The sequence below is a fragment of the Duganella aceris genome (assembly GCF_011090165.1).
Taxonomy (GTDB): Bacteria; Pseudomonadota; Gammaproteobacteria; order Burkholderiales; family Burkholderiaceae_D; genus Rugamonas; species Rugamonas aceris.
The window spans coordinates 225,682-341,024 of record NZ_JAADJT010000008.1; the positions used below are offsets into that span (position 1 = coordinate 225,682).

94 protein-coding genes (2 of these 94 only partly in view) are annotated in these 115,343 nt (G+C 66.5%); 55 read left to right on the plus strand and 39 right to left on the minus strand.

Annotated features, from left to right (window positions below; genetic code table 11):
- The 7 genes in view from GW587_RS18625 to GW587_RS18655 are tightly spaced (at most 5 nt apart) and all read left to right on the plus strand, a layout consistent with a single transcriptional unit that may run on beyond the window.
- A protein-coding gene (locus tag GW587_RS18625) for a serine hydrolase domain-containing protein (protein WP_166105949.1) crosses the window boundary here: on the plus strand, positions 1 to 208 show its 3' end. It extends 1,766 nt beyond the left edge of the window; the window shows 208 of its 1,974 coding nt (coding positions 1,767-1,974); the start codon falls outside the window, past its left edge; the stop codon is at positions 206 to 208.
- Positions 208 to 1,218, plus strand: coding sequence for a dipeptide epimerase (locus tag GW587_RS18630; RefSeq protein WP_166105951.1), 1,011 nt, complete (start codon positions 208 to 210; stop codon positions 1,216 to 1,218). Before GW587_RS18625 ends, GW587_RS18630 begins: the two co-directional genes overlap by 1 nt.
- Positions 1,215 to 2,519: a peptide MFS transporter gene (locus GW587_RS18635; protein WP_166105953.1), complete on the plus strand. Its 1,305-nt coding sequence runs from the start codon at positions 1,215 to 1,217 to the stop codon at positions 2,517 to 2,519. Before GW587_RS18630 ends, GW587_RS18635 begins: the two co-directional genes overlap by 4 nt.
- A complete protein-coding gene (locus GW587_RS18640; protein ID WP_166105955.1) occupies positions 2,503 to 4,716 on the plus strand; it encodes a TonB-dependent receptor in 2,214 nt (737 codons plus the stop codon). The genes GW587_RS18635 and GW587_RS18640 overlap by 17 nt, the downstream gene beginning before the upstream one ends.
- Positions 4,717 to 4,721: 5 nt before the next feature.
- Entirely contained in the window at positions 4,722 to 5,762 is a 1,041-nt protein-coding gene (locus GW587_RS18645; RefSeq protein WP_166105957.1) for an N-acetyltransferase DgcN family protein, read from the plus strand.
- Positions 5,759 to 7,951 carry a serine hydrolase gene (locus GW587_RS18650; RefSeq protein ID WP_207393554.1) on the plus strand — a complete coding sequence of 731 codons (2,193 nt, stop codon included), beginning with the start codon at positions 5,759 to 5,761 and terminating at the stop codon, positions 7,949 to 7,951. Before GW587_RS18645 ends, GW587_RS18650 begins: the two co-directional genes overlap by 4 nt.
- The gene (locus GW587_RS18655; RefSeq protein WP_207393555.1) at positions 7,948 to 9,282 is read left to right on the plus strand and encodes a dipeptidase; all 1,335 of its coding nucleotides are present in this window, start codon (positions 7,948 to 7,950) and stop codon (positions 9,280 to 9,282) included. The genes GW587_RS18650 and GW587_RS18655 overlap by 4 nt, the downstream gene beginning before the upstream one ends.
- Here the strand turns inward: GW587_RS18655 and GW587_RS18660 are convergent.
- From GW587_RS18660 to GW587_RS18670, 3 genes are all read right to left on the minus strand, one after another.
- On the minus strand, positions 9,279 to 10,994 hold the full coding sequence (locus tag GW587_RS18660) for a GMC family oxidoreductase (RefSeq protein ID WP_166105959.1): 1,716 nt from the start codon (positions 10,992 to 10,994) through the stop codon (positions 9,279 to 9,281). The genes GW587_RS18655 and GW587_RS18660 overlap by 4 nt on opposite strands.
- Positions 10,995 to 11,289: 295 nt before the next feature.
- The gene (locus tag GW587_RS18665; protein WP_166105961.1) at positions 11,290 to 11,553 is read right to left on the minus strand and encodes a helix-turn-helix domain-containing protein; all 264 of its coding nucleotides are present in this window, start codon (positions 11,551 to 11,553) and stop codon (positions 11,290 to 11,292) included.
- A gap of 75 nt (positions 11,554 to 11,628) precedes the next feature.
- On the minus strand, positions 11,629 to 13,860 hold the full coding sequence (locus GW587_RS18670; protein ID WP_166105963.1) for an NADP-dependent isocitrate dehydrogenase: 2,232 nt from the start codon (positions 13,858 to 13,860) through the stop codon (positions 11,629 to 11,631).
- 650 nt (positions 13,861 to 14,510) lie between these two features.
- Between GW587_RS18670 and GW587_RS18675 the strand changes: the two genes are divergently transcribed.
- The gene (locus GW587_RS18675; RefSeq protein ID WP_166105965.1) at positions 14,511 to 14,960 is read left to right on the plus strand and encodes a DUF2442 domain-containing protein; all 450 of its coding nucleotides are present in this window, start codon (positions 14,511 to 14,513) and stop codon (positions 14,958 to 14,960) included.
- 3 nt (positions 14,961 to 14,963) lie between these two features.
- Here the strand turns inward: GW587_RS18675 and GW587_RS18680 are convergent, their stop codons facing one another.
- Both GW587_RS18680 and GW587_RS18685 read right to left on the minus strand, forming a co-directional pair.
- Positions 14,964 to 16,598: an ATP-binding domain-containing protein gene (locus GW587_RS18680; protein WP_166105967.1), complete on the minus strand. Its 1,635-nt coding sequence runs from the start codon at positions 16,596 to 16,598 to the stop codon at positions 14,964 to 14,966.
- Position 16,599: 1 nt separating this feature from the next.
- Entirely contained in the window at positions 16,600 to 17,601 is a 1,002-nt protein-coding gene (locus GW587_RS18685; protein WP_166105969.1) for an OmpA family protein, read from the minus strand.
- Between the two features lie 127 nt (positions 17,602 to 17,728).
- On the opposite strand from GW587_RS18685, the gene GW587_RS18690 reads away from it, so the two are divergent.
- The 4 genes from GW587_RS18690 to GW587_RS18705 all read left to right on the plus strand — a co-directional run bounded on the left by GW587_RS18690 (position 17,729) and on the right by GW587_RS18705 (position 22,313).
- The gene (locus GW587_RS18690) at positions 17,729 to 18,235 is read left to right on the plus strand and encodes a hypothetical protein (protein WP_166105970.1); all 507 of its coding nucleotides are present in this window, start codon (positions 17,729 to 17,731) and stop codon (positions 18,233 to 18,235) included.
- A 62-nt stretch (positions 18,236 to 18,297) separates the two neighbouring features.
- Positions 18,298 to 18,672 carry a DUF2946 domain-containing protein gene (locus tag GW587_RS18695; RefSeq protein ID WP_166105972.1) on the plus strand — a complete coding sequence of 125 codons (375 nt, stop codon included), beginning with the start codon at positions 18,298 to 18,300 and terminating at the stop codon, positions 18,670 to 18,672.
- A 103-nt stretch (positions 18,673 to 18,775) separates the two neighbouring features.
- Positions 18,776 to 20,194, plus strand: a complete 1,419-nt coding sequence (locus tag GW587_RS18700) for a PepSY-associated TM helix domain-containing protein (protein WP_166105974.1) — start codon at positions 18,776 to 18,778, stop codon at positions 20,192 to 20,194.
- 10 nt (positions 20,195 to 20,204) lie between these two features.
- On the plus strand, positions 20,205 to 22,313 hold the full coding sequence (locus GW587_RS18705) for a TonB-dependent receptor (protein ID WP_229259535.1): 2,109 nt from the start codon (positions 20,205 to 20,207) through the stop codon (positions 22,311 to 22,313).
- An 18-nt stretch (positions 22,314 to 22,331) separates the two neighbouring features.
- Here the strand turns inward: GW587_RS18705 and GW587_RS18710 are convergent, their stop codons facing one another.
- The 6 genes from GW587_RS18710 to GW587_RS18735 all read right to left on the minus strand — a co-directional run bounded on the left by GW587_RS18710 (position 22,332) and on the right by GW587_RS18735 (position 30,530).
- Positions 22,332 to 22,964, minus strand: coding sequence for a hypothetical protein (locus GW587_RS18710; protein ID WP_166105976.1), 633 nt, complete (start codon positions 22,962 to 22,964; stop codon positions 22,332 to 22,334).
- A 209-nt stretch (positions 22,965 to 23,173) separates the two neighbouring features.
- Positions 23,174 to 24,676, minus strand: coding sequence for a DUF3526 domain-containing protein (locus GW587_RS18715; RefSeq protein ID WP_166105978.1), 1,503 nt, complete (start codon positions 24,674 to 24,676; stop codon positions 23,174 to 23,176).
- Positions 24,673 to 26,157 carry a DUF3526 domain-containing protein gene (locus GW587_RS18720; protein ID WP_166105980.1) on the minus strand — a complete coding sequence of 495 codons (1,485 nt, stop codon included), beginning with the start codon at positions 26,155 to 26,157 and terminating at the stop codon, positions 24,673 to 24,675. Before GW587_RS18720 ends, GW587_RS18715 begins: the two co-directional genes overlap by 4 nt.
- On the minus strand, positions 26,117 to 26,821 hold the full coding sequence (locus GW587_RS18725) for an ABC transporter ATP-binding protein (RefSeq protein WP_166105982.1): 705 nt from the start codon (positions 26,819 to 26,821) through the stop codon (positions 26,117 to 26,119). The genes GW587_RS18720 and GW587_RS18725 overlap by 41 nt, the downstream gene beginning before the upstream one ends.
- A 9-nt stretch (positions 26,822 to 26,830) precedes the next feature.
- Positions 26,831 to 29,089 (minus strand): TonB-dependent receptor, encoded by a 2,259-nt coding sequence (locus GW587_RS18730; protein WP_166105984.1) that lies wholly within the window; start codon positions 29,087 to 29,089, stop codon positions 26,831 to 26,833.
- 145 nt (positions 29,090 to 29,234) lie between these two features.
- Positions 29,235 to 30,530 carry an aminotransferase class V-fold PLP-dependent enzyme gene (locus GW587_RS18735; protein WP_166105986.1) on the minus strand — a complete coding sequence of 432 codons (1,296 nt, stop codon included), beginning with the start codon at positions 30,528 to 30,530 and terminating at the stop codon, positions 29,235 to 29,237.
- A gap of 153 nt (positions 30,531 to 30,683) precedes the next feature.
- Between GW587_RS18735 and GW587_RS18740 the strand changes: the two genes are divergently transcribed.
- Positions 30,684 to 31,610: a Gfo/Idh/MocA family protein gene (locus GW587_RS18740; RefSeq protein WP_166105988.1), complete on the plus strand. Its 927-nt coding sequence runs from the start codon at positions 30,684 to 30,686 to the stop codon at positions 31,608 to 31,610.
- Between the two features lie 79 nt (positions 31,611 to 31,689).
- Entirely contained in the window at positions 31,690 to 33,093 is a 1,404-nt protein-coding gene (locus tag GW587_RS18745; RefSeq protein WP_166105989.1) for an MFS transporter, read from the plus strand.
- Between the two features lies 1 nt (position 33,094).
- Here the strand turns inward: GW587_RS18745 and GW587_RS18750 are convergent, their stop codons facing one another.
- The gene (locus GW587_RS18750; RefSeq protein WP_166105991.1) at positions 33,095 to 33,985 is read right to left on the minus strand and encodes a LysR family transcriptional regulator; all 891 of its coding nucleotides are present in this window, start codon (positions 33,983 to 33,985) and stop codon (positions 33,095 to 33,097) included.
- A 93-nt stretch (positions 33,986 to 34,078) separates the two neighbouring features.
- On the opposite strand from GW587_RS18750, the gene GW587_RS18755 reads away from it, so the two are divergent.
- Positions 34,079 to 34,558: a (R)-mandelonitrile lyase gene (locus GW587_RS18755; protein WP_166105993.1), complete on the plus strand. Its 480-nt coding sequence runs from the start codon at positions 34,079 to 34,081 to the stop codon at positions 34,556 to 34,558.
- Here the strand turns inward: GW587_RS18755 and GW587_RS18760 are convergent.
- Together GW587_RS18760 and GW587_RS18765 are read right to left on the minus strand one after the other, a co-directional pair.
- Positions 34,527 to 35,819: an MFS transporter gene (locus tag GW587_RS18760; protein ID WP_166105995.1), complete on the minus strand. Its 1,293-nt coding sequence runs from the start codon at positions 35,817 to 35,819 to the stop codon at positions 34,527 to 34,529. The genes GW587_RS18755 and GW587_RS18760 overlap by 32 nt on opposite strands.
- Before the next feature lie 75 nt (positions 35,820 to 35,894).
- The gene (locus GW587_RS18765; RefSeq protein WP_166105997.1) at positions 35,895 to 36,359 is read right to left on the minus strand and encodes a DUF6623 family protein; all 465 of its coding nucleotides are present in this window, start codon (positions 36,357 to 36,359) and stop codon (positions 35,895 to 35,897) included.
- 382 nt (positions 36,360 to 36,741) lie between these two features.
- Here GW587_RS18765 and GW587_RS18770 point away from each other — a divergent pair, with 382 nt between their 5' ends.
- The 5 genes from GW587_RS18770 (at position 36,742) to GW587_RS18790 (ending at position 45,674) form a co-directional block, all read left to right on the plus strand.
- Positions 36,742 to 37,251 (plus strand): gluconokinase, encoded by a 510-nt coding sequence (locus GW587_RS18770; RefSeq protein ID WP_229259536.1) that lies wholly within the window; start codon positions 36,742 to 36,744, stop codon positions 37,249 to 37,251.
- A gap of 93 nt (positions 37,252 to 37,344) precedes the next feature.
- Positions 37,345 to 40,341: a TonB-dependent receptor plug domain-containing protein gene (locus tag GW587_RS18775; protein WP_229259537.1), complete on the plus strand. Its 2,997-nt coding sequence runs from the start codon at positions 37,345 to 37,347 to the stop codon at positions 40,339 to 40,341.
- A gap of 12 nt (positions 40,342 to 40,353) precedes the next feature.
- Positions 40,354 to 41,715 (plus strand): gluconate:H+ symporter, encoded by a 1,362-nt coding sequence (locus GW587_RS18780; protein WP_166105999.1) that lies wholly within the window; start codon positions 40,354 to 40,356, stop codon positions 41,713 to 41,715.
- A gap of 16 nt (positions 41,716 to 41,731) precedes the next feature.
- Positions 41,732 to 44,770 carry a glycosyl hydrolase family 28-related protein gene (locus GW587_RS18785; RefSeq protein ID WP_166106001.1) on the plus strand — a complete coding sequence of 1,013 codons (3,039 nt, stop codon included), beginning with the start codon at positions 41,732 to 41,734 and terminating at the stop codon, positions 44,768 to 44,770.
- The gene (locus GW587_RS18790) at positions 44,760 to 45,674 is read left to right on the plus strand and encodes an alpha/beta hydrolase (RefSeq protein ID WP_166106003.1); all 915 of its coding nucleotides are present in this window, start codon (positions 44,760 to 44,762) and stop codon (positions 45,672 to 45,674) included. Before GW587_RS18785 ends, GW587_RS18790 begins: the two co-directional genes overlap by 11 nt.
- Before the next feature lies 1 nt (position 45,675).
- Here GW587_RS18790 and GW587_RS18795 read toward each other — a convergent pair whose 3' ends face one another.
- Positions 45,676 to 45,852, minus strand: a complete 177-nt coding sequence (locus tag GW587_RS18795; RefSeq protein WP_166106005.1) for a DUF3606 domain-containing protein — start codon at positions 45,850 to 45,852, stop codon at positions 45,676 to 45,678.
- 174 nt (positions 45,853 to 46,026) lie between these two features.
- Between GW587_RS18795 and GW587_RS18800 the strand changes: the two genes are divergently transcribed.
- The 5 genes from GW587_RS18800 (at position 46,027) to GW587_RS18820 (ending at position 51,521) form a co-directional block, all read left to right on the plus strand.
- On the plus strand, positions 46,027 to 46,269 hold the full coding sequence (locus tag GW587_RS18800) for a hypothetical protein (protein ID WP_166106007.1): 243 nt from the start codon (positions 46,027 to 46,029) through the stop codon (positions 46,267 to 46,269).
- A gap of 141 nt (positions 46,270 to 46,410) precedes the next feature.
- Positions 46,411 to 47,151, plus strand: coding sequence for a Crp/Fnr family transcriptional regulator (locus tag GW587_RS18805; protein ID WP_166106009.1), 741 nt, complete (start codon positions 46,411 to 46,413; stop codon positions 47,149 to 47,151).
- Positions 47,152 to 47,503: 352 nt separating this feature from the next.
- Positions 47,504 to 49,762: a TonB-dependent receptor gene (locus tag GW587_RS18810; RefSeq protein WP_166106011.1), complete on the plus strand. Its 2,259-nt coding sequence runs from the start codon at positions 47,504 to 47,506 to the stop codon at positions 49,760 to 49,762.
- A gap of 10 nt (positions 49,763 to 49,772) precedes the next feature.
- Positions 49,773 to 50,723, plus strand: coding sequence for a fatty acid desaturase (locus GW587_RS18815; protein WP_166106013.1), 951 nt, complete (start codon positions 49,773 to 49,775; stop codon positions 50,721 to 50,723).
- Between the two features lie 3 nt (positions 50,724 to 50,726).
- A complete protein-coding gene (locus GW587_RS18820; protein WP_166106015.1) occupies positions 50,727 to 51,521 on the plus strand; it encodes a phosphate/phosphite/phosphonate ABC transporter substrate-binding protein in 795 nt (264 codons plus the stop codon).
- Here GW587_RS18820 and GW587_RS18825 read toward each other — a convergent pair.
- Entirely contained in the window at positions 51,518 to 52,465 is a 948-nt protein-coding gene (locus GW587_RS18825) for an aliphatic sulfonate ABC transporter substrate-binding protein (RefSeq protein ID WP_166106016.1), read from the minus strand. The two genes, GW587_RS18820 and GW587_RS18825, sit on opposite strands and share 4 nt — an antisense overlap.
- Positions 52,466 to 52,625: 160 nt before the next feature.
- Between GW587_RS18825 and GW587_RS18830 the strand changes: the two genes are divergently transcribed.
- From GW587_RS18830 to GW587_RS18840, 3 genes are all read left to right on the plus strand, one after another.
- Positions 52,626 to 53,213 (plus strand): cysteine dioxygenase family protein, encoded by a 588-nt coding sequence (locus tag GW587_RS18830; RefSeq protein ID WP_308495391.1) that lies wholly within the window; start codon positions 52,626 to 52,628, stop codon positions 53,211 to 53,213.
- Positions 53,210 to 54,802 (plus strand): rhodanese-related sulfurtransferase, encoded by a 1,593-nt coding sequence (locus GW587_RS18835; RefSeq protein WP_166106017.1) that lies wholly within the window; start codon positions 53,210 to 53,212, stop codon positions 54,800 to 54,802. The genes GW587_RS18830 and GW587_RS18835 overlap by 4 nt, the downstream gene beginning before the upstream one ends.
- Positions 54,803 to 54,950: 148 nt before the next feature.
- Complete coding sequence (locus GW587_RS18840; protein ID WP_166106018.1) at positions 54,951 to 56,669, plus strand: methyl-accepting chemotaxis protein; 1,719 nt, start codon at positions 54,951 to 54,953, stop codon at positions 56,667 to 56,669.
- A 15-nt stretch (positions 56,670 to 56,684) separates the two neighbouring features.
- Here GW587_RS18840 and GW587_RS18845 read toward each other — a convergent pair whose 3' ends face one another.
- The 3 genes from GW587_RS18845 to GW587_RS18855 are packed head-to-tail and all read right to left on the minus strand — an operon-like array spanning position 56,685 to position 61,547.
- Entirely contained in the window at positions 56,685 to 58,754 is a 2,070-nt protein-coding gene (locus tag GW587_RS18845) for a TonB-dependent receptor (RefSeq protein ID WP_166106020.1), read from the minus strand.
- Positions 58,696 to 59,190, minus strand: a complete 495-nt coding sequence (locus GW587_RS18850; RefSeq protein ID WP_166106022.1) for a DUF6702 family protein — start codon at positions 59,188 to 59,190, stop codon at positions 58,696 to 58,698. Before GW587_RS18850 ends, GW587_RS18845 begins: the two co-directional genes overlap by 59 nt.
- Positions 59,187 to 61,547, minus strand: coding sequence for a M1 family metallopeptidase (locus GW587_RS18855; protein WP_166106023.1), 2,361 nt, complete (start codon positions 61,545 to 61,547; stop codon positions 59,187 to 59,189). The genes GW587_RS18850 and GW587_RS18855 overlap by 4 nt, the downstream gene beginning before the upstream one ends.
- A gap of 444 nt (positions 61,548 to 61,991) precedes the next feature.
- On the opposite strand from GW587_RS18855, the gene GW587_RS31770 reads away from it, so the two are divergent.
- Both GW587_RS31770 and GW587_RS31775 read left to right on the plus strand, forming a co-directional pair.
- Positions 61,992 to 62,348, plus strand: coding sequence for an alpha/beta fold hydrolase (locus tag GW587_RS31770; RefSeq protein WP_308495392.1), 357 nt, complete (start codon positions 61,992 to 61,994; stop codon positions 62,346 to 62,348).
- 7 nt (positions 62,349 to 62,355) lie between these two features.
- Positions 62,356 to 62,544, plus strand: a complete 189-nt coding sequence (locus tag GW587_RS31775; RefSeq protein ID WP_308495393.1) for an alpha/beta fold hydrolase — start codon at positions 62,356 to 62,358, stop codon at positions 62,542 to 62,544.
- Between the two features lie 116 nt (positions 62,545 to 62,660).
- On the opposite strand, the gene GW587_RS18865 is transcribed toward GW587_RS31775, so the two are convergent.
- Together GW587_RS18865 and GW587_RS18870 are read right to left on the minus strand one after the other, a co-directional pair.
- Positions 62,661 to 64,187, minus strand: a complete 1,527-nt coding sequence (locus GW587_RS18865; protein ID WP_166106025.1) for a carboxylesterase/lipase family protein — start codon at positions 64,185 to 64,187, stop codon at positions 62,661 to 62,663.
- A gap of 29 nt (positions 64,188 to 64,216) precedes the next feature.
- Positions 64,217 to 65,311 carry a LacI family DNA-binding transcriptional regulator gene (locus GW587_RS18870; protein ID WP_371875617.1) on the minus strand — a complete coding sequence of 365 codons (1,095 nt, stop codon included), beginning with the start codon at positions 65,309 to 65,311 and terminating at the stop codon, positions 64,217 to 64,219.
- 196 nt (positions 65,312 to 65,507) lie between these two features.
- Here GW587_RS18870 and GW587_RS18875 point away from each other — a divergent pair, with 196 nt between their 5' ends.
- The 8 genes from GW587_RS18875 to GW587_RS18910 are packed head-to-tail and all read left to right on the plus strand — an operon-like array spanning position 65,508 to position 76,309.
- Positions 65,508 to 66,701, plus strand: coding sequence for a fumarylacetoacetate hydrolase family protein (locus GW587_RS18875; protein WP_166106029.1), 1,194 nt, complete (start codon positions 65,508 to 65,510; stop codon positions 66,699 to 66,701).
- 43 nt (positions 66,702 to 66,744) lie between these two features.
- On the plus strand, positions 66,745 to 67,512 hold the full coding sequence (xylB, locus tag GW587_RS18880) for a D-xylose 1-dehydrogenase (RefSeq protein ID WP_166106233.1): 768 nt from the start codon (positions 66,745 to 66,747) through the stop codon (positions 67,510 to 67,512).
- The gene (locus tag GW587_RS18885) at positions 67,509 to 68,393 is read left to right on the plus strand and encodes an SMP-30/gluconolactonase/LRE family protein (protein ID WP_166106031.1); all 885 of its coding nucleotides are present in this window, start codon (positions 67,509 to 67,511) and stop codon (positions 68,391 to 68,393) included. The genes xylB and GW587_RS18885 overlap by 4 nt, the downstream gene beginning before the upstream one ends.
- Complete coding sequence (locus GW587_RS18890; protein ID WP_166106033.1) at positions 68,390 to 70,165, plus strand: IlvD/Edd family dehydratase; 1,776 nt, start codon at positions 68,390 to 68,392, stop codon at positions 70,163 to 70,165. The genes GW587_RS18885 and GW587_RS18890 overlap by 4 nt, the downstream gene beginning before the upstream one ends.
- Before the next feature lie 40 nt (positions 70,166 to 70,205).
- On the plus strand, positions 70,206 to 71,210 hold the full coding sequence (xylF, locus tag GW587_RS18895) for a D-xylose ABC transporter substrate-binding protein (protein ID WP_166106034.1): 1,005 nt from the start codon (positions 70,206 to 70,208) through the stop codon (positions 71,208 to 71,210).
- 9 nt (positions 71,211 to 71,219) lie between these two features.
- A complete protein-coding gene (xylG, locus tag GW587_RS18900; protein ID WP_166106036.1) occupies positions 71,220 to 72,743 on the plus strand; it encodes a D-xylose ABC transporter ATP-binding protein in 1,524 nt (507 codons plus the stop codon).
- A gap of 18 nt (positions 72,744 to 72,761) precedes the next feature.
- Positions 72,762 to 73,904 (plus strand): sugar ABC transporter permease, encoded by a 1,143-nt coding sequence (locus GW587_RS18905; protein WP_166106038.1) that lies wholly within the window; start codon positions 72,762 to 72,764, stop codon positions 73,902 to 73,904.
- A 29-nt stretch (positions 73,905 to 73,933) separates the two neighbouring features.
- Positions 73,934 to 76,309: a glycoside hydrolase family 3 N-terminal domain-containing protein gene (locus GW587_RS18910; RefSeq protein WP_166106040.1), complete on the plus strand. Its 2,376-nt coding sequence runs from the start codon at positions 73,934 to 73,936 to the stop codon at positions 76,307 to 76,309.
- Here GW587_RS18910 and GW587_RS18915 read toward each other — a convergent pair.
- On the minus strand, positions 76,290 to 76,874 hold the full coding sequence (locus GW587_RS18915; RefSeq protein WP_166106042.1) for a hypothetical protein: 585 nt from the start codon (positions 76,872 to 76,874) through the stop codon (positions 76,290 to 76,292). The two genes, GW587_RS18910 and GW587_RS18915, sit on opposite strands and share 20 nt — an antisense overlap.
- A 123-nt stretch (positions 76,875 to 76,997) precedes the next feature.
- Between GW587_RS18915 and GW587_RS18920 the strand changes: the two genes are divergently transcribed.
- Together GW587_RS18920 and GW587_RS18925 are read left to right on the plus strand one after the other, a co-directional pair.
- Complete coding sequence (locus tag GW587_RS18920) at positions 76,998 to 77,549, plus strand: TetR/AcrR family transcriptional regulator (RefSeq protein ID WP_166106043.1); 552 nt, start codon at positions 76,998 to 77,000, stop codon at positions 77,547 to 77,549.
- Positions 77,550 to 77,616: 67 nt separating this feature from the next.
- On the plus strand, positions 77,617 to 77,985 hold the full coding sequence (locus GW587_RS18925) for a response regulator (RefSeq protein WP_166106045.1): 369 nt from the start codon (positions 77,617 to 77,619) through the stop codon (positions 77,983 to 77,985).
- Here the strand turns inward: GW587_RS18925 and GW587_RS18930 are convergent.
- Positions 77,982 to 79,151: an MFS transporter gene (locus GW587_RS18930; RefSeq protein WP_166106046.1), complete on the minus strand. Its 1,170-nt coding sequence runs from the start codon at positions 79,149 to 79,151 to the stop codon at positions 77,982 to 77,984. The two genes, GW587_RS18925 and GW587_RS18930, sit on opposite strands and share 4 nt — an antisense overlap.
- A gap of 88 nt (positions 79,152 to 79,239) precedes the next feature.
- The gene (locus GW587_RS18935; RefSeq protein WP_166106048.1) at positions 79,240 to 80,940 is read right to left on the minus strand and encodes an alkaline phosphatase family protein; all 1,701 of its coding nucleotides are present in this window, start codon (positions 80,938 to 80,940) and stop codon (positions 79,240 to 79,242) included.
- Between the two features lie 251 nt (positions 80,941 to 81,191).
- Between GW587_RS18935 and GW587_RS18940 the strand changes: the two genes are divergently transcribed.
- From GW587_RS18940 to GW587_RS18960, 5 genes are read left to right on the plus strand one after another with little or no spacing between them, the layout of a single operon-like run.
- Entirely contained in the window at positions 81,192 to 82,439 is a 1,248-nt protein-coding gene (locus tag GW587_RS18940) for an EAL domain-containing response regulator (RefSeq protein ID WP_166106050.1), read from the plus strand.
- Entirely contained in the window at positions 82,436 to 83,266 is an 831-nt protein-coding gene (locus tag GW587_RS31880) for a response regulator (protein WP_166106052.1), read from the plus strand. Before GW587_RS18940 ends, GW587_RS31880 begins: the two co-directional genes overlap by 4 nt.
- Positions 83,257 to 84,579, plus strand: coding sequence for a PAS domain-containing sensor histidine kinase (locus GW587_RS18950; RefSeq protein ID WP_166106054.1), 1,323 nt, complete (start codon positions 83,257 to 83,259; stop codon positions 84,577 to 84,579). Before GW587_RS31880 ends, GW587_RS18950 begins: the two co-directional genes overlap by 10 nt.
- Positions 84,570 to 84,944, plus strand: a complete 375-nt coding sequence (locus GW587_RS18955; RefSeq protein WP_166106056.1) for a response regulator — start codon at positions 84,570 to 84,572, stop codon at positions 84,942 to 84,944. The genes GW587_RS18950 and GW587_RS18955 overlap by 10 nt, the downstream gene beginning before the upstream one ends.
- A complete protein-coding gene (locus tag GW587_RS18960; RefSeq protein ID WP_166106058.1) occupies positions 84,941 to 87,361 on the plus strand; it encodes a PAS domain-containing hybrid sensor histidine kinase/response regulator in 2,421 nt (806 codons plus the stop codon). The genes GW587_RS18955 and GW587_RS18960 overlap by 4 nt, the downstream gene beginning before the upstream one ends.
- 16 nt (positions 87,362 to 87,377) lie before the next feature.
- On the opposite strand, the gene mctP is transcribed toward GW587_RS18960, so the two are convergent.
- Positions 87,378 to 88,874: a monocarboxylate uptake permease MctP gene (mctP, locus tag GW587_RS18965; RefSeq protein WP_371875618.1), complete on the minus strand. Its 1,497-nt coding sequence runs from the start codon at positions 88,872 to 88,874 to the stop codon at positions 87,378 to 87,380.
- Positions 88,871 to 89,050, minus strand: coding sequence for a DUF3311 domain-containing protein (locus GW587_RS18970; protein WP_166106060.1), 180 nt, complete (start codon positions 89,048 to 89,050; stop codon positions 88,871 to 88,873). The genes mctP and GW587_RS18970 overlap by 4 nt, the downstream gene beginning before the upstream one ends.
- Before the next feature lie 259 nt (positions 89,051 to 89,309).
- Between GW587_RS18970 and GW587_RS18975 the strand changes: the two genes are divergently transcribed.
- The 5 genes from GW587_RS18975 (at position 89,310) to GW587_RS18995 (ending at position 96,153) form a co-directional block, all read left to right on the plus strand.
- Entirely contained in the window at positions 89,310 to 89,921 is a 612-nt protein-coding gene (locus tag GW587_RS18975; protein WP_229259538.1) for a hypothetical protein, read from the plus strand.
- 147 nt (positions 89,922 to 90,068) lie between these two features.
- Positions 90,069 to 91,544, plus strand: a complete 1,476-nt coding sequence (locus GW587_RS18980) for an efflux transporter outer membrane subunit (RefSeq protein ID WP_371875619.1) — start codon at positions 90,069 to 90,071, stop codon at positions 91,542 to 91,544.
- 23 nt (positions 91,545 to 91,567) lie between these two features.
- The gene (locus GW587_RS18985; protein WP_166106062.1) at positions 91,568 to 92,683 is read left to right on the plus strand and encodes an efflux RND transporter periplasmic adaptor subunit; all 1,116 of its coding nucleotides are present in this window, start codon (positions 91,568 to 91,570) and stop codon (positions 92,681 to 92,683) included.
- A gap of 11 nt (positions 92,684 to 92,694) precedes the next feature.
- Positions 92,695 to 95,775, plus strand: coding sequence for an efflux RND transporter permease subunit (locus GW587_RS18990; RefSeq protein ID WP_166106064.1), 3,081 nt, complete (start codon positions 92,695 to 92,697; stop codon positions 95,773 to 95,775).
- A gap of 18 nt (positions 95,776 to 95,793) precedes the next feature.
- The gene (locus GW587_RS18995) at positions 95,794 to 96,153 is read left to right on the plus strand and encodes a hypothetical protein (RefSeq protein WP_166106066.1); all 360 of its coding nucleotides are present in this window, start codon (positions 95,794 to 95,796) and stop codon (positions 96,151 to 96,153) included.
- A 3-nt stretch (positions 96,154 to 96,156) separates the two neighbouring features.
- On the opposite strand, the gene GW587_RS19000 is transcribed toward GW587_RS18995, so the two are convergent.
- The 10 genes from GW587_RS19000 to GW587_RS19045 all read right to left on the minus strand — a co-directional run bounded on the left by GW587_RS19000 (position 96,157) and on the right by GW587_RS19045 (position 106,712).
- Positions 96,157 to 96,732, minus strand: coding sequence for an NnrU family protein (locus GW587_RS19000; protein WP_166106068.1), 576 nt, complete (start codon positions 96,730 to 96,732; stop codon positions 96,157 to 96,159).
- Between the two features lie 13 nt (positions 96,733 to 96,745).
- Positions 96,746 to 97,696, minus strand: a complete 951-nt coding sequence (locus GW587_RS19005) for a MaoC/PaaZ C-terminal domain-containing protein (protein ID WP_166106070.1) — start codon at positions 97,694 to 97,696, stop codon at positions 96,746 to 96,748.
- Positions 97,693 to 99,084 carry a serine hydrolase domain-containing protein gene (locus GW587_RS19010; RefSeq protein ID WP_371875620.1) on the minus strand — a complete coding sequence of 464 codons (1,392 nt, stop codon included), beginning with the start codon at positions 99,082 to 99,084 and terminating at the stop codon, positions 97,693 to 97,695. Before GW587_RS19010 ends, GW587_RS19005 begins: the two co-directional genes overlap by 4 nt.
- A 5-nt stretch (positions 99,085 to 99,089) precedes the next feature.
- Positions 99,090 to 101,483 carry a TonB-dependent receptor gene (locus GW587_RS19015; protein WP_229259539.1) on the minus strand — a complete coding sequence of 798 codons (2,394 nt, stop codon included), beginning with the start codon at positions 101,481 to 101,483 and terminating at the stop codon, positions 99,090 to 99,092.
- Positions 101,484 to 101,561: 78 nt separating this feature from the next.
- Positions 101,562 to 102,092 (minus strand): rhombosortase, encoded by a 531-nt coding sequence (gene rrtA / locus GW587_RS19020; RefSeq protein WP_166106074.1) that lies wholly within the window; start codon positions 102,090 to 102,092, stop codon positions 101,562 to 101,564.
- The gene (gene rhlP, locus GW587_RS19025; protein WP_166106076.1) at positions 102,067 to 102,900 is read right to left on the minus strand and encodes a rhombotarget lipoprotein; all 834 of its coding nucleotides are present in this window, start codon (positions 102,898 to 102,900) and stop codon (positions 102,067 to 102,069) included. The genes rrtA and rhlP overlap by 26 nt, the downstream gene beginning before the upstream one ends.
- Positions 102,901 to 103,016: 116 nt before the next feature.
- On the minus strand, positions 103,017 to 105,155 hold the full coding sequence (locus GW587_RS19030; RefSeq protein ID WP_166106078.1) for a TonB-dependent receptor: 2,139 nt from the start codon (positions 105,153 to 105,155) through the stop codon (positions 103,017 to 103,019).
- A 77-nt stretch (positions 105,156 to 105,232) separates the two neighbouring features.
- Complete coding sequence (locus GW587_RS19035; protein ID WP_229259540.1) at positions 105,233 to 105,568, minus strand: hypothetical protein; 336 nt, start codon at positions 105,566 to 105,568, stop codon at positions 105,233 to 105,235.
- A 48-nt stretch (positions 105,569 to 105,616) separates the two neighbouring features.
- On the minus strand, positions 105,617 to 106,309 hold the full coding sequence (locus GW587_RS19040; RefSeq protein WP_166106080.1) for a LuxR C-terminal-related transcriptional regulator: 693 nt from the start codon (positions 106,307 to 106,309) through the stop codon (positions 105,617 to 105,619).
- Between the two features lie 22 nt (positions 106,310 to 106,331).
- The gene (locus tag GW587_RS19045; RefSeq protein WP_166106082.1) at positions 106,332 to 106,712 is read right to left on the minus strand and encodes a hypothetical protein; all 381 of its coding nucleotides are present in this window, start codon (positions 106,710 to 106,712) and stop codon (positions 106,332 to 106,334) included.
- 170 nt (positions 106,713 to 106,882) lie between these two features.
- Here GW587_RS19045 and GW587_RS19050 point away from each other — a divergent pair, with 170 nt between their 5' ends.
- The 5 genes from GW587_RS19050 (at position 106,883) to GW587_RS19070 (ending at position 112,213) form a co-directional block, all read left to right on the plus strand.
- Positions 106,883 to 107,539 (plus strand): response regulator, encoded by a 657-nt coding sequence (locus tag GW587_RS19050; RefSeq protein WP_166106083.1) that lies wholly within the window; start codon positions 106,883 to 106,885, stop codon positions 107,537 to 107,539.
- 113 nt (positions 107,540 to 107,652) lie between these two features.
- Positions 107,653 to 108,111: a (2Fe-2S)-binding protein gene (locus GW587_RS19055; RefSeq protein ID WP_166106085.1), complete on the plus strand. Its 459-nt coding sequence runs from the start codon at positions 107,653 to 107,655 to the stop codon at positions 108,109 to 108,111.
- A complete protein-coding gene (locus GW587_RS19060) occupies positions 108,108 to 110,288 on the plus strand; it encodes a xanthine dehydrogenase family protein molybdopterin-binding subunit (protein WP_166106086.1) in 2,181 nt (726 codons plus the stop codon). Before GW587_RS19055 ends, GW587_RS19060 begins: the two co-directional genes overlap by 4 nt.
- A 14-nt stretch (positions 110,289 to 110,302) precedes the next feature.
- Positions 110,303 to 111,553 (plus strand): c-type cytochrome, encoded by a 1,251-nt coding sequence (locus GW587_RS19065; RefSeq protein WP_229259541.1) that lies wholly within the window; start codon positions 110,303 to 110,305, stop codon positions 111,551 to 111,553.
- A gap of 42 nt (positions 111,554 to 111,595) precedes the next feature.
- Positions 111,596 to 112,213 carry a cysteine hydrolase family protein gene (locus GW587_RS19070; protein ID WP_166106091.1) on the plus strand — a complete coding sequence of 206 codons (618 nt, stop codon included), beginning with the start codon at positions 111,596 to 111,598 and terminating at the stop codon, positions 112,211 to 112,213.
- A 9-nt stretch (positions 112,214 to 112,222) separates the two neighbouring features.
- Here the strand turns inward: GW587_RS19070 and GW587_RS19075 are convergent, their stop codons facing one another.
- The 3 genes in view from GW587_RS19075 to GW587_RS19085 are tightly spaced (at most 59 nt apart) and all read right to left on the minus strand, a layout consistent with a single transcriptional unit that may run on beyond the window.
- Positions 112,223 to 112,756, minus strand: coding sequence for a winged helix-turn-helix transcriptional regulator (locus tag GW587_RS19075; protein ID WP_166106093.1), 534 nt, complete (start codon positions 112,754 to 112,756; stop codon positions 112,223 to 112,225).
- Positions 112,757 to 112,815: 59 nt separating this feature from the next.
- Positions 112,816 to 114,387, minus strand: a complete 1,572-nt coding sequence (locus GW587_RS31420; RefSeq protein ID WP_166106095.1) for an ATP-binding protein — start codon at positions 114,385 to 114,387, stop codon at positions 112,816 to 112,818.
- A gap of 39 nt (positions 114,388 to 114,426) precedes the next feature.
- On the minus strand, positions 114,427 to 115,343 hold the 3' portion of the coding sequence (locus tag GW587_RS19085; RefSeq protein WP_166106097.1) for an ATP-binding protein. It continues 487 nt past the right edge of the window; only the last 917 of its 1,404 coding nucleotides appear in the window; the start codon falls outside the window, past its right edge; it ends in the stop codon at positions 114,427 to 114,429.

Consider the following 115,343-nt stretch of genomic DNA (forward strand, 5'->3'; position numbering starts at 1 on the left):
CGATCCCTATCTGTGGCTGCTGCAAGTGGTGGGCGTGCTGGTGTTCGTCGCCACCATCGTCATCAGCGCACGCAATCTGCAACTGGCGCTGACCGACGGCCGTGGCTGGCTGCGCAAGCTGTGGAGCGTGCTGGTGCTGGCCTCGGCGCTGCTGCTGTTCTATGTCGCGCTGCGCTTCGGCCTGGTCGCTTTCACGGTGAACTACTAATGGGCCGCCTGACACTCAGCGTCGCCACCGAATCGCTGCGGCTGGCGCAACCGTTCCGCATCTCCGGCTACCTGTTCGAGCGCTTCGACGTGGTGGTGGTCACCCTCAGCGACGGCCGCTTCCTGGGCAGGGGCGAAGGCGACGGCGTGTATTACCTGAAGGACGACGCGCCGCACATGCTGGCCGAGCTGGAGCGCTTCCGCGACGTCATCGAAGCCGATCCCAGCCGCGAAGAGCTGCGTGCGCTGATGCCGCCCGGCGGCGCCCGCAACGCGGTCGACTGCGCGCTGTGGGATCTGGAGGCGGCACGCCACGGCATGCCGGTCTGGCGTCTGGCCGGGCAGGCCGCGCCGCGCGCGCTGCGCACCACTTTCACGCTCGGCGCCGACGAGCCGCAATTGATGGCCCAGGCCGCGCTGCGCTGCGTCCAGGCGCGCGCCATCAAGGTCAAGCTGACCGGCGATACCGAGCTGGACCTGGCTCGGGTGGCGGCGATCCGCGCCGCGCGGCCCGAGGTGTGGCTGGGCGTCGACGGCAACCAGGGCTTCGGCATCGGACAGATGGATGCGCTGGTGGCGGGGTTGGTAACGCACAACGTGTCGCTGCTGGAGCAGCCGCTGGCGCGCGGCAAGGAGGCCGATCTGGAAGGCTACCAGTCGCCGATCCCGATCGCCGGCGACGAGAGCATCCTGACCCTGGCCGATGTGCCGTCGGCGGTGGGCCGCTACGACGTCATCAACATCAAGCTCGACAAGTGCGGCGGCCTGACCGAGGGCTTGCTGATGGCGGCGGAAGCGCGCCGTCTTGGACTGGATGTGATGGTCGGTAATATGGGCGGCTCCAGCCTGGCGATGGCGCCCAGCTTCGTGCTGGGCCAGCTGTGCGACATCGTCGATCTCGACGGTCCGACCTTCCTCAGCGCCGACCGCCAACCCAGCGTCGACTATGTGCATGGCAACGTCTGGTCCTCGGCCGAGGTCTGGGGCGTCGGCGCCAAGGTGGCGCCATGAGCGACGAGCGCAGCTGGTTCGGCCACCCGCGCGGCCTGACGGTGCTGTTCCTGACCAATATGTGGGAACAGTTTTCCTATTACGGCATGCGCGCGCTGCTGGTCTATTTCATGACCAAGCAGCTGCTGCTGGGGCAGGCGCAAGCCTCCTTCATCTACGGCGCCTACACCGCCTGCGCTTATTTCACGCCCATCATCGGCGGCATCATGGTGGATCGCTTCCTCGGCAAACGGCGCGCGGTCATCATCGGCGCGTCGGTGATGGCGGCCGGCCATTTCATGATGGCGTTCGAACCGCTGTTCTACCTGGCGCTGGCCACCATCGCGCTGGGCAACGGCCTGTTCCTGCCGACCTTGCCGAGCCAGGTCGGCGACCTGTACCGCCGCGACGATCCGCGCCGTGGCTGGGCCTATAACGTCTACTACGTCGGCGTCAACATCGGCGGCTTCCTGGCGCCGTTGCTGTGCGGCACCATCGGCGAGGTCTACGGCTGGCACTACGGCTTCGGCCTGGCCGGCGTCGGCATGCTGGTTGGCTTGGCGATCTATCTGAGCGGACAGCGCCACCTGCCGCCGGAACCGGCGCGGCCGGCCAAGTCGGACGCGGCCACGCCCAAGGGCGGCTTCGACCGCCAGACCTTGCTGGTGCTGGTCGGCATCGGCGTCGCGGTGACGGTGTTCCGCTCCGCCTACGAGCAGGTGGGCAACACCGTGGCGCTGTGGGCCGACACCGGACTGGACCGCCAGGCCGGCGGCTTCCTGATTCCGATGACCTGGTTCCAGTCGCTCAATCCCTTGTTCGTCATGCTGATGACGCCGCCGTTGCTGGCCTGGTGGCGCCGCCGCGCCGACGCCGGCCACGACCAGCCGCCGGCGCGCCGCATGGCGCTGGGCGCGCTGATCATTTCCGCTTCCTACCTGCTGCTGGCCGGGCTGGCCTGGAGCGCCGGCGGACACACCACCTCGTGGGTGTGGCTGGCGCTGTTCTTCGTCGCCTTCACCTTCGGCGAGCTGTTCATCCTGCCGACCGGCCTCGGCCTGTTCGCCAGGCTGGCGCCGCTCAACCTGGGCACCACCACCGTGGCGGCCTGGTTCCTGATCACCTTCACCGGCAGCCTCAGCGCCGGCCTGGTCGGCAGCCTGTGGAGCCGCTTCGAGCACGGCAGCTTCTTCGCGCTGCTGGCGGCGCTGGCGGCGATCGCCGCAGGGCTGCTGTGGCTGCTGAATCCTGCAACTGAAAACATCAATAAATCCAAAACCAAGCACATCCAACCGGGAGAAGCACATGTTGAAGCTATCTAGCAGTTTGTTGTTGACGTCGATGGCGCTAGCCGTCACGGGGGCCTACGCGGCCGACGAACCGGAAGTGCAGCAGGTGATGGTGACCGCGCAAAAGCGTCCGCAATCGACGCTCGACGTGGCGCAGTCGGTGTCGGTGATCAGCGGTGAAACGCTGGAACGCGAACAGGCCAGCACCTTCGCCGACTATCTGAAGCTGGTGCCGAGCCTGCAACTGGTGCAGAGTACGCCTGGCGAAGGGCGGCTGGTGATGCGCGGCCTCGACACCGGCGGCGTCGCGTCGACGGTGGCGGTGTACATGGATGAAACGCCGTTCGGCTCCAGCAGCGGCCTGGTCAACGGCGCCGTGCTGGCCGGCGACTTCGATACCTTCGACATGGCGCGGGTGGAAGTGCTGCGCGGTCCGCAGGGCGCGTTGTATGGCGCCAGCTCGCTGGGCGGCCTGCTCAAATTCGTCACCAACGCGCCGGAGACCGATCACTTCCTGATGCGGGTGCGCGCCGGCGCGGCGGCGGTCGACGGCGGCAAGGTGGCCTACCGTTCCAACCTGGTGGTCAACACGCCGATCAGCGATACGCTGGCGTTCCGCGCCTCCGGTTCGTACACCAAGGAGCCGGGCTTCATCGATTCGATCGGCACCGAGGGCTCGGACCGCGCCAACGACATCAACAAATCGCGCAACTACGGCGGCCGCGCTTCGCTGCTGTACACGCCGAGCAAGGATTTTTCTGTGCGGCTGTCGACGGTGGCGCAGAACATCGAGGTCGACGCGCCGAGCACGGTGGAAAGCGATCCCCAGACGCTGGCCACGCTGTACGGCCGTCCGACCCAATCGCAATTCGTGCCGCAGTTCCACAACGTCAAATACCGCGTCTACAACGCCACGCTGAACTGGAACATGGGCTGGGCCAACCTGACCTCGTCGACCAGTTCCAGCACGCAGAAGCAGACCTACCGGGACGACGCCACCTACAATCTGAGCGGCCTGATCGAGGGCGCCTTCGGTCCGGCCAACGAGCTGTATCTGGGCCAGAACACCAATCTGAAGAAGTTCACGCAGGAGCTGCGGCTCAGTTCCAACCAGTCCGGCATGGTCGACTGGCTGGCAGGCGTCTACTACACCAACGAGGACGGCCTGATCAAGCAGCGTTACGTGGCGGTCGCGCCCGGTACGCTGACGCCGCTGACCGGCTTGCCGACGCTGGCCGAATTGTCGCTGGACTCCAAGTACAAGGAGTATGCCGCCTTCGCCAACACCACCATCCACCTCGGCGCGCGTTACGACCTCGACCTCGGCGGGCGCTACAGCCACAACAAGCAGGACGCGTTGCAGACTCAGGACGGCGCGCTGGCCGGCGGCGCCTCCACCAATACCGCCGCGTCGTCCGAGCACGTGTACACCTACGCGGTGGCGCCGAAGTTCAAGATCGACGACCGCAATTCGTTGTACGCGCGCGTGGCCAAGGGCTTCCGTCCCGGCGGCCCGAACGTGCTGCCGCCGAATCCGCCGGCCGGCACGCCGACCACCTACGGTTCGGATTCGGTGATCAGCTATGAGGTTGGCTTCAAGTCCCTGAGCCGCGACGGTATGCTGTCCTTCGACGTGGCCGCCTTCCATATCGATTGGAAGGACATCCAGCTGCTGGCCATCGTCAACGGCTTCGGCGTCAACACCAATGGCGTCGGCGCCACCTCGGACGGCCTGGAGTTCAGCGCCACCTTGCGGCCGATGACCGGCTTGCGTTTGTCGGCGAATGGCGCCTACAACAACGCGCGCCTGGACGGCAGCACCAGTCCGCTGGTCGGCGGCGTCGAGGGCGACAAGTTGCCGTTTTCGCCCAAGCTCAGCATCGGTGTCGGCGCGGATTACCGCTGGAGTCTGGGCGCGACCACGCCGGCCTATGCCGGGGTATCGCTGCGTCATCTGGCGCACCAGTCTGGCGCCTTCGACGCCGACTTCCGCACCGCCAACGGTCGCCAGCGCGAGCTGCCGTCGTACAACGTGGTCGATGCGCATTTCGGTGTCGAGCTGGGTTCGTGGACGCTTGAGGCCTATGGCAAGAACCTCGGCAACAGCAAGGGCAAGTTGTCGACCTCGCCGCAGACCGGCAACGGCGCCAACCTGTATCCGGGCGGCGCCATCGCCACCGGCATCATCGCACCGCGCACGCTGGGCGTGACGCTGACCAAGGAGTATTGAACTTGATGCTGAATCCGACTGCGGACAACACACTGGGCCGGTATCTGCTGTTTCTCGGCGATACCGTCGAGCCGGGCTACGCCAAGACCGCCTTCGGTTTGCGCGATTGGGCCGGCGAGCGTTGCGTCGGCGAGCTGGCGCTGCCGGCCGCCACCGTCAGCACCGGCCTGACGCCGATGACCGCGCGGCAGGCGCATGACCTTGGCGCGACCGCGCTGGTGATCGGCGTCGCCGCGCCGGGCGGCATGATCCCGGAGGCCTGGGTGCCGGCGCTGCTGGAGGCGCTGGAGGCCGGGCTGGATCTGGTGTCCGGCATGCACGTCAAGCTGGCGCAGTTGCCGCCGTTGCGCGAGGCGGCAGGGCGGCTGGGGCGGCGCCTGATCGATATCCGCACGCCGCCGGCCGATATTCCGGTCGCCAGCGGGGTGAAGCGGCCCGGCCGGCGGCTGCTGACGGTCGGCACCGATTGCGCGCTGGGCAAGAAGTACACGGCGCTGGCGCTGACGCGGGCGTTGCGCGCACGCGGCGTGGCGGTCGATTTTCGCGCCAGCGGCCAGACCGGCATCCTGATCGCCGGCGGCGGCATGCCGATCGACGCGGTGGTGGCCGACTTCGTGGCCGGCGCGGCGGAGATGCTCAGCCCGGCCGCCGCGCCGGATCATCTGGACGTGATCGAGGGGCAGGGCTCCTTGTTCCATCCGGCGTATGCCGGCGTGTCGCTGGGGCTGTTGCATGGCAGCCAGCCGGACCTGTTCGTGGTGTGCCACGATCCGGGGCGCAGCCATATCCTCGGCTTTCCGGCCAAGCCGCTGCCGACGATCGAAGCGGTGATCGCGCAGACCGTGGCGCTGGGGCGCGTCACCAATCCCGACATCGCATGCGCCGGCGTCGCACTGAACACGTCGGCCATGACGCCGGAGGCGGCGCAGGCCGAGATCGACGCGCTGTCGCAGCGGCTGGGCCTGCCGGTCGCCGATCCCATCCGAGGCGGCGCCGCCTTCGAGCGGCTGCTGGACGCCTGCCTTGCCAACCAGGAGCAAGCATGAACAAGCCGATCCCCCCGCTCGCACACCCGACAACGCCGCCGCTCCACGCCCGGCCGCTGCCGCACACACCGCGCCCGGCCCAGCCGCTGCCGCACGCGTCCCCAGTAGCCCGGCCCTTGCCGCAAGCACCACGCCCGGCCCAGCCGCTGCCGCATGCGTCCCCCGTGGCCCGGCCGTTGCCGCAGGCATCACGCCCGGCCCAGCCGCTGCCGCATGCGTCCCCCGTGGCCGGGCCGCTGCCGCATGCGTCCCCCGTGGCCGGGCCGCTGCCGCAGACGCCGCGCTCGGCCCGGCCGCTGCCGCAAACGTCGCGCCTGGGCCAGCCGCTGCCGCATGCGTCCCCCGTGGCCGGGCCGCTGCAGCAAACGCCGCGCTCGGCCCAGCCGCTGCAGCAGCCGTCCCCCGTAGCCCGGCCGCTGCAGCAAACGCCGCGCCTGGCCCAGCCGCTGCAGCAGACGCCGCGCCCGGCCCAGCCGCTGCCGCAGCCGTCCCCCGTGGCCCGGCCGCTGCCGCAGACGCCGCGCTCGGCCCAGCCGCTGCCGCAGACGCCGCGCCCGCCTCAGCCGCTGGCCCGGATGCCACGCCTGACCTTGATGCTCCCTCTGGCCAGGCCGCTAACGCGGGCGCTGGCCATGACCCTCACCTTGATGGCCGCAGCCGGCACATGCGCCGCCGCACCGCCTGCCCATTTCGACGCCCGCGTCGAAGCCCTGCGCAAACAGATCGGCGTCCCCGGCATGGCGATCGCCATCGTCGAAGACGGCAAGACCACCCTGGCGCGCGGCTACGGCATCCGCCAGCTGGGCGCCCCGGCGACGGTCGACGCCGACACCCTGTTCCCGATCGGCTCCACCAGCAAAGCCTTCACCACCGCCGCCCTGGCGACCCTGGTAGACGCCGGAAAAATCGGCTGGGACGACCCAGTGATCGACCACCTGCCGGACTTCCGCATGGCCGACCCCTGGGTCACGCGCGAACTGACGATCCGCGACCTGCTGGTCCACCGCAGCGGCCTCGGCTACGGCACCGGCGACCTGCTGTTCGTCCCGCGCAGCAACGTCTCGCGCGCCGAAGCCGTGCGCCGCCTGCGCTACCTGAAACCCACCACCAGCTTCCGCACCACCTTCGCCTACTCCAACCTGATGTACGTGGTGGCGGGCCAACTGATCGAAGCCGTCAGCGGCCAGCGCTGGGAAGACTACGTGCGCGATCACGTGCTGCTGCCGGCCGGCATGCGCACCTCGACCGCCGACAACGAACGCAACTTCGCCACCGAAGACCGCGCCTACCCACACGCCCGCATGAACGGCGGCCTGCGCGGCGCCGGCGACCAGGAACGCCTCGACGAGCGCGACGACCTGGGTCGCAACGCCGCGCCGGCCGGCGGCATCGCCAGCAGCGCCAACGACCTGGCGCGCTGGCTGCAAGTGCAGCTGGCGGCCGGCAAGACCGCCGACGGCCAGCGCGTGTTCAGCGACAAGGCGCACCAGCAGATGTGGGCGCCGGTGGTGCAGATGCCGATCAGCCAGATGCCGCCCGAACTCAAGCCGCTGCAATCGCAATTTTCCAGCTACGCCCTCGGCTGGGACGTGGTCGACTATCGCGGCGTGCGGGTGATCTGGCACGGCGGCGCGGTGTTCGGCTTCAAGACCGCCGTGGTGATCCTGCCGGAGAAAAAGGTTGGTTTCGCCATCACCATCAACAGCGAGGACGGCGCCCTCATTCGCGGCCTGATGTACGAGCTGATGGACCACTACTTGGGCTTCGCGGCCGCCGACTGGCCGGCCAAGTTCCAGGCCTTCAGCAAACAACAGGTGACGCAGGGACTCGACCTGCTGAAATCCGCGCAAGCCAGCCCGGCCAAGGTCGGACCGTCGGTGACGCCAGCCTCGCTGGCCGGGACGTACAAGGATCCGTGGTACGGCGATATCGAAATCGCCGCCACGCCGGCCGGGCTGGGCATCGACTTCAAGTCGACCCCGCGCATGGGCGGCAAGCTGGAGCACTGGCAGTACGACACCTACATCACGCGCTTCGATGACAAGACTATCGAGCCCGCGTATGTTACCTTTGCGCTGGACCAGGACGGCAAGGTCGCGCGCATGACGATGAAGGCCGCGTCGCCGATCGCCGACTTCAGCTGGGATTATCATGACTTGAACTTCACGCCGGTAAAGGGCAAACAATGATGCGACGTATGACTTGTGGCGCGGCGGCGGCCGCGTTGTTGACCCTGGCGGGCTGCGCCGCCACGCCAACCGGCCAGACCGGCGCCGACGCTGGCCACGCAACGCCTGCGGCCTCGACCCGCGCCGCCGCGCCTGGGCCGACGCTCGCCGACGCGAACCACGCAACGCCGGCCGGCCCGATCCGCTCCCCCGCGCCCGGCTCGGCCCTCGCAGATGCGGGCCACGCCAGGCTGCTGACGCTGGACACGCACCTGGACAGCCCGGTCCACTTCGGCCGCGCCGGCTGGAGCTTCGCCGACCGCCACGATCCGGCCACCGAGATGGCGCAGGTCGACCTGGCGCGCATGGCCGACGGCAATCTGGACGGCGGCTTCTTCGCCATCTTCACCCCGCAAGGCCCGCTGACACCGGAAGGCTACGCCGCCGCCAATACCTGGGCGCAGACCCGTTCAAAAGAAATCGACGCGATGGTCGTCCGCTTCGGCGACCGCATCGGCGCCGCCCGCAGCGCCGACGACGCGCTGGCGCTGGATGCCAAAGGCAAGCTGATCGCCTTCAAGAGCATCGAAAACAGCTACCCGCTGGGCGAGAGCGTGGCCGGCCTGGCCGACTACCAACGCCAGGGCGTACGCCTGGCCGGCATCGTCCACACCGAGAACAACCAGTTCGCCGACTCCGCCACGGACAAGCCGCGCTGGAACGGCCTGAGTCCGCTGGGCCGCGCCTGGGTCAGCGAGATGAACCGGCTCGGCATGGTCATCGACGCCAGCCACGCTTCCGATGCCAGCTTCGATCAACTGCTGGCGCAATCGACCGCGCCGATCCTGCTGTCGCACTCCGGCTCGCGCGCGATGTTCGACCACCCGCGCAACCTCGACGACGCGCGCCTGCGCAAGCTGGCCGCATCCGGCGGCGCGCTGTGCTTCAGCACCATCTACCTGGGCAAGGCGGAGATGGGCGAGGAGCGCCTGGCCTTGTTCGACCAAAGCGAGCACATCTCGTCGCTGAATCCCGCCAGCCAGGCCGAGTTGAGCGCACGCTGGATCGCAATGGACAAAACCGCGCCGATCTGGAACGCCACCTTCGACCAATACATGACAGCGCTGCTGCACGTGATCGCCGTGGCGGGTCCGGAGCACGTTTGCTTCGGCGCCGACTTCGACGGCGGCGGCGGCATCGCCGGCCTGCAAAACGTCACCGACCTGCCGCGCATCACCGCCCGCCTGAAAGCGGCCGGCTACGCCGACGCCGACCTGCAGAAAATGTGGAGCGGCAACGTGCTCCGCATCCTGCGCGCCGCGCAGGCCCAGGCCGCCGCCGCACCGCGCTAGTCGTTGAGGATCTCGGCCAACCGTTCGCCGATGATGACGCACGGCGCCTGCGTATTGCCGGTGGTGATGCGCGGCATCACCGAGCCATCGGCGATGCGCAGGTTCTTCACTCCATAGACGCGCAGCTTCGCATCCACCACCGACATATCGTCCCTTCCCATCTTGGCGGTGCAGGTTGGATGGTGCATCGACATCGCGCCGTTGCGGATCAGGTCGTCCAAGGCCTCGCCTTCGACCGGCCCCGGCAGGATCTCGCGCTTGACGAAGGGCTTCATCGCCTCGGAGTTGCCGATCTCGCGCGCGATCCGCATGCCTTCGCGCAAGGCGATCAGATCGCGCGCATCGCCGAGCATATTGGCGTGGATCTCGACCGCGTCATAGGGGTTCGCCGATTTCAGGCGCAGGAAGCCACGACTCTCCGGCCGCGCCAGTCCGGGGCTGATCGACCACACGTTCTCGCTGGCGTATTGCATGGTCACCTCGGACAGATACGGCGCCTCGACCTGCCAGAGATGCAGGTCCGGCGTGGCGAGGCCGGGGCGGCTCTTGGTGAACAGATTGGCTTCGGCCGCGTTGTTGCGCGTCGGCAGTGGACCGGGCGCCTCCCACAAGCCGCCGCCGATGATCGGATGGTCCTGGAAATTCTGCCCGACGCCGGGCAAGGCGGACAGTACCGGGATGCCGAAGCGGTCCAGCTGCGCCTGGTCGCCTATGCCCGACAGCATCAGCAGCTTGGGCGTCTGGATCGCGCCGGCCGACAGCACCACCTCGGCCGATGCGGCGACGCTGTGGATGCTGCCGCGCCACTCGAATTCCACGCCGGTGATGGTGTCGCCGTCGCTGGTCAGGCGGCGCACATGGGCGTTGCGCAGCACGGTCAAATTGTCCTGGTCCATCACCGGGTACAGGTAGCTGGCCGGCATGTTCAGCCGCCGCCCGTCGCGGATGCGGACGTTGGTGATGGCGCCGCCGCCGGGGCCTTCCTGCATGGCGCCATTCTGGTCGGCGAAGGTCGGAATCCCCAGGCCGGCCGCGCCGGCCAGGAAGGCCGAGGCGATCGGCGCGGCGTCCGGGGCCGGCTGTACGAACACTTCGCCGCCGCTGCCGCGCCGCGCCGGATCGGGTGCGCCGTGCCAGTCCTCGATGCGGCGGTAGATGTCGAGCACATGGCGATAGCCCCAGGCGCTGTCGTCCGCCGCCCGTTCCCAATAATCGAAATCATGCTGGTGGCCGCGCGCCCACACCATGCCGTTGATGCTGGTGCCGCCGCCCAGCGCCTTGCCCATCGCCTGCGCGATCGAACGCTGGTTGACGTGCGCGTCGGGTTCCGCAGAGAAGGCCCAGTCGAACTCGCCGCCCTGACTGTAGAACCAGGTTTCGGTGACCAGGATGCTGGCGTGCAGATCGTTGCCGCCCGCTTCGAGCAGCAGCACGCGCGTATCGCGCTTCTCGGCGAGGCGGCGCGCCACCACCGAGCCGGCGGCGCCGGAACCGACCACGATGTAGTCGTAGCTGGCGCGCAGGTCGGCGGAGCGGACGGCCTGGTTGACGGCGATGGCGATGAACTTGTCGGCGGCGTCGGCGATGTCGGCGCGCGGCAGGCCGAGCTCGGTGGCCTGCGCGATGAAGCCGGCTTTGTCGATGTCGCCTGCAAGCAGCCGGCCTTCCAGTAACGCGAATTGCACGCCTTTCGAGGCGGTGGTGGTGGACATGGAGATCTCCTGAGTGGGCGCTGCGATGAGGTGTGATTCATCGTAGGCTTGTCTCCCCGCCGCCGCTAGCCCGCTGGCGGGCATTACCATGGTGCGCAGCGCGCACCAATGCTCGCGATTGGTGGCAACTAGGGAGTTTTCATGCCCCACGCCCGCGCTTCTAATATTCGGGCACGGGTGTAGGGCGCATTCTTCAGGCTATTGACGCACCTGTAGCCGTGGAGGCAGCAAGGCATTAGCATCCAATAGCGTATGCGTGACTCCGCCTGGCGACAGTGGGTGATGAGGTGCCATTTCAGGCGTGGCGGCGCTTGTTCGCTTTTATGAAGGCAGTTTCTGGAATATCGTACATTCCGCTTTCTTCGGCCGCCGCGTGATAATCGGCGTTTGTGGCTTTGGCGTCGCGCTCTTCGATCCAGGCGCGGACCGACGATTCCGGCACGAGCCATTGACCCGCCGCGCTGCGAGAGGCGTTGGCCAACTTTTTGTTGTCGATCATCATGCTGAGATATGAACGGCTGCATTGCATCAGCCCAGCCGCAGCTTCGGTCGTCAACATGGTTTCCCCCGGTTCGAAAAACGGCCAGCGTCTGAGACGCTGGCCGTTTAAATTTCGACAGACGCTACTCTAGAATCAGATCGATTCCAGCGCCGCGTTGAAGCTGGCGCTTGGACGCATCACGGCTTCGGTCTTGGCTGGATCCGGGTAGTAGTAACCGCCGATGTCCATCGCCTTGCCTTGAACGTCCTTCAGCTCGCCAACGATCTTGCCTTCGTTGTCGGCCAGCGCCTTGGCCAGCGGCGCGAAGTGCGCCTTCAGCTCGGCGTCGTCCGATTGCGCTGCCAAGGCCTGCGCCCAGTACAGCGACAGGTAGAAGTGGCTGCCGCGATTGTCCAGCTCGCCGGTGCGTGGCGATGGCGACTGGTTGTTGTCCAGCAGCTTGCCGGTCGCTTCGTCCAGCGTCTTGGCCAGGATCTTGGCCTTGGCGTTGCCGGTCTTGATGCCCATGTCTTCCAGCGACACGGCCAAGGCCAGGAACTCGCCCAGCGAATCCCAACGCAGGTGGTTCTCTTCGACCAGCTGCTTGACGTGCTTCGGTGCCGAACCGCCGGCACCGGTCTCGTACATGCCGCCACCGGCCATCAGCGGCACGATCGACAGCATCTTGGCCGAGGTGCCCAGTTCCAGGATCGGGAACAGGTCGGTCAGGTAGTCGCGCAGGATGTTGCCGGTCACCGAGATGGTGTCCAGGCCGCGCGCGACGCGCTCCAGCGTGTAGCGCATGGCGCGCACTTGCGACATGATCTGGATGTCCAGGCCCTTGGTGTCGTGGTCCTTCAGGTACAGCTGGACCTTCTTGATGACTTCGTTCTCGTGCGGACGGTACGGGTCGAGCCAGAACACGGCCGGCATGCCGGAGTTGCGGGCGCGGGTCACGGCCAGCTTGACCCAGTCGCGGATCGGTGCGTCCTTGACCTGGCACATGCGCCAGATGTCGCCTTCTTCGACGCTCTGCGACAGCAGCACTTCGCCGGTGGCGAGGTCGACGATGTTGGCGATGCCGGCTTCGGCCACTTCAAAGGTCTTGTCGTGCGAACCGTATTCCTCGGCTTGCTGCGCCATCAGGCCGACGTTCGGCACCGTGCCCATGGTCTTCGGATCGAAGTTGCCATGCCATTTGCAGAAGTTGATCATTTCCTGGTAGATGCGGGCGAAGGTCGACTCCGGCATCACGGCCTTGACATCCTTCGGACGGCCGTCGGCGCCCCACATCTTGCCGCCGATGCGGATCATGGCCGGCATCGACGCGTCGACGATGATGTCGTTCGGCGAGTGGAAGTTGGTGATACCCTTGGCCGAATCGACCATCGCCAGTTCCGGACGGTGTTCGTGGCAGGCGTGCAGGTCCTTCAGGATTTCGTCCTTCTGCGATGCCGGCAGGGTGTCGATTTTCTCGTACAGGTTGGCCATGCCGTTGTTGACGTTGACGCCCAGTTCATCGAACAGTTTGGCGTGCTTGGCGAACGCGTCCTTGTAGAAGATGCGCACGCAGTGGCCGAACACGATCGGGTGCGACACCTTCATCATGGTCGCCTTGACGTGCAGCGAGAACATCACGCCGGTCTTGTAGGCGTCGTCCAGTTCCTTCTCGTAGAACTCCAGCAGCGCTTTTTTGCTCATGAACATGCTGTCGATGATTTCGCCGGCTTGCAGCGAGACCTTCGGTTTCAGCACGATGGTTTTGCCGGAAGCGGTTTGCAGTTCCATCTTGACGTCGCGCGGCTTGTCCAGGGTCAGCGATTTTTCGCCGTGGTAGAAGTCGCCGGCATGCATGTGCGAGACGTGGGTGCGGGAGGCCTGGCTCCATTCGCCCATCGAGTGCGGGTTCTTGCGGGCGAACTCTTTGACCGCCTTCGGCGCGCGGCGGTCGGAGTTACCTTCGCGCAGGACCGGGTTGACCGAGCTGCCGATGCACTTGCCGTAGCGGGCTTTCAGCGCCTTGTCTTCGTCGGTTTTCGCGTCTTCCGGGTAGTCCGGCAGCTTGTAGCCGCGGCTTTGCAGTTCGCGCACGCAGGCGACCAGCTGCGACACGGAGGCGCTGATGTTCGGCAGTTTGATGATGTTGGTGTCCGACAGCTGGGTCAGGGCGCCCAGTTCGGCCAGGGTGTTCGGGACTTTTTGGTCGTCGCTCAGGAATTCCGGGAACTCGGCCAGCACGCGGGCGGCGACCGAGATGTCGCTGGCGACCACGTCCACGCCGGCCGGCGCGGTGAACTTCTGGATAATCGGTAGCAGGGAATACGTCGCCAGCAGCGGCGCCTCGTCAGTCAGTGTGTAGATGATTTTTGACTTTGGTGTTGACATGGTCATTCCCTTGTATACGTAGTGTTTGGAAAAGTGTTCGACGGGGCCAGCACGGTTGCTTCCTCGCCAAAGTGCTTATTTTAGACTGTCCTACGCTTCTTTGGCGAAAACCCTCTCGTGGAATGGGTTTCGTTTTCATAATGTGAAAAATACGGCAACATGCCGGCTTGGTCTGATCAAGCTCAAAATCGAATTTTTCAAATCTATCACTTTGAAGTCAGTAAAAAATTTGTAAAACCTAACTGTTAGGTTATTATGAAAATCTGTAGGTATAGAGGGCTAGACATTATCGTGATGACACGGGACGAGCATTGTCCGCCACATGCACACGTCGCCACGGAGAAGTGGCGTGCGCGCTTCGAGTTTAGCTTCCTGCATCATCGAGTGCGTTTGCTGGATGTCGTGCCGACTGGGAGTCGGCAGAGCATCCGGGTGTTGGAGAATGTCAGACTCACGTTGGGGCAACCTGCGAATTTGCGCGGCGCTCGCATAGCTTGGTGGTATAGCATGCATTCGACTTGTCTGGAAAATCAAGGTTGGACTGCGGCTGGCAATGTAATTTATCTCATCGAATCTGCGCAGTTCGACGTGGACAGGAATCGTACGACGCTCCGCTTGAAAGGGCGGCCCGACACGGTGGAGATAGAACTATGAAAGCGGTAAGTGCGGCGATCGACGTGGATGAGCCGGTCAGTCAAAAGATACTTAAGCGGGCCGTCGCTCGCGGGCGACTTCAGGAAAAGCGGCAGGTATTAGCTATCGCCGTGCAATACTTACCAGCACTGGAACTATTGCTCATTACCCTGGAAGATCAGAGCGCGGTGGCGCTACCGGTCCAGCGATATCCTGAATTAAACAGCTTGAGCCACGCGGAACGAATGCGTCTGAGGCTTGGTTTAGGCGGAATAGCCATCTGTCTTGACGAAAATGATTTGCATATCTCGATCGTCGGGCTGGTGGCGGCAAGCGAGTCATTGATGAGGCTCGCCGTTGCTGTCGCGGCGAGCCGCAATGGCAGCCGCAGCAGCACGGTCAAGACCAACACCTCGCGCGAGAATGGCATGAAGGGTGGGCGTCCGCGCAAGCTGGCGGGTGGTTAGCCGTTAAATCCGGTCCAGCAGCTGTTGCTCGGCCCGCTCGCTGAGGACCAGCACCAGTTTCAGCCGCGCCCGGGTCATGCCGACGAACAGTTTGCGCAGCACCAGCTGGTCGATTTCGGCGAAGTCGATCTCGGTGAAGATGATCGCCGGCGCCGACTGACCCTTGAAGCGGTACACTGATTCCGCCAGCAGCCCACCGTCGCGGTACTGCGGATTGCCGAACAGGTCGTACTCGCCGGTGAACGACTTCAGCGTATGCACCTCGCTCAACTGGTCCAGGTGCAGGATCTCAGACTTTTCCCGGCCTCGGAATGAGGCGATCGCGATGTCGTGCCGCGCGAAGCCGGCGCCCAGGCACAACGTCACCGCGCGCCGCGTCTGCGCCAGCATCGCTTCGGTGTCGCCCTCCGGATAGGTCAGCTCCTCGATGTCGGCGCCCTTGAACGGGCTGCCGGCCTCCACCGGCGACTGCGTCGCGCCGATCGAGGCCAGGATCTTGACGATCTGGCGCGGGCTGCGGTAGTTGGTGTCCGAGTGCAGCTTGACCCAGCCCGGCAGCGGCACGCTGTCGCGGCCGTACAGGTTCTGGTTCGGATCCTCCAGCCAGATCGCGCGGCCCTCGTCGCGCAGCATGCGCAGCAGGATGTCGCGCCAGGCCACCGAGAAATCCTGCCCCTCGTCGATGATCAGCACGTCGTATTTCCAGCTTTCCGGCAGCGGCGAGGCGGTCATCTGCGCTTCAATGTCCTCCCACACGTTGGGCGAGGCGTAGTTGGGCGTCTGCCCCCGTTCGCGGGCGAAGGCGTCGCTGAGCATGTGAAAGCTGGTGACCCGGCCGCCGCGCGGCACCAGGCTTTCGATATGATCGGCCAGCGGCCGGTTGTAGCACACGTACAGCGGACACAGGCCGGCGTCGAGCGCGGCGGAGAACTCGGCCAGCGCCAACTGGGTCTTGCCGCTGCCGGCCGTGCCCACCACGTGCAGGCGGAACGGCTCGAACTCCAGCCGCCGCGCCCAGGTCGCCAAGCCGCCGGACAGCCGCGCCACCATCTCGGCGGCGTTGCCGATCATCGAGCTGGGATCGGGCCGCAGGCTCAGCATGTTGCCGAGGAAGCGCGTGACCTTGTCGTGCTGCTCGTTCGGCACGGCGTCGGTCACCGGCAATGTCTCGCGGATCACCTCGGCCAGGCGCTGCTTGCTGTTGGCGTCGATGATGTGGCGCGGGTCGATGCCGGCCAGGTGCGGGTCGCGCACGATGTAGTCGGGACAGTACAGCAGGTAGTCGATCGACAGCTCGCTGCCGAAGCGCTCGGTCAGCCCCTTGATCGAGCGCATGATGTGGTTGGCCACCTTGCGCGGCTTGCCGGCGTAATGCTTCACCAGCCCGTCCGGCGTTTCGTTGAGGAAGCCCGACTTCTGCTCCATCAACAGCACGCGGCCGTTCGGCGCGACGATGATGAAGTCGATCTCGTCGTAGGCGGAGAAACCCTTCTCGACGTTGGTCCAGTGGACGCCGTGGTAGATGCGGTAGGGCGCCTCGGCCAACGCGGCACTGAGGTAAGTCAGCGTCTCGATCTCGCGCGCCGCGCTGCCGGTGGCCGACATTTCCTGCCAGCCGGTGGGATAGATTTGTGCCATGTTATTGCTTGACCAGTTCCACGCGACGGTTCAACTGTCGACCGGCATCGGCGTCGTTCGACGCCACCGGAGCGTACGAGGCCACGCCCTTGGCGCTGAGGCGCTTGGCGTCCACCTTGTAGTCGGCCGCCAGCGCCTTGATCACCGCTTCGGCGCGTTTCTGCGACAGATCGACGTTCTGCGCCAGCACGCCCTGGTTGTCGGTATGCCCGACCACGTACACTTTCAGCTTGCCGTCCTGCTGCAGCAGCTTGGCCATTTCGCCCAGCGCCGCCTTCGATTCCGGCTTGACGTCGGACTTGCCGGTGTCGAAGTAGACGCCGTACACCGCCACCTTGCCTTCGGCCGCGATGCCTTTGGCCATGGCGGCCGCGTCCAGGTTGGCGCTGACCTTGCCGCCCTCCATCGCCTTGCCTTCGACCACCTCCAGGTACAGGCCGCCGTTCTTGTCCTGCACCGGCGCCACCGTGTACACCAGCGCGTGGACCGGGCGGCCGTCCTTGGTCGCGCCCTTGGCCAGCAGATAGCGCGGCTCCATGCGGCCGTAGTTGAACGGCGCATACGCGATCTCGCCGCCCTGGATGAAGTTATCGCTGACGCGTTTTTCATTCCAGAACTCGCCGAAGGCGCTACCGCAATTCTCCTTGGCGCAGGCGAAGACGGTCTTGAAGCCCGCCTTGTCGAGCGCGGCCTGGTAGTTGCGCATCACTTCCAGCGACGAGCGTTCCTTGGGAAAGACATAGGCGATGCGGGTATGCTTGCCTTCCAGCGTCAGCGTCTGTTCGAACGCCGGCTGGCCGTTCTTGTCGGCGACCCGTTTGCCGGCGGGCAGTACCGCCTCGTCGAATTCCTTGACCTGGTAGCCGACCAGCTTGGCGCCTTCGAAGCGCGACAGCAGCGGATGGTCCTTGGCGCCGGACACGGTGTCCTTGGGCGGCATCTGGCTGAAGGCGAACGGCGCGGCGGCGCACAGCAGCAAGGCGAATAGCGGGCGAGCGGTCATGTCCATCCCTTCGGTGTTTGTAGTGACATCATATTATCCAATATCCGCCGCGCCATATGATATGTAGCGAACATTACGTGCGGAAATATCGCCATACAATGCGGACATCACTGAATAGGTACCCCAAATGAAAAAACTGATGTTGGCCTTCGGCCTGGTGCACGCGCTGATCGCGCTGCTGTTCACGGCCGGCGCGCTGTTCCTGATCGTCATCGGCGCCCGCATGGGCTGGGAGGCGGCGGGCCTCGACCTCGGGCTGGCCGCCGCGCAGGAGGTGATCGAAGCGATCGGCATCCTGGCCGCCGCCGTGGTGGCCTTGCAGATCGCCGAGACCATCGTCGAGGAGGAGGTGGTGCGCGACGCCGACATCAGCGCACCGACCCGCGTGCGGCGCTTCCTGTCACGCTTCTTCGTGGTGATCGTGGTGGCGCTGGGCATCGAGGGGCTGGTCGCGACCTTCCACGCGGTGCACAACGATCTCACCGAGCTGCTGTACGTGGGGGCGCTGGTGTGCAGCGTCGGCGTGCTGCTGGCGGCGTGGGGTGTGTTCATCCACCTGAACCGCTCGGCCGAGGAGCTGGAGCCGGCGGCGATGGAGGAGGCGCAGGCGGAGGATCACAAAGTTCAGCCCTGAACCTGATGCGGCGCGCGGGCGGCTGGGTTAGAATACCGCCATTCGTCATCGTCGGTTAAGTCATGTACCTGCGCCAGCATTCCATTGTCGTCATCGCCCGCATCGCCTTGTTCGCGATGCTGATGCTCGCGCTGGCGCCGGCGGTGTCGCGGTGGCTCGCGTCGGCGCCCGACAATATCGCGATCCCGTTCTGCCATGCGGCCGGCGAGGGCATGTCGCATGTGCATACGCACGCGTCGGGCGATAGCCTGGCGCTGCAGCTCGATGACTGCGGCTACTGCTCGATGCAGGCCGACCTGCCGGCGCTGCCGCCGGCGCCGGCCTACACCAGCGCCGTGCTGCATCTGGTGCGCTGGGCGCCGCGACTGTTCTATCACGCGCCGCAGCCGCTGTTCGCCTGGCATGGCGTGCAGTCGCGCGGCCCGCCTGCGTTCTAAGCTCGCCGCGCTCACGGCCTGTCTCTCCCTTTCCCTGATGTCTTGAAGTGCTTTGCCGTGCGTGGCGGGCTTTCGCCTGTACGGCTCTTTTGAGTAAGCCACTATGTCCGATCACGTTTCCCCGACCGCCACCGGCGGCGGTTTGTATCGCCGCGTCTGGCGATGGCATTTCTTCGCCGGCCTGATTTGCCTGCCGCTGATCTTTTCGCTTGCCACCACCGGCGCGCTGTACTTGTTCCATCGCCAGATCGATGATCTGGTGTATGCGGATGTGTTGCTGCGTGCCGGCGACGGGCCGGCGTCGCTGCCGGCGTCCCTGCTGATCCGCAACGCGCTGCAAGCGCATCCGGGGCATGTCAAGGCGCTGACGTTGCCGGACGACCGCCGTTACACCGCGCAGGTCGATATCGTCGCGGCCGATGGCGTCACGTTGCAGGTCTTTGTCGATCCGGCGACCGGCGTGGTGGCCGGCGCGCTGGACGAGTCGTCGCGCCTCATGACCACCATTAAACATCTGCACTCGCTGGCGCTGGTCGGCGATGGCGGCAAGGTGGTGATCGAGATCGTCGCCGGCTGGGTGGTGGTGCTGGTGCTGAGCGGCGCTTATCTGTGGTGGCCGCGCGGCCGGCGTCAGGGCGTGCTCGCCATCCGCGGCAAGGCGGCGGGGCGCGTCTGGTGGCGCGATTTGCACGCAGTATCGGGCGCGTATGCCGGCGTGGTGATCCTGTTCCTGGCGCTGACCGGGCTGCCGTGGTCGATCTTCTGGGGCCAGCAGATGAACCGCTGGATGAGCGACCACGGACTCGGTGTCCCGGACGGCATGTGGCGCAACGTGCCGAAGTCCACCCAGCCGGCCGCAGACCTGGGCGCGCTGCCTTGGAATCTGCAGCAGCAGCCGGTGCCGGCGTCGGATCCCTCGGCCGCCGATCCGCACGCGGAGCACAAGGCGGCGTCGCGCAGGGCGATGGCCGGTGCGCGCTACAACGCGCTCGACAACCCGGCCGCCATCGGCGTCGACCAGGCGGTGGCGACGCTGCGCGCCGCAGGTCTGGCCTCGGAGCTGGGCACCGGCTACCGGCTGGCATTGCCGCGCGATGAACGCGGCGTCTACAGCGCGATCCGTACGCCGGGTCAGCTGGACGGTCAGCGCGTGGTCCACCTCGACCAGTACAGCGGCAAAGTGCTGATGGACCTCGGCGCCGCGCGTTTCGGCCCGCTCGGCCGTGTCACCGAATGGGGCGTCAGCGTGCACCAGGGAGGCGAATACGGCTGGCCGAACCTGCTGCTGATGCTGGCGGGTTGCGTGGCGACGATGGTGTTGTGCGTCAGCGGTGTGGTGATGTGGTGGCGCCGCCGCCCATCCGGACGCCTGGCCGCGCCAGCGCGCCGCGACGGCGACCGGCTGGCGCGCGGCGTGGTCGCCATCGCCGTCGGCGCCGGTGTGATCTTCCCTTTGCTGGGCGCGTCGATGCTGGCGGTCTGGCTGCTCGACAGCGCCATCGGCGCGATCAAATCCAAATAACGGGAATACGATGAAAACGATGATGAGCAAGAAGCGGTTGTTGATGGCGTCCACGCTGGCGCTGTCGGTCCACGCCGCGTGGGCGGAAGATTCGCTGCCGGTGGTCGAAGTCAAGGCCGCCGCGCAGGCGGGCTTGAACCGCGCTCTGGGCACCGGTTCCTACCTCGGCCTGACGTCGATGGAGACGCCGGCCAGCGTGGAAAGCATCAGCCGCGCGCAACTGGTGGACCGGGGCGACGCGCGCGTCATGGATGCGCTGGGGAAGGCGGCCGGCCTGAGTGTGTTTCCGCATCCGGGCAACGGCGGCTCGGCCATCGCGGCGCGCGGCTTCACCGACCTGTCTTCGGTGACGCAGCTGTACGACGGGGTGAAGCAGTACGGCGCCGGCGCCTTGACCTTCCCGTTCGACACCTGGTCGGTGGAGAGCGTCGAAGTGCTGCGTGGCCCGGCTTCGGTGGTGTACGGCGAGGGCGCCATCGGCGGCGTGGTCAACGTGATTCCGAAGAAGCCGACCCGTGGCGCGGTCCAGAACGAGATACAGTTCGGCGTCGGCAGCGAGCGGACCGCGCGCGCGGCGTTCGGCAGCGGCGGCGCTATCGATGAGCGCTGGTCGTATCGCGTCGACGTCAGCGCCAACCGCAGCGACAACTGGGTCGATCGCGGGGATTCGAAAGACGCTACGTTTTCCGGCGCCTTGCGTTTCGACGTGTCGCCGTCGCTGTACCTGACGCTGTCGCATGCGCAGAGCGCGCAGAAGCCGATGCGCTATTTCGGCGTGCCGCTGGTCGACGGCAAGTTCGATCCTGTCACCTACGACAAGAACTACAATGTCGGCGACGGCATCATCACCTATCGTGACCAGCAGTCGTCGCTGGCGGCGCACTGGTCGCCGCAGGCCGGCGTGACGGTCGACAGCACGCTGTACCGCATCAACAGCCGCCGCCATTGGCGCAACGTCGAGGCTTATGAGTGGTTGCCGGCGTCAGGTCTGATTCAGCGCGGCGACTATACCGAGATCCTGCATCATCAGGAGCAGGTCGGCAACGCGACCAGGGTCGGCGTCGATGGCCGGCTGTTCGGGTTGGCCAACACCTTCGCGGCCGGTGTTGAGTTCAACCGCACAAGCTTCAAGCACACCAACAACGCCGGTTACTCGGGAAGCAGCGTGGTCGATGTCGATAACAGCGATCCGGGGCTGTTCTTCAATCTGGACGGCACCGCGCCGAAGTATCGCGTCAAGGCGCGCCAGTACGCGGTCTTCATGGAGGACAATCTGAAGTTGACTCCGCAATGGTCGCTGATCGGCGGCCTGCGTTACGATCATGATGATATCGAGCGCCGCGACCTGGTTGTGCCGAGTCGGTCGTTCGACAAGACTTTCGATAATGTCGGTTATCGTCTCGGTACGGTGTACGACATCGCGCCGCAGACAGCGGTGTACGGGCAGTATTCGGTGGCGCACGATCCGCTTGGGGCGCTGCTGTTCACCAGCACGTCGAAGGCGGCGTTCGATCTGGCCAGGGGGCGGCAGGTCGAGGTCGGGATCAAGCAGGGCTTCTGGCAGGGTGCAGGGGATTGGACTTTATCGGCGTACCGCATCGTCAAGTCGGATCTGTTGACGCGGGATCCGGCTAATGTGGGGCAGAGCATCCAGGTTGGCCGGCAATCGTCGCGGGGGGTGGAGGCGACGTTCTCCTTCTTGCCGACGCCGGACTGGAAGCTGGAGTCCAATCTGGCATTGGTGCGCGCGCGCTACGATGACTTCGCGGAGGCCAGCGGCGGCCAGCTGGTTTCGCGCGATGGCAATACGCCGACCGATGTGCCCAAGCGCTTGGCGAATTTGTTCGCCAACTATCGCGTCGCCGCCGATTGGACCTTGATCGCGGGCCTGCATCATGTCGGCGAGCGCAACGCCGACATCGCCAACACGCTGAAGATGCCGGCCTACACCACCACCGATCTGGCGCTGCGCTGGCGGCCGAGCGCGTCGACCACAGTGACGGCGCGGGGCTACAACATCTTCGACAAGCGCTATGCGCAAACGGCGTACTACAACCAGACCCAGTGGCTGCTCGGCGCCGACCGCCGCGCCGAATTGACCGTCAACCACACGTTCTGAGGCGTGCAGACGGCAGCCTTAGCGCGCAGACAGTCCCAACCGCCATCGCCGCCACGGCCGTCGCCGGCGCCGCCGCAATCGCCGCCGCAGCGCGATCAACGTCAGGCCGTCGCGACGCTGCCGCAATTGCCGCCGCAGCGCGATCGCCGCCACGGCCGTCGCCAGCGCTGCCGCAATCGTCGCCACAGCGTGATCGACACCACGCCCATCGCCGACTCTGCCGCAATCGTCGCCGCAGCGTGATCGACGCCACGCCCATCGCCGACGCTGCCGCAATTGGCGCCGCGGCGCGATCGATGTCAGGCCGTTGCGGCGCGGCCGCAATCGCCGCCGCAGCGCGATCGACGCCACGGCCGTCGCCAGCGCCGCCGCAATCGTCGCCGCAGCGTGATCGACGCCACGCCTATCGCCGACGCTGCCGCAATCGTCGCTGCGGCGCGATGGACGCCACGACCGTCGCCAGCGCCGCCGCAATCGTCGTCGCAGCGCGACCCACGCCACGACCGTCGCCAGCGCCGCCGCAATCGTCGTCGCAGCGCGACCCACGCCACGGCCGTCGCCGGCGCTGCGGCAATCGTCGCTGCGGCGCGATCGACGCGACGGCAGTCTCCGGCGCTGCCGCATTCGTCGTTGCAGCGCGATCGACGCCACGGCCGTCTCCGGCGCTGCTGCATTTGTCGGCGCAGCGTGATCGACGTCACGCCCATCGCCGACGCTGCCGCAATCGTCGCTGCGGCGCGATCGCCGCTAGGGCCGTCGCCGGCGCTGCTGCAATCGTCGTCGCAACGCGATCGACCCCACGGCGCCGATGCGGCTGGCACTGCGGCGTTTGGGAGAGGTCCGGCGACGTTGGCGGTGTTCTAGGCGGCCCGCCAGCGTGGTGTGGTGCGCGGCAGCAGTAGCGCGGCGAGCGTCAGCATGATGGCGATCCACACCGGCAGCGGCAGCAACCGGGATCGCCATGCCGACAATCCCGCCAAGCCCGGCGACGGCGCGAACACCGGCACCTGATCGAAATCGCGGAAGCCGTAGCCGCCCAGGCAGGTCGCGGGACAAGGCCGCCGCTGGTCGCCCAGCGCCGACAGTTGTATCGTGCGCTGGAAATAGTCGCGCAATCCTTGCTGGTGCTGCTGAACCTCGGCCAAAAAGCGCTGATGACGCTCGCCATCGTTGCCTGCGATGGTCGCGAGCACCTGATAAGTCAGCGTGACCGGGCTAAAGGCCAATGCCCGATCGAACCAGCGCTGCTGCCGCTGCCTGGCCTGCTCGAACCGGCGGTCCACGTCAGCCATGACCCGCTCCAGCTCCTGCGCACGCTGCAAGCGCGTCACGCTGGACGACACCTTGTCGAGCGAGCCCGCTGGCCGCCAATCGGGATGGCTGTCGTAGAAGCGCGCCAGGCTATCCAGCTTGTTGGCCGCCACCTGGTCGCCGGCATCGCGCATCGCCTGAACGTAGCGCTCGCGCTGCGGCACCGGTGCGCCGATCTGGACCAGCGCCGTGATCGCGCCGGGCACCAGGATCGCCAACGCAAGCCAGGCGCCGAAACCGGCGAAGGCGGCGCTCATGCGATTGCCGCACACCGCGCAGATGGCAACCGCCACCGCCGCCCAGAACAGCGAATACAACAACACCACGCCACCCCACTTGAGCAATGCCGCGACGCCGGCGCCGTCCAACCCGACCGCGCCCAGCGCGAGTGCGCCCGCGACGCAGACCGCCAGCAACACTGCGGTCGCCACGAGCGCACGCGCCCCGATCTGCGCCGCCAGCATCCGCCCCAGCCGCACACCTTGCAGCTGCAAGGCTCGCAGACGCAGGCTCTCGCGGTCCTGGGTCAACACGGAGGTGGTCAAGGCCAGCAGAATCAGCGGCCACAAATACACCACGAAGAACATCAGGTCGAAACGGCCCGCCGCCAGCAACGCCGGGTGCTCGATCTCCAGCGCGGTGCGCACCGACTCCATCGACTCAGCGCGTACCCGCACGTAGGCCGGCAGCAGATCCGCCTGGCCGATGGCCAGCGCGGCGCCCGGCACGGCCGGCTTGCCGGCGAAGCCGACATGCTCGCGAAAGGCGTAGCCGCGCACGTCCACCGGCGTCTTGTACCATTGCAGGCCGGCGAATTCCACCGCCGCCGGATCGGCGAAATAGCGTTGCGCCAGGTCCTTGGCCCCGGCTTTGGCCTGCGCCTGTTGCGCGGCGGCCGCCGCCACCGCGTCACGGCCGTGACGGTCGAAACGCACGCCTTCATACAGTCCGAATACCGCCAGCAACAGGCCGGCCAGCATCAGCAGGATGGTGCCGCGCTCGCGCAATTGGCTGCGCAGATCGTAGGCGATCAAGGTATATATCTGTTTCATCGTAGGTTTCCGTTGCGTAGATGGCGCAAACCGGCGCCGCACAGCGCCAGGCTCGCGACGAAGAGCGTCAATAAGGGCAGCAGATGGCGCGCCAGCAGCCCGCCCATCTCCAGCGCGTCGAACACGAAGCGGAACGGCGGTACCTGGTCCCACAGATCGCGGTCGCCGTCGTGGCGCGCGCCGTTCACTTCGCGATGCCCGGTGATCGCCTGGTTCATCACCCGCTGTATCGCCCGGCGCTGCTGCTCGGCACCCTGGATGAACTGGATGTGATGCCCGGTGTCGCTGCCGGCGACGGCGCTCGACAAGCCGGCCACCGCCACCGACGGGGAGAACCATCCCGCCAGCGCCGCCGCGGCCGATTGCCCGCGCATGGCATCGAACAGACGGCCGTAGTGCTGGTCGAAGATCCGGTCGCCATGCTGCTCACCGCGTTGCAGGCTGATGCCCGCCCAGTTGACCGGCAAGTCCTTGACGTCGCCGACGCCATAGTCGCGCAGCACCTGCTCCTTGTCGCGCCGGGCCTGTTCCGGATCGTCCGGCATGCCGAGCGCGCCATCGAGTCCGGCGCGGAACTGCTGCATGGTCGGCAGCGGCGCCGCCAGTTGCGCCAGCTCGACGGCGGTGCGCGGAATCACCAACGCGGTCAGCGCCCATAGCCCGATCAACACCGCCAGGCTGGTACGCAGGCTGGCCGCCCATGCCGAGACGCCGGCGATCAGCGCCGCCCACGTCGCCAGATAAACGAGATAGCCCAGCGCGAACAGCGCGGCGCGCGTTCCGCCGTCGCTGAAGGGGCTGCGATTGTCGAGCGTCCACTCCAGGATGCCGACCGCCACGCAGGCCGGCAGCACCAGCGTCAGCGCGAGGCACAACAGCACCGCACCGCGCGCACAGGCGAGGGCGCTCAGCGGCGCGGCGTTGATGCGCAACGCCGCCAGCGTGCCGCGCTCGCGCTCCGCCGCGAACATACCGAAGCCGAGAAAGATCATCGCCATCGGCGCCAGCACCTGCAGCACCAGCGCGGGATTGAGGCGGAACTGGCGATTGACGCCCGGCTCGTCGTTGGCCGGACGGTACACCAGCTCATTCTGCTTATGCGCCTCTAGCCACACGCTGGCGCCGACATAATGTTCGACGCCGGGATCGAGCGCCGCCAGCGCCGACAAGGGCTTGAAGACGTATACGCCGTAGTGCGCCGCCGCGTGCGGATATTTTTTACCCTGCTGCGACCAGCGTTGTTGCTCCGCCAGTTGCGCGTCGGCGCGCGCATCCAGCGTGGCGCGCAGCTCCAGCGACGACAGCAGCGCCGCGCAGGCGGCCAGCGCCAGGCCGACGCCGATCACCAGCCATACGCGCCAGTCGCGCCGGCGTTCGCGCCAGTCGGCCTGCCAGGCGCCGGCGCAGGCCAGCAGCCAGCGCCGCATTCCCGCGCGCCGTTCAAGCACGGCGCGCGAGGATGTCGAGATAGTTGCGTTCAAGTTCGCCTGCATTCAGTTCTCCCAGTTTCCATTCACCGGCCAGTTGGCCGCCCACCAGCATGCCGCAGCGGTCCGCCAGTTCCTGCGCGCGAAACAGGTCGTGCGTCGCCATCAGCACCGCCGCGCCCTGGTCCGCGAGATCGCGCACCAGATCGCCGAAGGCCACGCTGGCTTCCGGATCGAGGCCGGAGGTCGGTTCGTCCAGCACCAGCACCTTCGCTCCTTTGGCCAGCGCCATCACGATGCCGACCTTTTGCCGCATGCCCTTCGAGTAGCCGTAGGCCATGCGGTGCCAGGCGTGCTGCGGCAGGCCGGCGCGCTCCAGCAGGACTTCGATCGCGCGCCGGTCCGGTTTGATGCCGAGCAGTTTCATGAAGAATTCGACGTTCTCGACGCCGGTGAGGCGCTCGTACAGCGCCACATTCTCAGCGATGTAGGCGGCGTGTTCGACCGCCGCTTGCGCCGGCAGCAGCGGCGATCCGGCCAGCTGGATGTTGCCGCCGTCCGCTTCGACAAAGCCCAGCAGGCAGCCGATGGTGGTGGACTTGCCGGCCCCGTTAGGACCCAGCAGCGCGTAGATTTCACCGCCGGAGACGTGCAGGTCGAGGCCGTCGACCACGGTGCGGCCGTCATAGCGTTTACTTAGTTTTTCGATGCGTATCACGGCTGCTCCTTAAAAGGCATAGCGCACTTCGCCGAACAGCGTGCGGCCCGGATACGGGTGCAGCTGGTAGGCGCGGTTGTCGTTCAGGTTATCGATGCCGATCGCGACCTCGGTGCCGCGCGCGGGCTTGAGCAGCAGACGGACGTCGAGCTGGCTGACGCGCGAAACGCCGCCATACACGTCGGTGTTGTAGTCGCTGTTGGTGATCTCGTTGAACTGCGCGCCGGAATAGCGGTAGGTCGCCGATGCGCTCCAGGTGTCGGCGGGGGCGTAGATCAAGGTGGCGGCCGAGCGGACGCGCGGTACCCGCGTCCAGTTCTTGCCCAGCGACGGCTGATAGTTATCGTTCTCCAGGATGGTCGATTTGCTGAAGGCGATATTGGCCTCCGCGCTCAGGCCCTGTATGCCGAGGCGGTCGATCTGTCCCACCAGTTCCAGGCCGCGCGTGCGCACGCGGCCGATGTTCTGCACATTGGTCACGTTCGGCAGCACGTTGAGGTTCAGCTGACTCCAGATGGTGTTGCGCACATCGTCCTGGAACAGCGAGGTGCGCAGGCTGCCCAGTTGGTAACGCTGTTCGGCCATCAGTTCCAGCGCGGTGGAGCGCTCCGGCTTCAGGTTCGGATCGTTGACGATGATGCTGCTGCCGGCCGCCGTGCCCTGGAATAGTTCCGACACAGTCGCGAAGCGCGTACCGCGTCCGGCCGACAGGCGTAGCGTGGTATCGTCTGCCGCATCCCAGGCCAGCGAGAATTTTGGCGACCACGCTTGCTCGCTGCGGTCCGGATAATATTGCGCCGTCCCCGGCGCCACGCGTTGCAGGCCGTTCTCGGCGCGCCAGGATTCGGCGCGCAGACCGAGCGTCGCCTGCCAGCGCGGCGCGAAGCGCCATGCATCCTGCGCGTACAGAGCCAGCGTGCGTGTTTCGCCGCCGACGAACTGGCTCTCGGCGCCGTCGGCGTTGCGCCAGTCGGTGGTGAGGCGGGTTGCCTGTTTCAGCTTGTAGTCGTCGGCATGCAGGCCGATGCTCAGCGCGTGCGGGCCGCCGTTGCGCGTCGCTTGCAGGTCGATGGTGTTGAAGCCGCTGCCGTCGCGTACCACGGCGTTGCCGGCGCCGCCGTTGGCCGCCAGCGGATCGGCGGCGCCGGCGTTGCGCTGCACGTCCTCCACGATGCGGTAGCCGCTGATCGAAGCGCTGCCGTTCCATCCGTTCTGGTTCCTGGTCTTGACGGTCAGGCCGGCTTGCGCGTGGCGCTCGTCGCGGGTGTAGGGGATGAACGCGGTCGCCGGCAGCACGAAGACATTGGCGCCGTCGCTGACGCGGCCGGACCACACGGCCTTGCCGGCGGCGTCGCGCAGGAAGGTCTGGTTGCGGGTGACGCTTTCATTCGACCACCAGGCGACGAAGCCTTCGGCGCTGACGGTGGGGCTGAAGTCGTAGCCGAAGCTGGCCTTGGCGGTGTTTTGCAGTGTGTGGTCGATGGCGCCGGCGTTGGCGCCGAAGATGGCGCGGCGGGTGCCGAACGGGCCGGTGTCGTAGACCACGCCGGTGACCGGGGTCGCCGGTGCGCCGCCGGCCGGCGCGGTGAATGCGCCGGCCGCGTTGGCGGTGGCGGTGTAGTAGCCCATCGGCTGGCTGGTGCTGTCCTGGTGGTTGAGCATCAGCTTGTACCACAGGCCGGATGCGAGCTTGTCGCCGATCAGCGCCGAGCTTTGGTAGTTGCGGTAGTGGTCCTTCTGGCCGTACTGGTCGAAGGATTGGTCCTGCATCGCCAGCCTGACCGAACCCGAGAAAGTGGCGGGGCGGGTGGTGGTGACGGCGATCGTGGTGCCGATCGAGTTGCCGGCATAGAGCGCGGAGAAGGGGCCGTAGAACACGTCGATGCGCGCGATCTCTTCCGGCGCGATCATGTTCCAGCGCGGCGCGTCGAAGCGGCCGAGGAAATTCGACAGCAGGTAGCCGTCCATCGTCACCAGCGCACGTGGCGCCTGCGTGGTGGAGAAGCTGCGGCCGCCGACCAGCGCGTTGCGGTCGCCGCTGTAGCGCTTGCGGATCGTCATGCTGGGCATATTGCGCAGGGCGTCTTCGGGATTGAAGATGTTTTGCTGCTGCCGCAGTTCGTCCTGCGTCTTGACGATGCTGTTGGCGGGCAGGTCCGGCGCGGCGGCGGTGCGCGTGTTGCTGATGGTGACGGTTTGCAGCGGGGCGTCGTCTTCGGCGTGGGCGGGGACGTCCGCCGTCAGGGCGAGCGCGATTGCTGCGGCCATGGGCCGTATCGTTGTTTTCATTGGAGTTGAAGTGGGCACGGTGGGGCGCGTCAGCGCCGGAGTTATTATTGCAACTGACTTGCATAATAAGTCCATATGAAACTTAATGCAATAAGCTTGCATTAAGTTTTCACGGTGCCGATTTTCAGGTGGCGGCGATTTGTCGCAGCGCGGCGACCAGTTGGTCCAGTTGCGGCTTGGTGGTGAACAGCGCCGGCGTGACGCGGATGCAGCTGCCGCCGACCGGACCGTGGCGCACCACGGTGAAGATCTTGAACTGGTCCATCAGGCGGTTGGCGAGCGCGCTGTTCTGCTCCGGCGTGGTCAGGCCTTTGATGCGGAACGAGGTGACGGCGCCGTACATGCCGGGCGTGTCCGGCGTCAGGATTTCGACCTTGTCGATGCCGCGCGCCTGGCGCACCCAGTGGTCGCGCAGGTGGCGCAGCCGTGCGCCCTTGGCGGCGGCGCCGATCTGCGCGTGCATTTGCAGCGCCTTCGGTATCGTCATGATGCTGGCCGCGTTGAGCGTGCCGGAATGGACGCGCGAGCGGATGTCGTCGGCGGCGAAATCGCGGTCGCCCATATGCACGCCGATGTCCGCCAGCCGCGTCTTGCGGATGTAGATGAAGCCCAGTCCCAGCGGCGCGCCTATCCATTTATGCAGGTTGCCGCCGATGAAATCGGCCTGCAGGTCGGACATGCGGTAATTTAGCTGGCCCCACGATTGGGCGACGTCGAGGATCACGTCGACGCCGCGCTGCCTGGCCATGCGCGTGATCTCGTCCACCGGGAACACCAGGCCGGTGCGGTGGGTGATGTGGGTCAGCAGCAGCAGGCGCGCGCGCGGGTTGTCGCGCAGCGCCTGTTCGTAGGTGTCCAGCACCGACTGGCGTGTCGCCGGTTCGGGGATGCGGATCACGCCGATCCGTGCGCCCCGGCGCTCGGCCAGGTCGTTGATGGCGTAGATCATGGCGTCGTAATCGAGGTCGGCGTGCAGGATGGTGTCGCCGGGCTTCAGCAGTTTGTAGTTGGAGATCAGGTTTTGCAGCGATTCGGTGGCGCCGCGTGTGATGGCGATTTCGTCGACCGGCGCGCCCAGGTGCCGCGCCAGCTGGACCCGGATCGCCTCGATGCCGTCGCGGTCGAACTCGCGTCGCAGCAGGCGCGAGTTGTCGCGGTTCAGAATGTCGATGTTGCGCTTGAAGTCCTCGGCCACCGGCTTGGACATGATGCCGTAGTAGGCGTTCTCCAGATTGGTGAAGTCGGGGCTGACCTCGTAGTGCGCGGCGACCTTGCGCCAGTAGGCTTCATCGTCGGCGTCCGCCGGCGCCGCCGGCAGCGGGTCGGCGGTGGCGGCCTGCGCCCCCATGCCGTGGGTGGCGGTCAGTGCGGCAACGGCAGAGCCGTGCAGGAAGGCGCGGCGGGTCAGCAGGTCTGGCATGGTCGGTCCGGGCAGTGGAGGGAAGGCCCATTGTAGCCATGCTTTGCCCCGCCCATCTCATTTTGATATCTGTCCCGCGATAAAAGTGATTGGTGTTGCGGCGCCGGCGCGCTTAGCATACGGTGGCGCAAACTCATTTATGGAAGAACCAAGATGTCAGCTATCAAACTCGCCATCGTCGGCGTCGGCAAGATCGTGCACGACCAGCACCTGCCGGCCATCGCCGCCAATCCCGATTTCGCGCTGCTCGCCTCGGCCAGCCGCAACAACACCATCGACGGCCTGCCGGGCTTCAAGACCATCGAAGAGATGCTGGCCGCCGCGCCGGAGATCGAAGCGGTCTCGCTGTGCATGCCGCCGCAATACCGCTACGCCGCCGCGCATGCCGCGCTCACCGCCGGCAAGCACGTGTTCCTCGAAAAGCCGCCCGGCGCCACGCTGTCCGAAGTGGCCGACCTGGAGGCGCTGGCCGCGTCCAAGGGCCTGACCCTGTTCACCAGCTGGCACTCGCGCTACGCGCCGGCGGTGCAGCCGGCCAAGGCCTATCTGGCCGCGCACGCGCCGACCGCGATGCACGTGATCTGGAAAGAGGACGTGCGCCACTGGCATCCGAACCAGGACTGGATCTGGCAGGCCGGCGGCCTGGGCGTGTTCGATCCTGGCATCAACGCGCTGTCGATCGTCACCGAGATCCTGCCGTCGCAGGTGTTCCTCACCAGCGCCAGCCTGGAGTTCCCGGAGAACCGCGACGCGCCGATCGCCGCCGAGCTGCACTTCCAGGATGCCGGCGCGTTGCGCGTGCTCGCGGAATTCGACTGGCGCCAGACCGGCAAGCAAAGCTGGGACATCATCGTCGACACCGCCGACGGCCAGGTCAAACTCAGCGACGGCGGCGCGCGGCTGTGGATCGCCGGCGAAGAGCAGCCGCTGGACAAGGAGGCTGAGTACCCGTCGCTGTACCGCCGGTTCGCCGCCTTGGTCAAGGCCGGCCGCTCCGACGTCGACGTCGCGCCGCTGCGCCACGTCGCCGACGCCTTCATGCTGGGCCGGCGCAAGGTGGTCGAGGCCTTCCACGACTGATCATTGATGAGGATGGCTCATAAGGTCATGCCGGCGTAGCCGTCTATTCATGAATGTGGTCATGCCTTACATTGGCGTCATGACTACATCGAATAAACGCGCGATCCTCGCCATCATCCTCACCAGCTACGTCATGATCGTGCTGGACGCCTCGGTGGTCCTCACCGGGCTGCCGAAAATCCATCAGGAGCTGGGCTTCAGCGACACCGGCCTGGCCTGGGTGCAGAGCGCCTACACGCTAACCTTCGGCGGCTTGCTGCTGCTGGCGGCGCGCGCCGGCGACATCCTAGGGCGGCGCCGCATGCTGAGCGCCGGCTTGGCGATCTTCACGGCGGCGTCGGTGGCGATCGGCATGGCGGGCTCGCCGATGATGCTGGTCGCGGCACGCGCCGTGCAGGGGCTGGGCGCGGCGATCCTGGCGCCGTCCACGCTGGCGCTGCTGCAAACCACCTTCACCGACAGCGGCGAACGCATGAAGGCGGTGTCGTGGTACAGCGCGGTGGCCGGCGTGGCCGCCAGCGTCGGCATGGTGCTGGGCGGTGTGCTGGCCGAATGGCTGTCGTGGCGCGCCGGCTTCTTCATCAACCTGCCGATCGGGCTGGCGTTGATGTGGGCGGCGCGGCGCTACATCGTGGAGAGCCCGCGCGCTTCGGCGCAGTTCGACGCGGCCGGCGCCGTTGCCTCCACGCTGGGCATGGGCGCGCTGGTCTATGGCTTCATCCGCTCCGCGTCCGCCGGCTGGGGCGATGCCGCCACGCTGGGCGCGATCGGCGCCGGCCTGGTGCTGCTGGCGCTGTTCGTTTTCAATGAGGCGCGCGTGGCGCAGCCTATCATGCCGCTGCGGCTGTTCGCCAATCGCGAGCGGGTCGCCGCCTATGTGGCGCGCATGCTGTTCCTCGGCGCGATGATCGGCTTCTTTTTCTTCACCACGCAGTACCTGCAAGTGGTCGGCCATTACAGCCCGGCCGCGACCGGACTGGCCTTCCTGCCGATGACGCTGGTGAACTTCGCGGTGGCGATGACGGTGCCGTCGCTGAGCCGGCGCCACGGTAACGCGCGCCTGCTGGCGGTCGGGTTGGCGGTGTGTCTGGCCGGTATGGCGTGGTTGAGCCGCGTGTCGGTGGACAGCGGCTACCTGTTCGGCGTGGCGTTGCCGATGGTGTTGATCGGCGCAGGGCAGGGCATGGCTTTGAGTCCGCTGACCGCGTTCGGCATCGCCGGCGTGGCGCCGCAGGACGCGGGCGCCGCTTCGGGCGTGGTCAATGTCGCGCACCAGTTGGGTAACTCGCTGGGGCTGGCGATACTGGTGGCGGTGGCCGCCGCCGGCGCCGGAGGCTTGCAGGGCGCGGCCTTGCTGTCGCATCGCGTCACCGCCGCGCTGAGCACCGGCGCCGGCTGGCTGGCGTTGGCGCTGCTGCTGGTGTGGATGTTGATCGTCCGGCCGCAGGCGGCGCGGCGCGCCATCGAGGCCCGGACGGTGTAGATCATCCCTGGTGGCGCAGCGCGTCCACCACCAGCTGGAATGCCGGCGACGACTGGCGCCGGCTTGGAAAATATAGATGGTAGCCGGGGAAGGTCTGGCACCAGTCCTGCAACACCCGCACCAGCGCGCCCTGGGCGATGTGTTCGGCCACCATGTCCTCCGGCAGATAGGCCACGCCGTGGCCGGCCAGCGCCGCCCGCACGCGCGGCGTGCTGCTGTTGAACACCCATTGGCCGTCGACCCGCACGTTGACGGCGTCGCCGTCCTTTTCAAAATCCCATACCAGCAGGTTGCCGTGCGTCGGCAGGCGCAGGTTGATGCAGTTGTGGTCCTGCAGATCGCGCGGCGTCAGCGGCTTGGCGCGTCGCGCGAAGTACGACGGCGCGGCCACCACCGCCATCCGCATGTCGGCGCCGATGCGCACCGCAATCATGTCCTTCTCCACCTGGTCGCCGAGCCGCACGCCGGCGTCGTAGCGCTGCTCGACGATGTTGGTCATGCCGTAGTCGACGTTGATGTCGATCTTGATGTCGGGGTATTGCGCCAGCAGCGGCGCCAGCTTGGGCCACAGCACGCCGTTGGCGGCGTGTTCGGCGCAGGTGATGCGGATGGTGCCGGCCGGCTTGTCGCGCAACTCGGTCAGCGCGGCCAGTTCGATGTCGATCTCTTCGAAGCGTGGCGCCAGTGTTTGCAGCAGGCGCTGGCCGGCGTCGGTGGGGCTGACGCTGCGCGTGGTACGGGTCAGCAGGCGGATTCCGAGCCGCGTCTCAAGCGCGCGGATGGTGTGGCTGAGCGCCGATTGCGACACGCCCATCTGCTTGGCCGCCTTGGTGAAGCTGCCCTCGCGCGCCACCGCGACGAAGGCCAGCAGGTCGTTGTAGTTCTCGGTCATTCATGAGTCCTCTTCATAAGCTCATGCCGATTATAGCGGCTTATCAGTAGCGTCATCGCTGGCTACACTGGAGGCAATCGCAAAGGAGAAATCATGAAACAACTATCCGCAACGGCGGCGCTGGTCGGCGGCTTGATGTCGGCGGCGGCGGCCCAGGAGGCCACGGCGCCGGTCAAGGTCACGCAGGCCGGATCGCAACCGTCGGCGGCCGGGCCGGCCGCCAATTTCACCGGCACGGTGAGGGTCGATGCGCCGTTCAAGGGCAGCGGCGCGGCACGCGTCGGCGGCGCGCTGGTGACCTTCGAGCCGGGCGCGCGCACGGCGTGGCATACGCACCCGTTGGGGCAGACGCTGATCGTCACCGCCGGCGCGGGACGGGTGCAACGTTGGGGCGGGCCGGTACAGGAGATCAAGCCCGGCGACACCGTGTGGATACCGCCCAACGTCAAGCACTGGCACGGCGCCGCGCCGACCACGGCGATGTCGCACATCGCCATCGCCGAGAACCTCGACGGCAAGGTCGTGGAGTGGCTGGAAAAGGTCAGCGACCTGCAATACCTTTCCGGCTCTTGATGCACAGCGCGGTCAGCATGCCGACCGCGCACACGCCGATCACGTAGTACGCCGGTCCGAGCTTGTCGCTCTTGAGCATCAGCGTGACGAAGATCGGCGTCAGTCCGCCGAAGATGGCGTAGGAAAGGTTGTACGAGAACGACAGCCCTGAGAAGCGGACCTGCGCCGGGAAGGCTTGCACCAGCACGCACGGCACCGCGCCGACCACGCCGACCAGCAGTCCGGTCAGCGCGTACAGCGGCAGCAGCAGCTCCGGCTGCGTGGCGATGGTGGTGTAGAAAACGTACAGGCACACCGCCAGCAGCGGGCTGCCGATCAGGATCACGCGGCGCGCGCTGAAGCGGTCGGCCAGCACGCCGGCGATGATGCAGCCGAAGGCCAGGCACAAGGTGGCGGCGGTATTCGCCACCAGCGAGGTGCGGGCGTCGATGTGATAAATCTTTTGCAGCAGCGCCGGCGTCATCAGGATCACCACCACGATGCAGGCCGACAGCATCCAGGTCAGCAGCATCGACACCGCCACCGCGCCGCGATGGCTGCGCAGCACTGCCTTCAGCGGCATCTCGGCCGCCAGCGCCTTCCGTTGCTGCATCTCGGCGAACACCGGCGTCTCGTGCAGCCAGCGGCGCAGGTACATCGCGCCCAGGCCGAACACGCCGCCCAGCAGGAACGGGTAGCGCCAGGCGCCGTCGGTCACTTCGGCCGGCGTGTAGACGGTATTGAGGCCGGTGGCCACCAGCGAACCAAGCAGGATGCCGACCGTCAGGCCGGCGGTCAGCGTGCCGCAGGCGTAGCCGGTGCGGTTGGCCGGCACGTGCTCGGAGACGAACACCCAGGCGCCCGGCACCTCGCCGCCGACCGCCGCGCCTTGCAGCACGCGCATCAGCAACAGCAGCAGCGGGGCGGCCAGGCCGATGCTGGCGTAGGTCGGCAGCAGGCCGATCATCAGCGTCGGCAGCGCCATCAACAGGATCGACAGCGTGAACATGCGCTTGCGCCCCAGCAGGTCGCCGAAGTGCGCCATGACGATGCCGCCCAGCGGCCGCACCACGTAACCGGCGGCGAAGATGCCGAAGGTTTGCAGCAGCCGCAGCCAGTCCGGCATCTCCGGAGGAAAGAACAACTGGCCGATGGCGTTGGCGAAGAAAACGAAGATGATGAAGTCGTAGAATTCCAGCGCGCCGCCGAGCGCGGCCAGCGACAGTGTCTTGTAATCTTCTTTGGTCAGCGGGCGGGCGGCGGAGATGTCGGAGTTGTGCATGCGGTTATTTTTCTCAGGTGGAGGCGCAGGCGTAGCATACGCAATTCCACCTGTTCGGTAAACGCCGCCGGCGACTCACAGTTCGTCGAACTGCGCTCCGGCGCCGGAGATGATGATTTCGCCGGCGCCGTTGAAGATCGCGTGGATGCACATCACCAGCGGGCCGGAGGCCGGGCGGCTGCCGAGGTTGAAGTTGAGCTGCGTGCCGCCTTCACTCACGTTCAGCGCGCCGCTGTCGTGGAATTCCTTGGATTCGGCGCCCGGTCCGGTGGCCTCGTGGATGCGCACCCGGTCCACCATCGGGCCGCCCTTGGCCGACAGCCGCAGCCACGCGCTCCGGATCCGGACCGCGTCGCCATCCAGCTTGGTGCCGGACGGGATGGCCAGATGAAACCAGTTGTCGGTGCCGCGGTTTTGCTTGATCGAGGTGCCATACCCCATCGGCCTCAGGACGAGTCCGTTGTTAGTGCCGGTCAATTCTTTGGTGAATTCCGGCACCACGTTGACGCCGTGGGTCCAGAAATGGAACATTTCAGCCATGATGGTTCTCCTAGCTTGGGTTTGAACGGGAGTGATCGTTGAAGCGATCGCCTCCAGTATCGAGCCCGAACGCTGCCGTGGCTTGATGGCGCTCAAAGGTGCGCCTTGCGGGAAAGCGTTGCGCGCCCGCCACGTTCATGCTGCGCCGCCGTAGAACCGCCCGCGCGCACCGTGGCGCGGCGTTCCCGGCCCAGCTTTATGCTGCGTTGCAATACGAATATCTCTTTACAAATTCCTACGGTGCGTTAAAGTCACTACCAAATGATAACGCTAACTTCGCGGTATCGGCTAACTCCCCCATTTCAGAAATGCAGCGGCGCAAGCAAACGGCCCGGTTCTTCAGAAATGTGATGTTAGCGCTAACTTTAATTCGGAGCGGTGGATGGAGAGTATTCGTTGGGTGGTGATGGGCGTCAGCGGCTGCGGCAAGAGCACGGTCGGTCAGGCGTTGGCGTCCGAACTGGACGTGCCCTACATCGAGGGCGATCTGTTCCACCCGGACGCCAACGTCGCCAAGATGTCGGCCGGGATGCCGCTCAACGATGACGACCGCGCCGGCTGGCTGCTGGCCTTGCAGGCGCAGATCCGGGCCGCGCGCCAGGACGACGCCGGCCTGGTGCTGTCCTGCTCGGCGCTGAAACGGCGCTACCGCGACCTGCTGCGCCAGGGCGACCCGGCGCTGCGTTTCGCCCATCTGGCCGGGGCCAAGGAATTGATTTCGGCGCGCATGCAGGCGCGCGTCAACCATTACATGCCGCCATCGCTGCTCGACAGCCAGTTCCGCGACCTGGAACCGCTGCAGGACGACGAAGCCGGCGTCACGCTCGATATCGGCATCGCCCCGGAACTGCTGGTGGCGCAGATCTTGGGGGAGGTACAACGCCAGGCTTGACGGGCAGGGCACGGCAGCAAATTCGCAGGAAAGCTTCATCGCAGCGGGCCGTCAGCAGTACCGCGCGCAATCAATAAAAATTTGGAGACTCACATGACTACACTGACTACCCGTAACACCATCATGCGCCTGGCCGTGGCCAGCGCTTGCAGCTGGATCGCGATTTCCGCCCAGGCCCAGCAGACCGCCGAACCGGCGCCGGCCCCGGCCGCCGCCCAGGACGCCGCCGCGCCCGCCGTCGCCCAGGACGCGGCGCCGGAAGTCGCGCCGACCACCAACGTGGTGACCGTCTCCGGTTCGCGCATCGCCGCACGCGGTTTCAGCGCGCCGACGCCGACCACCAGCCTGGGGTCGGAAGACCTGGCCAAGAGCGCCCAGCCGAATCTGTTCAACACCATCGCCGAATTGCCGGCGCTGCAGGGCAGCACCGGCCGCACCACCAGCACCAACAGCACCTCCAGCGGCATCCAGGGCCTGAGCTCGCTGAGCCTGCGCGGCCTCGGCCCGATCCGCACCCTGACCCTGCTCGACGGCCAGCGCGTGGTCGGCGCCAATGTCACCGGCGTCACCGACGTCAGCCAGTTCCCGCAACTGCTGGTCAAGCGCGTCGACGTGGTCACCGGCGGCGCCTCGGCCTCGTACGGCTCGGACGCGATCGGCGGCGTGGTCAACTTCGTCACCGACAAGAAGTTCGAAGGCTTCAAGGCCAACGTCGAAGGCGGCATGACCAAGTACCACGACGACAAGAACGGCACGCTGCAAGCGGCGTGGGGCAAGTCCTTCATGGACGACCGCCTGCACGTGACCGCCAGCGGCGAGTATGGCCGCGAGAAGGGCATCGACGCGCCGGGCTTCGGCGAAGTCGGCCCGAACGGCCGCACCTGGTACAAGAACACCGCCTACCAGGTCCGCCCGATCGCCCAGACCAACGACGGCAAACCGCAATACACGGTCATCGACCACGCCCAGCAATTCCAGTACGCCAAATACGGCCTGATCACCAACGGACCGCTGCAAGGCACGGCCTTCGGCGTGGGCGGCGTGCCTTACCAGTTCAACTACGGCTCCAACGGCAAGCCGACCGGCACCGGCTCGGTCACCGGCTGCGTCAACCCGTTCTGCGTCGGCGGCGACTTGAGCGGCAGCGTCGGCGCCGGCACCAACCTGGCGATGGACCTGACGCGCCAGGTGGGCTACACCCGCGTCGGCTTCGACCTGAATCCGGACCATGAAATCTACATGACCGCCAACTTCGGCAAGGTCAAGTCCGAGTTCACGCCGAATCCGGGCGCGGCCAAGAACGCCAACCTGACCATCCAGTGCGACAACGCCTTCCTGCCGCCGTCGATCGTCGCCGCGTGCGCCGCCAACAAGATCACCAGCTTCCAGTACGGCACGGCCAACGCCGAATTCCCGCGCAACATCAACGTCCACCCGACCCGCGAGATGCAACGCCTGGTGCTGGGCGCCGACGGCAAGTTCCAGCTGGGCGGCAAGGAATGGTCGTACGACACCTACGCTGAATACGGCCAGAACAAGACCGACATCATCGTCCACGACATCACGCTGAACAGCCGCTACAACGCCGCCATCGACGCCATCCGCGGCCCGAACGGCAACATCATCTGCCGCAATCCGGTCGCCGCCGCCTCCGGTTGCGTGCCGCTCAACATCATCGGCAACGTCGCGATCGATCCGGCCGCGTTCGCCTACATCGCGCCGCTGAACGGTCCGCAGCAGCACACCAAGCAAACCCAGCAGGTGGCCAGCTTCAACATCAACGGCGAAGCGTTCGAATCGTGGGCCGGCCCGATCGCGATCGCCACCGGCGCCGAATACCGTCGCGAGCACTACAGCGTGACCGGCGACCCGTACGGCAACGGCGTTTCGGCGTCCAGCCCGAACACCACCGAATATCCGGCCGATCCGCTGTTGAACACGGCTGTTGGCAACAACTGGTACGCGGGTAACTATCACAGCGGTTCGGGCACCTACGACGTCAAGGAAGCGTACCTGGAGCTGAACGTGCCGGTGCTGAAATCGGCGACCTGGGGCGAGGCCAACCTGAACGTGGCCGGCCGCGAGACCGTCTACAGCACCTCCGGCAACGCCAAGACCTGGAAACTGGGCGGCACCTGGAAGACCGGCGTCGACGGCCTGCGCCTGCGCGCCGTGACCTCGCACGACGTGCGCGCACCCAACCTGAGCGAGCTGTACGCCGCGCCGGTGGTGGTCAACAACGTGGCGAACTTCAACGGCGCCGCCGTCTCGTTCCAGCAGCGCACCGTCGGCAACACCAACTTGCGTCCGGAAGATGCGCGCAACACCGTGGTCGGCATTGTCTTGACCCAGCCAAGCTGGGCCCCTGGCTTCAGCGCCTCGGTCGACTACTTCGACATCAAGGTCAACGGCGTGATCTCGGCCCTGTCGGCGCAGCAGGAAATCGACCTGTGCTCGGCCGGCAACCAGGAAATCTGCGGCGCGATGTCGCTCAACAACGCCAACGCCGCCAATAACTTCGTGACGGTGCAGGCGTTCAACCTGGCGTCGCTGCGCAACAAGGGCGTCGACCTGGAGGCGTCGTACCGCATGAACCTGAAGGACTACAGCCTGCCGGGCCGTCTGACCTTCCGCGCGCTGGCGACCCGTACGCTGAGCTTCCTGACCGATCCGGGCGTGGTGGGCACCATCCCGTCCGAAGCGGCCGGTAACAACCTGGGCGGCACGCCGAAGTGGAAGGGCCTGGCGACGCAATCGTGGGACACCGACAAGTACAGCCTGACCCTGAGCGAGCGCTGGATCAGCAAAGGCGTCTACAGCAACGAGTTCATCGAGTGCCAGACCAACTGCCCGGTCTCGACGATCACCCACGCCACCATCTTCAACAACCAGATGAAGGGCGCGTTCTACGTCGACCTGGGCGGCAGCATGAAGATCGCCGACAAAACCACGGCCTACTTCAAGATCGACAACATCGGCAACCGCGATCCCGTCGCCGCGCCGCAGACCAACCTGAGCTTCGCGATCAACCCGACCCTGTACGATGTGCTGGGCCGTGTCTACCGCGCTGGTGTGCGCTACAACTTCTAAGCGCACACTCCGATGAGTATCTCTCCGTTGGCGGCGCTCTTCGGAGCGACGCCGGCTGCGTGGGCGCTGATCGCCGTCGCCTTGTCGGTCGGCCTGCTGACCTTGTTGATCGCCTGGGCCAAGGTCCAGCCGCTGCTGGCCTTCGTGGCGGCGGCGCTGGCCGCAGCGCTGCTGCTCGGGATGCCGCTGGAGAGCATCCCGAAATCGATCGACAAGGGCATCGGCGACCTGCTTGGGTCGTTGATCGTCATCGTCTGCCTGGGCGCCGTGTTCGGCAAGCTGATCGCCGACAGCGGCGCCGCCCAGCGCATCGCCAGCTACCTGATCGGCGTGTTCGGCTCCGCACGGATGCCGGTCGCGCTGACCCTGACCGGCTTCGTCGCCGGTATTCCCCTCTACTACAACGTCGGCTTCGTGCTGCTGGTGCCGCTGGTGTTCTCGCTGGTGTACCAGAGCGGACGGCCGGCGGTGGCGCTGGCGATTCCGCTGCTGGCCGGGCTGTCGATCGCGCACGGCTTCCTGCCGCCGCATCCGTCGCCGACCGCGCTGGTGGCGCAATTCCACGCCGACATGGGCCGCACGCTGTTCTATGGCCTGATCGTCGCCGTCCCCACGCTGATCCTGGCCGGGCCGGTGTTCGCCATGACGCTCAAGCGCATCAAGAGCGAACCGGCGCCGCTGTTCCGCACCGGACTGCGCGACGAGGCCGAGCTGCCGGGCGTGTTCAACAGCTTCGCCACGGCGCTGCTGCCGGTGTGGCTGCTGGCCGCCGCCACCGGATTGACGATGCTGCCGATCGCCGATCCGGCCATGAAATCGCTGGTGGTGTTCCTCGCCAATCCGATGATCGTGATGCTGATCGCGCTGGCGGTGGCGGTGGTGACGCTGGGACTGGCGCGCGGCCACAAGGTGCAGGTCTTGATGGCCGGCGCCCAGGACGCGCTGCGCGACATCGCCCCGATCCTGCTGGTGATCGCCGGCGCCGGCGCGTTGAAGCAGGTGCTGGTCGATTCCGGCGTCAGCGCGCAACTAGGCACCCAGCTGGGCGCCTTGCCGGTGCCGCCGCTGGTGCTGGGCTGGCTGGTGGCGACGCTGATTCGCATCTGTCTCGGCTCGGCCACGGTGGCGGGTCTCACCGCCGCCGGCATCGTCGCGCCGGTGGTGCAGAGTTCCGGCATCGATCCCAGCCTGATGGTGCTGGCGATCGGCGCCGGCAGCTTGATGTGCAGCCATGTGAACGATTCCGGCTTCTGGATGTTCAAGGAATATTTCGGGCTGTCGTTGAAGGACACCTTCCGTTCGTGGACGCTGATGGAAACCCTGGTCGGCGTGTTTGGACTCATATTCGTATTGCTTCTTTCTGTCTTGATTTAACTTCGGGATAACTCAGATGAAAATATTTTTGACTCGCGCCGTCCTCACGGCGGCGGTGTTGTGCGCGCCGTTTTCGCTGCAGGCGGCACCCGCCGCCTCGGTCTCGGCCTACCAGAGCATGCCGGACGATCCGCGCGCGGTGACGGTGAAGGCGGTCGGCGACGGCCGCACCGACGATACGACGGTGATCCAGGAAGCCATCAACAAGGCCTCCAACGGCGGCGAGGGCGGGGTGGTGTTCCTGCCATCCGGCCGTTACCGCATCACGCGGACCATTTTGGTACCGCTAGCAGTGCGGGTTTACGGCGTCGGCTCGACCCGGCCGGTGTTCGTGCTGGCGGCAAACACGCCGGGCTACCAGAAGGGCGTGGCCAATATGGTGGTGTTCACCGGCGGCGACCAGTACACGGTCGGCAAGGTGCCGGTGCCGGTGGCCAGCGCGGTGCCGTTCAGCGAGAACGTGCGCGACGCGAATTCGGCCACCTTCTATTCGGCGATGAGCAATATCGACTTTGAAATCGGCGACGGCAATCCGGCCGCGGCGGCGGTGCGCCTGCGCACCGCGCAGCACTCCTACCTGAGCCACATGGACTTCCACATCGGCTCCGGCCTGGCGGGCGTCTACATGGTCGGCAACGAGAGCTTCGACCTGAAATTCTACGGCGGCCGTTACGGCATCCTGTCGGAGAAGACCTCGCCGGCCTGGCCGTTCACGCTGATGGATTCGACCTTCGAAGGCCAGCGCGACGCCGCCATCCGCGAGCACGAGGCGGGCCTGACGCTGGTCAACGTCGCCATCCGCAACACGCCGGTCGGCATCGAGATCGATCGCGGCTACGGTGACTGGTTGTGGGGCAAGAACGTGCGCTTCGAGAACGTCTCGAAGGCGGCGGTCGTGATCAGCAACGAGGACAACGTCTACACCCAGGTCGGCTTCGACAACGCGCTGCTGCGCAACGTGCCGACCTTCGCCCGCTTCCGCGACAGCGGCAAGACCATCGCCGGCAGCGGCCCGCTGTACCAGGTCAGCGAATTCAACTACGGCCTGATGCTGCCGGGCCTGGGCCAGGTCGGCAAGTTCGGCACCAACTTCAAGTCCGCCGCGATCAAGGCCATGCCGGCCGCCACGGCGCCGGTGATGCGCACGCTGCCCTCGACCAAACAGTGGGCCAGCGTGCGCTCCTACGGCGCGGTCGGCGACGGCCAGACCGACGACACGGCGGCGGTGCAGAAAGCCATCGACAGCAACCGCGTGGTCTACCTGCCGCTGGGCTTTTACCTGGTCAGCGACACCATCCGCCTGAAGCCGGACACGGTGCTGATCGCGCTGCACCCGGGCGTGACGCAGCTGGTGCTGCCGAACGGCGCCCCGGCCTACGCCGGCGCCGCCGGACCGAAAGCGCTGCTGGAAAGCGCCAAGGGCGGCGACGCCATCGTCACCGGCCTGGGGCTGGCGACCGGCGAAGTCAATCCGCGCGCGGTGGCCTTGCTGTGGAAGGCGGGCGCCGACTCGCTGGTGGACGACATCCGCATCCAGGGCGGCCACGGCACCCGTCTGTACGACGGCAAGCGCCGCGACCCGTATCAGAAGAACGGCAACTTCGACCCGACCGCGCACTGGGACCGCCAGTATCCTAGCATCTGGGTCACCGACGGCGGCGGCGGCACCTTCATCGCGCTGTGGACCCCGAGCACCTTCGCGCAGGCGGGCTTCTACGTCTCCAACACCAAGACGCCGGGCAAGGTCTACGAGCTGTCGGCCGAACACCATATCCGCGCCGAGATCGTGCTGGATAATGTCGAGAACTGGGAATTCCTGGCGCCGCAAACCGAGCAGGAAGTCCGCGACGGCATGGACGCCATCTCGCTGGAGATCCGCAACTCGCGCAATCTGCTGTTCGCCAACTACCACTCGTACCGCGTGACGCGCTCGATCAAGCCGGCCGTGTCGGCGGTGAAGATCACCAACTCCAGCGACATCCGCTTCCGCAACGTCCACGTCAACGCCGAAAGCGGCTACGCCACCTGCGACGACAACGGCTGCGACACCTATCTGCGCGCCAGCAAATTCCCGTTCGACAACACGCTGCAGGACCTGACCCACAAGCAGGAGGTGCGCGAGCACGAATTCGCGGTGCTGGACATCGGCGCGACGCCGCCGGCGCCGCTGGCCGCGCCGACGCACCGCATCGACAAGCTGGAAGAGGGCTTCTACTCGATCGCCGGCGGCGTGGTCGACGCCAAGGGCAAGCTGTACTTCGTAGACCGCCGCTTCAACCGCATCTACAGCTGGTCGAAAGACGCCGGGCTGGTGGTGGTGCGCGACGCGCCGCTGGATCCGGTCAACCTCGCCATCGACAAGAGCGGCGCGTTGATGGTGCTGTCGTCGCACGGCTTCGAAGGCACGGTGTACTCGTTCCATCCCGACCAGCCGGCCGGCGAGATCACGCTGATCAAGCCGACCCCGGTGCAGGCCCATGCCGGCGCGCGCACCGTGGTGCCGGTCAACTTCTGGCAGAACGGCGAGTTCCGCGACCAGATCAACCCGGCCACGTATGAATTCACCACGCTGGCCGAGATGTTCGCCCGCGACGTCGCGCTGCCGAAGAAGCGCGAATACGTGTCGCCGGACGGCAGCCTGGTGCTGCCGGCCTACCGCGCCTTCAAGCAAGGCCCGAACGATCATCTGGGCTGGCGCTTCTCCGACACGCTCGACACCCATGGCCTGGTCACGGCCGGCGCCAACGGGCGCGTGGTGTTCACCAACGGCTCCGAGAACCGCACCTTCAGCGGCATGATCGGGCAGGGCGGCGCCATCACCGACCTGAAACAGGTCGCCAATCGCGGCGGCGAAGGCGCGGCGGTCGACGCGGCCGGCAACGTCTACGTCGCCAACGGCCAGGTGTTCGTCTACGCCCCGGACGGCAAGGAGATCAGCCGCATCGACGTGCCGGAACGTCCGCTGCAACTGCTGTTCGGCGGCGCAGACGGCAAGACGCTGTTCGTGCTGACCCACCATTCCCTTTACGCGACGCGAGGCCTCAATGCGAATTAAATCGATAGCACTATTGCTTCTGGCGCTGGGGGCGCAGGCCGGCACACACGCGCTGGCGCAACAGGCGCAGCAGGCGCCGGCCACGGTGGCGCTGTGGCCGGACGGCGCCCCCGGCGCGGAATCCCGCCGCGCCGAGGCGGAAAAGGTGGAGAACACCTACGTCAGCAACATCCATAACCCGTCGCTGACGGTGGTCAAGGCCAATCCGCGCCACGCCAACGGCGCGGCGGTGATCATCGTGCCGGGTGGCGGGCACCGCATGCTGGTGTGGATGAATGAAGGCATGGTCGCGGCGAAGTCGCTGAACCGGGTCGGCGTCACCGCCTTCGTATTGAAGTACCGGCTAGCGCGCGACCAGGGGTCGACTTACAGCATCGAAAACGACGCCGCCGCCGACCTGCGGCGCGCGGTGCGCTGGGTGCGCGCGCACGCCGCCGATTACGGCATCGACCCGCATCGCCTCGGCGTCATGGGCTTCTCGGCCGGCGGCGAGCTGGTATCGCTGGTGGCCGACAATCCGGAGCCGGCGGCGCCGGCCAAGCCGGACGCGGTGGACAAGCAAAGCGCGCGGCCGGACTTCCAGGTGCTGGTGTATCCGGGACCGCTGGGCGTGCCGGCCAAAGCGGCGCAAAGCGCGCCGCCGGCCTTCATCGTCGCCGGCTCGGTGGACAAATGCTGCATGCCGCCGGCGCTGGGCCTGTATCAGCAGCTGGTGGGCGCCGGCGTCTCGGCCGAACTGCACCTGTATGCCGACACCGATCATGCCTTCAACATGGGGCAACGGTCGGAGCGGCTATCGGACGTGCACTGGCCGGATCGTCTGGCCGACTGGCTCAGCGACGGCGGCTGGCTGATTCCGCACGACGGCAAGGCGCCGCTGGGCGTGCCGTCGCCGGCGCAGTAGATCAGTGTTCGAAGCGTCGGCGGATTTCGCCGATGTTGCGGCCGACTTCGCGCATCACCTGAATCAATTTGGACGGCGGGACATCGAACTCGCCGGCCCAGTAGCGCACCTGGCGGGCTTGTTGTGGATCGATGGTGCGGAGGCTGCGGAAATCGGGGTTCGTGGTCTGAACTTGCATGATGGTATCTGTAAAATTTGCTCGGGACCGTCATGCTGCCAGCTTCCGCCATAGAGGACTGTGCCCTGGCGCACATGCCGGAAGCATTGGATGTTGCGTGGGATAACGCACGGTGCCGGCTGCTATACAATCGCAGAATGGCGTTCTACATTTCCCACAGGCCAGGAGGCTACGATGTCCACCACCCATACCTTTCGCCCGGATTACGTCGGCGCGGAAGTTGTCGAAGCCGGTATTGAAGTCGCCGACCGCAAAGGCGCCGACAGCGCCGCCGCCTACCTGGCGCAGCGCGGCGTGACGGAGGACGTGATCAACCGCGTCGTCTCCGAGCCCGGCCAGCGCCGCAATCCCGGCCGCCTGCGCAGCCGCGACGAACGCCTGATCGAAGAAGGCAGCCGCTTCAAATACAAACTGTAACGTAGGACTGGGACCACAGGGGCTTATGTTCGTAGCCTACATAAGGCTTGTAGGTGCTCCTATAAGCCAGCGCACATAGCGGGGATATAGTGTTGTTCATCAGGTCGCCATTGACCACAACACTAAAACCAGAGGCCCGCCATGTTCCAAGCTACCCAGACCACCGTTTCCGCCAACGTCCTGCGTGCCATGGCGCCAGAAGCGCCGGTCATCAGCCTGACGGGCTGCCAGCAAAACGAACTGCTGCGCGCTTTGTCCCGCGAAGAGCTGATCGGCCTGTTCGTCCATCTGGACCTGGTGCCGCTGGAAGCCGGCAAGCGCCTGTTCGACTTCGGCGACAAAATGGAATACGCCTACTTCCCGACCAACGCCATCGTCTCGCTTCAGTACATCTCCGAAGATGGCGGCGCGGCCGAAATCGCGGTGGTCGGCCGTGAAGGCGTGGTCGGCGTCTCGATGTACGAAACCGAACGGGCCAACTGCACCGCCGTCGTGCAAACCGCCGGCTACGGCTACCGCATCAAGGCGTCGGTGCTGCGCGAAGCGTTCTTCAGCGGCGGCGCCCTGGCGCAGCAACTGATGCGTCACACCAGCGCGCTGTTCGCCCAACTGGCGCAGACCGTCGCCGGTGTCCGTCACGGCAGCATCGAACAGCGCCTGTGCCGCTGGTTGCTGGAACGCCTGGACCGCTCGCTGTCCAACGAACTCAAAGTGACCCAGGAAATGATTGCCAACATGCTGGGCGTGCGCCGCGAAAGCATTACCTGCTGCGCCGGCAAGCTGCAGGAAGAGGGCTTGATCGAATACCGTCGCGGTACCGTCACCGTCATCGACCGCGATGCCATGGTGCGCCGCGCCGGCGGTTGCTACTCGCAAGCCTAATGTAAGTACCTTGGCGCTTGCTGGACCTGATCCAGCTTGCGCTGAACCAGCATGTACCACGCATGCGCCCATCTTGATGCCCGCTCCGACTCCCTTACCGTTCCCGCCGCCATGGTTCGCTGCACGGCCATCATCTGCCGATGCAGGGCATAGGCGGCGGGGTGCGGTTTTTTGAGGGGTGTGAGTGAGGTATCCATGACTGCATTCTGCGCCCCGTCTCCATCCCCCGCTGTACGTTGCCACACCTAACAAGGTAGGCAAAATCCATATAAGCAAGCGTGTTTATATTCGTTTTATCGTCAGTTACCCATCCGTATACTTGGCTCACATAGTCACGATACAGGGATCATCGATGGGGAAGCATGTGTTTTATGCGCTGGCGGCGTTGTCGGCCGGCGCGGTCGCAACGGCGCAGGCGCAGTCCGACTCGACGCAGATCGAACGCGTCGAAGTCACCGCCACCCGGGCCGCCGGCGCCGTCGACGTGCAAAAAGTGCCTTCCGCGATCACGGTGCTGAAGCCGGACAGCCTGACCCGTTATGGACAAGGCAATCTTGCCGATATCGCCAACCTGGTGCCGGCGATGTCGCTGCAGGAGCAAGGGCCGGGCGTCAACAACATCACCATGCGCGGCCTGATCGTGCGCGGCATCGTGCCGTCGGAGGTGCAGGATTCCTCGCTGGTCGCGGTGTACATCGACGACATGCCGGTCACGCTGAAATCCTCCAATCCCGATCTGAAGGTGCTGGACCTGGAACGGGTCGAAGTGCTGCAAGGTCCGCAGGGGACATTGTTCGGCGCCGGCGCCATGGCCGGCGCGGTGCGGCAGATCACGCAGAAGCCCGACCTGACCGATTGGTTCGGCACGGTGGAAGCGGTCGGCTCCAACACGTCCGGCTTCGGCGGCGGCAATCACAACCTGCGCGGCATGGTCAACCTGCCGCTGAAGGCCGATGTGCTCGGCCTGCGCCTGACCGCCTACACCGGCAAGGACTCCGGCTACATCCGCAACCAGGTCAACGGCGCCACCACCAACGCCGCGTCGACCAACCAGGCGCGCGCCGCGCTGCGCTTGCGAGCCTCGCGCGATCTCGTGGTGGACGCCAGCATCACCGCTTCCAACATCAAGGCCGGCATCAACGACGCATACGGCGGACTGGCACCGTTCACCACCTTTGCGCTGATACCGCAGCACAGCAACGACCAGCTGCAGCTGGCTAATCTGGGCGTCAGCTACGATCTCGGCGCCGCGCAGCTGGTGTCATCGACCTCCTACCTGCACCGCGAAACGCTGTACGTGACCTCGGCCCAGTACCCGGCCACCGCCTTCATCTTCGGCGGCCGGAATCCTTTGATGAAAGCCGCCTACGTCATCGGCAACGAAGTGGGCGACTTCGCGCAGGAGTTCCGCCTTAACTCCAAGGGCGACGGACCGCTGAAATGGACCGCCGGCGCTTTCTTCGAACGCGGCAGGCGCGATACGCGCCAGGACGAGCCGACCGAAGGCTTCGACCAGCGCTATGCCGAGACCCGCAACTTCCCCGGCTACAGTTCGCAGACCAACGAACTGGCCTTCAACCCGGACGATTTCTTCTCCGGCCAGCAGAACACCCGTTCGCGCCAGGTCGCGCTGTTCAGCGAAGCCACCTACACCGTGTTCGACCAGCTGGACCTGACCGCCGGCGTGCGCCTGTTCCGCGGCACGCAGGACTTCGACCTGCGCTTCAGCGGCTTGTTCGGCAACCTGGCCAACGCCACGCCGGCGTCGCCGGTCGGCACGCCGACCGTCAGCAACAGCAGCGCCACCTCGCACGGCGCCAACCCGCGCTTCGCCGCCGCCTACCGCATCGATGCGGAGCGGATGCTGTACGCCTCGGTGGGCAAGGGCTTCCGCTACGGCGGCAATAATCAGCCGGTGCCGTTCAACTTCTGCGGCATCAACGCGCCGGCCACCTTCGCGCCGGACAGCCTTTGGAACTACGAGGTCGGCTCGAAGAACACGCTGTTCGACCGCCGCGTCACGCTGAACGCCAACGTCTACCGCATCGACTGGAAGGACGTGCAGGTGTTCAACCGCCTGCCATGCACCTACTACTTCACGCAGAACGCCGGCAAGATCCGCAGCGAAGGGCTGGAACTGGAGACCGCCGTCAAGCTGACGCGCCGCGCCTCGGTCGGCGTGAGCGCGGCCTACAACCATGCCTATGCCGCACGCACCGTGGTCACCGGCATCGCCGCGCAGAATATCCCCGAAGGCAGCCGCGCGCCGTATGCGCCGCGCATCGCCGCCACCGCCACCGCCAGCTACAGCATTCCAGTGGGCGGCAGCGACGAAATCGGACTGTTCGCCAGTTACGCCTATCGCGGCAAGGCCTACACCAACTTCGCGCCGGAGCAGGGCGCTTACGCCGAGATCCCTTCGTCGAACACGGTCAACGCCACCGCCGTCTACAAGACCGGCGCCTATGAATTCGGCCTGTTCGGCACCAATCTGACCAACAACGCCAAGATCAGCGACGTCACGCCGAACACCATCGCCATCCAACCGGGAGACCTGCTTTACATGGTCCGCCCGCGCACCGTGGGCTTGCGCGTCAAGGCGCGCTTCTGACGGAGGCGCCATGAGCTCGGAATACGTCGATCCGCGACAGCGGGAGGAAATCGCGGCCGAGCGCGGACGGCTGCTGTGGTTCGGCGAGTGGCCGACCTGGCTGCTGATCGCGCTGATCCACGGCGGCTGGCTGCTGACGCTGGGCTTCTGGCGCGAACTCGGCGCCGTCGCCGGCACGCTGCTGATGATCTGGTGGTGCGCCTGGTATATGTCGCTGCAACATGAGCTGATCCACGGCCATCCCACGCCGTGGCCGTGGGTGAACCGCCTGTTCGGCTACCTTCCGCTGGCGGTCTGGTATCCCTACGGCTTGTACCGTGAAAGCCATCTGCGCCACCACAACGACTTTCATCTGACGATGCCGGCGCTGGACACCGAGAGCAATTACGTCTCGCCGGCCGCGTGGGCGGGCATGGGCAAGCCGCTGCGCGCGCTGCTGTGGTTTAACAAGACGTTCTGGGGCCGGCTGCTGGTCGGTCCGGCGATCGCCATCGCCGGCGCCTGGGCCGAAGCGCTGCGCCAGCCGCTGCGCGGCGACTGGCGCCACGTGCCGATGTGGCTCGGCCATTTCGCCATGCTGGCGGCGCTGCTGTGGTGGGTGCGGTCGGCGTTCGGCATGTCGCCGCTCTACTACGTGCTGGCGATCTCGTATCCGGCGCAGTCGCTGGCGATGGTGCGCTCGTATTACGAACATCGTCCGGCATCGGACCACAAGCAGCGCATCGTTCTCAATGAGGCGGGGTTTGTGTTTCGCCTGCTTTTCCTGAATAATAATCTGCATCTGGTGCACCACGATTTGCCGTCGCTGCCGTGGTACCTGCTGCCGCGCGTCTACCGCGCGCGCAAGGCGTCGTATACTTCCCGCAGCGGCGGCTTTTATGTCGGAGGTTACGGAGAACTGATGCGCCGCTTCGGTTTCCGCGCCATCGACGCGCCGGTGCACCCGCATATGCCCGAGTAGATCATGATCTGGAAAGTCGCACTGCCGATGTATAACCTGTCACCGCGCCTGCAACAGGCGTGGGAGGGGCTGCTCGGCGATTTGCTCGACAATCTGGACTTGCATGCGGAGGTCGAGCTGGTGCGCGCGCCGCCGTTGCCGGAGTTCTGGCTGCGGCCGGACCTGCTGCTCAGCCAGACCTGCGGCTATCCTTACATGACGTTGCTGCGCGAGCAGGTGACGCTGATCGCCACGCCGGCCTTCGATTTTCCCGGCTGTTCGGGCAGCGATTATTCCAGCGTGATCGTGGCGCCCGCCGGTGCCGGCATCGCCAGCCTGGCCGACGCGCGCGGCGGCATCGCGGCGGTCAACGACGCGCATTCCAACAGCGGCATGAACGCGCTGCGGCTCGCGGTCGCGCCGCTGGCGCGGGAGGGACGTTTCTTCGACAAGGTGGTGTACTCCGGCAGCCATGCGGCCAGCCTGCGCCTGGTGCGCGAGGGCGATGCGGACATCGCCGCCATCGACTGCGTCACTTACGGGTATTTGAAGGAAGAGGATCCGGTCAGCCTGCTCGGCATCAAGGAGTTGGGATATTCGGCGACGTCGCCCGGACTGCCGCTGGTCGCCGGCAAGGCGGTGCCGCCACAACTGCTGGCGCGCTTGCGCTCGGGCCTGACCGAGCCGGGGCCGCAGGTGGCCGGCCATATGCGCGACCTGCGCATCCTGGCCTTCCACCACCGGCCCGACGCCGATTACCGGCGCATCATACAACTGGAAGCCGAGGCCTGTGCCGCCGGCTATCCCTTGCTCGCCTAGTTCTTGCGCCACAGCGGCACGGCGGTCGCGTCCAGCTTGCGCGGCAGCAGTCCCTCGGCGAAGAAGGCGTCGGCGATCTTTTGTTGCTCGCCCAGCGCTTCCTTCAGCACCGGCCGTACCTCGTAGCTGCGGCGGCCATTGGCCAGTTCCACCGTCTTCGCATCCAGGCCCCAGGCCGGCGCCAGCAGCTCGGCCGCTTCCTTCGGCGACTGCTTGACCCATTTGCCGGTCTTGTTGAGCGCCTCGAACACCACCGCCAGCACATCCGGCCGCGCCTTGGCGTAGGCGGTGGAGGCGAGGTAATAGCGCTGGTAGTCGGCCACGTTGCGGCCGTCGGCCAGGATGCGCACCTCGGACTGGCGCTGCACGCCGGCCAGGAACGGATCCCAGGTGACCCACGCGGCGACGCTGCCGCGCTCAAAGGCGGCGCGGCCGTCGGCCGGCGTCAGGTAGGCCGCTTCAATGTCCTTGAAGCGCAGGCCGGCCTTTTCCAGCGATGCGATCAGCAGGTAGTGGCTGCCGGCGGCCTTGGTCACGGCGATCTTCTTGCCCTTCAAATCCGCCACCGTCTTGTACGGCGAGTCGGTGCGCACTACGATGGCCTGCGCCGACGGCGACGGCGCCTCCTGCGCGAAGTAGGTCAGTTGCGCGCCCGCCGCCTGGGCGAACACCGGCACCGTGTCGGCCACGTCGGCGCTGAGGTCGACGCCGTCGACGTTCAGCGCTTCCAGCAACGGCAGGCCGCTGGAGAATTCGTGCCAGCTGATCTTGACGCCCAGCGGCGCCAGCTCCTGTTCCAGCTGGCCGCGCAGTTTCAGCACGGTCAGCAGCGTCGAGGATTTCTGGTAGCCGATGCGCAGCGTGGTGCTGGGGTTCTGCGCCAGCGAGGTCAATGGCAGCAAGGCGAACAGGGCGAGGAGGGTGCGGCGGCGCAGCTGGGGCATGGTAACTCCGGTGGGTGGATATCGGACGATTGTATGGCGCCGCCCCGGCAGCGGGAACGAATGGTTTCGCACTTGCATATAGCGTTTACGGATAACCGTTGCCGCCTTTTCTGCGGGATAATCGAGGCTTGGACGCGCCGGATTTGACCACGGAGGAAATATGGCTGAGGACAACGCCAACATCGCAGAACTGCCTGTGCCGCCCCGACTGCGCAGCCTGATCGAAGGGCTGGAAAGCATGCTGGCCGAAGGCGCGGACGAGGCGCATATCGTCAGGCACGGCTCGGCACTGCTGCGCGAGCTGGTCGCGCACGACGACTGGCTGCCGCAGCAGGCGGCGCGGCCGGACCCGCAGTACTACCGCCAATACCTGCTGTACCGCGACCCCACCGCGCGCTTCTCGGTGGTGAGCTTCGTCTGGGGGCCGGGCCAGTCCACGCCCATCCACGACCACACCGTCTGGGGCTTGATCGGGCTGTTGCGCGGCGCCGAAATCTCGCAGGACTTCAAGCGCCGCGCCGACGGGGTGCTGGAAAAATCCGGCCCGCCGCAGCGGCTTGAGACCGGCGTGGTCACGGCGGTGTCGCCTACTCTGGGCGACATCCATCAGGTATTCAATGCCTACGACGATCGCATCTCGATCGGCATCCACGTCTACGGCGCCGACATCGGAGCGGTGGACCGCAGCGTTTTCACCCTGGAAGGCGCTGTTAAACCTTTTCGCTCCGGCTATGCCGCACTGACATGACTACATTCACCACCCGAAGCTATCAACAAGTACGCGCGGCGCTACTGGCGCGTAAAGAAATCGCCCTGCTGGACGTGCGCGAAGAGGATCCGCACGCGCAGGAACATCCGCTGTTCGCCGCCAATTTCCCGTTCGGCCGCATCGAGGCCGACGCCTGGACCAAGCTGCCGCGCCGCGACGTCGCCATCGTGCTGCTGGACGGCGGCGAAGGCTTGGCGCAGGCCTCGGCGGAACGCCTGCGGGAGTTGGGCTACACCGACGTCGCGCTGCTCGAAGGCGGCATCGAAGGCTGGCGCGCGGCCGGCGGCGAATTGTTCCGCGACGTGAATGTGCCCAGCAAGGCCTTTGGCGAACTGGTGGAGGAACAGCGCCACACGCCGTCGCTGTCGGCGCCGCAGGTGCAGGCGCTGATCGACGGCGGCGACGACATCGTCATTCTCGACGCGCGGCGCTACGACGAATACCAGACCATGAGCATCCCCGGCAGCGTCAGTGTGCCCGGGGCCGAGCTGGCGCTGCGCGCGCGCGAGCTGGCGCCGAATCCGTCCACCCGCATCGTGGTTAACTGCGCCGGACGCACCCGCAGCATCATCGGCACCCAATCGCTGATCAATGCCCGCATTCCGAATCCGGTCGCCGCGCTGCGCAACGGCACCATCGGCTGGACGTTGGCCCAACAACAGCTGGAGCACGGGCAGTCGCGCAGCTATCCGCCGGTGTCGGAAGCCAACCGCGAACTGGCGGCGCTGGACGCGCGCGCGCTGGCCGACCGCGCCGGCGTGCTGCGCATCGATCGCGCCGCATTGGATGGGCTGCATGCCGACGCCACCCGCAGCACCTACTTCTTCGACGTGCGCAGCCCGGCGGAGTTCAACGACGGCCGCCTGCCGCACTTCCGTTCCGCGCCCGGCGGGCAGCTGGTGCAGGAGACGGAACAATTCGCACCGGTGCGCGGCGCGCGCATCGTGCTGGCCGATAGCGACGGCGTGCGCGCCAACCTGAGCGCGCACTGGCTGCGCCAGATGAATCACGAAGTGTATGTGGTCGACGGCTTGCAGCCATCGGACTTCCACGTGACCGGCGCCTGGTCGCCCGAGCTGCCGGCCCATGCGCCGGTTGACGAAATCGACGCCGCCACGCTGTCGCAATGGCTGGCCGACGATGCGGCGACCACGGCGATCCTGGACTTCACCACCGGCGTCAACTACCAGAAGCGCCACATTCCGGGTGCGTGGTTCGCGCTGCGCTCAGACCTGAGGCGGGCGTTGACCCAGCTGCCGCAAGGCGTCCAGCGCTACGTGCTCACCTGCGGCAGCAGCCTGCTGGCGCGTTACGCGGCTGCCGACCTGCGCAAGCTGACCACGCTGCCGGTAGCGGTGCTTGACGGCGGTACCTCGGCATGGGCCGCAGCCGGCCTGCCGGTGGAAGCCGGCGCGACGCGCTTGGCCTCGCCGCTGATCGATCGCTATCGCCGTCCGTACGAGGGCACCGACAATCGCGCCGAGGCGATGCAGGCCTATCTCGATTGGGAATTCGGACTGGTGGCGCAGCTGGGGCGCGACGCTACGCACGGTTTTAGCGTTGTCTGAATAACTACTGAAATGCATGCGTTGCATTTTTGGGTGCGACGCAGCATAAATTTTCGCTTAGTTGTAATACGGTAACATTACTCGTTTATACTGGGTTCAGGCCACAGAGAGGGCCGGTTTCATTCCCACTTCTATGAGAAAAGTCACCATGACGATTACCAAGCGCTTGATCTTGACCCTGTCGTTGGCGTTGCTGGCGCTGATATTTGTAGGCATCACCGGGTTGACCCAGCTGTCGCGCGCGCAGCAGCGCCTCGACATGGTGCAGACCCGCTTAATCCCGAGTATCGCCGGCCTGAATCTGGCCAAGAACTACATGGACGCCAGCCGCCTGGCCGGCTACCGTCTGTCGGTGTTCTCCAACCTGGAAGACAAATCGGCGCTGGACAAGGCCTACAACGATGCCCACGCCAAGTTCGACGAGGTGCTGGCCGCCTACGAAAAAGAACGCATCTTCGACGACACCGACCGCAAGATGCTGGAGGCCGACAAGGCCGGCATGGCGGCGTATCGCCAGGCGCTGATTCCCTTCCTGGCCGGCGCCCACGCGGGCGACATGGACGCGGTGCGCGCGACGCTGCAAGCCGGCACGCCGCTGGCGCTGTCGGCCGGCGCGGTCAAGAAAAGCTTCGACGACCATATCGCCTACAACAATAAGCTGATCAACGATGTGCGCGACGAGAGCATGGCCGCGTACAGCTTCGCCTTCCGCCTGCTGGTCAGCGTGGTGGTGCTGGGTGTGCTGATCACCGCCGTGCTGGCGTGGCAGCTGTTCGTCACCATCACCGGCAGCCTCGGTTCGATCCGCGAGACGCTGGAGGAAGTCAGCCAGTCGCTGGACCTGACCAAGAAGATCAAGGTCGAACGCATGGACGAAGTCGGCCACACGGCGCTCGCCTTCAACAAGCTGCTGGAGCAGATCGCCGGCGTGATCGACACCGTGCGCGCCTCGACCAGCGCGGTCGGCGCCGCGTCGCAGCAGATCGCGGCCGGCACCGGCGACCTGTCGCAGCGCACTTCGTCGCAAGCGGCGGCGCTCGAAGAGACGGCGGCCAGCATGGAGCAGCTGACCTCAACCGTTGGACAGAACGCCGACAACGCGCGCCAGGCCAACCAGCTGGCCCGTTCGGCATCGGACGTAGCGGCGCAGGGTGGTTCGGTGGTGGAGCAGGTGGTGGTGACGATGGGATCGATCAATGAATCGTCGCGCAAGATCGTGGACATTATTTCGGTCATCGACGGCATCGCCTTCCAGACCAACATCCTGGCGTTGAACGCGGCGGTTGAAGCGGCGCGCGCCGGTGAGCAGGGCCGTGGTTTCGCGGTGGTGGCGACCGAGGTGCGCAATCTGGCGCAGCGTTCGGCGGCGGCGGCCAAGGAGATCAAGGCGCTGATCGACGATTCGGTGGAGAAGGTCGGCTCGGGCACCAAGCTGGTGGAGCAGGCCGGCACGACGATGCAGGAAGTCGTCTCCAGCATCAAGCAGGTGACCGACATCGTCGGCGAGATCAGCGCCGCGACGCAGGAGCAGAACGACGGCATCTCGCAGGTGCACCGCGCGGTGACGCAGATGGACGAAACCACGCAGCAGAACGCCGCGCTGGTGGAGCAGACCGCCGCCGCCGCGCACACCATGCGCGAGCAGGCAGATGTGCTGGAACGCGCGGTCAGCGCCTTCAAGATCAATGCGTCGCAGGCGGTGTATGCCGCAGCGGCCGCTCCGGCGCCGCGTCCAGCGCGCAGCGCGGCTGTCGCGGTGTTGCCGAAGACGCCGCGCGCCAAGCCCGCCATCGCCAAGCCGGCTGCCCGGCCTGCGCCGCAAAAGGCCAAGGCCGCCGCATCCGCCGACGAGTGGGAAGAGTTCTAAACGCCGGGGCGCGGGTCAGAAGTTCTTGATCAGCGTCGCGCGCAGCGAGCGCGATTCGATGGGATGGAAGTGGATGTCGTCGACCGGCGCCGCTTCGCCCTTCAGTTGCGAAGCGTAGTAGTAATCGATCGCCGAATCGCGGCGGTTGGTGATGTTGAAGGCCTCCAGCTCCAGCGCGAGGCCTTTTTTGATTTTCCAGCCCAGGCGGCCGTTCAGCGTCATGCTGGATTTCGAGCGCACGCTGTTGTCCTCGATCAGTGGACGCGGTCCGAAATAGCGCAGCTTCAGCGATGCTGAATACGGACCGCCGTCATCCAACGTCACCGCCAGCTGGCCGGTGCCTTCGATGGCGCCGGCGATGTAGCGGCCTTCCTCCACATCGCCGCGCGAGCGCGCCCGCGCATAGGCCAGGTCCAGGTCGACCGACAGCCACTTCAACGGCTTGTAGTAGTTGGACAGCTCGACGCCGTAGCGACGGCTCGGCGGGCCGGCCTCGGTGGTGCCGGCGTCGCCGGCGTAGGTCAGCTCCGAATCGAAATCCAGGCGATACAGCGACAGCGAGGTTTGCAGGCCCGGCAGCCAGGTGCTGCGCGCGCCCAGCTCCATGCCGCGCGACCGCACCAGCGGCGACACCTTGTCGGCCGCGTCGCCGCTCTTCGGATCGATGCTGATGGTGGCGCCGCGCGCGTCGTTGCTGTGGAAGCCGTTGCCGATGTTGGCGTACAGTTCCGCCGTGCGCCATGGTCCGTAGATCAGACTCAGGCTCGGACTGGCGAGCGTGTCGTTGGCCTTGCCGCTGTTGGCGGCCAGGTCGCTGCGCACGTCGATACGGTAGTTGTCGACGCGGGCCCCGACCACGGTGCGGAATGCCGGCGTCCAGCGGGTGTTGTTCTCGACGTACAAGGCGGCGCTGGATTCGACGATATGGTCCTCGCGCGTGGTCGACAGCCGCCGGCGCGCCTGCGTGTTGTACAAGCCGTTGAAGATATTATCGTTCTGCAGTTGCAGGCCGATGGTGGTTTCGCTGTTGCCGGTCTCGGTGTGATGGTGCCAGCTGTGGCTCGCATTCAGGCCGCTGGTGACGCGCTTGTCCGGCTGCGCGAACTGGTCGCCATGCTCTGGGTCGTGCATGAAGTAGGTGAAGTTCGAGTACAGGTCCAGCTGGTTGGCGATGATGTAGGCGTTGACCTTGGACGAGCCGTCGTCCTGCGTGCGGCGCCATCCGCCGGACAGGCTGTAACGGTGCGACTTGCCGCCGTCGGTGGTGTCGATGGCGTCGTTGCGGCCGATCCGGCCGTCCTGCACCGCGCGCAGCGGAATCTGGTCGGTGGAGTTCCAGTCCGCCTTGTAGGCCATCAGGCTGACATGGAAGCCGTTGTTGGCATAGCCTTCGCTGTAGCGCAACACCGCGTTCAGCTTGCGGTAGTCGTCCGGATTGGTGAACGGGCCGTCGTTGTGCAGCGCCTCGAGCGCGTACAGCAGGCTGCCGCGCGCGGTGTCGACGGAATCGGCCAGCAGCGCGCGGCCATAGCCGTTCTGTCCCGCCGACACCGGCGCCACGCCTTGCAGCAGGCGGTTGGCGTATACCACCGACGCCGTGCCGGCCGAGGCGAAGTCGCCTTCCTCGGCGGAGTAGGGGCCTTTTTTATAATCGAGCCGCACCGCCAGTTCGGGGATCATGAAATTCAGGTCGGTCCACCCCTGGCCGTGCGCGTGGCTGCGCTGGTTGACCGGCATGTCGTCGACGGTGGTGCGGAGGTCGGTGCCGTGATCGAGATTGAAGCCGCGCAGGTAGAACTGATTGGCCTTGCCCTCGCCGCTATGCTGGCTGACGATCAGGCCCGGTGTCGCCTCCAGCAGCTCGGCCGGGCGGTAGACGGTGCGGCCGGCCAGCTCCTGCTGCGTCACGCTGCCGGCGCTGGCCGCGTCGGCCACGCCCATCTGGTTGCCGCGCGAGCCGTCCACCAGCACCCTTTGCAGGATCTGGTCGTCGGCATGCGCCGAACCGACGGCAAGCAGTAGATATTTAACGAGTGGTTTGATCGATGCTGCTTTGATCGAAGATGAAAGTCTGGAGAGGGCCATCGGCTTGCAGATTTACGGTGTTCTTTTGGGATGGCAGGAAGTCTATCAGCAAAGCGTTGTGGATACGCGTGCCTTTGGCGAGTTTGGTGTGTTCGATTTCCTGCAGGATGACGACGCTGTCGGCATCGGCCTTGACGCCGACCCAGCTGACGCGCAGGCGCTGGCCATCCGGGCCATCGAGGTAAAACTGCTTTTCAACGTAGCGCCGCAGCGGCGCTTCGCTGTCCGGCTGGCCGAGATCGAACTGGCGGCCGTAGAGATTCGTCAGCAGCGTGGCGAGATCGTGCGCGGTGTAGGTGTGCACGATCTCGGTGCTGCCGGTGCGCTCGTTGTAGCTGATGTCGGCTATGCCCATGTGAAAATTATGGGCATGAGCCGCCGTGCCGGCCAAGGCCAGCACGGTCGCCACGCAGAGGCGCAGATGCTTGAACATCATTCCGACGCCGCGTCCTTGGCACCCTTGGCTTTGAGCGGGGTGTTGAAGTCGCGCATCAGGTTGACCTTGTCACGCTCGGTCTTGAACAGCTCGACGCGGGACTTGGTGACCTTGCGCGGCCAGGCGTTGTTGCTGGTGTCGATGTCGGCGGTTTCCCAGTACGGGTCCTGCACCAGGCCGACCATCGGCTCGTCGGTGACGATCAACTTGGTGATCTTCTTCGGCGAGTAGCGCCATACTTCGGCCGGAATGCGTTCGATGTACTTCTTGCCGCTCTTGAGTTCAATCTCCAGGATCAACGGCATCACCAGCCCGCCGACGTTGGAGAAGTCCACCAGATACAGGTGCTTGCCCTGGTCCAGCAGCTTTTTCTCCCACGGCTCCAGCTTCTCGATCGCTTCGGCGTAGGCGTTGCGGTCCTTGTTGGTGACGGTGAACTCGTCATGCTCGTTGTAGAAGTCCTTCAGCTCCGGATGGGTGTCCAGGCGCTTCGGCAGGTCCTTGTTGCGCTGCTCGGACACGGAGATCGGTTGCGCGTCCTTCTGCGCTTTTTTCCAGGCCTTTTCGGTTTCCGGATTCTTGGTGCTCACGCCGTATTCGTTGATGCCGTCGATGCTGATGTCGACCGCGTCGGTGGTGTAGAACCAGCCGCGCCAGAACCAGTCAAGGTCGGTGCCGGAGGCGTCTTCCATGGTGCGGAAGAAGTCGGCCGGAGTAGGACGCTTGAATTTCCAGCGCTGGCCGTATTCACGGAAGGCGTAGTCGAACAGTTCGCGGCCCAGGATGGTTTCGCGCAGGATGTTCAGCGCGGTGGCCGGCTTGGCATAGGCGTTGTTCCCGAACTGCAGCAGCGATTCGGAGTTGGTCATGATCGGCACCTGGTTCTGGCTGCGCATGTAATCGACGATGTTGCGCGCTTCGCCGCGACGCGACGGATAGTCCTTCTCCCATGCCTGCTCGGCCAGGTACTGGACGAAGGTGTTCAGGCCTTCATCCATCCAGGTCCACTGGCGTTCGTCCGAGTTGATGATCATCGGGTAGTAGTTGTGGCCCACTTCGTGGATGATCACGCCGATCAGGCCGTACTTGGTCTGCTGCGACCAGGTCAGCGCGCCGGTCTTCTTGTCCTTGGAAGGACGCGGGCCGTTGAAGGAGATCATCGGGTATTCCATGCCGCCGACCGGGCCGTTGACCGAGATCGCGGTTGGGTACGGGTAGTCGAAACTGTACTTGTTGTACTGGTCGATGGTGTGGATGATGGCCTGGGTACTGTACTTGCCCCACAGCGGATTGCCTTCCTTCGGATAGTAGGACATCGCCATCACGTCGGTGGAATCCTTCTTGAAGCCCTGTGCGTCCCAGATGAACTTGCGGCTGGAGGCCCAGGCGAAGTCGCGCACGTTGTTGGCCTTGAAGTGCCAGGTCTTGGAGGCCTTGCTGATCGACTTCTCAGCCGCTTCGGCTTCGGCCTGGGTCACGATGACGACCGGCGTGGTCGAGGTCTTGGCTTTCGCAAGGCGGTCGCGCTGGGCGGCGCTCAGCACGTCGTTGGCGTTTTGCAGTTCGCCGGTGGAGGCCACCACGTGGTCGGCCGGGACGGTCAGCTGCACGTCGTAGTCGCCGAATTCCAGCGTGAATTCGCCGGAGCCCAGGAACTGCTTGTGCTGCCAGCCCGCCACGTCGTAGTAGGCCGCCATGCGCGGGAACCATTGGGCGATCTCGAACAGGTCGTTCTTGTCCTGGTCGAAGTGTTCGTAGCCGGAACGGCCGCCGAGCACCAGTTGCTCGTTGATGTTGTAGGACCAGTCGATGTTGAAAGCGAAGCTCTGGCCCGGCTTCAGCGGCGTCGGCAGGTCGATGCGCATCATGGTGCGGTTGATGACGTACTTCAGCGGCTGGCCGCCGGCGGCCACGGTGGCGATCTTGAAGCCGCCGTCGAATTCACGGCCGGCCAGGATGCCGCGCATGCCTTCGAACTTGTAGCCGTCTTCCGGCGAACGCGGTTTCGCCCACGCTTCGCGCGAAGGCTGGGTCAACATCATGCGCGCGTCGGAGTCTTTTTTGTAGATGTTCTGGTCCAGCTGCACCCACAGGTAGCTCAGCGTGTCGGGCGAGTTGTTGTGGTAGGTGATTTGCTCGCTGCCGGTGAGGGCGCGCTTGGCCTCGTCCAGCGTGGCGCGGATCTGGTAGTCGGCGCGCTGCTGCCAGTAGGCGGAGCCTGGTGCGCCGGAGGCGGTGCGGTAGGCGGTGGCGGTGGGGAGAACTTCATCCAGTTGGCGGAACTTGTCATCGAAGGGTTCCGCCGCGTAGGCGGACACCGTGAGGCAAAGAGCCATGAAGCCGATAGACTTACGCATAGAGTTTGTATCCTGTTGACCCGAAGAAAGAGGATAAATTGTATAGCAGCTTTCGCAAGGAAATCTGGCGGATACAATAAAATACAAACTCGGCGCAGCCCGTGCGGCTCCGGTTTGGTGCGGTCATGGGGAGGTTTGCGCCATCGGCGGGATGTCTGCTCGGCCCGCGATGGCGGCGCGCGCGTGCCTGCGCCGCGCATAACGCTGATCGGCCATGTTGGTGCGCATCGGCGTTTGTCGCGACAATTTGGTGAGCGGGGCGTCGCGTCCATCAACTGAGGTAGATCGGAGACTGTTGTATAAAAGCCTCCAGCAATGGCTACGCCGGTACGACGGTGAAGCGCTAGGGGGAGATGACTTATCTCTGCGTCGCCGCGCGCCAGCGCCGCCGCTGCGCAAAGCACCTCCTGACGCCGGCATCTGATCGTGGCACAATTGAGCGCTATGATTTTGTCGACCCATGTTACCTATGCCCGCAAAGCTGTTTTTTCTTCCCGGCGCCCTCGGCCGGATGGATTTTTGGGTGCGGCCGCCGAACTTATTCGGCACCCCGCAGAAAAAATTCACTTCGGATGGCCAGGCTTCGGACCTACTCCGGCCACGCCCGATGTGCAAGGCATTGACGATCTGGTGAACAAGGTCATTGCCGAACTTGATGTGCCGTGCGCACTGATTGCCCAATCGATGGGTGGCATCATCGCCATTCGGGTGGCGTTGGCCCGGCCCGACCTCGTGACACATCTGGTGCTGGCAGAAACGTCCGGCGGGATATCACGAGGACCTGACGGAGCGCCTCGCTGAACTTCATATGTCGGCCTTGTTACTATGGGGAGATGCCGATCCTGTCAGTCCGGTAAAAGTAGGCGAGAAGTTGGCCGCGTGCCTGCCGCACGCCGACTTACAGATCTTCAAAGGTGCGGACCACGATTTGGCGTATACGCACGCGGCGCAGGTCGCGGGACTCATCGATCGACACTTGAGCGCAAGCGATTTTTGAAAAACCAGGTTCCCGCGCGCTCGTACACAAACCTTCAAGTCACGGTGCGAGAGCGCGCCGGATGGAATCCACGGCGATATCCCGAAGCTCGGGCACCAGCTTGTCTTGGTTCCCGATCAGGGCTGGCGCTTGACGAAGTTGTCCTGGAACTCGTGGTGCGCGTCGTCGGTGGCGCTGATCGCGGCCGACGGCACGTCGAGCTTCATCAGCTGCGAACCCTTGCCGTTGCTGGCTTTCGGCCATTCCGGCAGGCCCGCGCCGTTGGGATTGCCGGTCTTGATGAAGTTGGCGAAGTAGGCCTGCATCTGCGCCGACAGCGCGCGGTCGTCGTCGGTCCAGGCATACACTTTGTTACCCGCCAGGTTGCCCATCGCGTATTCGATCTCCACCGAATGTCCGGCGCCGGTCTCGCCCGGACGCGGACGCGCATAGTAATAGCGGTACACCGGCTTGCCGCTGGTGCGGGCGTGGCTGTCCAGCCATTTCCAGGTGCCGTAGGCGATGAATCGGTCGCCGGACAGGTCGGTCGCCGCTTGCGTCACGTCGCCGCTGTAGGCCAGCCGCGCGGCGTCGGCCTGGTCGCCGTAGATCTCCCGCAGCGCGGCGTTGAAGTTTTCATCGGTAGGCGCTCGCTCGCCAAGGATGCGCTTGTAATGGCTTTCCTGCGAATTCCAGCCCGCCAGCAGCGGCACGCGCGCCTGTTCGCCGGCGGCGTAGATCGCGGCGGGAGAGCGCGGCAGCACGTAGCCGTCTTGCGTGGCGCCGAACCACGGCGCACCCGGCGTCTTGGTCGATTCCAGCAGCTGCTGGGCGGGCAGGGCGCGCAGCGCGGCCAGGGTCGGCGCGTTGATCGCCGTGGCGAAGGCGGCGCCGTTCTTTTCCGCTTCCGCCAACGGCGGCGGGGCGTTCAGACCAAGCAGCGAGCCGCTCTCGCCGATGGCGCCGGCGATCAGGCCCTTGGCCATCGGATTGATCATCTGCGCGCTGACCGAGAACGAGCCGGCCGATTCGCCGGCGATGGTGACGCGCGCCGGATCGCCGCCGAAGGCCGCGATATTCTTGCGCACCCATTGCAGCGCCGCCGCCTGGTCCATCAGGCCGTAGTTGCCGGAGGCGTGTTGCGGCGATTCCCTGGTCAGTTCCGGATGGGCCAGGAAGCCGAACACGTTGAGCCGATAGTTGACGGTTAGCGTCACCACGCCCTTGGCCGCCATGCTCTCGCCGTCGTAGCGCGGCTCGGAACCGTCGCCGGCCGCGAAGCCGCCGCCGTAGAAGTAGACCAGCACCGGCAGCTTTTCCTTGGCCGATTTGGCCGGGGTCCAGACGTTCAGGTACAGGCAATCCTCGCTGACGCCGTCGGACCGGAACACCATGTCGCCGAACAGCGGCAGCTGCATGGCGCGCGGACCGAAATGATCGGCCTTGCGCACGCCCTTCCATTTTTGCGCCGGCTGCGGCGCCTTCCAGCGCAGACCGCCGACCGGCGGCGCTGCGAACGGGATGCCTTTGTACGATTTGACGCCCGAGGCTTCCAGCGTGCCCTCCACCACGCCGGTGGCGGTGGTGGCGCGGGGCGCGGTGGCGGCATGGGCGGCGAAGGCGAACAGGCTGGAGGTGACGATGAGCAGACCGATTTTTTTCATGGTGTGAGCGTATAGGTTGGTCGGACGGTTTACAAGCGCTGTTTGGCGGCGGTCCTGGATGAAGGCCGGAGTCGCGGCGCGGCGTCCGACTGGCGGCGGATCAGCGCGTGCTCCATCACCAGGTGTTCCGGGGCGTCCGGCGCGCCGCTGCGGCGGGCGCGGATTTGGCGCACCAGGAACTGCACCGCCGCTTCGGCCATCTCGGTGATCGGCTGGCGCACGGTGGTCAGTTCCGGCCAGATGGTGCTGGCCAGTGCGGTGTCATCGAAGCCGGCCACGGTCAGGTCGCCCGGCACATCGAGACCGAGGCGGTGGGCGATCGCCACCACGGCGGCGGCCATGTCGTCGTTGCTGGCGAAGATGGCGGTGGGCCGCTGCTCCAGCCCGAGCAAGGTCTCCGCCGCGTCCAGGCCGGAACGATAGGTGAACATGCCCTGAACCACCAGCTCCGGCGAGGCCTGCGCGTTCTTCTCCGCGATGGCGGCCTTGAAGCCGGCCAGCCGGCGCGCGCTGGCGCTCTGGTTCGGATGGCCGATGACGAAGCCGATGCGCTGGTGGCCCAGCGAGATCAGATGGCAGGTCATCGCGTGCGCCGCGACATAGTCGTCGATGCTGACGCCGCTGAGGCGCGCGTCCGGCTCGCCGCAGGCGACGGTGACGGCAGGCGTGCCGGAGGCCGCGATCAGGTCGATCAGGTGCGCGGTGTCGCACAGCGGTGGCGGCAGGATGATGCCGTCGACGCCGTTGGCGATCAGGCGGCGCGCCTGCTCGACGCCATGCTCGTCGGCCTCGCACTTCTCGACCACCAGCTGCACGTTGTTCTGGCTGGCCTGGTTCAGCAGGCCGACCAGGAATTCGCTCAGGTAGCCCGCGCTTGGATTGCTGTACAAGAAACCGACGCGGATCGGCGGCGAGCCGGCCAGGCGGCGCGCGGCCTGGTTGGGGACGTAGTTGAGTGCGGCGACCGCCGCGTCGACGCGGCTGCGGGTCTTTTCGCGGACGTTGGTGTCGCCGTTCATCACGCGCGACACCGTCATCGGCGATACGCCGGCCAGTTTCGCCACGTCGGACATGGTAGGCGCCTGCGAGCGGACTTCAACCGCCGGCACCGGCTCCGGTTTCACCTTATTTCTTGTCATCTGCCTGGCTAACCTCGAATGAATATTGATCCTGTCTTGAGTCCCGGACTTTACCACATACGCATGTTGACTTGATCACATAAATCCTTCACACTGGCCAAATGTTAGCGCTATTCATTTTATGGTATGAAAATGATATAAGCAAACAAAAGAGCCCAAAACAAAGGCATAGGAGACAAAAATGAAGAACAATCTGAAGCATGCGCCGGCAGCGGCGCACCTGCCGTCCGACCTCGCGGACGCCCTGCTGGTGGGCCGCGTCTGGCGCGCCGGCGACATCAACGGCCCGTGCGTGGTGGCGGTGCGCGGCGGCGAGGTGTTCGACATCACCGCCGGCGCCAACACCGTGGCCGATCTGCTGGACCAGCACGACGTCGCCGCCTTCGTCCGCGCCGCGCCGGGCGAGTCGCTGGGCCGGGTCGAGACGCTGATCGAAACCGCCCTGAATCCCGACGCCGACCCGCAGGCCCCGCGCCTGCTGGCGCCGTGCGACGTGCAGGCGATCAAGGCCTGCGGCGTGACCTTCGCGGTCAGCCTGCTGGAACGGGTGATCGAAGAACAGGCCGGCGGCGACGCCTCGCGCGCCGACGCGCTGCGCACCGCGCTGCTGAAGGATATCGGCGCCGACCTGTCGGCCATCAAGCCCGGTTCCCCGGAAGCGGAACAGCTCAAGCAGCAGTTCATCGCGCGCGGCGCCTGGTCGCAGTACATGGAGGTCGGCATCGGCCCCTACGCCGAAGTGTTCTCCAAATCGCAGCCGATGTCGGCGGTCGGCTTCGGCGCCGACGTCGGCCTGCACCCGGCATCCAAATGGAACAACCCGGAACCGGAGATCGTGCTGGCGGTGAACAGCCGCGCCGAGACGGTCGGCGCCACGCTGGGCAACGACGTCAACCTGCGCGACATCGAAGGCCGCAGCGCGCTGTTGCTGGGTAAGGCCAAGGACAACAACGCCTCCTGCGGCATCGGCCCGTTCATCCGCGTGTTCGACGAACGCTTCACCATCGACACCGTGCGCGCCGCCGAGCTGCGGATGGCGATCGAAGGCGCCGAAGACGGCTTCCGCCTGGACGGCGCCAGCTACATGCGCGAGATCAGCCGCGATCCGCTGGACCTGGTGGCGCAGACCTGCGGTCCGCACCACCAGTATCCGGACGGCTTCATGCTCTTCCTCGGCACCATGTTCTCGCCGATCAAGGATCGCGGCGCGCCGGGCGCGGGCTTCACCCACGACCTGGGCGACCGCGTCACCATCAGCAGTCCTTCGCTGGGCGCGCTGGTCAACCACGTACAACTGAGCGACGCCATCACGCCCTGGACTTTCGGCGTGCGTGCGCTGTATCGCAACCTGGCGCAGCGCGGCTTGCTGCGCTGAGCCACCTATGAATCAAATGGAGAGTGACAAGATGGGGCAAAAAATGGTCTACGCCACCTATCCCAGCCTGGCTGAGAAGCGTGTGCTGATCACCGGCGGCGGCACCGGCATCGGCGCCGCGATCGTCGACGCGTTCGTCAAACAGGGCGCGCAGGTGTACTTCATCGATATCGCGCTAGACGCCTCGCGCGAACTGGCCGACAGCCTGAAGGACGCCAGGTATCCGCCGCTGTTCTACCCCTGCGACCTGACCGACCTGGACGCGCTGGCCCAGGTGTTCGCCGAGATCGAACGTGATCACGGCGCGGTGGAGGTGATGATCAACAACGCCGCCAACGACAACCGACATGTGATCCAGGACGTCACGCCCGAGTATTGGGACAACAGCCTGGCGGTCAACCTGCGCCACCAGTTCTTCTGCGCGCAGGCGGTGGCGCCGGGCATGAAGGCGGCCGGCGGCGGCGTGATCCTGAACTTCGGTTCGATCTCGTGGCACCTCGCGCTGGGCAACCTGACCTTGTACATGACCGCCAAGGCGGCCATCGAAGGCATGACGCGCGGCCTGGCGCGCGACCTGGGCGGCGACGGCATCCGCGTCAATTGCGTGATCCCGGGCTCGGTGCGCACGCCGCGCCAGATGGCGCTATGGCACACGCCGCAGGGTGAGCAGGACATCCTCAACGCGCAGTGCCTGCCGCAGCGCGTGGAACCGGAGGACATCGCCGCGATGGCGCTGTTCCTGGCCTCTGACAATGCGGGCCGCTGCTCGGGCCGCGATTACTTCGTAGACGCCGGATGGTATGGAGCATGAACTTGTATCAGCCTGAGTGCATCTGGTCGCTGGGCGCGACCCTGGGTGAAGGCCCCGTATGGCATGCCGAGGACAAGGCGCTGTACTTCGTCGACATCAAGCAGCACGCGGTCCACCGCTGCGCCGAAGACGGCAGCCGGCGCCAGAGCTGGACGCTGCCGGACGAAGTGGGCTTCGCGCTGCCGATCCGTGGCGGCGATTTCGTCTGCGGCCTGCCGGGCCGCCTGGCGCGCTTCTCGTTCGAGACCGGCGCGCTGACCACGTTGCAGGAGCTGGAAGCGGACCTGCCGGGCAACCGCATGAACGACGGCTACGTCGACCGCCACGGCTGCCTGTGGTTCGGATCGATGGACAACGCGGAAGCGGCGCACAGCGGCTCGCTGTACCGCCTGTCCGAGGACGGCGTTCTGCAGAACCAGGACAGCGGCTACGTGATCACCAACGGTCCGTGCGTCAGTCCCGACGGCCGCACCTTCTACCATACCGACACGCTGGAAAAGACGCTGTACGCCTATGATCTCGACGAGCAGGGCGGGCTATCCAACAAGCGCGTCTTCATCCGCACCGAGGGCGATGGCTACCCGGACGGCACGGCGGTCGACGCCGACGGCGCGCTGTGGGTCGCCATGTTCGGCGGCGCGCGCATCGACCGCTACGCCGCTTCGGGGGAATTGCTGGACTCGATCCAGATGCCGTGTTCGAATATCACCAAGGTCGCATTCGGCGGCGCCGACCTGCGCACCGTGTTCGTCACCACCGCCCGCAAGGGCCTGAACGTCGAAGAACTGAGCCGGCAGCCGCTGGCGGGAGGCTTGTTCAGCTTCCGCGTGGCGTCGCCGGGACAACTGCAACATCACTACTCACCAGGACAGGCAAAATGACCACCCAACCGCGCCGCTTCCGCTCGCAGGACTGGTTCGATAACCCAGACCACATCGACATGACCGCGCTGTATCTCGAGCGCTTCATGAACTACGGTATCACCCCGGACGAACTGCGTTCCGGCCGCCCGATCATCGGCATCGCCCAATCGGGCAGCGACATCAGCCCGTGCAACCGCATCCATCTGGAGCTGGCCAAGCGCGTGCGCGACGGCATCCGCGACGCCGGCGGCATCGCGATGGAATTCCCGCTGCATCCGATCTTCGAGAACTGCCGCCGCCCGACCGCCGCCATCGACCGCAACCTGGCGTATATGGGCCTGGTCGAGATCCTGCACGGCTATCCGATCGACGCGGTGGTGCTGACCACCGGCTGCGACAAGACCACGCCGTCGCAGCTGATGGCCGCCGCCACGGTCGACATCCCGGCCATCGTGCTGTCCGGCGGTCCGATGCTGGACGGTTGGCTGGACGGAGAACTGGTCGGCTCCGGCGCCGCGATCTGGAAGGGCCGGCGCCAGCTGGCCGCCGGCGCCATCAACGAAGAGAAGTTCCTGCAGATCGCCGCCGCCTCGGCGCCGTCGGCGGGCCACTGCAACACCATGGGCACCGCATCGACCATGAACGCCATCGCCGAAGCGCTGGGCATGTCGCTGACCGGCTGTTCGGCGATTCCGGCGCCGTACCGCGAGCGCGGCCAGATGGCCTATGAAACCGGCAAGCGCATCGTCGAGATGGCGCACCAGGACCTGCGCCCATCGGCGGTGCTGACGCGCGAAGCCTTCCTCGACGCGATCGTGGTCAACGCCGCCATCGGCGGTTCCACCAACGCCCAGCAGCACATCGTGGCGATGGCGCGCCACGCCGGCGTCGAACTGCACTCCAGCGACTGGATGGAATACGGCCACAAGGTGCCGCTGCTGCTGAACATGCAGCCGTCCGGGAAATTCCTCGGCGAGCGCTTCCACCGCGCCGGCGGCGTGCCGGCCATCATGTGGGAGCTGGAACAGCAGGGCAAGCTGCGTTCGAACCGCATGACCGTCACCGGCGCCAGCATGGCCGACAACCTGAAGGGCAAAGAAACCAACGACCGCGAAGTGATCTACCCGTACGCCGCGCCGTTGAAGGAGGACGCCGGTTTCTTCGTCCTGAAGGGCAACCTGTTCGACTTCGCCATCATGAAGACCAGCGTGATCTCGCCGGCCTTCCGCGCGCGCTACCTGAGCAAGCCGGGCGCCGAGAACATCTTCGAATGCCGCGCCGTCGTGTTTGAAGGTTCGGGCGACTACCATGACCGCATCAACGATCCGTCGCTGAACATCGACGAGGACAGCATCCTGGTGATACGCGGCGCCGGCCCGGTCGGCTGGCCCGGTTCCGCCGAGGTGGTCAACATGCAACCGCCGGATGCGCTGATCAAGCGCGGCATCACCAATCTGCCGACGCTGGGCGACGGCCGCCAGTCCGGCACCTCGGACAGCCCGTCGATCCTGAACGCCTCGCCGGAGAGCGCGGTCGGCGGCGGGCTGGCCTACATCCGCACCGGCGACATCATCCGCGTCGACCTGAACGCGGGCAGCTGCGACATGCTGGTCGGCGACGAGGAACTGGCGGCGCGCAAGGCGGAAGGCATTCCGGCTTACCCCGCGAGCCAGACGCCGTGGCAGGAGCTGTACCGCTCCACCGTCGGCCAGATGGAGACCGGCGCCTGCATGGAGCTGGCGGTCGAGTACCGGGGAGTAGGGCACACGCTCGCACGGCACAACCACTGACACCGGATCCTAAAACTATAAATCAACGGAGACAAAGACAATGAACAAGACCATCGCCGCCGCCGTCCTGGGCGCCATGCTGGCACTGGGCGGCGGCGCCGCCCAGGCCGACGCCAAGAACCCGAAGATCGGCTTTTCCATCGACGACCTGCGCCTTGAGCGCTGGGTGCGCGACCGCGACTACTTCACCGCCGAGGCGGAGAAGCTGGGCGCCAAGGTCTACGTGCAGTCGGCCGACGCCAGCGAGCAGCGCCAGATCTCGCAGATCGAAAACCTGATCTCGCGCGGCGTCGACGTGCTGGTGATCGTTCCCTACAACGCCACGGTGCTGAACAACGCGGTCAAGGAGGCGAAGAAGGCCAAGATCAAGGTGGTCTCCTACGACCGCCTGATCCTCAACGCCGACATCGACGCCTACATCTCGTTCGACAACGCCAAGGTCGGCGAGCTGCAGGCTTCCAGCCTGGTGGCGTTGAAACCGAAGGGCAACTACTACCTGCTGGGCGGCGCGCCGACCGACAACAACGCCAAGGTGCTGCGCGAGGGCCAGCTGAAGGTGCTGCAACCGCTGATCGACAAGGGCGACATCAAGGTGGTCGGCAGGCAGTGGACCAAGGACTGGAGCGCGTCCGAAGCGCTGTCCATCGTGGAGAACGCGCTGACCGCCAACGGCAACAAGATCGACGCCGTGGTCGCATCCAACGACGCCACCGCCGGCGGCGCGATCCAGGCGCTGGCGGCGCAAAAGCTGAGCGGCAAGGTGCCGGTGTCCGGCCAGGACGCCGATCTGGCGGCGGTCAAGCGCGTCATCGCCGGCACCCAGGCGATGACGGTGTACAAGCCGCTGAAATTGATCGCGACCGAAGCGGCGCGCCTGTCGGTGCAGCTGGTGCGCAACCAGGCGCCGGCCTACAACTCGACCTACCCGAACGGCATGAAAAGCGTAAACACGCTGTTGTTGGCGCCGATTGCGCTGACCAAGGCCAACGTCAATGTGCTGACCGACGACGGCTTCTACACCAAGGCCCAGTTGTCCGCGAATTAAGGAAACCGCATGGCCGAATATCTGCTTGAAATGAAAAACATCGTCAAGGAATTTGGCGGTGTGCGCGCGTTGAACGGCATCGACATCAAGCTCAAGGCTGGCGAGTGCGCCGGCCTGTGCGGCGAGAACGGCGCCGGCAAGTCGACCCTGATGAAGGTGCTGTCGGCCGTCTACCCGCACGGCACCTGGGACGGCGAGATCCTGTGGGACGGCAAACCCTTGCAGGCGCAGTCGATCCGCGAAACCGAGGCCGCCGGCATCGTCATCATCCATCAGGAGCTGATGCTGGTGCCGGAGCTGTCGGTGGCGGAGAATATCTTCCTCGGCAACGAGATCACGCTGCCCGGCGGCCGCATGGACTACGCGGCCATGAACCGCCGCGCCGAAGAGCTGCTCAAGGAACTCGATATCAACGACGTCAACGTGGTGCTGCCGGTGAAGCAGTACGGCGGCGGCCACCAGCAGCTGATCGAGATCGCCAAGGCGCTGAACAAGAACGCGCGCCTGCTGATCCTCGACGAGCCGTCGTCGTCGCTGACGGCGTCCGAGATCAAGGTGCTGCTGAATATCATCCATTCGCTGAAAGCCAAGGGCGTCACCTGCGTCTACATCTCGCACAAGCTGGACGAGGTGGCGGACATCTGCGACACCATCGTGGTGATCCGCGACGGCCAGCACATCGCCACCACGCCGATGACGGAGATGAACATCGACCGCATCATCGCGCAGATGGTGGGCCGCGAGATGAACCAGCTTTATCCCGAGCGCACCCACACGCCGGGCGAGGTGATCTTCGAAGCGCGCAACATCAGCTGCTACGACGCCGACAACCCGGAACGCAAGCGCGTCGACAACATCTCGTTTACGCTGCGCCAGGGCGAGATCCTCGGCATCGCGGGCCTGGTGGGGGCGGGGCGCACCGAACTGGTGTCGGCCATCTTCGGCGCCTATCCCGGCCCGAGCGAGGCCGAGGTCTGGCTCAACGGCCAAAAGCTCGACACCAGCACGCCGCTGAAGGCGATCCGCGCCGGCCTGGCGATGGTGCCGGAGGACCGTAAGCATCACGGCATCGTGCCGGACCTCGGTGTCGGACACAACATGACGCTGACGGTGCTGAACGACTTCGCGCGCGCCACCCGCATCGACCAGCAGGCCGAACTGGCGGCGATCCGGCGCGAGATCAAGAGCGTGAAGCTGAAGACCGCCAGTCCCTTCTTGCCGATCACCAGCCTCTCCGGCGGCAACCAGCAGAAGGCGGTGCTGTCGAAGATGTTGATGACCAGGCCGAAGATCCTGATCCTGGACGAGCCGACGCGCGGCGTCGACGTCGGCGCCAAGTTCGAGATCTACCAGCTGATGTTCGACCTGGCCAGGGAGGGCATGTCCATCATCATGGTGTCGTCGGAACTGGCGGAGGTGCTGGGCATCTCGGACCGCGTGCTGGTGATCGGCGAGGGCAAGCTGCGCGGCGATTTCGTCAACGACAACCTGAGCCAGGAAACCGTGCTGGCCGCCGCGCTGGATGCGCATTGAATCTAATCTGGATCATCTATGAAAAGTAACAACATCAAACAACTGTTCACCCAATATAAGATGCTGGCGCTGCTGATCGCGGTGGCCTTGATATGGGGCTTCTTCAGCTACCACACGGACGGTGGCTTCATGACGCCGCGTAACCTGTCCAACCTGATGCGCCAGATGGCCATCACCGGCATCGTCGCCTGCGGCATGTCGCTGGTGATCATCGCCGGCGAGATCGACCTCTCGGTCGGTTCGCTGCTTGGCCTGTTGGGCGGCATCGCGGCGGTGCTGGACGTGACGCACCACCTGCCGCTGCCCGCGACCATCGCCGTGGTGCTGGCGGTGGGCCTGGTCATCGGCCTGTTCAACGGCTACCTGACGGCCTACCTGAGCATCCCGTCGTTCATCGTCGGCCTGGGCGGCATGCTGGCGTATCGCGGCATCGTGCTCGGCGTGACCGGCGGCACCACGGTGGCGCCGGTGTCCGACGACCTGGTATACATCGGCCAGGCCTATTTGTCGCCGCAACTGGGCGCGGGACTGGGCGTGGTGCTGTTCGCGGTCGGCGTGTACCTGGTCTGGCAGCAGCGCCGCAGCCGCGCGGCCTACGGCCTGGAAGTGGCGCCGCTGTGGCGCGACGGCGCCAAGATCGCCGCGCTGGGCGCGGTGCTGGCGGCTTTCGTCACCACCTTCAACTCCTACGAAGGCATTCCGCTGCCGGTGCTGCTGCTGCTGGCGCTGTTGGGCATCTTCAGCTACGTGACCACGCAGACGGTGTTCGGCCGCCGCGTCTACTCGGTCGGCAGCAATATGGAGGCCACGCGACTGTCCGGCATCAACGTCAAGTCGATCAAGCTCTGGATCTTCGGCATCATGGGCCTGATGTGCGCCCTGGCCGGCATCGTCAACACGGCGCGTCTGGCGGCGGGCTCGCCGTCGGCCGGCACCTCCGGCGAACTGGATGCGATCGCGGCCTGCTTCATCGGCGGCACCTCGATGCGCGGCGGCTCCGGCACCGTGCACGGCGCGCTGATCGGCGCGCTGGTCATGGCCAGCCTGGATAACGGCATGTCGATGCTGGACGTGGATACTTATTGGCAGATGATCGTCAAGGGTTGCATTCTGACTCTCGCGGTATGGGTGGACGTCAGCACCCGCGCAGGCAAGCGGTAAAAATAAAATAAAATTACAGGAGACTTTGCATGACCAACAACCGTAGGCAGTTCCTCACTTCCATGACCGGCCTGGCCGGCATCACCATGCTGCCGGCAATCGCAGCCGCAGCGCAGGCGCCGTACAAGGACGCCGCGCTGCCGGTGGAAAAGCGGGTCGACGACCTGCTGGGCCGCATGACGCTGGAAGAGAAGATCATGCAGATGCAGTGCACCTGGCAGGCCAAGACCGAGATCCAGGACGCCAAGGGCTCGTTTTCGGCGGCGAAGGCGCAGAAAGCCTATCCGCACGGGCTTGGCATGATCGCGCGTCCGTCGGACCGCCAGCTGGGCCAGGCCGCCGGCGCCGGCGACACCGGCGCCACCAAAAACCGCAACGCCTTCGACACCGCCACCTACGTCAACGCGATCCAGAAGTGGGCGGTCGAGCAGACCCGCCTCGGCATCCCGCTGTTCATGCACGAAGAGGCGCTGCACGGCTACGTCGCGCCGGACGCCACCTGTTTCCCGCAATCGATCGGGCTGGCGTCGTCGTTCGATCCCGAGATGACGCAGAAGATCTTCAGCGTCGCCGCGCGCGAGATGCGTGCGCGCGGCGCCAACCTGGCGCTGGCGCCGGTGGTGGACGTGGCGCGCGAACCGCGCTGGGGACGCATCGAGGAAACCTACGGCGAAGACCCGTACCTGTGCGGAGAGATGGGCCGCGCGGCGGTGAACGGCTTCGCCGGCACCGACAAGAAGCTGGCCAGGGACAAGGTGTTCGTCACGTTGAAGCACATGACCGGCCACGGTCAGCCGGAAAGCGGCACCAACATCGGCCCGGCCGAAGTCGGCGAGCGCACGCTACGCGAGGAGTTCTTCCCGCCGTTCGAGAAACTGATCAAGGAAGCCAACGTCGGCTGCGTCATGCCGTCGTATAACGAGATCGGCGGCATCCCGTCGCACGCCAACCACTGGCTGCTGCACAAGGTGCTGCGCGAGGAGTGGGGTTTCAAGGGACTGACGGTATCGGACTATTTCGGCATCAATGAGCTGGTCACGCGCCACAAGCTGGCCGCGACGCCGAAGGAGGCCGCGTACCGCGCCTTCAAAGCCGGCGTCGATGTCGAGACTCCGGACGGCCTGGCCTACAAGACGCTGGCGGAACTGGTCAAGGAAAAGCGCATCGCCGAAAGCGAGATCGATGTCGTGGTGCGCCGCGTGCTGGAGATGAAGTTCCAGGCCGGCCTGTTCGAGCAGCCTTACGTGGACGCGAAGATCGCCGACCGCCTGACCGCAGCGCCGGACGCGGTCGCGCTGGCGCGCCTGGCCGCGACCCGAACGCCGGTGCTGCTGAAGAACGACAAGGGCCTGCTGCCGCTGGACGGCAAGAAGGTCGGCAAGGTGCTGCTGCTCGGCACCCACGCCAAGGATTGTCCGATCGGCGGCTATTCGGACATCCCGCGCCATGTGGTGTCGATCCACGAGGGGCTGGAGGCGGAGGCCAAGGCGCAGGGCTTTACGCTGACCTATTCCGAAGGCGTGCGCATCACCGAGAGCCGCGTCTGGGGCGCGGACGAGATCAAGTTCACGCCGCCGGAAGTGAACGCGAAGCTGATCGCCGCCGCCGTCGAAGCGGCCAAGTCGGCCGACACCATCATCATGGTCCTGGGCGACAACGAGCAGACCAGCCGCGAGGCCTGGGCCGACAACCATCTGGGCGACCGCGAAAGCCTGGACCTGATGGGGCAGCAGAACGACCTGGCCAAGGCGATTTTCGCGCTCGGCAAGCCGACCGTGGTGTTCCTGTTGAACGGGCGGCCGCTGTCGGTCAACCTGCTGGCGGAGAAGGCCGACGCGCTGGTGGAAGGCTGGTACATGGGCCAGGAGACCGGCCACGCGGTGGCGGACCTGCTGTTCGGCCGCGCCAACCCGGGCGGCAAGCTGCCGGTGTCGATCGCGCGCAGCGTCGGCCAGCTGCCGGTGTTCTACAACCACAAGCCATCGGCGCGGCGCGGCTACATCGACGGTTCGACCAAGCCGTTGTATCCGTTCGGCTTCGGCTTGAGCTACACCAGCTTCGCGATCTCCGAGCCGCGCCTGACCAAAGCCGGCATCGCGGTGGGCGAATCGACCAAGGTGGAGGTCGACGTGACCAACACCGGCAAGCTAGCGGGCGACGAAGTAGTGCAGATCTACATCCGCGACGACGTCAGCTCGGTAACGCGGCCGGTGCTGGAACTGAAGGCGTTCAAGCGCGTCACGCTGCAACCGGGCGAGAAGCGCACGCTGTCGTTCGACATCAAGCCATCGGACCTGTGGTTCTACAACACCGAGATGGTGCGCGTGGTGGAGCCGGGCAGCTTCACCATCCACGCCGGCCCGGACAGCGTCAACCTGAAGTCGGTCAAGCTGATGGTCGGCTAAACCGGTACAGCACCCACGCCGCCGACAGATACCAAGCGGAGTGGGTGGCGAATATCGCTATCAGGCTGCGCGGCACAAGCAGCAGGTCGCCGAACAGGATCCACGCTGCCGGCGCGATAGCTGCCACGAGGCCCACGACAGCAAACCAGCGCACGCGCCGCCATGCCGTGCATGACCATAGCAGTATGGCTGCGCTCTGCGCGATAAATCCCGCTTTGCTGAATACCTGTATCGTCACGCCGATCGGACGCAGCGCCGTCGCCGCATCCGCAAGCTGCGGCGTCACAAATCCATCCAGCAGCATCGCCACGCCTAGCAATGCGCAGCCGAGGCGGTAGACATAGAGCGCGCCGGAGCGCTCGTTCAGCGCTTCACTCAATACCGCAAGGGTGCTTGCCAGCACGGCCAGCAGTAAGATCAAGGTGCCGTGTACCTGATTGTCCCTGGTGGCCTGCTGCGCCAACTCGACATTCGAGGTGGCGATGGGATGATGAAACAACGCCAGCGTGATCAACAGGACCACGCCAACAATGCCGAATGCGGCTACGCGCGATAACAATTTCATACTGTTCCTTTACACGTTGTTGGGAGTGACATTAATATCAGTGGCAGGGCCGCAGTTGGCGGCATGTTGGCGTTCGGAGTCCGTTAGCGGACAAAAGGGCGCAATTGTCCATGAGGGGAAGGTATGGCGGCGGCACCTGACAGGCGACAGATCAAGACCCGCGCCGCCCTGCATAGCGCATTTCGTTCGCTGGTGCTGGGACAGGGCTACGATGCGCTGACGGTAGGGGCGGTGGCGGACATGGCGAACGTGGGCCGCTCCACCTTCTATGAGCATTACCGGACCATGGATGATCTTCTGAGCGCGAGCATTCAAGGCCCGTTCGCGACGCTGGCGGATTTGGTGGACAAGCCGGCGGATGGCGATGCGCTGCTCAATCTGCTGCTGCACTTCCGCGAAAACCAGCAGGTTGCGCGCGTGCTGCTGGGATGGCCGACCAGGCCTGTGCTGGCGTCCACGCTGGCGCAGTTGATTGCCGACCGGCTGCGCGCTTCGTCGCTGGCGGCCCCGCTGGTGCCCGCCGAAGTGGTCGCCCGGCAGGTCGCCGAGATGCAACTGGCCCTTGTCGACGCCTGGATTGCCGGCCGGCCCGCGATGCTGCCCGATGCCGTGGCGCGGGCGCTGGTGGCTGGTACGGACGCACTGATGAGCGCCTTGGCGGGCAGGGTGCGCTAGCGAACATACGCTGCGCACCCGCCTTGCTACAGTGCCTTACCGACTAAATAAAGACGAGGCATCCAAAATGGCAAGCGCACAACAAGTACTGGTGGTGGACGATAACGTCGACGTGGTGGAATCGCTGTCCGCCTTATTGCAATGCCACGGCTACGAAACGGCGTCCGCGCACAACGGCTACGAAGCCTGCGACTGGGTGCGCGATGCGATGCCGAAGGCGATCATCATGGACCTGGGCATGCCCTGGATGGACGGCTTCGGCGCGGTGCGCGCAATCCGCCGCATGCCGGGCGCTCAGGCACTGCCGATCATCGCGCTGTCCGGCTCCGCCGACAGCGATTCGGCCAAGAAGGCCGTCGCCGCGGGCTTCACGCACCACTTCTCCAAGCCGCTGAACTTCGACCACCTGAATCAGTACCTGAACAGCCTGAATTAATCCGTCGCCGGCAGCGCGGCGTTATCCTGCGCGGCGCTGCCGGCGAACACCATCAGCAGGCCTGCCGCCGCCAGCACCGCGCCGGCGACCGGAATCGCGGCGTAGCCCAGGCCCGCCGAAATCACACCACTGCCCACCGCCGCGCCCAGCGCGTTGCCCAGATTGAAGGCGCCGACATTGACCGACGAGGCCAATCCCGGCGCTTCCGCCGCCGCGTGCATGACGCGGATCTGCACCGGCGGCACGATGGCGAAGGCCGCCGCTCCCCACAGCACCACCCCGATCAAGGCGCCGGCATGGCTGGCGAACAGCAGTGGCAAGGCCAGCATGATGACAGCCAGCGCACCGAGGAAGATCTTGGTGGCGCCGTCCAGCGACCAGTCGGCGAGCTTGCCGCCGATGCCGTTGCCGATGGTGAAACCGACGCCGATCAGCATCAGCGCCAGCGTGATGAACAGCGCCGAGGCGCCGGTCAGCGTGGTCAGCACCGGTGCGATAAACGTATACAAGGTGAACATCGAAGCGGAGCCCATCACCGTGGTGGCCATCGCCATCAGCACGGCGGGGCGGGTCAGAACGCGCAGTTCCTTGCGGATGTTTGGCATGGCGCCGGCTTCGCCGCGCGGCAGCGCGAGCACCAGCGCCGCCATCGCCAGCAGGCCGAGAGCGGCGGTGCCGCCGAAGGCCATGCGCCAGCCGATCTGCTGGCCGATCCAGGTGGCGGCAGGCACGCCGCCGATATTGGCGATCGTCAGGCCCATGAACATGGTGGCGACCGCGCTGGCGCGCTTGTCCGGCGCGACCAGGTTGGCCGCGACCACCGAGCCGATGCCGAAGAAGGCGCCGTGATTCAGGCTGGTCACCAGCCGCGAGGCGAGCAGCGTCCAGTAGCCGGGCGCCATCGCCGACAGCAAATTACCGACCACGAAAATGGAGAGCAGCGCGAGCAGCGCATGCTTGGCGCGCAGCCGCGACAGCAGCAGCGTCATGATCGGTGCGCCGACCATGACGCCCAGCGCGTAGGCGCTGATCAGCAGCCCGGCGCTGGGGATGGAGACGTTGACGCCTTCTGCGATCACCGGCAGCAGGCCCATAGGCGCGAACTCCGTGGTGCCGATTCCAAATGCGCCAACCGCGAGCGCCAGCAGTGCCCAAACAGGCTTCATCGTCTTATCCTTCACGTCGTACTTTCAGTGGGCAAAAGAGGTCCACTATAGTAGATTTCCGGATTCGCCGCTTTGGCCCTTTGGGAGATCAGCGCGGTGTTTGCACCAGCGATTCGGTCAGCACGCGGCCTTCGGCGCCGGCCGGAGGACGCACGCGCAGCAGGTTGGCCAGCGTCGGCGCGATGTCGACCACTTCTGCGTACTGGCCGTAGTAGCCTGGCTTGATCCAGCGTTTACCCATGATCATCAGCGGCACGTTGGTGTCGTAGGCGTACGGCGAGCCGTGCGAGGTGCCGCTGTTGCCGCTGCCGAAATACCAGAACGGCTTGGTGATGACCATCAGGTCGCCCGAGGCTTCGCGGTTCCAGGCGCGGCGCATCAGGGTGGCGATGTGCGTGCCTTGCACCGCGCCGCTCTCGAACTGGGTGCGGGTGTAGGCGTCGGCGATGCCGTTCTGCGCCAGCAGGAAGGCGGCGGCGGCGTTTTCCACATCCGCGCGCTTGGCGCCCAGCTTGTCGATCTGCGCGTAGTCGAGGTGGATGTTCGGCAGCGAGTAGGCCTGCAGCAGCTTGCTGCCGCCGAATTTGTCCGACAGGTGCTTGTCCAGCGCCGCCATCAGCTTGGCGCCGTCCAGGCGCTGCGCGTCCAGGTGCTGCGTCTGCGCGAATTCGGGCGTGTTCGGGAAGCCGTGATCGGCGGTCAGCACCACCAGCACGTTGTCCATGCCGATGCGCTTGTCCAGGTAGTTGAAGAAATCGGCCACCATGCGGTCCAGGCGCTGCAGGTGGTCGTGCGACAGCTTGCTTTCCGGGCCGAAGGCGTGGTTGACGTAGTCGTGCGCCGACAGGCTGACGCCCAGCAGGTCCGGTACGCCGGCCGGATTGCGGCCCAGGTTCTCGCCTTCGACGGCGGCGCGCGCGAAGTCCAGCGTCAGCTGATCCAGATACGGGCCGGTCTTGAGCAGGTTGTAGTAGCCGGCGTCGATCTCGCCGCTCTCGCTGTAGTAGGCGAACGGCAGGCGGTTGTGCGAACCCGGTTTCGGCGGATTCAGGTCTTCGCTGGCGTCGCCGGCGTAGGCGGCTTCCGGCAGCAGCGGCGCCCAGGTCTTGCCGTAGTAGCGGTCCTGCGGCTTGCCGGCCTGGTATTTCTGCACCCATTCCGGATGGTTCTTCATGTAGTAGGTGGTGCTGGCGAAGTTGCCGGTCTTGTCCATGTACATATAGGCGGTGCCGGTTTTACCCGCCAGCAGGATCGCACCGCGGTCCTTGCCGGAGATGGCGACCACCTTGCTGCGGCTGCCGGTGGCGTAACGCAGCTCGTCGCCCAGCGTGTTGACCTTCAGCCGCGCCGGCGAGGTGCCGTCGCTCGGCTGGGTCTCTTCGCCGATATAAGTATAGTTGGTGTCCTCGGTGCAGTAGACCGATTTTTTCGTCACCGGGTCGATCCAGTTGTTGCCGATGATGCCGTGGACGTAAGGGTAGGCGCCGGTCAGGATGGCGCTGTGGCCGATCGCGGTGACGGTCACGCCGTGCGCCTGGTGCGCGTTGCCGAAAGCCGCGCCCTGGTCCAGCATGCGGCGCAGGCCGCCCTGGCCGAACTGGTCGCGATAGCGCTGCACCTGCTCGTTCGGCAGGCCGTCCACCACCAGCACCACCACCAGCTTGGGCGGCGCGACGGCGGCGGCCGGCGCCGGCGCGGCCGCGTGGGCCCAGTCGGCGGCCACGCACAAGGCTAAACAGGTGGCCAGGAGTCGCAGGGCGGGCAGGCTTGCCGGTACATTCTTTGTCATAGATGCTCGTGTCGGTGAGTGAAAAGGGACCGCGTAATGCGGGCGGCGTCCATCTTACCCGAGCAGTGTGACTGAAATGTGACGGAACATTGTTTTTATTGAGCTCAGGAAACCTATCGTGCGCCTATTTGGGCAATAAAGGCGTACCTTGAATCAACTCCTTCCCCGCCCAGTACTGGCCCTGAAGTCCGATCAATACTGCGGCCCTGCGTTCCCTCATTCGCGCGGCGTCCCCACCTGAAGAGCGTCCCATGAACGATCAACCCGGTCTGCACATCCTGTTGCTGGACGATGAACCTTTTATGCTCAAACTGCTGGGGCGCATGCTGGCCCGGCAGGGCTGCGCCAATATCACGCTGGCTGAAGGCGGCGCGGCCGGCCTGGCCGTGGTGCACGGCGATTCGCCGCCGGACTTGATCCTCTGCGACCTGAACATGCCGGAGATGGATGGCATCGAGTTTATCCGCAGGCTGGTCGAACACAATTATCGCGGCAGCCTGATTCTGGTCAGCGGCGAGGATAGCCGCATGTTGCAGGCGGCCTCGCAACTGGCGCTGGCCCACGGCCTGCGCCTGCTGGGCCACCTGGCCAAGCCGGTGCTGCCCGATCAGCTGGCGCAGCTGCTGGATAAATGGTGCGATGCGCGCTGGCGCAGCCTGTCGCTGTCCGCCGCGTCGGGCGCCGGCGGCGCGTCGCAGCCGGCCCCCTACACCAAGGAAGAACTGGCCGCCGCGCTGCGCGATGGCCAGCTGATGAACTACTACCAGCCCAAGGTGTCGATCGCCAGCGGCCGCATGGTCGGCGTCGAGGCGCTGGTGCGCTGGCAGCATCCGCGCGACGGCATCGTCTATCCGGACAACTTCATCCCGCTGGCCGAGGAGAGTGGCCTGATCGACCAGCTGACGCGGGTGGTGTTCAGCAGCGCGATGAAGCATGCCCGCACCTGGCACGAGGGCGGATTGGACCTGTCGATGTCGGTCAACGTCTCGATGGACAACCTGCATTCGCTGGGCTTCGTCGACTTCATCGTTGCCGAGGCCGCCGCCGCCGAAGTCGCGCCGCGCAAGATCATCCTGGAGGTGACCGAGAGCCGCCTGATGCAGGATCTGCGCACGCCGCTGGAAGTGCTGGCGCGTCTGCGGCTGCGGCGCTTCCGGCTGTCGGTCGATGATTTCGGCACCGGCTACTCGTCGCTGGTGCAGTTGCGCGACATCCCATTCGATGAATTGAAGATCGACCGCAGCTTCGTGCACGGCGCCGGCGAGGATCCGACCAAGCGCGCCATCTGCTCGGCCAGCATCGGCCTGGCGCGGCAGATGGGCCTGGACGCGGTGGCCGAGGGTGTCGAGGACAGCGCCGACTGGCGCTTCCTGCAGGCGATCGGCTGCGACCTGGCGCAAGGCTACTTCATCGCCCGGCCGATGCCGGCGGATGCGGTGCTGGCCTGGGCCGCGCACTGGCAGGCCACCTGCAGCCATGAGCTGGAGCGATTGTCGTGAACGTGCAGCGGGGCGCCACGCCCGGCGCGATCCTGATCGCCAGCGACAACCACGCCGACGCCGCGCTGATCCAGCAGATGCTGGGCGCGGAATTCGTTTCGGTGCACATCTCGACCGATCCGGACAAGGTGCAGCAGGATTTCGCCGGTTGCGCGCCGCAGGTGCTGGTGCTGGCCTTCCATCGCATCGAGCAGGCCAGCGCCTATCGGCTTGCGTTGTTCCCGCTGCCCGGACAGGCCGCCGCGCAGCCGCACCGCGCCATCCTGTTGTGCCGCCGCGAGGACGTCAAGCAGGCCTACCAGCTGTGCCAGCGCGGCCAGTTCGACGACTACAACCTGTTCTGGCCGATGACCAACGACGTGGCGCGGCTGCCGATGTCGATCCACCTGGCCTTGCGCGAGCTGACCGCGTCCGTGGCGGCGCCGGCGGCCGCGCCGGTGGAGCTGCCGGTGGTGTTGGTGGTGGACGACGACGAGATGGTGCTCAAGCTGGTCGGCACCATCCTGAAGGACGAGCCGTACCGGCTGGTCTGCGTCGGCAGCGCGCTGGAGGCGATGGCGGCGCTGCGCCTGGTGCGCCCCGACGTGATCCTGATGGACATCGAAATGCCCGGCATGGACGGCATGCAGGCGACGCGCCACATCAAGGCCGATGCGCGCTTCGCCGATGTGCCGGTGATCATGATCACCGGGCATAGCGGCGCCGCCACGGTGCGCGACAGCTTCCGCAGCGGCGCCGCCGATTTCATCGTCAAGCCCTTCGACCGCGAGAAGATGATCGCCAAGGTCGCGGCGGCGGCCGGGCGCGAGGTGGCGCCATGCCTATGAATTCCGAAGCCTGGCCCGGCAGCCTGGAATTCCGCCGCCAGGAGACCCTGCTCAAGGCCGGCGCGCTGCAGGACGCGATTTTCAACAGCGCCAACTTCTCCAGCATCGCCACCGACGAAAAGGGCGTGATCCAGATCTTCAACGTCGGCGCCGAGCGCATGCTGGGCTACGAAGCGTCCGAGGTGGTCAACAAGGTGACGCCGGCCGACATTTCCGATCCCGGCGAACTGCTGGCGCGCGCCGCCACATTGAGCGCGGAGCTGGACCGGCCGATCACCCCGGGCTTCGAGGCGCTGGTGTTCAAGGCCTCGCGCGGCATCGAGGACATCTATGAGCTGACCTATATCCGCAAGGGCGGCAGCCGCTTCCCGGCGATGGTCTCGGTGACCGCGCTGCGCGACGACCGCAACGCCATCATCGGCTATCTGCTGATCGGCACCGACAACACCATGCGCAAGCTGGCCGAGGCCGAGCGGGCCAGCGAGCGCCATCTGTTCGAGCTGATGCTGGAGCGGCAGAACATTGCGCTGCAGCACGCCAGCCGCATGAAATCCGAATTCCTGGCCACCATGTCGCACGAGCTGCGCACCCCGCTCAACGCCATCATCGGCTTTTCCGAAGCGCTCAAGGACGGCATGATCGGCCCGGTCAGCGCGCAGCAGGCCGAGTACATCGGCGACATCTTCACCAGCGGCCAGCACCTGCTGTCGCTGATCAACGACATCCTCGACCTGTCGAAGGTGGAGGCGGGCATGATGACGCTGGAGCTGGAGGCGGTCGACCTGGGCTGGCTGCTGGCGGCCAGCCTGTCGATCGTGCGCGACAAGGCCGCCGCCACCGGCATCGAGGTGGTGCTGGAGACCGACGGCTACCTCGGCACGCCGCTGCTGGACATGCGCAAGACCCGGCAGATCGTCTACAACCTGCTGTCGAACGCGGTCAAGTTCAGCGACAAGGGCGGCCGCGTCACGTTGAGCGCGCGGCGGGTCTGGCGCGACGCCGTGGGCCGTCTGCCGCGCCGCGCCGGCGAGCCGGACTGGCCGGTGCAGGCGTTTCCGCTGGCGCCCAGCGACTATCAGGAATTCCTGGAACTGAGCGTCAGCGACAGCGGCATCGGCATCGCGCCCAGCGACATGGGCAAGCTGTTCCAGGCGTTCAAGCAGATCGACAGCAGCCTGGCGCGCAAATTCGAGGGCACGGGATTGGGACTGGCGATGGTCAAGCAATTGGCGGAACTGCACAGCGGCACCACCGCCGTGGCCAGCGCCGCCGGGGAAGGCGCGACGTTCGCGGTGTGGCTGCCATGGCGTTGATACTCGTGATCGAAGATAACGCGGCCAACATGAAGCTGGCCACGCTGCTGCTGGCCAACGACGGGCACGCGGTGCTGTGCGCGGCCGACGCCGAAACCGGGCTGACGCTGGCGCGCCAGCGCCACCCGCAGCTGATCCTGATGGACGTTCAGCTGCCGGACATGGACGGCCTGGCGGCGACCGCGCTGCTCAAGCGCGACCCGTTCACCGCCGACATCCCGGTGATCGCGCTGACGGCGATGGCCAGCCAGGCCGACCGCGAAAAAAGCCAGGCCGCCGGCTGCGACGCCTACATCGCCAAGCCGCTGCGCTACCGCGACCTTTATGCAACCATAGACGGCCTGCTTGCAGGCAGGAGCTTATGAACACCATCGCCAACCGCCGGCGCGACCGCTTGCAGGAACTGGAACGTTTTCGCGGCGCGCTCGACGCCACGGCCGACGCCATCATGCTGGTCGACCGCGCCAGCATGCGCTTCATCGACGCCAACGCCACCGCCTGCGCGCTGCTGGGATACACCCGCGATGAACTGTTCGTGCTCGGACCATCGCAACTGTGCTCGATTCCGGAGGTGTCGCTGGCGCGGGTCTACGACGCGCTGATCGCCGGCGGCGGCCGCGGCCTGACCGAGGCCAGCCTGCTGTGCAAGGACGGCTCGGGCCTGCAGGTCGAGATGCAGCGCCACGCGGTGGCCGACGGCGACGGCTGGATCATCGTGTTCCTGATGCGCGACATCGGCGAACGCATCCAGGCGCAGCTCGACCTGAACAACCACACCCAGATGCTGCTGGACGAGGCCACGCGCCAGGCCGCCATCCTCGATGCGCTGCCGGCGCATATCGCGATGCTCGACGCCCAAGGGACGGTGCTGTCGCTGAACGCCTCCTGGCGCCGCTTCGGCGAGCACCACGCCTTCGGCATGACCGGCGACGGGGTGGGCTTGAACTACGCCGAGATCTGCGCCGGCGTCAAGGGCGAAAGCGCGGCGCTGGCGCACCGCGCCTCGGCCGGCATCCGCTCGGTGCTGGACGGCGCGGCGCCGTGTTTCTCGATGGAGTATGCCTGCCTGGGGCGGCAGGGCCTGTGCTGGTTCCTGATGCAGGTCTCGCCGCTGCTGGCCGGCCAGCCCGGCGGCGCGGTGGTGATGCACATCGACGTCACGGCGGAGCGCGGCGCCAAGGAGGAGATCCTGCGCCTCAACGCCAGCCTGGAACAGCGCGTCGGCGAGCGTACCGTCGATCTGGAGCAGGCGCGCGCCGACGCCGACGCCGCCAACCGCGCCAAGTCCGACTTCCTGGCGGTGATGAGCCACGAGATCCGCACTCCGATGAACGGCGTGATCGGCATGATCGAGCTGCTGCAGCAGACCGGCCTGGCCGCGTCGCAGCTGGAGATGGTGGAGTTGATCCGCGAGTCGGCGTTCTCGCTGCTGGCGGTGATCGAGGACATCCTCGATTTCTCCAAGATCGAGGCGGGGCGGGTGGAAATCGAAGCGGCGCCGCTGGCGCTGGTGGAATTGGTCGGCAAGATCTGCCGCATGCTGGAGCCGCTGGCGACCGAGCAGGGCGTGCGCCTGACGCTGGTGGCCGATCCCGGCATCCCGGCGACGCTGCTGGGCGACGAGGCGCGCTTGCGCCAGGTGCTGGTCAACCTGATCAGCAACGCCATCAAATTCAGCGGCGGCGCCGCGCGCCGGGGCGAGGTGACGGTGCAGCTGCTGCGCCCCGCCGAGGCCGAGGCGGAGGGCCAGGCGCCGGGCGATACCATCACGCTCGACCTGCGCGTGGCCGACAACGGCATCGGCATGGACGACGCGACCCAGGACCGCCTGTTCAACGCCTTCAGCCAGGGCGACGCGTCGACCACGCGGCGCTTCGGCGGCACCGGCCTGGGGCTGGTGATTTCGCGCCGGCTGGTGGAACTGATGGGCGGCAGCCTGGCCTGCCGCAGTGTGTTCGGACATGGCGCCGAGTTCATCGTGCACTTGCCGCTGATGCGGGCGCCGGCGACGGCCGGCCGGCCGCTGGCCGCGCTGCCGCTGCCGCCGCCATCGCGCAGCCAGGCGGCACGCGACGGCCGCCTGATCCTGGTGGCGGAGGACAACGTCATCAACCAGCGCGTGATCCTGTTGCAGCTGTCGCTGCTCGGCTTCGCGGCGGATGTAGCGGACAACGGTTTGCTGGCGCTGGACCGCTGGCGCGGCGGCGGCTACGCCTTGCTGCTGTGCGATCTGCACATGCCGGAGATGGACGGCTACGAATTGAGCGCCGCGATCCGCGCCGAGCAGTCGGAAGACCAGCGCATGCCGATCCTGGCGCTGACCGCCAGCACCCTCAAGGGCGAGGCGGAGCGCTGCCAGGCCGCAGGCATGGACGACTACCTGAGCAAGCCGCTGCAGCTGGCGGTGCTGAAGGCGGCGCTGGAAAAATGGCTGCCGCCGCCGGCCGCGGTCAACGTGGCGGTGCTGGAGCAATTGATCGGCAACGATCAGGGCGTCATCGACGAATTCCTGTCCGCCTTCCGCGTCAGCCTGCGCGACCAGGGCGGCAAGCTGGTCGAGGCGCAGAACGACGACAAGCCGGCGCTGGTCGCCGGCTACGCGCACCAGATGAAATCGTCGGCGCGCTCGGTCGGCGCGATGGCGCTTGGCGAGTGGTGCGCGCAGATGGAAGCGGCCGGCAACACCGGCGACATTCTGGCGCTGGCCGGCCTGCTGCCGGGCTTCGTGGCGGAAGCCGCGCTGGTCGACGCCTGGCTGCACGCCAGGGCCGCGGCGGGCTAATTCCGGCTAGCCCCGGCTAGGCCGGCTTGCGCCGCACCGGCACCGGTCCGGCCGCGACCAGCTGCACCAGCACCGCCACCGCGATGTTCAGCAACAGCGCCAGCAAGCCGGTGTAGGCTGTGTAGCTGTCGCCGCCGATCACCAGCGTGTGGATCGGCTTGATGCCGTCGCTGAAGGCCAGCCAGCTGCCGGCGACGATGCCGACCGCCCAGCCGGACAACAGCGCGCGCGCACCGAACCAGCCGAAGAACAGGCCGAACACCACCGACGGGAAGGTCTGCAGGATCCACACGCCGCCCAGCAATTGCAGGTCCAGCGCGAATTTGGTCGGCAGGAACAGGATGAACACCAGCGCCCCGATCTTGACCACCAGCGACACCAGCTTGGCCACCTTGGCCTCGCCGGCCGGCGTCACCGCCGGATTCACATACGGCTTCCAGAAATTGCGGGTGAACAGATTGGCCGCGCCGATCGACATCACCGCCGCCGGCACCAGCGCGCCGATGGCGATCGCGGCGAAGGCGAAGCCGGAGAACCAGCTCGGGAACAGCGCGTTGAACAGCGCCGGCACCACGTCGTTGTTGTTCTTGACGGTCAGGTTGGCGGCGTAGGCCATGAAGCCCAGCAGCGCGATCAGGCCGAGCAGGATGGTGTAGGCCGGCAGGAACACCGCGTTCTTGCGGATGGTGTCCGCGCTCCTGGCGGCGAAGATGCCGGTCAGTGTGTGCGGATACATGAAGGCGGCCATCGCCGAGCCCAGGGCCAGCGTGGCGAACGGCAGTATCTGCGCGTCCTTCAGGGTCAGGCCGGTGTTGCCGCCCTTGGCCGCGAAAGCCTCGCCGGCCTTGGCGAACACCACGCCGTAGCCGCCCAGTTTCATCGGCACCAGCACCACCGCGACGATCACCACGATGTAGATCATCAGGTCCTTGACGAAGGCGATCAGCGCCGGCGCGCGCAGGCCGGCGGAGTAAGTGTACAGCGCCAGGATCACGAAGGCGGCCGCCAGCGGCAGTTCGCCGGTCAGGCCGAGCGCCTTGATCACCACCTCCATACCGACCAGCTGCAAGGCGATATAGGGCATGGTGGCGACCACGCCGGTGATGGCGATGGCGAATTCCAATGGCCGCGACGAGTAGCGGCCGTAGACCACGTCGGCCGCCGTCACGTGGCCGGCCTTCTGCGCCGCGTGCCACAGCTTGGGCATCACCAGGAACACGATCGGATACACCAGGATGGTGTAGGGCAGCGCGAAGAAGCCGTAGGCGCCGACCGCGTACACCAGCGCCGGCACCGCGATCACGGTGTAGGCGGTGTAGAAATCGCCGCCGACCAGGAACCAGGTGATCCAGGTGCCGAAGTTGCGGCCGCCCAGTCCCCATTCATCGAGGTGGGCGCCCTTGTTGGCTTTGCCGCTTTGCCAGCGCGAGGCCAGGAAGCCCATCACCGTCACCAGCGCGAAGAAGAAGATGAACACGCTCAGGGCGGTCCAGTTGATGTGGCCGTCCATCATTCTTCTCCCTTTTTCAAACCATCCTGATACACCAGCCAGATGATGAGCGCGGTCAGCGGCACCCACGCGAACTGATACCAATAGAAGAACGGGAAACCGAACAGCGACGGCAGCTCGTGGTTGTAGAACGGCAGCCAGAGCAGGCCGATGAAGGGAAGGGCGAGTAGGTAGCGCATCAGGAGGGCCTCCGCGATAGAGCGTCGATCATAGGGGAAGCGCGCCGGCGGCGCCCCTCCCATTCGGGCTAGTGCGGATTTATGATGGCACAATGCTATCGGAACCTCAACTCGATTAAAATTGCCAATTAAAAATGTTCTTGAAAGAAAGTTTTTCGTGGGAAAAAGACATTTTTTAATGCTGAGAGCCGCATTACTTGGTGACTATTGCCAAAACACTGATAGAATTTAGGGGTGAGGAATCTTCCTGCAGGAGTCGATGATGAGTATGGTGAACAACATTGGTGGTGCTACGCTTTCCGCAGCGGTCGTTGCGGAGAAGTCGGTCGAACTGAAAAAAACCGTCTCCTCCAGCGACAGCACAAGTAGCGACCTGAACGCATCGGTCGCCACGTATTTCTCCCTGCCGGGCTTCAACGCCCCGAGTCCTCTGCAGACCGACAACAGCGTCAGCAACGCCGATCGCGCCAACGCCGTGGTCAAGGCGGTGGCGGAATCCAACGACGACGGCCTCAAGCTGGCGCTCAAGCAATTCGACGACGGCCTGAAAAAGCTGGCCGAACGTCCTGAAACCCAGATCTTCCGCGCCACCTTCGGCCTCGATGGCGCTGATGCGAACGCGCCGGCGCCGCTGCGCGTGCCGGGCGTGGGCGAGGACGGCCTGCTGGGCAAGGTCAGCAAGGAAGAATTCGCCGCCGACACCAACAAGGACGGCAAGATCAGCGAAGACGAACGCCGCCGCTATCAATTGCCGATCACCTACCGCGTCAGCGCCCACGCGGCCGAGTCGCTGGTCGATGGTCCCTCCGCTTTCTCGCTGACCGAAGCCAACCGCGCCTACGGCGTCGTGGCCACCGCCGAAGCCGCCTGAGCCGTCATCATTTCCCGCTAAAAAAAGCTTTGCCCCGACGGCAAAGCTTTTTTTTCGTCCCTGTTCCCGCTGATCTACACGGCGCGCCGCATTCGTAAAAAATGCGAGGATGGCCGCTGCTGTGCATGGATTATCGGGAGTACGCCGGTGATAAACCGCAACTTCAGGCGACGCGCCGCCGCCATCGCTATCGCCGTCATCGCCGCCGGGCTGGCGGGCTGCACGCTCGGTCCGGATTTCAAGCCGCCTCCCGCGCCCGCCGTCGCGGGCGACCGATACACCCCCACGCCGCTGCCGCCGCTGACCGACGCCGCCCCCGGCACGGGCGGCGCGGCGCAGCGCTTCGCCTGGGGCGAGGAGATTCCGGCGCAATGGTGGTCGGTGTTCCGTTCGCCGCCGCTGGACCAGCTGATTCGCGCCGCGCTGGCGCAGAATCCGACCATGGCTGCCGCCGACGCGGCGCTGCGCCAGGCGCAGGAAAACTATAACGCGCAGGCCGGCGGCCTGGTGTATCCGCAGGTGAACGGCCAGGCCGGCGCGGCGCGGCAGAAGGCGGCCGCCTCCGCCCCCGGCGCCGAATCCAGCGTGTTCAATCTGTATAACGCCTCGGTCAGCGTGTTCTACACGCCCGATGTATTCGGCGCCACCCGGCGCGCGCTGGAGGGCGCGCGCGCGGTGGTCGAGTACCAGCGTTACCAGATCGAGGCGACCTATCTGGCCTTGAGCGCCAACGTGGTGACCACCGCGATCCGGCAGGCGTCGCTGCGCGCGCAGCTGCAGGCCACGCGCGAAGTGCTGGACGCGCTCGGGCGGCAGCTGGGCGTGATCGAAAAGCAGTTTGAATACGGCGCGATTCCGCGTACCACGGTGCTGAGCCAGCGCAACCAGCTGGCGCAGATCGCCGCCACCGTCGCGCCGCTGGAGAAGGCGCTGGCGCAAAGCACGCATCAGCTGTCGGTGCTGGCCGGACGGCTGCCGGGCGAGGGCGGCATGCCCGCGTTCACGCTGGAGTCGCTGGCCTTGCCGGAGCGGCTGCCGGTGTCGCTGCCGTCGGCGCTGGTGCGGCAGCGGCCCGACATCCGCGCCAGCGAGGCACTGCTGCACCAGGCCAGCGCCTTGATCGGCGTGGCGACGGCGGCGCAGTATCCGCAGTTCACGCTGAGCGGCGCCTCCGGCGTGGCCAGTCCCAGCTTCGGCAGCCTGTTCGATTCCAACAGCAGCGTATGGAACCTGGCGGCCGGCCTGACGGCGCCGATCTACAACGGCGGCGCGCTGAAGGCGCGGCGCCGCGCCGCCGAAGCGGCCTACGACGCCGCCGCCGCGCAGTACCGCGCCACGCTGCTGACGGCGTTCCAGAACGTGGCCGACAGCCTACGCGCGCTGGACGCCGACGCCGCCGCGCTGAAATCGCAGGCGGAGGCGGAGGCGCTGGCGGCGGAGACGCTGGCGCTGGCCGAGCAGCAGTACCAGCTGGGCGGCATCAGCTACCTGGTGCTGCTCGACGCGCAGCGCAACTACCAGCAGACGCACATCGCGCTGGTGCAGGCGCAGGCGGCGCGTTATGCCGACACGGCGGCGCTGTTCCAGGCGCTGGGCGGCGGCTGGTGGAACCGGGAACGATAACGACAATCGCGGGAGGTGGCGTCATGACCAAGCGTATGCTCATCATGGTAGGGTGCGTGCTGTTGCTGGTCGTCGCGCTCGCCCTCGGCAAGTACCTGCAAATCCAGAAGATGATCGCCGCCTCGCCCAAGCCGGGCGCGCAGGTGGTCACCGCGATCAAGGCCCAGGTCGCCGAATGGCAGCCGCAACTGACCTCGGTCGGCACGCTGGCGCCGGTGCGCGGGGTCGATGTGACCACCGAGATCGCGGGACTGGTGCGCGAGGTGCGCTTCAAGTCCGGCGACGAGGTCAAGGCCGGCCAGGTGCTGTTCGAGCTGAACGCCGACGCAGATCTCGCCCAGCTGCGCGCCCTGCAGGCCGCCGCCGAGCTGTCGGCCACCACGCTCAGGCGCGACAAGCTGCAGTTCGCGGCGCAGGCCATCAGCCGGGCCCAGGTCGACAACGACGAGGCCGACCTGAAGAGCCGCCAGGCGCTGGTGGCGCAGCAAAAGGCGCTGGTCGACAAGAAGACCATCCGCGCGCCGTTCGCCGGCAAGCTGGGAATCACCGCCGTCAATCCGGGCCAGTACCTGAATCCCGGCGACAAGCTGGTGACGCTGCAAACCATCGATACCGTTTATGTCGATTTCTTCGTGCCGCAAAAGCAGCTGGCCGGCCTGTCGATCGGGCAGAAGCTGAACCTTGCCAGCGACGCCTGGCCCGGCGTCGCCTTCCCGGCCAAGGTGACCTCGATCAGCCCCAAGGTCGACGCGTCCACGCGCAACGTGCAGGTGCAGGCGACCGTGCCGAACGCCAGGCGCCAGCTGCTGCCCGGCATGTTCGCCAACGTCAGCCTGGACCAGGGCGGCCGCAAAAAATACCTGACCCTGCCGCAGACCGCCATCACCTACAACCCCTACGGCTCGACGGTGTTCGTGCTGGCGCCGGCGGTCGCCGGCAGGAGCGGGCTGGAGGCGCGCCAGGTGTTCGTCACCACCGGTCCCACGCGCGGCGACCAGGTGGCGGTGCTCACCGGAGTCAAGGAGGGCCAGACGGTGGTCACCAGCGGCCAGCTGAAACTGAAGAACGGCACCCCGGCGGTGATCGACAACAAGGTCCAGCCGGCCGACAATCCGAAGCCGACGCCGCAGGAACAGTGAGGGCGGACGCCATGAACTTCACCGACATCTTCATCCGGCGCCCGGTGCTGGCCAGCGTCGTCAGCCTGCTGATCGTGGTGCTCGGCCTGCGTTCGCTGTTCAGCCTTCCGATCAACCAGTATCCGAAGACGCAGAACGCGGTGGTGACCATCTCCACCACCTACTACGGCGCCGACGCCGCCACCGTGGCCGGCTTCATCACCCAGCCGCTGGAATCGTCGATCGCGCAGGCGCAGGGCATCGACTACCTGTCCTCGGCCAGCACCAGCGGCGTGTCGGTGATCACCGCCACGCTGCGGCTGAACTACGATTCCAACCGCGCACTGACCGAGATCACCACCCAGGTCAACGCGGTGCGCAACCAGCTGCCGCAACAGGCGCAGCAACCGGTGCTGACGGTGCAGACCGGCCAGACCACGGACGCGATGTACATGGGCTTCTACAGCGACACGCTGCCGACCAACAACGTCACCGATTTCCTGGCGCGCGTGGTCAAGCCCAAGCTCGATGCGGTGCAGGGCGTGCAGACCGCCGAGCTGCTGGGCGCGCGCCAGTTCGCGTTGCGCGCCTGGCTGGACGCGGGCAAGATGGCGGCGCACGGCGTCACCGCCGCCGAGGTCAGCGCGGCGCTGGCCGCCAACAACTACCTGACCGGACTCGGCGCCACCAAGGGCCAGATGGTGACCGTGCCGCTGACCGCCGGCACCGACCTGCACACGGTGGAGGAATTCAAGGCGCTGGCGGTCAAGCAGCAGGGCGGCGCCATCGTCCACCTGGAGGACATCGCCAGCGTCACGCTGGGATCGGAGAACTACGATTTCAACGTCGCCTTCAGCGGCGTGCGTTCGGTGTTCATCGGCATCAAGGTGGCGCCGGAGGCTAACATCCTGGATGTGGCCAAGCGCGTGCGCGAGGCCTTCCCGCCGATCCGCGAGCAGCTGCCGGCCGGCCTGACCGGCGAGATCGTCTACGATTCGACGGAGTTCATCAACACCTCGATCGGCGAAGTGGTGAAGACGCTGGTCGAGGCGCTGATCATCGTCACGCTGGTGATCTACCTGTTTCTCGGCAGCCTGCGCGCGGTGATCGTGCCGGCGGTGGCGATGCCGCTGTCGCTGGTCGGCACCTTCTTCGTGATGCTGATGCTCGGTTACTCGATCAACCTGCTGACGCTGCTGGCCATCGTGCTGGCGATCGGGCTGGTGGTGGACGACGCCATCATCGTGGTGGAAAACGTCGACCGCCACATGAAGGCCGGCATGCGTCCCTTCGATTCGGCCATCGTCGCCGCGCGCGAACTGGGCAGCCCGATCCTGGCGATGACGGTGGTGCTGATCGCGGTCTACGTGCCGATCGGCTTCCAGGGCGGGTTGACCGGCGCGCTGTTCACCGAGTTCGCGTTCACGCTGGCGGGCGCGGTGGCGGTGTCCGGGGTGGTGGCGCTGACCTTGTCGCCGATGATGTGCGGCTGGTTCTTCGACGCCAGGCAGGACCAGGGCCGGTTCGTCAAGGCCATCGACCGCGTGTTCGACAAGGTCCACAACGGCTATCTGCGGCTGCTACATGAGTTGCTCAACACCTGGGCGGTGCTGATCGTGTTCGGCGTGATCGTGTTCGTGCTGCTGACGCTGATGTTCAAGATGTCGCAGTCCGAGCTGGCGCCGGAGGAGGACCAGGGCATCGTGCTGTCGCAGGTGGTCGGCGCGCCGACCGCCACCTCGGAGCAGATGCAGACCTATGCCAGGCAGATCTTCGAAGTCGCCAGGACGCTGCCGGAGTACGAGCAGATGTTCCAGATCACCGGCGTGCCGACGGTGAACTCGGGCATCGGCGGGGTGCTGTTCAAGTCCTGGGAGCTGCGCAATCGTTCCGCGCACGAGATCCAGCAGGAGTTGCAGGCCAAGTGGAACAACATCGCCGGCGGTCGCGTGGCGGCGTTCCAGTTCCCGGCGCTGCCGGGCAGTTCCGGCCTGCCGGTGCAGTTCGTGATCACCACCACCGAGCCGTTCGAGAACCTGAACACGGTGGCGCAGGCGGTGCTGGACAAGGCCAACAAGGAGCAGAAATTCTACTTCGCCGACGTCGACCTGAAGATCGATTCGCCGCAGGCGCGGGTCGAGGTGGACCGCGACCAGTTGGCCACGCTGGGCCTGACGCAGCAGGACTTCGGCAACGCCATGGGCGCGGCGCTGGGCGGCGGCTACGTCAACTACTTCTCGATCGCCGGCCGTTCCTACAAGGTGATCCCGCAGGTGCTGCAGGTGGACCGGCTCAATCCCGACGATGTGCTGAACTTCTACATCAAGACGCCGGACGGCGGCATGATCCCGGCCGGCACCGTCGCCAGCATCAGGTACAGCGTGCAGCCGGCGTCGATCACGCGCTTCCAGCAGCTCAATTCGGCCACCATCTCCGGCGTGACCGGCGCCTCGCAGGGCGAGATCCAGCAGTACCTGCGCGACACGCTGAAGGAGGTCGCGCCGTCCGGCTACACGGCGGATTTTTCCGGCGAATCGCGCCAGTACATGCAGGAGTCGGGCGGCTTCCTGGTAACCATGCTGTTCGCGGTCGTCATCGTGTTCCTGGCGCTGGCGGCGCAGTTCGAGAGCTTCCGCGATCCGGTGGTGATCCTGTTCTCGGTGCCGATGGCGCTGTTCGGCGCGATGACCTTCATCTTCCTCGGCTTCGCCTCGGTCAACATCTACACGCAGGTGGGGCTGGTGACGCTGATGGGACTGATCTCCAAGCACGGCATCCTGATCGTCGAAGTGGCCAACCATCTGCGCGCGGCCGGCAAGAGCAAGCGCGAAGCGATCGAGGAGGCGGCCGCCACCCGTCTGCGTCCGATCCTGATGACGACGGCGGCGATGGTGTTCGGCGTGGTGCCGCTGGTGATCGCGTCCGGCGCCGGGGCGGCGGGGCGGCATGCGATGGGACTGGTGATTTTCACCGGGCTGTCGATCGGCACCCTGTTCACGCTGTTCGTTGTGCCGGCGATGTATATGTTCCTGGCCGGCGAGCACAAGGCGGAAACCAGGCCCACCGCCGCCACCGGCGCATCGCCGGCGCCCGAAGCGCAGGGTGTACACTGATCGCTGAACGGAGGATCGATGATATACACAATGCTTGCCGGCCTGCTGGCGGCCGCCGCGCCGCAACCGGAGCCGCCACCGTCACCGCCACCGCCACCGCCGCCGGCGCTGACCGACGAGATGATCAAGAAGGCGGTGCGCGAGATCGTCGCCGAGGATCCGCGTCCGGTGGACGCCGCGAACCGGAGTGCCGGCGCGTACGGCGCCGTGACGCCGCACGGCAGGATCAGCGCGGCCTTCGAGCAGGCCAGGGTGCCGGATTGCCTGCACGACGACGCGCTGAAGCACCAGCCGGCCACGATCGGCCCGATCAACGTGGTGGGGCCGTATTCGCTGCCGTGGGTGATCGCCGCCGCGCTGCGCGGCAAGTGCAACTGAGGCCTAGAACGGCCGCACGCCGATCAACGGCGCGTGCAGCCACAACGCGAAGATGAGCGCGCCCGCCACGCCGGCGACGATGGTCAGCGCGGTGGCGCCGCCGCTGCCGGCCGGGTAGGCCGTGCCGGCCGCCGCGTCGCGTCGGCGCGCGGAGCGGAACAGCAGCACGGCCCACAGCAGGAAGGCGCCGAACAGGATGATGTCGTGCAGCGTGCCGTTGGCCAGCAGGTGCGCCAGCGCCCAGGTCTTGACGCCCAGTGTCATCGGATGATGCAGCCGCGCCTTGATGCCGTTGCGCGGCACGTAGGCGGCCGCGATGAAGACGAAGGCGATGCACACCAGCAGCGCCGCGAGGTGGCGCGTGAACGGCGGCGGCGTCCACACCGCGAGCGGCGTCTGGCGCGCCAGCCCGTAGCCCCAGACGATCAGCGCGAGGCCGATCAGCGAGATCAGCGAGTACAAGCCTTTCCAGGTTTTTTCGCCGAGCCGCGCGCGCATTTGCGTGCGCCAGCCATCGGCGAAGATGCGGACCGAATGCAGTCCGAGGAAGATGATCAGGCCCAGTATCAGTATCGTCATTGCGGTATCCTCGTCAGGTTTGCGGCGTCGGGTCGGCGGCGTCGGTCGGTGCCGTCCCGCAGTGCAAGCGCAGGCGCCCGGCCAGGTGGACGGCGTCGCCGGCGCCGGCCAGCCGCACGGCGCGCCAGCCGTCGGCGTCCGCGTCGCCCTCCGGCGCGACCTGCACCGACAACGCGGCGCAGGGCAGCGGCACCGGGCGCACGAAGCGCACGTCGATTTCATTGAAACTGCCCGGTTGCAGCGCCTCGTAGCTGCGCACCAGGCTGCCGAAGCCGTGCAGCACCTTGCCGCCGAACACCGAACGCCGCGCCAGCGGACCGCACCAGTGTATCGGATTGAAGTCGCCGGTCAACAGTGCGAAGCGCAGGCCGTCGTCGGCGTCGGCGTGCCACAGGCCGGCGGTGCGCCATTGGGTTGGTGGCGGCCGCTCCCGCACCGCTTTCGGGGCGCGCGGGCCGGGCAGCAGGAAGCTCATATGCAGCTTGGCTTCCAATAGATTGGCGTGGCGTTCGGTGCCGGTGGTGATGGCCACCACCACCCGGACCCGGTCGGCGGTCTGGTCGATCCGTTCCAGCGCCGCGCGCACGATCAGCGGCGTATCGCGCGGCAGCGGGCCGTGCACGCGCAGCGACGCGCCCTGGTTGATCACGCCGGTCAGCCGGTAGGGCAATCGCAGCAGCAATTCGCCGACCAGCGGCAAGCTCCATTGCGACACCATGTGCGGCGGCAGTTGGCCCGCATAGCGGCCGGCCGTGCCGGCCCAGGCGCAGGACCAGTCGACATAATGCCCGACCAGCTCCGCCGGCGGCGCCGCGATCGCGCGCGTGATCGGCGCGATGTCGGCCGCGCCGGGAGACGGCCGCAGCGCGCGCCGCGCCGTGTGCAGCACGATCCGGCCGCCCATGCGCAACATCTCATCCTGATGGCGCAGCAGGCTCCAGGGGACACCGGCCTTCGCGGTCATTCGACAGCCTTGAGCACCGCCGCCAGCAAAGCCTGCGGCTGATACAGCAGCCGATGCGGCGTCAGGCCGAGCCGCACCACCACCAGCTGCCGCGAAGGCACCACCGCGATGCTCTGGCCGTCGTGTCCCTCCATCCAATACGTATCGGCCGGAAGCTGGAAGCGCAGGTCCGGATTCTGCCCCTCCGGCGTATCGCCGGACGGCCCCCAGCGCCACAGCTGCCCCTGGCCGTACTGGCCACGGGACGCCGGCGCCGGCTGCCGCATCGCATCGACGAAGCCTGACGGCAGCATGCGCTTGCCCTGCCAAACGCCGTCCTGCAACAGGAACTGCCCGAACCGCGCCCAATCATGCGTGGTCGCATACATATAGCTGGACCCGACCAGATTGCCGCGCGCATCGGCCTCGATCAGCGCACTGCTCATGCCCAGCGGCGCGAACAACCGGTCATGCGGCAGCGACAGCACCGCCGCCGAAGCCGCGTCGTGTCCATCGCCGGCCGCCGCGCGCTGCCAGATGCGCGACAACAGCAAGGTGGTGCCGCTCGAATAATTCCACACGCTGCCCGGCGCCTGCGCCAATGGCTGGCCGGCGCTGTAGCCCGCCATGTCCGGCTCCAGGTACAGCATGCGCGTGACGTCGGACACGTCGCCATAGCCCTCGTTGAATTGCAAGCCGCTGCTCATCGCCATCAACTGCGCCAGCGTGATGCTGGAACGCGGATCGCCCTTGTCCGGCCAGAAGCCGTTCTGCTGCAGCGATAATTTGCCGTCGCCGATCTGCATGCCGACCAGCGCCGCGCTGACGGTCTTGGCCATCGACCAGCCCAAAAGCGGCGTGGCCGCGCTGAAGCCCTCGCCGTAGCGCTGTGCGATCAGCCGGCCGTTGTGAATGACCGCGATGCCGCGCATGCCCGGTCCGGCCAGCGCCTGCTGTTCCAGCAGCGCCTGCACCGCTTTCTCGGTCTCCGGCTGCGAACCGGTGGGCCACGGCACGTTGGGCGAGGGTGCCCAGATCTTCAGCGGATTGAATTGATATTGCGCGGCGCGGGCGACGTCGCCGTCCGGCGCCACCGCGCAGCCGGTGCCGGGGCGGTACACCGCCAAGCCATCACCGATAAAACCGAGGAACTGCGTGCGCACGATCTTGCGCTGCTGGTCGACGCGCACGCTCAGGTACTTCAGCACCGGATGGCCCGGCGCCTGCACATCGTCGGCCAACACCGCCTGCGCGTCGCGCTCGGCCACGAATACGTTCGAGCAAACGATCTTGGCGCCGTAGTTGGCGCCGACGCGCAGCAGCTCCGGCGGCCGCACCGCCAACGCCAGCGTGGCGCCGGCGCCGACGATCACGACCGCCGCCGCGCCGATGGCGAGCTTGCGCGCCACGCCCATCACATGCTGGCCCGGAACTCGACCCCGATCGCGCGCGGCGGCGTGATGCTGGCATACGGCGCGCCGTATTGCTCGGTCTGACCGGCCAGCGTTTGGATATAACGCTGGTCGAACACATTGTTGACGATCAGCGCGACGCCGTAGCGCGAGCTCGGGCTGTCCCAACCGACGCGCAGGTCGAACTTGCTGGTGGCGGTGCCGGTCTTCAGCTTCGCGGTGCGCAGGCAATCGAGATCCGCCGTGTCGCTGTTGCAGCGGGTGGCGGTGGCGTGCGTGCCCTGGAAGTTGACGCTGGCGCGGCCTTCGGCCGCTTCCCAGTTGAGATTGACCCCGGCCATCCCCGTCAGGCGCGGCGTGCCGACCGGCTGGCCGCCCAGATCCAGCGTGACGTTGCCGTTGGCGTCCAGCCGCTGGTAGCGGGTGTAGCTCTGGTCGATGTATTCGAGGCCGCCGAACAGCGTCACGCGCGGCGTGACGCGGATGCGGCCATCGAGATCCAGGCCGTGCGCCTTCTGGTCGCTGGAGACCACGTTATAGGTCGGCAGCGTGCCCACGCTGTACAGCTGGATGTCCTGCAGGTTCTTGAACTTGTAGCCGAACAGCGAGGCGTTCAGCGTGGCGTTGTAGCGCGGCAGCGCCAGTTTCACGCCGGCCTCGATATTGGTCATCTTCTCCGGCGCGAAGCTCGGATCCTTGCCGGTGCTGGTGGCGGAGGCCGGATTCGGCGGCGTGAAGATGTTGAAGCCGCCGGCCTGGTAACCGCGCGAGACGGACGTGAACAGCATCGTATCCGCGTTCAGCTTATGATCCAGCACCAGGCGCGGACTGACATCGGTCCAGTCCTTGTCGCGCGTGACCGGCGTGGCCGCCAGCCGCGACGCCGTGTCGAAGATGACATTGGACGGGAACGAGGCCGCGTTCAGGCCGGCCAACGGGCCGAACATGTTGAGGAAGTCGTCCAGCTTGGGCGAGACGCGGCCCGGCACGTACCAGGTCATGCGCTTCTTGTCCCTGGTGTAGCGCAGGCCGACGGTGACATTGGTGCTCGGCGTCAGGTGCCAGATGGTGTCGCCGTAGATCGAGGCCGACCTGGTCCTGACGTCGCTGTAGTGGGTCTCGTCCCACGAGAACACCGAGTTCGGGCCGATGCCGGGCAGCCCGGCGGCGGCCAGGCCGCCGAACAGCCGCGCGAAGTTGGGCTGGCCGCCGGAGAATTGACTCAGCGTGTCCAGTGTGCCGGTGGTGACGTAGGCGCCGGCGTCCTGGTGCTCGTTGTTGTGATAGAAGCTCAGGCCCGCGATCCAGTCCAGGCGATCGTTTTTGCCGGACAGCTTGAACTCCTGCTGGAAGCTGTGCGCCTTCTTGGCGTCCTGGGTGGTCAGGTACAGATCGGGGCGCGCGCCGCCGTCGTTGTCGGTCAGGTTGTAAGTCTCGAAGCGGCGGTAGGCGGTGGTCGCGTTGAAGGTCATGCCGGCCAGCGGCGCTTCGACGCGCAGCGTGGCGCCGTCGAACTTGCGGCCCTCGCTGCCTTGCTGGTCGTTGGCCAGCGGCGCGTCGAACGGATTGACGAAGTTGGCGGTATAGGCGGCGTCGTACACGCCGCGATAGCCGCCCAGCGGCAGCCGTGGATCCTTGATCACGCCGAAGGCGGGGCGTCCGTCCTGGTCCATGTCCTCGTGCTCCAGCGACAGCACCACCTTGGCCGCGTCGAAGTCCTTGCGCAGCGAGACGCGCGCCGCCCAATCCTCGTCGCCGCCGGACTTGATGCCGGTGGCGCTGTTCCTGATCCAGCCGTCGCTCTTGGCGCGCACCAGCACCAGGCGCGCGGCCATGCTGTCGCTGATCGGCAGGTTCAGCATGGCGTCCGCGTTGACCCGGCCGAAGCGGCCGATCTTCAGGTGGCCGGCGGCATCGACGTCCTTGCCCGGCTCATTGGTGGTGATGGCGATCGCGCCGGCCGCGCTGTTGCGGCCGAACAGCGTGCCTTGCGGGCCCTTGACCACTTCGATGCGCTGCACATCGACGAAGTTCATCAGCGCGCCGCCGGTCTTGCCGGTGTAGACGCCATCGACGTAGATGCCGACCGGCGAATCGGTGGCGATGCCGAAGTCGCCCGCCTGCACGCCGCGAATGCCGAAGCTGGGTTGCGTCGGCTCGATCGCGTCCACCGTCAGGCCGGGGATGTAGCCGTTCAGGTCCGACAGATCCTTGGCGCCGACGTTGGCGATGTCCTTGGCGGTCAACACCTGCATGGTCATCGGCACGTCCCGCTCCAGTTGCTTGCGCGACTGCGCCGTGACCACCACCGACTGGATGTCGTCGTCGGCCCATGCCGGCGGCGCGAGGAAGGCGGCGCCCAGGCTGGCGGCGAGAATGGTGCGGGTAGTTTTCAAGTCATCCTCCAAGCGCGCAAGTCCGGGATCGTTCAAGTCTCAACGATTATGCCTGCAACCTTGAAAAATGCACAAGTGCTACCGCTGTGGGTGACGCGCAACCAACACATGGCGCCATGCGGCGACGCCGCCGGCGATGGCGCCCAGCAGGTGCGCCTGCCACGAGATCAGCACATCGGCCGGCATGTCGGACCAGCCGTGCGCCAGCAGCAGCGCCTCGGCGGCGATCTTGGCCGCCAGCGACAGCGCCATCGCCGCCAGCGCCATGCGTCCCGGGTTGCCGGCGCGCGGCCACAGCGCGGCGCCGGCCATCACGGCCAGCATCACGGCCAGGCCGGACGAGCCCCGGTAGTACAGGCAGTCCGGCGCGAACAGCAGCAGGCCGATGGAAATGCAGGGCGCCGCCAGCGCCAGCGCGGCCAGCAGCCGGCGCACGCCGTAGGCGCGGGCGGCGATCGATGCGGCGACCAACGCCACCGCGCCGTCGACCAGCGCCTGCTGCCACGAGTAGTGGACCAAATGGCCGCTCCACAGCCGCCAGATCTCGCCCGCCAGCAGCGCGTGGCGGTCGAATTCCAGCAGCTCAGGCGCGGCGTCGGCGAACGGCATAGGCGACGCCGCCCAGCAGCGCGGCCAGGGCGAGGCCGATCCAGCCGACGCTGCCGCCGCCTTTGTAGCCGGCCTTGTTCTCGACCTTGAAGTTGGCGTCGTTCTTGATCCGCTCGCGGAAGTTGTCCAGCTCCGCTTGCAGTTGCGGGATCAGCTGGTCGACGGCGGCGTTATAACCCTCGACCTGCGCGGCGCGCGCTTTCTCGCCGATGCTCACCATGGTGGCGCTGCCCTTGATCTGGCTGGTGCCGGGGGCGCGGAACAACAGCTTGCGGCTCTGGACGTCGAACACCGAGGCGTCCAGCATGGTCTGCACGTCGTACTTGTCGCCGTGGATCACGTAGGCGCCGATGATGGTCCAGTACAGCACGGACAGCGCGTTGTTGTCGGCGAAGCGGACCTGATCGTAAGACAGCAGCGCCACCACTTCGACATCGAACATGCGCGACACCTGGTCCAGGTTGGTGAAGCCGCCCTTGGCGCGCAGGTACTGCGACGGGATGATCTCGATCTTGCCGATGTAGGGATGCTTGGCGAACGATTCCTTGACACGCTCCAGCAGCTTGACCTTCTGCGCCTCGGGCAGGCCGTCGCCCCAGCCGGCGCCGGGCACGAAGGCGATGCCGACGCGCACCGGCGGCCGCAATCTGGTGACGGTCGGCGTCATGACCGGCGCCTCCTTGGCGTCGGGGTACAGATAGTCGACGATGCTGCCGGTCTGTTTGGTTCCGTGGGATCCGCTCCACGAGGCGCAGCCGGCCAACGCCGCTGTGGCGCATAAAACGATCAGGGCTTTAAGGATTCGCATGGCGTCGGTGGTGAGTTGTCGAAGCGGCGGATTATATCGCGATTGTTAACGAATTTGTAATCCGCCGCTGCGGCATCACCGGATGCTACGATCGGTATCGTCGCACGCCGCCGGCGTCAAAAACTGGTCGACAGACCGGCATAGAAGGAACGGCGCTCGGCGTACTGCGGCGCGCCGACGCCCACGCCCGAGCCGTCGCGCAGCAGGTAGGACTTGTCGAAGGCGTTGATCAGCGCCAGCCGGCCCTCCACCGTGCCGACGCCGGTGTTTTTCCAGGTGTGCGTCAGCGCCAGGTTGACGCTGGTGTAGTGCGGCAGGTGGCCGGAGTTCGGCGCGGCGCCGTCCGGCGTCATGCGCAGGCCGCTGCCGTACAGCACATCGCCGCTGATCTGCGAATCGCCCCAGTGGTAGTGGGCGCCGCCCGACACCGTCACCGTCTGGTCGTGGTCGACGTGGATGTAGTGGTTGGCGATGTACGCCAGCTCGTCCGTCCCGAACAGCGACTGGCCCGAGACGATGTTGCTGCCTTCCGCCTTCTGCGTGCTGAAGTTGAGGAAGCCGCCCCAGTTCTTGCGGCTGTAGACGGCCGACAGCTCCAGGCCCTTGGCATAGCCGCGCTCGTAATTGAACGGCGACAGGATCAGCGCCTGGCCGAACTGGCCTTCGTCCAGCATGTTGCGGATCTTCTTGTAGTAGGCGTCGGCGGTCAGGGTCAGCTCCTCGTTGACCTGGTGGCTGACGCCGACGTCGTAGTAGTGGGTGCGCTCGGACTTGACGTTGTCCGACACCGCGACTTCCGGCGCGTTGGAGGTGCCGGCGTATTTGTCGATGCTCGATTGCGCCGCCAGTTCCTGCGTCGGCGGCGTGAAGTAGCGCGAGTAGCCGGCGTGCAGCGCCGTGCCCTTGGCCAGCTGGTAGGCGAGGTTGACGCGCGGGCTCCATTGCTGTTCGTCGACGTAGGCCGCGACTTTGTCGAAGCGCACGCCGTAGTTCAGCGTCAGCGGCGCGGCCAGATGCCACTCGTCCTGCAGATAGACGCTGGAGGTCTTGCCGGTCTTGGCGGCGTTGTCGATGATGGTGCGCGGCGTGGCGCTCAGCTGCGTGCCGTCGTCGGCCAGGTCGAACACGCCGACGCTGTTGTCGCTGTGCGTGGTCTGGCGCGTGTAGGCCAGGCCGGCGCGCACGGTGTGGCTGTCGTTCAGCTTGTAGCTGGCGTCGAACTGCGTGCCGCTGGACGAATTCGAGCGCAGCGTGTTCGACGCCACGCCGTTGTAGATCAAGTCGCCGCCCAGGGCGTCCGGCGTGTAGTGCAGCTCCGAATACTGGTGGAACGCCGAGATCTGGTAATTCAGGTCGCCGATGCTCTTTTGCAGCGACAGCACCAGGAAGCGGTTGACCTCGCGCTGGTTCTCGTCGAGCTGCGACGACGCCACGCCCGGGCCGGCCAGCGCGTACGCCGGCGCCTGGTCCGGATTGTTGGGGATCTGGAAGCGGCCGTTGTAGGTGCCGAACATCAGGCCCAGACGCGTCTGGTCGTCGAGGAAGTAGGATAACGAGCCAAACGATTTATTCTGTTTGGTGCGGTCGTGCAGGGCGCCGCGGTCCGGCAGCGGATTTTCGATGCCAAGGTTGTTCGCCAGGTAGCTGCCGGACAGGTAGTAGTTGAACGCGCCCTGGGTGCCGAAGAATTCCGCGCTCGGTTCGACGTGGTCATGGCTGCCCACCAGCACGCCGACGCGGCCGCCCGACTTGGGCTGGCCTTCCTTGGTCTGGATGTCGACGATGCCGGAGGTGCGCAGGCCGAACTGCGCCGGCAGCGCGCCGGTGATGAAATCGGTCGATTCGACGAAGCGGGTGTCGATCGACTGGCCGAAGCCGCTGATACTCTCCGGCAGTTGCACGCCGTTGACGCGGTACTGCACGTTGCCGTGGTCGTCGCGCACGTGGATCGAGCCGGAGCCCTTGGAGTCCTGGCTCACACCCGGCAGGCGCAACAGGACTTCGTTGAACGGCGTGTTGTCGCCCTGGCCCAGCTGGTCGACCATGTGCTTGTCGATCGAATAGATGGTGGTGCCGATGTTGGGCGACAGGTCGATGCGCGCGCTTTTCAGGTGCGCGGCGGTGACTTCGACCTGCTGCATCGGCGCGGTGTCGGGCGCGGCGACATCGTCGGCATCGACGGCGCAGGCGTGTTGCGCGTAGAAAGCGGCTGCGATCAGCAGTGGCAGGGTGCGGAGTTGTGGCGTGTGCTGCATGTTATGTCCTTGAATGCGTGAACGGCATGCGGTCGCGGCGACAGGGTCGGCGCGACGCGCAAGCGATGAAAAGAAAATCAGAAGGAGTAAACAGCAGCGCCGGGCGGCGCCTGCGAAGGGGGAGTCAGGTAATCGGCATCGGCGGCGACGCGCCCGCCGGGCTGCGCGACCGGCAGCGGCAGGCCGGCCAGCGGCGCCACCGGCGCCACCACGGCGGCCGCCGGCGGCACGCCGGAAGGCATGTCCGCCACCAGGCAGGCGGCGCAATCGGGCTCGTGATCGGTGTAGGCGTGCTTGTGCGCGCCGGCGCCGATCAGCTGCAGCGCCAGGAACACCAGCACGAACAACATCACGACGCGCTGATAGCGCGTCTTGCGGTGTTGCGTGCCTGAGAACAGTGTCGGTGCGTACATGGCGCGATTCTACAGCGCTTCCGGCCTCACCGACAACGACTATCGCCGCTAATGCTGGCTGGCCGCGCCGTCGCCGACCAGGCCGCGCCGCGTCGCCAGCACCACGGCGTGGGTGCGTGCGGTGGCGCCAAGCTTGTCGAAAAGACCTTTCACGTGGGTCTTGACGGTGCCGACGCCGATCCCCAGTTCGCGCGCGATCGACTTGTTGCACTGTCCCTGCGCCAGCAGTTGCAGCACGTCGGTCTCGCGGCTGGTCAGGCCGATGCGGGTGAAGCTGTCGGCGACGCAGCGGCTCAGGTCCGCGCTCAGGTAGCGCATGCCACGGCTCAGCGTGCGCACCGCCGTCAGCAGCTGCTCCGGATCGGCGTTCTGCAGCAGGTAGCCGTGCACGCCGGCCATCATCGCCGTGCGCACCTCCCATTCGCGGTCGAGCTGGGTCACGATCAATACCCGCGCCGTGTGCTCGCCGTGGTGCGCGTTGGCGCAGCGGCGCATGTGTTCCAGGCCGCCGCGATGATCGACGATGATCACGTCGGCGCCGGGATGGAAGTCGGCGTCGGGGCCGGCCATGGTGACCTGCATATCGCCCTCGGCGCCCAGCAGCGCCGCCAGTCCGGCGCGGACGATGGCGTCGCTGTGCGCGATGACGAGGTGGATTTTGGCGCCCTGTGGGACGACGGCGCCTGTGTTACCGCTACCGTGAGCGGGGCTTGGGTTCCAGGTCCTGGTATCCAGTCGCATGTCATTCTCCCTTAAGTTAAGACTAAAATCGCTTGCCGTCCGAGGACATCGGCAGCACCAGCCGGCGGCGTCCGAACAGCCGGGCGTCCAGCGAGTAGGCGCCGGGCCCGATCAGCACCAGTGTGACCGCGGTCATCGCGGCCACCAGCAGCGGCGCGGCGTGGGCCCAGCCGGCGTGCGCCAGGCACGTCAGCTGGAACGCGGCGCTGAGCGCCGCCGCCGCCGGGGTCAGCACGCCCAGCAGCAGCGCCAGGCCGACCACGCTCACCAGCGCCGCCTGCCACCACGGCAGGGCGCCGGTGCAACGGCTCTCGAACAGCAATTGCAGGCCGACGGCCAGGCGCAGCATCAGCAGGCCGAAACCCGCGCTCCCGCGCGGAAAACTGGAGTGAAATCCCCGCATGATGGTCCGGCCTTTACGTTGTTACGCTATACTGTAACAAAGAGTAAGCTTTCCGCCGCCGTTTGCCACGCCCCGATACGGGGGGTGACCCATACCTAGATGGGGGTATGGCACAAAACTTGTGTATGTGTCATGCTGGAGCCGTCCGCCGACTTGAAACGAGAAATTTTATGAATCCGGCCCCGAACTCGCCGATTACCGTACTGAGCGTGGATGACCACCCGATGTTCCGCGAAGGCATCGCCAGCGTCATCGCCGACGAGGCCGATATGCTGCTGGTGGCCGAGGCGACCACCGGCCTGCAGGCGGTGGAGGCCTACCGCCGCGTGCTGCCCGACGTCACGCTGATGGACATCCAGATGCCGGACATGAACGGCATCGACGCGACCATCGCCATCCGCAAGGAATTTCCCAACGCCCGCATCGTGGTGCTGACCACCTACGAGGGCGACGTGCTGGCGCAGCGCGCGATCGCCGCCGGCGCCGCCGGTTATCTGTTGAAGAGCATGCTGCGCAAGGAATTGCTGGCGACGGTGCGCTGCGTGCACGAAGGCCGCCGCAGCATCCCGGCGTCGGTGGCCAGCGGCATCGCCGAGCACTGGCACGAGGGCGCGCTGAGCAAGCGCGAGATCGAAGTGCTGCAGCTGGTCGCAGGCGGCCAGAGCAACAAGCGCATCGGCATGCACCTGGCGATCTCGGAAGAGACGGTCAAGGTGCACATGAAGAGCATCCTCTCCAAGCTCAACGCCAGCGACCGCACCCACGCGGTGACCCAGGCCATCGAGCGCGGCATCATCGACCTGCACGCCTGCGGACAAGGGCTGTAGCGGCGCTCCGCTAGTCACCTAAATCAGCGGCGCCCCGCCCATTCGGGAGAGGTCGCAATCCGGTTTTGCCCCCATAGTTACATCAAATATTGAAGTAACGAACGGGAGCTTGCATGATCACCTTTAACCTGAACGGCGCGCCGCAGACCGTGGCCGCCACCGACGACATGCCCTTGCTGTGGGTGTTGCGCGACCTGGTCGGCATGACCGGCACCAAGTTCGGCTGCGGCATGGCCCAGTGCGGCGCCTGCACCGTGCACCTCGACGGCAAGGCGGTGCGCTCCTGCGTGCTGCCGATGGCGGCGGTGGGCCAGGCGCAGGTCACCACCATCGAAGCGGTCGGCGCCACGGCGGCCGGCAAGAAAATCCAGGACGCCTGGGTGGCGCTGGACGTGGTGCAGTGCGGTTACTGCCAGTCCGGCCAGGTGATGTCGGCCTGCGCGCTGCTGGCGGCAAATCCCAGGCCGAGCGACGCCGACATCGACGCCGCCATGGCCGGCAACATCTGCCGTTGCGGCACTTACAATCGGATCCGCGCCGGCGTCAAGCTGGCCGCCGGAGGCGCCAAATGATGCGCGCGCCGATACCTCAAGCCACGTCCGGCGCGGCACCGTCGCGGCGCGCCTTCCTGCGCCTGAGCGCCGCCGTCGGCGGCGGAATGCTGCTGGGCTTCGGCCTGCCCGGCGCCTCGCGGGCCGCGCGCGGCGCCGGCAAGGACGCCGGCTTCGAAGGCGGCGCTTTCATCCGCATCGATACCCAGGGCGTGGTCACGCTGGTGATGCCGAAGGTCGAAATGGGGCAGGGCATCTACACCGCGATCTCGATGCTGATCGCGGAAGAACTGGAGGTGCCGCTGTCGTCGCTGGCGCTGGCGCACGCGCCGCCGAACGAGGCGCTGTACCGCGACCCGCTGCTGGCCAGCCAGATGACCGGCGGCTCGACTTCGATCCGTTACGCCTGGGAGCCGATGCGGCGGGCCGGCGCCACCGCCCGCACCTTGCTGGTGACGGCGGCGGCGCAGCGCTGGAAGGTCGACGCCGCCGCCTGCCACGCCGAGCGCGGCGAGGTGGTGCACGCCGCCAGCGGGCGCCGCCTCGGCTACGGGCAGCTGGCCGCCGCCGCCGCGCTTTTGCCGGTGCCGCGCGACGTGGCGCTGAAGCCGCCGTCGCAGTTCAAGCTGATCGGCACTCCGGCCAAGCGCCTCGATTCGCGCGAGAAGGTCAACGGCGCCGCGCGGTTCGGCCTCGATGTGCGCCTGCCCGGCATGCTGTACGCGGCCATCGTCCAGAGTCCGGTGTTCGGCGGCAGGCTGGCCTCGGTCGACGACACGCACGCCAGAAAGGTGCCGGGCGTGCGCAACGTGGTCCGCATCGACAACGCGGTGGCGGTGATCGCCGAGCATACCTGGGCCGCCAGGTCCGGCGCGGCGGCGCTGCTGCTGCAATGGCACGAGGGACCCGGTGCCGCCTATACCACCGAGGCGGTGGTGCGCGAGCTGAAGGCTGCTTCGCTGGGGCCGGCCGGCGTCGCCCGCAAGGACGGCGACGCTGCGCAGGCCATGTCCAAGGCGGTGACGCGCGTCGAAGCGGTGTATGAACAGCCGTTCCTGGCGCACGCGCCGATGGAGCCGGTCAACTGCACCGTCCACGTGCGCGCCGACGCCTGCGAGCTGTGGGTCGGCACCCAGGTGCCGACGCGCGCGGTGGCGCTGGCGGCCGGCATCTCCGGCCTGCCGGAGTCGCGCGTCACGCTGCACAACTTCCTGCTGGGTGGCGGTTTCGGGCGCCGGCTGGAGGTCGACTTCATCGGCCAGGCGGTGCGCATCGGCCGCCTGGTCGATGCCCCGGTCAAGGTGTTCTGGACCCGCGAACAGGACATCCAGCAGGACATGTACCGCCCCTACTACTACGACACCATCGCCGCCGGCCTCGACGCCGCCGGCAAGCCGCAGGCCTGGACCCACCGCATCACCGGCTCGTCGATCATGGCGCGCTTCGCGCCGCCGCTGTACAGCAAGGGCGTCGACGCCGACGCGGTCGAAGTCGCGGCCGAGCTGCCGTACCGCCTGCCGAACCAGCTGATCGAGTTCGCCCGCAAGGAGCCGGGCGCGGTGCCGACCGCTTTCTGGCGCGGCGTCGGTCCGGGCCGCAGCACCTTCGTGGTCGAGAGCTTCATGGACGAACTGGCCGCCGCCGCCGGCGCCGATCCTGTGCGCTACCGCCTCGACCTGCTGGCCGGGTCGCCGCGCGCGCGCAGGGTGATCGAGACGGCGGCCCGGGCGGCCGGCTGGCCCGGACCCGCCGTCAAGGGACGCGGACGCGGCGTGGCGATGATGCAGGCCTTCGGCACCTTCATCGCGCTGGTGGTCGAAGTCACGGTGGACGGCGAGGGCGAGGTGCGCGTCAACCAGGTGACCTGCGCGGTGGACTGCGGCCTGGTGGTCAACCCGGACACGGTCACGGCGCAGATCGAGGGCGGCGTCATGTTCGGCATCACCGCCGCCTTGTACGGCGAGATCACCATCAAGGACGGCCGCGTCGAGCAGTCGAACTTCCACGATTACCGCATGCTGCGCATCGACCAGGCGCCGCCGGTCAAAGTGGTGATCGTCCACAGCGGCGAGGCGCCGGGCGGCATCGGCGAGCCGGGCACCGCCGCGTTGCCGCCGGCGCTGGCCAACGCCATTTACGCCGCCACCGGCAAGCGGCTGCGCAAGCTGCCGGTCGGCGATCAGTTGAAGCACGCATGAACAGGATACCCAAGATGATAAGAAGACTTTGCGTGGCGGCCCTGCTGTCCTGCTGCTGGATGCCGTCGGCGCACGCCGCCGACGCGGCCGGAGCGCTGATCGAGCGCGGCGCCTACCTGGCCAGGGTCGGCGACTGCGTGGCTTGCCACACCGCGCCGAAAGGCAAGCCGTACGCCGGCGGACTCGCCATGAGCACGCCGGTCGGCGCGGTCTACTCGACCAACATCACGCCCGATCCGCGCACCGGCATCGGCACCTGGACGCTGCGCGACTTCGAGCGCGCGCTGCGGCACGGCGTGTCCAGGGATGGCCACAACCTTTATCCGGCGATGCCGTATCCGTCCTACGCCAAGGTGCGCGACGAGGACGTCGCGGCCTTGTACGCCTACTTCATGCGCGCGGTGCCGGCGGTGAAACAGGCCAACCGCGAGAGCGACATCCGCTGGCCGCTGAACATGCGCTGGCCGCTCAAGCTGTGGAACCTGGCCTTCCTCGACCAGGAGGTGTTCCGCGACAACGCCGCCCAGAGCGCGACCTGGAATCGCGGCGCCTACCTGACCCAGGGCCTGGGCCATTGCGGCGCCTGTCATACCTCGCGCGGCGCGGCGTTCCAGGAAAAGGCGCTCGACGAGCGCGGCGACCAATACCTGCAAGGCGCGGCGCTGGAGGGCTGGTACGCCTCCAGCCTGGGCGGCGACCGCCGCGCCGGGCTGGGGCGCTGGAACGAGCAGGATCTGCGCAGCTTCCTGCGCACCGGCGCCAACCGCCACGCCACCGCGTTCGGCTCGATGACCGATGTGATCAACAACAGCACCCAGCATTTGACCGATGCCGATACGCAGGCCATCGCGCACTACCTGAAATCGCTGCCGACGCCGGACGGTGCGGGATTGTTCGCGGCGGTGCCGGTCGCCACGTCGGCGCAAGCGCTGTCCGGCGCTCGCGTCTACGGCAAATACTGCCTGCAATGTCACGGCGCCGACGGGCGCGGCGTGCCGCCGTTGCTGGCGCCGCTGGCGTTGAACCCGAACCTGGCCGCGCCCAGGACGGCGTCGCTGATCAACGTCACGCTGAACGGCACGCGCGAGCTGGTGATCGGCGGCTTGCCGGCGCCGTATCCGATGCCCGCCTTCGGCAAGGTGCTCAGCGACGCCGAGGTGGCCGACGTGGTCACCTACCTGCGTGGGCAATGGGGCCAGGGCGCCGACCCGATGTCGGTATCGGCCGACGAAGTGCGCAAGCTGCGCAAAACCACGCGGCGCTGACATTGTCGGCGTCCGCAACCCCTTCCTGAAAGAGAAAACATCATGGCTCATCCACAATATCCCACCTCCACCTCGGCGCTGCTGCTGGTCGATGTGCTCAACGATTTCCTGGCGCCGGACGGCAAGGTCCACGCCAACATCCGCGACCAGATCGAACAGGTCGGGCTGGTCGCCAACCTGACGCGCCTGATCGAAGGCGCGCGCGCCGCCGGCCTGCAGATCGCTTACGCGCCGCACGGCCTGCACGAACATAGTTTCGACGACGTCAAGTACGTCCCGGTGCGCATGCAGTATGCGATGGAGCACCATGTGTTCTGGGAGGGCGAGAAGGGTTCCGACTTCTTTGAGCTGTTTCGCCCGCAGGACGGCGACATCGTCTCCAGCCGGCATCGCACCTTCAACGGTTTCATGGGCACCGACCTCGACGCCAGGTTGAAGGCGCGCGGCATCGAGAAACTGATCTTCGCAGGCCTGACCTCGCAGACCTGCGTCGAAGGCACGGCGCGCCACGCCACCGAGGCGGGCTACCACGTCACCTTCCTGACCGACGCGGTGGCCGAGTTCACGCCCGAGGCGCACAAGGCCGCGCTGGAAATCTCCTACCCGACTTTCGGCCACGAAGTGCTGACGGTCGACCAGGTGCTGGCCGCGATCAGCTAGGGCTGATTGTCACTTCCGGGGAAGGGGGGACTTCTTCGGCTTCGGCGCGCCTTCGCGGAAGGCGGCGCTGCGTTGTTCGCGCTCGGCGGCGTAGGTCTTGCCGATGGTCGGTTCCACGTCGTCGAAAGTGAAATCGCGGCCGCCGCCGGGAATCTGCCACAGGTCGTCGAGCTCGATGCCGCTGGCCTTGTGCACCAGCTTCACGGCCGGCTCGCCGTGCGGGCAATCGTGCTCCCATTTGCGGCCCCAGGTGCGCAGCATCATCAGCACCGGATCGAGCTCGCGGCCTTTTTGTGTCTTGTGGTATTCGTAGCGCGGCGGGCGCTCGCTGTACTGCCGGCGTTCGATCACGCCGTCGCTTTCGAGACGTTTCAAACGCAAGGTCAGCAGGTGCGACGACATGCCGGTCTGGGCCTGCAGCGCGTCGAAGCGGTGCGAGCCCATGCCCAGTTCGCGCAAGATCAACATGGTCCAACGGTCGCCGACCAGCGCGAGCGATCGCGCGATCGGACAGACACTGTCACTGACTTCATCCCAACTCATGGTACTCCTCACTTAGTACCCACATTTTACACCGTTAACAACGTTTAACAGCGCAGGGACTAGAGCGGCAGGGCGGCCGGCGGGAACATCGGATCGTTGGCGGTGCGCAGTTTTTTCAGGGCGTGGGCGCGGATGGTGTGGTGCATGCGATAGCCGGCGTGATCGCCGCGCTGGTCGGTCAGCAGCAGCGACTTGTCGACCAGCGCCGGCAGGATCGTCAGCAGGCTGTCGAGCGAGATGTAGTGGCAGCAGGCCAGCGCCGCCGCGCTGCATGCGGTGAAGCCGTCGCGGAAGATGGCGAGCCGGCGCAGCACGATCTTTTCCTCGGGCGACAAGCGTTCGAAGCCCCATTCCAGCGCGGCCCACATGGTCTGGTGGCGCGCCACCGGGCTGCGGCGCGCGCTGGCCAGCAGTTGGAAGCGCTCTTGCAAGCGCGCCAGCACCTCCGAGGGACTGAGCAGGTCCATGCTCAACGCCGCCAGTTCCAGCGCCAGCGGGATGCCGTCCAATTCGCGGCAGATGGCGACGATGGTGTCGACCTCCCTGGCGTTGATGATGAAGTCCTGGCAGCGGGCGCGGGCACGGTCGCAGAACAGCCGCACCGCCGGCGCGGCGTAGGCGAGGGCCGGCGTCACGACGGCGTCGCGCGGCGGCAGCGCCAGCGGCGGCAGCGGGTACACGGATTCCTGCGCCAGGCGCAGCGGCCCCCGGCTGGTGGTCAGCAGCAGCATCTCGGGCAGGGCGGCGCGCAACCGCGCGATCAGCGCGGCGGCGGCTTGAGGCGCATGGTCGCAGCCGTCGAGCAGCAGCACCAGCCGGGCGGCGCGCAGACGGTGCGTCGGCTGCGCCGCGTCCTCTTCCTCGGCGTTCGGTAGCCGGCAGGCGGCGGCGATGGCGCGCAGCGCGGCGCCGGGATCGGCGCAGGCGGCGGCGTCGAGGAGGCAGCAGGGCAGATCGTACTGCGTTCCCAGCAGCGCGACGACGGCCGCCGCCAGCACGCTTTTGCCGACGCCGGCCGCGCCGGTGACGACCACATGGCGCCGCTCCAGCAGCAGCGCCGCGAGCTCGCGCAAGGCGCCGTCGCGGCCGACCAGCGCGCCATATGCCATCGGTGATTGCAGCGGGCCGCCCTCCGACCCGCGTACTGACCCGCGTACCGTCTCTTGCGGCTGTCCTTGCGCCGCGCCATGCATCGGCCGATGCGCCGGTCCTTGCGCCGATCCCGATACCGTGCGCGCCGCCACGGCGGGCGCCGCATCGGCGGCCGGCGACGCCGCGCCGTCGTGGCGCCGCACCGGCGCGGTGAAGACGTAGCCGCGCCTGGCCAGGTTTTCGATGCACAGCTGGCCGTGCTGCTCCTCGCGCAGCGCCTTGCGCAGCGCCGAGATCTGCACCCGCAGGTTGCCTTCCTCGACGATGGTGTCCGGCCAGACCACGCCGATCAGCTCCTCCTTGGTCACCAGCCGCCCGGCGCGTTCCACCAAGGCCAGCAGCACATCGTAGGCGCGGCTGCCCAGCGCCACCCGGCAGTCGCCATGCAACAGCGCGCGCTCGCACGGCAGCAGCTCGAAGTCGAGGAAGGTGTAGCGGGCGGCGTATCCGGGGGCGGGGGAGACGTCTGGTAGCGACATGGTCGGCAAGGTCGGGGCCTATCGGGGTCGGTGTCAGGGTTATAAGAGCAGATCGGGCAGCAGCAGCGGCGGCAAGTCGCGCAGGTTGGTCGGGTAGAGCGCCTGGCACTGCCGGCGGCGCGCGACATAGCGTTCCAGCGCGTAAGCCTTGGTGCTGTTGAGCAGCCGGTACAGCGTGAAGTCCGGTCCATGGTCGACCGTCACCAGGGACTTGGCGACCAGCGACTGCAAGGTCGGCAGCACCAGCGATTCCGGCAACCCGCAACCGGTGAGCGCGCAGCTGACCGAAATCATGCCGAAGCCGCTGCGGAACACCGACAGCCGGCACAAGGCCGTCTGCTCGCGCGCGCTGAGGCGCTGGAAATCCCAGTCCAGCGATTGCCACATCGATTGCTGGCGCAAAGCGCCTTGCGGATGCGCCGCCGGCGGGGGCTCGGGTGCCGGCGCCGCCGCCGCCGAGGGCAGCAGCTCGGCGTAGCGACGCCAGGCGGTGTCGCGGGCCGCCAGCTCCAACGCCAGCGGCAAGCCGTCGAGGGCTTGGCACAATTCGATCAGTTCCGGCACGTCGCCGTCGTCGACATGGAAATCCGGGCTGTGCATGCGGGCGCGCCGACAGAACAGCTGCACCGCCGCATAGCGGCACGCCTCGGCCAGTGTCAGTCCGGCGCCGCGCGGTGGCAGCGCCAGCGGCGGCAGGCGGAACACGGTTTCGCGGCTCAGTTGCAGCGATTCGCGGCTGACCGCCAGCACCGGCATGCCGGGATGGAGCCTCGGCAGCGCCTGCGCCAGCGCGGCCGCGAGATCGGTGTCGAACTCGCAGTTCTCGAGGATCAGCAGGGATGGCGCGGCGGCGAACGGCAACGCCGGGCCGGCGCCGGGCAAGGCCAGGTCCAGTGTGACCGCGCGCAGGCCGGCGCCGGCGAAGCGCGCCGCCACCGCCCGCGCCACCGCGCTCT

Excerpts from the sequence above, each read along its gene's own strand:
- GW587_RS18630 (WP_166105951.1), top strand. The coding sequence starts at position 208 with ATGGGCCGCCTGACACTCAGCGTCGCCACCGAATCGCTGCGGCTGGCG.
- GW587_RS18635 (WP_166105953.1), top strand. The coding sequence starts at position 1,215 with ATGAGCGACGAGCGCAGCTGGTTCGGCCACCCGCGCGGCCTGACGGTG.
- GW587_RS18640 (WP_166105955.1), top strand. The coding sequence starts at position 2,503 with ATGTTGAAGCTATCTAGCAGTTTGTTGTTGACGTCGATGGCGCTAGCC.
- GW587_RS18645 (WP_166105957.1), top strand. The coding sequence starts at position 4,722 with ATGCTGAATCCGACTGCGGACAACACACTGGGCCGGTATCTGCTGTTT.
- GW587_RS18650 (WP_207393554.1), top strand. The coding sequence starts at position 5,759 with ATGAACAAGCCGATCCCCCCGCTCGCACACCCGACAACGCCGCCGCTC.
- GW587_RS18655 (WP_207393555.1), top strand. The coding sequence starts at position 7,948 with ATGATGCGACGTATGACTTGTGGCGCGGCGGCGGCCGCGTTGTTGACC.
- GW587_RS18660 (WP_166105959.1), bottom strand. The coding sequence starts at position 10,994 with ATGTCCACCACCACCGCCTCGAAAGGCGTGCAATTCGCGTTACTGGAA.
- GW587_RS18665 (WP_166105961.1), bottom strand. The coding sequence starts at position 11,553 with ATGTTGACGACCGAAGCTGCGGCTGGGCTGATGCAATGCAGCCGTTCA.
- GW587_RS18670 (WP_166105963.1), bottom strand. The coding sequence starts at position 13,860 with ATGTCAACACCAAAGTCAAAAATCATCTACACACTGACTGACGAGGCG.
- GW587_RS18675 (WP_166105965.1), top strand. The coding sequence starts at position 14,511 with ATGAAAGCGGTAAGTGCGGCGATCGACGTGGATGAGCCGGTCAGTCAA.
- GW587_RS18680 (WP_166105967.1), bottom strand. The coding sequence starts at position 16,598 with ATGGCACAAATCTATCCCACCGGCTGGCAGGAAATGTCGGCCACCGGC.
- GW587_RS18685 (WP_166105969.1), bottom strand. The coding sequence starts at position 17,601 with ATGACCGCTCGCCCGCTATTCGCCTTGCTGCTGTGCGCCGCCGCGCCG.
- GW587_RS18690 (WP_166105970.1), top strand. The coding sequence starts at position 17,729 with ATGAAAAAACTGATGTTGGCCTTCGGCCTGGTGCACGCGCTGATCGCG.
- GW587_RS18695 (WP_166105972.1), top strand. The coding sequence starts at position 18,298 with ATGTACCTGCGCCAGCATTCCATTGTCGTCATCGCCCGCATCGCCTTG.
- GW587_RS18700 (WP_166105974.1), top strand. The coding sequence starts at position 18,776 with ATGTCCGATCACGTTTCCCCGACCGCCACCGGCGGCGGTTTGTATCGC.
- GW587_RS18705 (WP_229259535.1), top strand. The coding sequence starts at position 20,205 with ATGAAAACGATGATGAGCAAGAAGCGGTTGTTGATGGCGTCCACGCTG.
- GW587_RS18715 (WP_166105978.1), bottom strand. The coding sequence starts at position 24,676 with ATGAAACAGATATATACCTTGATCGCCTACGATCTGCGCAGCCAATTG.
- GW587_RS18730 (WP_166105984.1), bottom strand. The coding sequence starts at position 29,089 with ATGGCCGCAGCAATCGCGCTCGCCCTGACGGCGGACGTCCCCGCCCAC.
- GW587_RS18735 (WP_166105986.1), bottom strand. The coding sequence starts at position 30,530 with ATGCCAGACCTGCTGACCCGCCGCGCCTTCCTGCACGGCTCTGCCGTT.
- GW587_RS18740 (WP_166105988.1), top strand. The coding sequence starts at position 30,684 with ATGTCAGCTATCAAACTCGCCATCGTCGGCGTCGGCAAGATCGTGCAC.
- GW587_RS18745 (WP_166105989.1), top strand. The coding sequence starts at position 31,690 with ATGACTACATCGAATAAACGCGCGATCCTCGCCATCATCCTCACCAGC.
- GW587_RS18750 (WP_166105991.1), bottom strand. The coding sequence starts at position 33,985 with ATGACCGAGAACTACAACGACCTGCTGGCCTTCGTCGCGGTGGCGCGC.
- GW587_RS18755 (WP_166105993.1), top strand. The coding sequence starts at position 34,079 with ATGAAACAACTATCCGCAACGGCGGCGCTGGTCGGCGGCTTGATGTCG.
- GW587_RS18760 (WP_166105995.1), bottom strand. The coding sequence starts at position 35,819 with ATGCACAACTCCGACATCTCCGCCGCCCGCCCGCTGACCAAAGAAGAT.
- GW587_RS18765 (WP_166105997.1), bottom strand. The coding sequence starts at position 36,359 with ATGGCTGAAATGTTCCATTTCTGGACCCACGGCGTCAACGTGGTGCCG.
- GW587_RS18770 (WP_229259536.1), top strand. The coding sequence starts at position 36,742 with ATGGAGAGTATTCGTTGGGTGGTGATGGGCGTCAGCGGCTGCGGCAAG.
- GW587_RS18775 (WP_229259537.1), top strand. The coding sequence starts at position 37,345 with ATGACTACACTGACTACCCGTAACACCATCATGCGCCTGGCCGTGGCC.
- GW587_RS18780 (WP_166105999.1), top strand. The coding sequence starts at position 40,354 with ATGAGTATCTCTCCGTTGGCGGCGCTCTTCGGAGCGACGCCGGCTGCG.
- GW587_RS18785 (WP_166106001.1), top strand. The coding sequence starts at position 41,732 with ATGAAAATATTTTTGACTCGCGCCGTCCTCACGGCGGCGGTGTTGTGC.
- GW587_RS18790 (WP_166106003.1), top strand. The coding sequence starts at position 44,760 with ATGCGAATTAAATCGATAGCACTATTGCTTCTGGCGCTGGGGGCGCAG.
- GW587_RS18795 (WP_166106005.1), bottom strand. The coding sequence starts at position 45,852 with ATGCAAGTTCAGACCACGAACCCCGATTTCCGCAGCCTCCGCACCATC.
- GW587_RS18800 (WP_166106007.1), top strand. The coding sequence starts at position 46,027 with ATGTCCACCACCCATACCTTTCGCCCGGATTACGTCGGCGCGGAAGTT.
- GW587_RS18805 (WP_166106009.1), top strand. The coding sequence starts at position 46,411 with ATGTTCCAAGCTACCCAGACCACCGTTTCCGCCAACGTCCTGCGTGCC.
- GW587_RS18810 (WP_166106011.1), top strand. The coding sequence starts at position 47,504 with ATGGGGAAGCATGTGTTTTATGCGCTGGCGGCGTTGTCGGCCGGCGCG.
- GW587_RS18815 (WP_166106013.1), top strand. The coding sequence starts at position 49,773 with ATGAGCTCGGAATACGTCGATCCGCGACAGCGGGAGGAAATCGCGGCC.
- GW587_RS18820 (WP_166106015.1), top strand. The coding sequence starts at position 50,727 with ATGATCTGGAAAGTCGCACTGCCGATGTATAACCTGTCACCGCGCCTG.
- GW587_RS18825 (WP_166106016.1), bottom strand. The coding sequence starts at position 52,465 with ATGCCCCAGCTGCGCCGCCGCACCCTCCTCGCCCTGTTCGCCTTGCTG.
- GW587_RS18830 (WP_308495391.1), top strand. The coding sequence starts at position 52,626 with ATGGCTGAGGACAACGCCAACATCGCAGAACTGCCTGTGCCGCCCCGA.
- GW587_RS18835 (WP_166106017.1), top strand. The coding sequence starts at position 53,210 with ATGACTACATTCACCACCCGAAGCTATCAACAAGTACGCGCGGCGCTA.
- GW587_RS18840 (WP_166106018.1), top strand. The coding sequence starts at position 54,951 with ATGACGATTACCAAGCGCTTGATCTTGACCCTGTCGTTGGCGTTGCTG.
- GW587_RS18845 (WP_166106020.1), bottom strand. The coding sequence starts at position 58,754 with ATGGCCCTCTCCAGACTTTCATCTTCGATCAAAGCAGCATCGATCAAA.
- GW587_RS18850 (WP_166106022.1), bottom strand. The coding sequence starts at position 59,190 with ATGATGTTCAAGCATCTGCGCCTCTGCGTGGCGACCGTGCTGGCCTTG.
- GW587_RS18855 (WP_166106023.1), bottom strand. The coding sequence starts at position 61,547 with ATGCGTAAGTCTATCGGCTTCATGGCTCTTTGCCTCACGGTGTCCGCC.
- GW587_RS31770 (WP_308495392.1), top strand. The coding sequence starts at position 61,992 with ATGATTTTGTCGACCCATGTTACCTATGCCCGCAAAGCTGTTTTTTCT.
- GW587_RS31775 (WP_308495393.1), top strand. The coding sequence starts at position 62,356 with ATGTCGGCCTTGTTACTATGGGGAGATGCCGATCCTGTCAGTCCGGTA.
- GW587_RS18865 (WP_166106025.1), bottom strand. The coding sequence starts at position 64,187 with ATGAAAAAAATCGGTCTGCTCATCGTCACCTCCAGCCTGTTCGCCTTC.
- GW587_RS18875 (WP_166106029.1), top strand. The coding sequence starts at position 65,508 with ATGAAGAACAATCTGAAGCATGCGCCGGCAGCGGCGCACCTGCCGTCC.
- xylB (WP_166106233.1), top strand. The coding sequence starts at position 66,745 with ATGGTCTACGCCACCTATCCCAGCCTGGCTGAGAAGCGTGTGCTGATC.
- GW587_RS18885 (WP_166106031.1), top strand. The coding sequence starts at position 67,509 with ATGAACTTGTATCAGCCTGAGTGCATCTGGTCGCTGGGCGCGACCCTG.
- GW587_RS18890 (WP_166106033.1), top strand. The coding sequence starts at position 68,390 with ATGACCACCCAACCGCGCCGCTTCCGCTCGCAGGACTGGTTCGATAAC.
- xylF (WP_166106034.1), top strand. The coding sequence starts at position 70,206 with ATGAACAAGACCATCGCCGCCGCCGTCCTGGGCGCCATGCTGGCACTG.
- xylG (WP_166106036.1), top strand. The coding sequence starts at position 71,220 with ATGGCCGAATATCTGCTTGAAATGAAAAACATCGTCAAGGAATTTGGC.
- GW587_RS18905 (WP_166106038.1), top strand. The coding sequence starts at position 72,762 with ATGAAAAGTAACAACATCAAACAACTGTTCACCCAATATAAGATGCTG.
- GW587_RS18910 (WP_166106040.1), top strand. The coding sequence starts at position 73,934 with ATGACCAACAACCGTAGGCAGTTCCTCACTTCCATGACCGGCCTGGCC.
- GW587_RS18915 (WP_166106042.1), bottom strand. The coding sequence starts at position 76,874 with ATGAAATTGTTATCGCGCGTAGCCGCATTCGGCATTGTTGGCGTGGTC.
- GW587_RS18920 (WP_166106043.1), top strand. The coding sequence starts at position 76,998 with ATGGCGGCGGCACCTGACAGGCGACAGATCAAGACCCGCGCCGCCCTG.
- GW587_RS18925 (WP_166106045.1), top strand. The coding sequence starts at position 77,617 with ATGGCAAGCGCACAACAAGTACTGGTGGTGGACGATAACGTCGACGTG.
- GW587_RS18930 (WP_166106046.1), bottom strand. The coding sequence starts at position 79,151 with ATGAAGCCTGTTTGGGCACTGCTGGCGCTCGCGGTTGGCGCATTTGGA.
- GW587_RS18935 (WP_166106048.1), bottom strand. The coding sequence starts at position 80,940 with ATGACAAAGAATGTACCGGCAAGCCTGCCCGCCCTGCGACTCCTGGCC.
- GW587_RS18940 (WP_166106050.1), top strand. The coding sequence starts at position 81,192 with ATGAACGATCAACCCGGTCTGCACATCCTGTTGCTGGACGATGAACCT.
- GW587_RS18950 (WP_166106054.1), top strand. The coding sequence starts at position 83,257 with ATGCCTATGAATTCCGAAGCCTGGCCCGGCAGCCTGGAATTCCGCCGC.
- GW587_RS18955 (WP_166106056.1), top strand. The coding sequence starts at position 84,570 with ATGGCGTTGATACTCGTGATCGAAGATAACGCGGCCAACATGAAGCTG.
- GW587_RS18960 (WP_166106058.1), top strand. The coding sequence starts at position 84,941 with ATGAACACCATCGCCAACCGCCGGCGCGACCGCTTGCAGGAACTGGAA.
- mctP (WP_371875618.1), bottom strand. The coding sequence starts at position 88,874 with ATGATGGACGGCCACATCAACTGGACCGCCCTGAGCGTGTTCATCTTC.
- GW587_RS18970 (WP_166106060.1), bottom strand. The coding sequence starts at position 89,050 with ATGCGCTACCTACTCGCCCTTCCCTTCATCGGCCTGCTCTGGCTGCCG.
- GW587_RS18975 (WP_229259538.1), top strand. The coding sequence starts at position 89,310 with ATGATGAGTATGGTGAACAACATTGGTGGTGCTACGCTTTCCGCAGCG.
- GW587_RS18985 (WP_166106062.1), top strand. The coding sequence starts at position 91,568 with ATGACCAAGCGTATGCTCATCATGGTAGGGTGCGTGCTGTTGCTGGTC.
- GW587_RS18990 (WP_166106064.1), top strand. The coding sequence starts at position 92,695 with ATGAACTTCACCGACATCTTCATCCGGCGCCCGGTGCTGGCCAGCGTC.
- GW587_RS18995 (WP_166106066.1), top strand. The coding sequence starts at position 95,794 with ATGATATACACAATGCTTGCCGGCCTGCTGGCGGCCGCCGCGCCGCAA.
- GW587_RS19000 (WP_166106068.1), bottom strand. The coding sequence starts at position 96,732 with ATGACGATACTGATACTGGGCCTGATCATCTTCCTCGGACTGCATTCG.
- GW587_RS19005 (WP_166106070.1), bottom strand. The coding sequence starts at position 97,696 with ATGACCGCGAAGGCCGGTGTCCCCTGGAGCCTGCTGCGCCATCAGGAT.
- rrtA (WP_166106074.1), bottom strand. The coding sequence starts at position 102,092 with ATGCCGTTCGCCGACGCCGCGCCTGAGCTGCTGGAATTCGACCGCCAC.
- rhlP (WP_166106076.1), bottom strand. The coding sequence starts at position 102,900 with ATGCGAATCCTTAAAGCCCTGATCGTTTTATGCGCCACAGCGGCGTTG.
- GW587_RS19030 (WP_166106078.1), bottom strand. The coding sequence starts at position 105,155 with ATGCAGCACACGCCACAACTCCGCACCCTGCCACTGCTGATCGCAGCC.
- GW587_RS19035 (WP_229259540.1), bottom strand. The coding sequence starts at position 105,568 with ATGTACGCACCGACACTGTTCTCAGGCACGCAACACCGCAAGACGCGC.
- GW587_RS19040 (WP_166106080.1), bottom strand. The coding sequence starts at position 106,309 with ATGCGACTGGATACCAGGACCTGGAACCCAAGCCCCGCTCACGGTAGC.
- GW587_RS19045 (WP_166106082.1), bottom strand. The coding sequence starts at position 106,712 with ATGCGGGGATTTCACTCCAGTTTTCCGCGCGGGAGCGCGGGTTTCGGC.
- GW587_RS19050 (WP_166106083.1), top strand. The coding sequence starts at position 106,883 with ATGAATCCGGCCCCGAACTCGCCGATTACCGTACTGAGCGTGGATGAC.
- GW587_RS19055 (WP_166106085.1), top strand. The coding sequence starts at position 107,653 with ATGATCACCTTTAACCTGAACGGCGCGCCGCAGACCGTGGCCGCCACC.
- GW587_RS19060 (WP_166106086.1), top strand. The coding sequence starts at position 108,108 with ATGATGCGCGCGCCGATACCTCAAGCCACGTCCGGCGCGGCACCGTCG.
- GW587_RS19065 (WP_229259541.1), top strand. The coding sequence starts at position 110,303 with ATGATAAGAAGACTTTGCGTGGCGGCCCTGCTGTCCTGCTGCTGGATG.
- GW587_RS19070 (WP_166106091.1), top strand. The coding sequence starts at position 111,596 with ATGGCTCATCCACAATATCCCACCTCCACCTCGGCGCTGCTGCTGGTC.
- GW587_RS19075 (WP_166106093.1), bottom strand. The coding sequence starts at position 112,756 with ATGAGTTGGGATGAAGTCAGTGACAGTGTCTGTCCGATCGCGCGATCG.
- GW587_RS31420 (WP_166106095.1), bottom strand. The coding sequence starts at position 114,387 with ATGTCGCTACCAGACGTCTCCCCCGCCCCCGGATACGCCGCCCGCTAC.